Source organism: Paenibacillus sp. FJAT-26967 (assembly GCF_001541095.1).
Classification (GTDB): Bacteria; Bacillota; Bacilli; order Paenibacillales; family NBRC-103111; genus Paenibacillus_F.
On record NZ_LMXH01000004.1, the window covers coordinates 1 to 115,343 of the forward strand.

A 115,343-nucleotide genomic window follows, 5' to 3' on the forward strand; every position below is an offset into this window, starting at 1 on the left:
AAAAAGTTAATGCTGACGAGAATTTCTTCTCTGTTTAGCGTCCTGATTGCTCAAGACGTTTCAATCACTCGTTGTTCAGTTTTCAAAGGACAATCTTCGACTTATTCAGTCATTTCTCATTTCCGCTTCGTTCAGCGGCGACCTAATTAATATAACACATTCGGCTAGTTAAATGCAAGCACTTTTTTTGAAACATTTTAATGTGTATTTAACTGTTGGTTGCAAAGCTGAATAGCTTCGCTTCTTTCAAAAGCCGGAATACAAATATAACACCCTAGGGCACTAAGGTCAAGCAAAAAAACTCCCCTTTTTTGAAAGGAGAGCTTGGAGCTTTGTAGACGAAAAAATGTCGCTATCGCAGTTGAATAACATCTTGTATATACAGATTTCTTTCTAAAGTTAGGTTTACAATGGTTCCGCTAATATTCACCCAAGGACGTGTGGGATAAGCACGGTCGGAGAATATAATCTCTCCTATCCGGTTGTCATTGAGCTTAACGACTGTACCCGTATGAAAGGATGTGACCTTATTAATAAAGGTCTGCACAAGTGCCGGGTCCATTTTACCAAAAGAATCCTCACTAAGCTGTTCAAGTACTAGATAGGGAGAGATTGCCACCTGATGATGCCTGTGGTTCGTCATAGCATGGAAGATGTCGGCTACAGCCACAACTTTAGCATACAGATGAATTTGATCGCTTTTGAGACCGAGCGGATAGCCGGATCCATCTTCTCTCTCATGGTGCTGCAGAGCACTTAGCTTAACGCCTTCGTTAAGTGCCGCTACAGGTTTGAGCAAATTGTACCCGTACAAAGCATGCTTGCGAACCTCTTCGAATTCTGTGTTTGTAAGTCTTGTCGGTTTAGTAAGGAGTCCCGGATCAATCTTGACATTACCGATGTCATGAAGAAGTCCAGCCAATGCAATTTGCATCCAATCTCTCTGCGGTAAACCATGCCACTGGGCGAGCTGATACGATGTCAGAGAAACCATGATACTATCGTGGTATAAAAAATCCCTTACGTGATAGTTCCTCGGTGTGAAAGAAAGAATCTGATAGTCTCCTGCATCAATTAAATTCTGCAAGCAATTGCGCATTTCCAGAACTGGGAGTTCTGCGTTACCGAGTGCTAGTCCAAAAACCTTTCTCAGGAGTTGGAGCATTTTATCATATTCCTGTTCAAAAGAAGTGTCGCTGCCCGAGGTGGTTGCCGCTGAATGATCTGTTGCAGTCCCTTCTTCTTTGGAGACAATGGATTTAGATTCGATACTCACAGTCGAAATGAGAAAAGCTCTGAGGATTTCAAGATCTCTCTCTGTCAAGATTCTGCCCTTATAAAAAAGAACTTGGCCAAAACGACTGTTGATAGACTCCGCCAGCTTATCGCCGGCATTAATTTGTGAGACAGAAACTGTCCGCAAGATCAATTCCTCCGCTTTACCTAAGATTGTCAATTTTATTGTAAAACAAAAAAGATGGGGATGTAAGTCCCCACCTCGTGATTCTAACTATTAATTTTCAGTTTCCGGCTCTTGCGTATCCGAAGCTGACTCTTCGCCTTGTTCAGCGGCCTGCTCTGATAATTCCATTTGTTCTACTGTTTCAAGATCAAGCTCATCTTCGGACTCCTCATCGCTTTTAGCAACATGAGTTACGGTCGCCACTTCATCATCCTCACGGATGTTAATAAGGCGAACCCCCTGCGTATTACGACCCATTTCGGAAATGCCTGAAATACTTGTCCGAATTAATGTACCGCTGGCGGTTATAATCATCAGATCCTCGTCGTTATTGACTACTTTGAGGCCGACTACCGATCCATTCTTGGCCGTTACATTCAGTGTCTTGATCCCTTTACCGCCACGTGACTGTACCCGGTATTCGCCGATCGGTGTCCGTTTACCGAAGCCCTTGGATGTCACGATCAGAACGCTGGCTACTTCGTCTACGACATCCATATCAATGACCGTATCATCCGAACCGATCTGAATACCTTTGACGCCTGTTGCTGAACGCCCCATCGATCTGACATCATTCTCCGGGAAACGGATTGACATGCCCTGACGGGTTCCCATAATGATATCCCGTTCACCGTCTGTGAGCTTCACGCCGATTAGTGAGTCATCATCCCTCAGATTAATGGCAATTAAGCCACCCTTACGAATATTGATATAGTCGTCAAGCGGTGTCTTTTTGACAATCCCCTGTTTTGTAGCGAAGAACAGATAATTATCCGGACTGAATTCCTGTACGGGAATTACAGCACTCACCGTCTCGCCCTGTTCAATTTGAATCAAATTGATAATCGGAGTTCCGCGAGCCGTACGGCTTAGGTCAGGTATCTCATAAGCTTTTAACTTGTACACCTTACCACGGTCTGTAAAGAAGAGCAGGTAATGGTGAGTATTCGTAACAAAAAGGTGATTAACGAAATCATCCGTTTTGGTATCCATGCCCACAATACCGCGTCCGCCGCGTTTCTGATTACGATAAGTTGTAACCGGAAGACGTTTAATATAACCCGTATGGGTAATGGTGATAACAACATCTTCTTGAGGAATCAGATCCTCGTCCTCGATACTGCCTTCACCCTTGGTGATCTCACTGCGTCTGTCGTCGCCGAAATTCTGCTTAATTTCGTTAAGCTCTTCACTGATGATTGCCAGAATCAGCTGCTCATCGGCGAGAATGGCTTTGTACTCCGCGATTTTCTTAAGCAGTTCTTCGTATTCATTCTCGATTTTCTCCCGTTCTAATCCGGTCAGACGCTGCAGACGCATATCCAGAATGGCCTGTGCCTGATCGTGACTCAGGCTGAATGTAGACATTAAGCCTTCACGGGCAAGTTCGGTGGTACGTGAAGAACGAATAAGTGCGATGACTTCGTCCAAGTGATCAAGTGCAATACGCAATCCTTCAAGGATATGCGCGCGTGCTTCAGCTTTGCGAAGATCGTACTCCGTCCGGCGGCGGATAATAATTTTCTGGTGCTCCAGATAGTGGTACAGCATGTCACGTAGATTTAGAACTTTAGGCTCTCCGTTAACGAGTGCCAGCATGATCACACCGAAATTGGACTGCATAGCGGTATGCTTGTACAGATTGTTAAGCACCACATTCGGATTAACATCTCTGCGCAGCTCGATTACAATCCGCATACCATTGCGGTCAGACTCATCGCGAAGATCCGTAATGCCGTCGATTTTCTTATCGCGTACAAGCTCTGCGATCTTCTCGATCAGACGGGCCTTGTTTACTTGGTAAGGAAGCTCCCGCACAATAATCCTTGCTTTGTTATTGTTCTCCTCAATATCCGCTTTGGCACGCATAGGAACAGAGCCTCTTCCTGTCGTATACGCTTGGCGTATTCCTTCCCGTCCAAGAATGTAACCTCCCGTAGGAAAATCAGGGCCCTTAATAGACTGCATGAGGTCCAGCGAGGTCACTTCAGGATTCTCGATCATCTGCTGAAGCCCGTCGATGACTTCTACCAGGTTATGAGGAGGTATATTCGTCGCCATACCGACAGCGATCCCCGAGCTTCCGTTAACTAAAAGGTTAGGGAAACGCGCCGGCAGAACAACCGGCTCCATTTCTTCACCGTCATAGTTGGGGATATAATCAATCGTTTCTTTGTTGATATCACGAAGCACTTCCATGGCAATCTTGGAGAGCCTTGCTTCTGTATAACGCATAGCGGCAGCCATATCGCCGTCAATTGAACCAAAGTTACCATGCCCGTCTACCAGCATATAGCGCAGAGAGAAATCCTGGGCCATCCGAACCATCGTTTCGTACACAGCAGAATCACCATGAGGATGATACTTACCGATAACTTCACCGACGATTCTAGCCGATTTTTTATGAGGTTTATCCGGGGACATCCCCAGTTCTGACATGGCATATAAAATACGGCGATGAACCGGTTTGAGACCGTCCCGTACATCAGGAAGCGCACGGCTGACGATAATACTCATAGCATAATCCATAAATGAAGTGCGCATTTCCGAACTTATATCAATCTCTACGACTTGCGAACGCATTTCTTCGGTCATGATCTATCCTCCTGAAACGTGCATCCTATGCCGGGCCTAACGCCCGGCAATCTATCCGTTCAAAATCTTAAATATCTAAATTCTTTACATATTTGGCATGCTGGTGAATGAATTCGCGTCTAGGTTCAACATTGTCACCCATCAATGTATCAAAAATCGTATCTGCATCCATGGCATCTTCGATCGTGACTTGCAGAAGGGTACGTGTTTCCGGATCCATCGTTGTGTCCCACAGCTGAACAGCATCCATTTCACCAAGACCTTTGTAACGCTGGACGTTAACTTTCGCCCCTTCGCCGAATTCCTTCATAATCTCATCACGCTGTTTATCGTTATAGGCATAACGCGCCACTTTCCCTCGTTCAAGCTTATAAAGCGGCGGTTGAGCGATATAGACGTAACCGGCTTCGATAAGCTTGCGCATGTAGCGATAGAAGTAAGTTAGCAGAAGCGTACGAATATGCGCTCCATCGACATCGGCATCTGTCATAATAATCAGCTTGTGATAACGGGCTTTGGCAATATCAAAATCATCGCTAATCCCTGTCCCCATAGCTGTGATGATCGTCCGAATCTCAAGGTTAGACAGGATTTTGTCCAGACGAGCCTTCTCTACGTTCAGAATCTTACCCCGAATAGGCAAAATCGCCTGGAAATGACGATCGCGGCCCTGCTTGGCGGAACCGCCGGCAGAGTCTCCCTCAACGATATACAATTCGCTTATGGAAGCATCCTTCGAAGAACAGTCGGCAAGTTTACCGGGAAGAGAACTTACTTCCAGTACCCCTTTGCGCCGAGTGAGCTCCCTGGCTTTACGAGCTGCTTCTCTAGCACGGGATGCCTGTAAACCTTTCTCCACGATTCTCTTAGCAACCGAAGGATTTTCTTCAAGAAACTCCAGCAGCTTCTCCGCAAATAAAGAATCGACGATACCGCGCACTTCACTGTTACCTAGTTTGGTTTTCGTCTGACCTTCAAACTGAGGTTCAGGAATTTTAACAGAAATGATGGCTGCCAAGCCTTCACGCACATCATCACCGGAAAAGTTCGAGCCGCTATCCTTAATCGCATTGGTTTTACGCGCATAATCATTGAGAACCCGTGTCAATGCGCTTTTAAAACCAGACTCGTGCGTACCGCCTTCGTGTGTATGGATGTTATTCGCGAACGAATAAATATTCTCGGTATAACTGTCGTTGTACTGGATGGCCACTTCAACCTGAATGTTATCTTTCAACCCCTCCACATAGATCGGCGGTTGATGTAGAGCTTCTTTGTTCCGGTTCAAGTACTCAACGAAAGATTTGATACCGCCCTCGTACATAAAGTTATCGGATGCGCCAGTGCGCTCATCCAAGAGATTTATCTCAATCCCTTTATTCAAAAAGGCTAGTTCCCGAATTCTGGATTGAAGAGTCTCATAATCATATTCAGTCGTTTCCGTAAAAATCTCCGGATCCGGCGTAAACGTGACCTCTGTTCCGGTCTCATCCGTTTCACCTATAACCCGAAGATCATACTGCGGTTTACCTTGGCGATATTCCTGCTGATGGATTTTGCCTTTCACTTTAACCTTCACAACAAGCAATTTGGAAAGTGCATTTACTACGGAAATACCGACGCCGTGAAGACCACCGGATACTTTATAGCCTGAGTCCTCTCCCCCGAACTTGCCCCCTGCATGGAGCACCGTTAAAACGACTTCAACGGCGGGGCGTTTCAATTTCGCATGTTCACCTACGGGGATTCCACGACCGTTGTCGATTACCGTTACACTGTTATCTTTGCGTACAATTACATCAATTCGTGTACAATGACCCGCGAGAGCTTCGTCAATACTGTTATCGACGACTTCCCACACCAGATGGTGAAGGCCGCGGGCACTGGTGGAGCCGATATACATACCCGGTCTCTTACGAACGGCCTCGAGTCCTTCAAGCACCTGAATCTGATTCTCATCATACGAATTTTGGTTCAAAGTCATACACCCTTCACCTGCTTCTACATAGTCAAATCGCTCAGTTCGTTAACAGCTGATTTGCGCGTTTCTTCAAAGTCATCGAGGAGATCGGGGAATAATACACTTTACTCTGCGTCACGACAAGCGACTTGCATTCCTCTTCGCCGATAATTTCAATCCGTTTACTTCGATTGGCCTCCGCTATGAACTGCTTGGAAATCTTCGAAGACTTCTCAATAGACAGGTCAAATATGGCGATGAGCTCCGAAGAACGTATAATTTTCTCGCCTCCTAAATGGATGAACACGATCTTCTCAACTCCTGTCGATGACGCTGCCGTTTGAAACATGAAACACGGCTGCATGGTCTAACTGGTCCAAATGAACGCTTTCGAGTCCGGTCGTTGTTATAAACGTTTGTACTTTTTTCTGAAACGTTTGAATGAGCTGGGTCTGTCTATATTCATCGAGTTCGGATAGAACGTCATCCAGAAGAAGAACCGGATACTCGCCTACCTCTTCGCGAATCAGTTCAATTTCGGCCAATTTTAAAGAAAGAGCAGTCGTTCTCTGCTGCCCCTGGGATCCGAACGTTTGCACGTCTTTGTCGTTAATGCAGAAAAGAAGGTCGTCCCGGTGCGGACCGATCAGGGAGACGCCTCTTCGCATTTCTTGTTCTTTTATCTGTGATAACTTTATCATAAATCGGTCCAATAAAACAGATTCATCTTCAAAGTGCCCGTCCCCAAAGGAAGGAGCGTACTCTACACGCAGAGATTCTTTTCCGTTCGTGATCCCCCGGTGGATCTGCTCCGCCCAGCTTTGCAGTTTCTTTATAAAGCTTTGACGCTTTTTCATAATTTTAACACCAAAGCTTGCAAGCTGTTCATTCCATACGTCCAGCATAGCGCTGTTAGCCGTCGAAGGCGGGAATGACTGCTTGAGGAGATTGTTACGCTGCACCAGAATTTTCTGATACTGCGTAAGGTCGTAAAGGTAGCTCGGGTATACCTGGCCGATCTCCATATCCAGAAACCGGCGGCGGATTCCGGGACTCCCCTTTACGATCTCAAGATCTTCCGGGGCAAACATGACGACATTGAGCGCGCCGATAAACTGACTCAGCTTTTTCTGTTCCAGTCCGTTGACTTTGGCCTTTTTCCCTTTTCCTGAGATCGTCAGATCCAGCGTACTCGTCCCGTATTTACGCTCCACCTCACCGAACAGCCTTGCATGATCTTCTTGCCACTCGATCAGTTCTTTGTCCTGATGAGTACGATGTGACTTGGTCAGCGCAAGAACATAGATCGATTCGAGCAAATTCGTTTTCCCTTGTGCGTTCGGGCCTACAAAGATGTTGATATTCTGATCCGTCGAGATTTCCACATGTGGATAATTCCGATAATGATTGAGCTCGAGCCGTTTGAGAAACAATTGGCTTTCCTCCTGCGTTTTGTCGCCTATTCCCGTCCCACAGTAAATTCACCGCAGCCTTCTACCGTTACTTTATCCCCTTCATAAAGCTTACGGCCGCGGCGATTCTCATCCAGTCCATTGACCTGAATGCTGTTTTCCTGCAGGAAACTTTTGGCCTGCCCGCCTGACTGAATACAATCGGCAAGCTTAAGAAACTGGCCGAGCGTAATGTACTCCGTTCTTATTGTGACTGTCGTCATGTTAGTCTCCTTCGTTCGAGTAAATTAGTTCGTCGTCCGGTACGGAAGAATAAGCTGCAAAATGTTCTCCTGATCTTCCGGACGGATAATAATCGGCTGCATAGCTCCTGTAAATCCGATATGAATCCGGTCACTGTCCAGCACCTTAAGTGCATCAAGCATATATTTGGAATTAAACGAAATCCGCAGAAGCTCCCCGTTAATTCTTTGCAGCTGCAGCTGCTCCGTCACTTTACCCAGCTCGGAAGAACTGGAGGAGACTTCGATGGTTTCGTCCTCTTTCATGACAAGTTTTACGATGTTCGTTTTGTCTTCACGGGACAATAAATAAGCACGGTCAATTGCATCCGCCAATTCCTTGGTTCCTACAACGAGTTCTGTCTGGAAAGTTTGCGGAATAAGCTTAGAAGTATCCGGATAGGTGCCGTCGAGAATGCGTGTATAGAACAAAATAGCATTCATTTTGAAAAGAACCTGGCTGTCGGAAATAACGATATCGATCAGTGTATTCTGATCCGGCAAAATTTTGCTGAGTTCGTTAAGCGTACGTCCTGAAATAACGATCGGATTGAATTTCTGATCGGAATCAAGTTCGAGATTGATTTCACGGGAAGCTAGTCTGTGCCGGTCACAGGCAATAAATTTAAGTTTGTTGTTCGCGATCTGCCACAGAATCCCCGTCAAAATAGGTGTTGTTTCGTTCGTAGACACAGAGAAAGAAGTCTGCTTAATCATCGTTTTGAGCAAATCACTTGGAATGCGAATCGTACGGCTTTCCTCGATTTGTGGAAGAAGCGGATATTCCTCCGGATCAAGCCCCATTATCTGAACTTCGGAAGATCCTGAACGAATGGTAGTTTGAAAATGATCTTTTACTTCGATTTCGATTGTTTGAGACGGCAGTTTCCGAATCATTTCCATGAAAAATTTAGCTGGAAGTACAACACTTCCCGGCTGAAAAAGTTCAATAACTTTTAATTCGGCGGTTTCAAAGGGCATAAAGCTTTGGATGGAAATATCCGTGTCGCTTGCCGTTAAGGTTACACCTTCATGCGTAGCGTCTATTTTGATTCCGGTTAGAATCGGAATGGTGGTTTTACTGGAGATGGCTTTGGAGACATGTTGAATGGCTTCATTCAGATAATCTTTTAGGATTGTTAATTTCATGGTTTCACTCCTGTGGTTCTAAATTCTTGGCGGACTGCATACCCTTTATATAATACCTTTTTTTTATTAGTAATAGTAGTAGGGGCTCTGGATATGTGGATATGTGGATGAAAACCAATTAAAACAAGCCTATCCACATGTGCATAGTTTGTGCATAGGCTTGCAGGTTTACGAGGACGGATTTTTGATTTTTTCGGTCAGGCTGTGGATAATCTTAAACAGCTCCTGATCGACTTTGAGCGCTTCACTTATTTTCTCGTGCGCATGGATGACAGTGGTGTGATCACGGCCGCCGAATGCTTCACCGATTTTGGGGAGTGAGAAATCTGTCAACTCACGGGATAAATACATCGCAACCTGCCTTGGGAAGGCAACGGCTTTGGTCCGTTTTCGCGCTTTGAAATCCTCCATTTTGAGTCCGTAGAACTCCCCGACTTTCTGTTGAATATCATGCATCGTAATGACACGCGGCCGGCTCGAAGGAATGATGTCCTTAAGCGCTTCGGCTGCCAGATGGGTCGTAATATCTTGATTCGTTAACGAAGAATAGGCGACAACACGGATCAGTGCTCCTTCGAGCTCGCGGATGTTCGTGTCGATTTGATTGGCGATGTACACCATCGCTTCATTTGGTATTTCCAGATTCTCTGCCTTGGCTTTCTTGCGCAGGATGGCAATCCGGGTTTCCAGATCCGGCGGCTGAATATCGGTAATAAGTCCCCATTCAAATCGGGAACGCAGACGATCTTCCAGTGTAGGGATCTCTTTGGGAGGTCTGTCACTGGAAATAATAATTTGCTTCCCTTCTTCGTGAAGAGCATTGAATGTATGGAAGAACTCTTCCTGGGTCTGTTCTTTGCCGGCGATGAACTGAATATCGTCAATCAGCAGCACGTCAATGCTTCTGTATTTGTTGCGGAATCCTTCGCCTTTATTGTCGCGAATAGCGTTAATAAATTCGTTCGTAAACTTCTCGGACGAGATATACAGAACGCGTGCGCCAGGATTGTGCTCCAGCACATAATGCCCGATTGCGTGCATAAGATGGGTCTTTCCCAGGCCTACTCCTCCATACAGAAACAGAGGATTGTAAGCTTTGGCCGGCGCTTCTGCAACGGCAAGCGAGGCAGCATGGGCAAAGCGGTTGCCTGCCCCAATGACGAAGGTATCGAACGTATAACGGGAATTCATCATGTGATGAAAGATTTCTTCTTGGGTAGGCGCAGCAGCGGTTTTCGTGACTTCCGGTGTCGCAGCTTGAACCGAAACAGGTATCTTTTCATCGGATTCATTAATGAATTTAACTTCCACTTGCTTACCCAGATATTCATAAATCGTCGTGCTGATCATTTTGGCGTAACGGCTCTCGAGCCATTCTTTGGCAAAATTATTCGGTGCACTGATGACGACGGCAGAATCCGTAAATACGGTAGCCCTTGTGGATTTGAGCCATGTGTCGAAGCTCGGTTTGCTAAGTTTTTTTTGTATGATAGACAGGACTTGCTGCCATGAGTCGGTTGTATGGCTATCCACAACAGGTTCACTCCTTTAAACAATAAAAAAGACTTGCGGGAAGGGCCATGTCGCCTTGCATCATGTCAAATACCACAAGATCTTGTCGATTCTTATCCACACGAGTCAGGTTATCAAGAAGAGACTTGCTTGAATAGAGGGAAAATTGTTCACAATGTTATCCACAGGTTGTTGATAAACGAAGATTTTCAGGAGAATATCCACAACTGAAACAATACTATATTAGCAAATGAAAGACCGATTATCAACGCAATGTTTTAATTTATCCACATATTCAACCCCTTGTGTAAAAAAATTGTCAACACCACAAGATATTGTTGATAAAATGTTTACTTTCGACAAGTTCCGCACAAGGGGGCGAAAATGTTGTGCACAGCTTGTTAGGGAGGGGGGGAGAGAAAGCATAGACCTTGACTTCTAGAGAACTTCTGTGCTTTAATTGTAAAAGACATTTTTAGGAGTAATATCCTCAGGGAGGTGCAAATAAATGCGTCCTACGTTCCAACCAAACAACAGAAAGCGGAAGAAGAATCATGGCTTCCGTACAAGAATGAGCACGAAGAACGGCCGCAAAGTGCTGCAAGCACGCCGTCAAAAAGGTAGAAAAGTATTGAGTGCTTAATCGGCAGGCCACTTGACGTGGTCTTTTTTTCTGGATTTTTATAGGTTTAAGGGGATTTTAAACGATTAAAGGACCTGTTCCTGGTGAAAACTAGAGAAGGGGTTGTCAATAGAAGCGCCATTGTTTGGAGTGCTTGCCGTGGAAAAGAAATTACGATTAGCCAAAAGAGAAGATTTTCAAAAGGTGTACCGCTACGGAAAATCAGCAGCAAATCACCAATTTGTACTCTATTATTTACCCAGGCGCGAGCAGGAGCATTTCCGGCTCGGAATTTCTGCCAGTAAGAAGATTGGAAACGCCGTCATTCGAAACCGGTTGCGCCGGCTTATTAAGGAAATTGTCCGTTTGAATATGGAGAAGTTTCCGGGAGGCTACGATTATATCGTGATTGTACGTAAGCCTGCGGTTGAGATGGAATACAAAGAGATGGAGAAGAGCGTCGCCCATGTTTTTAAAAGAGCGGGCTTGCTCCGTAAAAACAACTAAAGCAGGCTGTGATCCGCAGCCGTTTATTTTGTGAGCATTTATTTCCTTGCTGTGACAAACTATGGTATAGTTTATGGTGGAATAGAAAACTGGGAGGACCTCAATTGATTCGTCGAACCTACAAATATACGCCACTTTTTTTGCTGCTGTTACTATTGACGGGTTGCGGAACGGCACCAGGCTCATACGCACCTTTAGATCCGGCTACAGCAGGCTTCTTTACGAAGTATTTTGTCATCCCGTTGTCTGATCTTCTTGATTTCTTCGCAAAATCATTGGCTGATTCATATGGTCTGTCTATTCTAATCGTGACCATTATCATCCGGGTCATTGTTCTGCCGCTGACGCTGAAGCAGTACCGCAGCTCCAAAGCGATGCAGGCGATCCAGCCCGAAATGACCAAAATTCGCGAGAAATTTAAGGATAACCCTCAAAAGCAGCAGGAAGAAACCATGAAGCTTTTTCAGAAAAATGGCGTAAACCCGCTAGCAGGCTGTTTCCCAATCCTGGTTCAAATGCCGATTTTGCTGGCGTTGTATCAGGCAATCATCCGTAACCCGAATATTTTCAGTCACGAATTCCTATGGATGAAACTCGGCGTTCCGGATCCGTACTATATTCTACCGATCTTAGCAGCCATCACCACGTATCTGCAGCAGAAGATTATGGCTAAACAAAACCCGATGAACAAGCAAATGCAGACCATCATGATGATTTTCCCGGTAATGATCTTCGTCATGTCCATGAGTTTTGCATCTGCGTTACCTTTATACTGGGTTTACAGCAATATTTTCACCATCGTTCAGACCTACTTCTTGTACGGTCGGACTCCTAAAGAAAAAGGTGGACAGGCTGCATGAAAAAAGTGATTGCGACGGGGAAGACGATTGAGGATGCGGTTAAATCCGGTCTTGCGCAGCTTAATACGACGCAGGATCGGGTGCACGTCAACGTTCTGGAGCAGCCGTCTAAAGGTTTTCTTGGATTAATCGGCACAAAAGAAGCAAAGGTAGAACTTGAGAAGATCCCGGATCCAATTGAGGAAGCTGTCTTATTTCTTGAAGAGCTCTTTGATTCGATGGGCCTGGCTATCTCCATTGACCAGAAGCAAACAAAAGATGCCCATATGTTTAACTTAAGCGGATCCGAACTCGGAATACTGATCGGTAAAAGAGGACAAACTTTGGACGCGCTTCAATATTTGGTCAACATCGTCGCAAATCGGTATTCGAATGCGCATGTCCGTATTCTCCTGGATGCCGAGCAATTCCGCGAAAGACGGAAGCAGACACTCCAGGAACTCGCGAACCGGCTTGCAGGACGCGTTACTCGTTCTAAGAAGGATCTGATCCTTGAACCCATGAACGCACAGGAACGCAAGATCATCCATTCCGAACTGCAATCTCATCCTTCTGTCAAAACTTACAGCAAGGGCGAGGAACCGAGTCGTAGAGTTGTAATTACGTTAAGATAACTTGCTGCAATGACCCTGTAACTTCTAGGCGTCATTGCTTTTTTTCATACTATGAGCGGTTACCGCTCCGCTTACGGGGTGTTTATTGATGATATCTGATACGATTGCCGCTATTGCCACTCCACTGGGAGAAGGAGGCGTAGCGATTGTGCGTGTTAGCGGGGATAAAGCTGTTGAGCAGGTTGAACTTGTATTTCGTTCTAAGACCAGGCTGACAGAAGCCCAGACGCATACGATCCATTATGGACATATAATTAACCCGAACACAGGGGATAAAATAGAAGAGGTTCTGGTGAGCGTCATGCGTGCGCCACGTTCATTCACAACCGAAGATGTGGTGGAAATCAACTGCCATGGCGGAATTGTCGCAGTTAAAAGAGTAATGGATCTCCTGCTGGAGCAGGAGATCCGTGTAGCGGAACCTGGTGAATTCACCAAGCGTGCCTTTCTGAATGGGCGGATAGATTTAACACAGGCAGAAGCTGTTATCGACCTGATCCGCTCCAAATCGGACAGAGCTTTTCAGATGGCGCTCAAGCAAGTGGACGGCAGCTTATCCAAATCCATTGGAGATCTCCGATTTCAGCTTGTTGAGCTGATGGCGCACATTGAAGTAAATATTGATTACCCGGAGCATGACGTTGAGGAAATGACGAATGCTTTTATTCGTGAGCGCTGCGTTAAGGTGAGCGCCTATATTGATGAACTGCTGAGAACGGCAGAGCATGGGAAGATACTGCGTGAAGGTATTGTAACGGCTATTATCGGCAAGCCAAATGTCGGCAAGTCCTCCTTGCTTAACACGCTCGCGCAGGAAAATCGGGCGATCGTCACCGATATTCCAGGGACGACGCGTGACGTTATTGAAGAATACGTCAATGTAGGGGGGATTCCGCTGAAGCTGCTGGACACAGCAGGTATCCGTGAGACATCGGATCTGGTCGAACAGATCGGCGTAGAGAGGTCTAAGACCGCTCTAAGTGAAGCGGACTTAATCCTGCTTGTACTGAACGGCAGCGAGCCGCTCGATCCGGAAGAGCTAGTCATGATTGAAGAGCTCAGACAGCGGCAAACGATTGTGATTTTGAATAAGACGGACTTGCCTAGTCAAATTGACAGAGAAGGGATAGCCAGCCAATTTCCGCCTGGACGCGTCGTGTCGTTGTCTTTGTTAGAGGGCAGCGGATTAGCCGACTTGGAGAAGGCAATTGCTTCGATCTTTTTTGAAGGAAAGCTGGAATCTACGGATTTAACTTATGTCAGCAATGTCCGCCATATCGGTCTGCTCAAACAGGCTAGAGGTTCACTCCGTGAGGCTATGGAAGCTAATGAGGCATATGTACCGATTGACATGATACAGATTGATATCCGGGCCGCGTGGGAGCATCTCGGCGAAATAATAGGGGATTCGGTTGCTGAATCGTTGATCGATCAGATTTTCTCTCAGTTTTGTCTTGGGAAATAACAGATGTAATGAAGGCGAGGAGGATGTACAAATGAGCTATACAGCTGGTAATTACGAGGTGATTGTTATTGGGGCTGGTCATGCCGGTGTCGAAGCCGCTCTTGCAGCAGCCCGGATGGGTTGTGAGACGCTGCTGCTGACGATTAACCTTGATATGGTGGCATTCATGCCTTGTAACCCTTCGATTGGCGGACCTGCCAAAGGTCACGTGGTTAGGGAGATTGATGCATTAGGCGGAGAAATGGGCCGTAATATAGACAAAACCTATATCCAAATGAGAATGCTCAATACGGGCAAAGGCCCGGCCGTTCATGCTCTGCGTGCACAGGCGGACAAATTCCTGTACCAACATATGATGAAGGAAACGATTGAGAAAACGCCAAAACTGACGTTGCGTCAGGGTATGGTAGAAGAGCTTATCGTGGAGGACGGAGTTTGCAAAGGGGTTGTAACCAAGTCTGGAGCGATCTATAACGGTCAGGCTATTGTGTTAACTACGGGAACGTATCTGCGCGGCAAGGTTATTATGGGCGAGCTGATGTATGAAAGCGGCCCGAATAACCAGCAGCCATCCATCCGTTTGTCGGAATCGTTAAGAAGTCTTGGTTTGGATCTGGTTCGTTTCAAAACGGGAACGCCTCCGCGTGTCCATAAAGATTCCATTGATTTCTCCAAAACAGAAATTCAGCCAGGTGATGAGAATCCGAGATTTTTCTCCTTCGAAACGAAGGAAAGCTTGCGTGAGCAGCTGCCGTGCTGGTTAACTTATACCTCGGCCGATACGCATCAGATTATTAGTGATAATCTGCACCGGGCACCTATGTTCTCGGGTGCTATTGAAGGTACCGGACCGCGTTACTGCCCGTCGATTGAAGATAAAATCGTACGCTTCGCGGATAAGCCGAAGCACCAGATTTTCTTGGAGCCGGAGGGTCAGAATACATCCGAATACTATGTTCAAGGATTGTCCACCAGTATGCCGGAAGATGTACAGCTTCAAATTCTGCGCTCGATTACGGGCCTGGAAAAAGTGGAAATGATGCGTACCGGTTACGCCATTGAGTATGATGCAGTCACACCTACACAGCTCAAGCCTACACTTGAAACTAAGCTGGTCGAGGGTTTGTTTACAGCCGGCCAGATTAACGGGACTTCCGGATACGAAGAAGCGGCGGGTCAAGGCATCATGGCGGGTATTAATGCCGCTTGCAAGGTGCAGGGCAAAGAAGAGGTTATTCTGGATCGTTCGGAAGGATACATCGGAGTTCTAATTGATGACCTTGTTACAAAAGGAACACCGGAACCTTACCGTTTGCTAACTTCCCGCGCGGAGTACCGCTTGCTTCTCCGTCACGATAACGCGGACCTTCGCTTAACTCCAATCGGGTACAAAGTGGGACTGATTACGGAGGAACGGCACCAGCGTTTCCTTGAGAAGAAGGAGCAGATCGAGCAGGAGCTTAAGCGTCTTAAGACAACGAAGGTGCGCCCTGAACCGGAGATTCAAGCCATTCTTGAAGAAGCGGGTTCCGTACTTCTGAACAATGCAGTGGATCTGCTTACTCTTATGAAGCGTCCGGAGATTTCTTATGCTCATATTGAGCGTATGTCACCTTCATCCGTTGAGCTCCCTGAAGAGGTTAAAGAGCAGGCGGAGATTCAGGTGAAGTATTCCGGTTATATAGAAAAACAACTCCTCCAAGTTCAAAAGCTTAAAAAGATGGAGAAAAAGAAGATTCCTGACGATATTATCTATGAGGAAGTTCATGGAATTGCAACGGAAGCCAAGCAGAAGCTTGCTAAGATTCGTCCTGTATCCATTGGACAAGCTACACGTATATCAGGGGTTACACCTGCGGATATATCCATCCTGTTAGTGTACTTGGAGCACTACAACCAAGTGACTGCTTCAAGAGCATAGAAAGGACCTCGACTCTATGGATACTATTCAACAACAGTTTCAAGAACAACTTCAGCAGCGTGGGATCACGTTATCGGAAGTGCAGCTTAGTCAATTTGAGACCTATTATCAGCTGCTTGTGGAATGGAACGAGAAGATTAATCTAACGGCCATTACGGAACGTGATCAAGTCTATTTGAAGCATTTCTATGATTCACTTACGCTAGCTTTTCATGTGGATATGGGAAGTACCGGCAACATGGCTGATATTGGTTCTGGCGCTGGCTTCCCGAGCATCCCGCTAAAAATAGCGTTTCCTCATATACAGGTTACAATTGTAGATTCGTTAAATAAGCGCATCCTCTTTTTAAACGAACTGGTGCAAAAGCTGGAACTGGATGGAGTGAAATGTGTACATGCCCGGGCGGAAGATGCAGCCCGCAAGCTGGAACATAGGGATCAGTATGATCTTGTTACAGCGCGCGCAGTAGCTCGTCTCAGTGTACTTAACGAATTGTGCTTGCCTTTTGTCAAAGTAGGGGGCTTGTTCGTTGCTATGAAAGCAGCGGATGCAGAGGATGAATTAAAAGAAGCACAATACAGCATCCAGTCGCTCAAAGGAAAGCTTAAGCAGGTTGATCGTATGGAACTTCCAATTGAAAAGTCCATACGTCATTTCATACAAATTAGCAAAGCAGCTGCCACTCCAGCTAAATTCCCTCGTAAAGCAGGGCTGCCTTTGAAGCAACCGCTGGTTCGCTAGATGTTTCACGTGAAACACTACCAGAAGTAAATTCTTTTTATGGGGCTTCTTCCTGGCAGGAAAAATGAGGATGCTGCCGAATATGTACTATAGCAGAATATTACATGATTTCTCTATGAAGTAAGTATTGAGTGATTAGTACAGGGGAGTATGCGACCCTTCTTTAATTCTTGGTTTCCATATAAAAGGAATGGGTGAATGCCGCAGCTTTGCGTTGCCCTTCCTCCAAAATAACGGGGAAGAGTTGGGTGGTATCATATTCATGAAAGAGCAGCTGTCAAAGCTTTTTGGTTTTACGGATCGAAGCAATATGGATGAAGTAAAGAACATACCTGTTCAAAATATCAATCCGAGTCCGTATCAGCCAAGAACGATTTTTGATGACGATCGAATTGATGAACTTTGCCAAACGATTCGTACGCATGGTGTTATTCAACCTATCGTTGTTCGTGTTCGTAACAATGCTTTTGAATTAATCGCGGGTGAGCGCCGTTTAAGAGCCGTTAAGAAGCTTGGACTTGACACGATTCCGGCGATTGTTCGTGAATTTAATGATTCCCAGGCCGCATCCATTGCTCTGATTGAGAATTTGCAGCGCGAGGGGCTTACCGCTATTGAAGAAGCGGCTGCTTATCAGCAGCTTATTGAGATGCACGACCTTACACAGGAAAGTTTGGCACAGCGACTTGGTAAAAGCCAATCTACCATTGCTAATAAAATTAGACTGCTTAACTTAAGCGAACCTGTGAAAATAGCATTGATTGAACGTAAAATAACAGAGCGTCATGCACGGGCTCTGCTTTCTTTGGATCAAGAAGAGCTTCAATTAAAGATACTTGAAGAAATCATGGTCAAAGAGATGAATGTGAAACAGACGGAAACCCGGATTCAATTTCTTAAAGAAGCTACTAATATCAAGAAGAGCAAGAGAGTATCTTTCTCCAAAGATGTGAGATTAGCACTGAATACAATCCGCCAGTCCGTTGAAATGGTTGCAAGTTCAGGCTTGAATATTAATACAGCTGAACAGGATCATGAAGATCATTATGAAATCATAATTAAAATACCTAAGCAAGCTGCAAAATAGCCAACAAGTATAATCCTCTAATTAGTACGAATGTCGAGCCTCTGCGGAGATTAGACGTTCCGACTGGTTGGAGGTTTTTTTATTAAGAAGCGCCTAAACCTAGCAATTCAGTGATCGAAATGACTAATCTATGGCATTCTGCCAAGTTTCATCAAATTGATGACACAATCTTGCATTTTTATTAGAATTCGTTCTCCTTCTTATGGTAATATAGTAGTACTCTCTTTTTTTAACTAATGGAGGGGTCCAAGGTAGTGGGGTGAATGATTTTGTCCAAGACAATTGCAATTACAAATCAAAAAGGCGGCGTTGGGAAGACGACGACATCAGTTAATTTGGGTGCGTGTCTGGCTTCGCTCGGCAAAAAAGTACTGTTGGTGGACATCGACCCTCAAGGTAATACAACGAGCGGAATTGGCGTCAATAAAGCAGATGTAGAAAACTGCATTTACGACGTATTAATTAACGATATTCATCCAAAAGACGCCACTGTTGAAACCAAAATACCGAATTTAAGCATTATTCCTGCAACGATTCAATTGGCCGGGGCGGAAATTGAATTGGTACCTACCATTTCACGTGAAGTCCGGCTGAAAAAATCACTTCAGTTAGTTGAGCACTTGTATGATTATATTCTAATTGATTGTCCACCTTCACTAGGTATTCTCACAATCAATTCGTTGACAGCTTCTGATTCTGTTATTATCCCGATTCAGTGTGAATATTACGCGTTAGAAGGATTAAGTCAGCTTTTAAATACCGTTCGACTCGTGCAAAAGCATTTAAATACTTCGCTGCAAATTGAAGGCGTTTTACTTACAATGTTCGATGCGCGTACAAATCTAGGTATACAAGTTATTGAAGAAGTGAAGAAATATTTTCAGCAAAAAGTGTATCAGACGATTATCCCTCGGAATGTGCGTCTTAGTGAGGCACCAAGCCATGGGCAGTCGATCATTACGTATGACCCGCGATCCAAAGGTGCGGAAGTATACTTAGAGCTTGCAAAGGAAGTGATTAGTCTTGAGCAAACGACTAGGTAAAGGGCTTGGAGCGCTGATTCCCGAACTCGAAATCGGTGAAGAAGATAAGGTTATTGAGATACCTTTGAATCAATTAAGGCCGAATCCCTATCAGCCTCGTAAACATTTTAATGAAGATAGTATCCAGGAATTGGCATCGTCTATTAAAGAACACGGTGTTATTCAACCTATTATTGTTCGCACAGTTCTAAAGGGCTACGAAATCATTGCAGGTGAACGCCGTTACCGGGCTTCACAAGTTAGCGGCATGACCACCATTCCAGCAGTCGTTAAAAAACTATCTGATCAGCAGGTTATGGAAATCGCGCTCATTGAAAACGTCCAGCGCGAAGACCTGAATGCGATGGAAGTCGCGGTAGCTTACCAATCTATTATTGATCAATTTTCTCTTACTCAAGAGGAGCTTTCTGTCAAGGTAGGGAAGAGCCGCTCACATATCGCGAATTTTCTTAGATTACTTCATCTGCCCGAGTCCATCAAACAGCATGTTTCACGTGGAACATTATCTATGGGACATGCGAGAGCCATTGTGGGTGTGAAGGATGATAAAGTCAAAAAGGAATTGACTGAAGCATGTATGAATGGCCAGTGGAGTGTTAGGCAGTTAGAAGAAGAAATTAAACGACGTGAAGAGCTGGGATCCGGTACGGAAGACAAGGAAAAGCAAAAGGCAAAAGATAAGAAGAAGGACCCGTACATTCATCAGTTTGAAGAACAGCTGCAAGATCATTACAGAACTACCGTAAAAATTAAACATCAAAATTACAAAGGTAAAATTGAATTGATGTATTATTCCAAAGACGATTTGGAACGGTTACTGGAAATGCTGCAGGGTCAAAGTTCTTAATGTAATCATGAATATCCCATAGCATACGAATCCTGGTCTTGCTCTAGTTAGTGAGCTTAGGATGGTATGCTATCTTTGTGAGGAGGATACAGCGATGACGAAGCCCGTCCTTTATTTTGATAATGCTGCATCCTCTTGGCCGAAACCTCCTGAGGTTGGGGAAGCTATGCTCCGCAGTATTCATGAACATGCTGCTAATCCCGGTAGAGGCAGTCACAGGATGGCAGTGCAGGCTAGCCGGGTTATTTTTGAAACGCGTAAGCAGGCTGCCAAGCTATTTGGAATCAAAAATCCGAACGATATCGCTTTTAGCTCCAGTACAACCGAAGCACTTAATCTGGCGATTAAGGGACTGGTAAAAGAGGGAGAGCATGTTATTTGTACCGGAGTCGAACACAATTCGGTTCGGCGTCCTTTGGAATTTCTGAGACGGACGCAACATGTTCAGTTAACCTATTTGGAAACGGACCAATTCGGAAGGGTTAACATAGACCAGTTGAAAGATTCTATCCGTAAGGAAACGGCTCTGGTGGTCGTCAACCATAGTTCCAACCTGCTAGGAAGTATACTGCCGCTAGAAGATATAGGACAGCTGTGCAGAGAGCATAGAGTTCCCCTGCTTGTAGACGCTGCACAATCGGCTGGGACGGTTCCAATTCACGTAGAGCGGTTTGGCATTGATCTGCTGGCTTTCCCGGGCCACAAGGGGCTCCTGGGGCCTCAAGGAACCGGTGGGTTGTATATCCATCCGCGTATTGAACTGGAACCATATCTGCATGGGGGAACAGGAAGCCAGTCGGAAGCGATAGACCAGCCTACAGTCAGACCCGATCGCTATGAAGCGGGAACTCCGAACACACCTGGTCTGGCAGGTCTGAATGAGGGATTGAAATTTGTTCTAAAAACAGGCGTGGAGAATATCCATGCTAAGGAGTGGAAACAGACACAGCGAATTATGGAGGGTCTGGAGAGCATCCATGGTATTCGTCTGCTTGGACCTGCTTTTGGGAAGGAACGTACGGGGATTGTTTCGTTCGTACTAGCCGATATGGATGCTTCTGAAATTGCATTTATTCTAGATCAGCATTATGGGATAGCGGTAAGAGCCGGGTATCATTGTACTCCGCTTGCGCATGAGACAGCTGGCACTGCACAGACCGGTGCAGTTCGTACGAGTCTGGGTTATTACACAAGTGATGATGAAGTGGATGCTTTAATAGAAGCAGTAGCGGAAATCGCCGAATCGGCGATATTATAGGAATAAGCGGATAGGGAATCAGGCGACAAGATAGCAGAGGGGAAGAAGAAAGAACATGGCTGAGAACAACATCGGACTGCCGGTTGAACCGATTTTATCGGTTCTTTGCTTGCTTGTTTTGCTATTATTTATAGGATTGCTTGTCTTGTGGATCAAGCTGGGAAAGCTGCGCAAACAATATAAGAAGTTGATGAATGGTGCCGGCGATGTTAACGTTGAGCAGCTTCTAGTGAATATGCAGCATCAATTGGATGAGCAGCATGTTTTGCAGGGCGATATGTCTGAGAGACTCAGTAACGTGAGCCAATCCATCAAACGGATGAAATCCAAAGTCGGCATTCACCGCTATAATGCATTCTCTGATATGGGAAGCCAACTAAGCTTTACAGTAGCCATTCTAGATGAATACGAGGATGGCATTCTTATTACAGGCATTCACAGCAGACAAGACACGTATATTTACGCCAAACCGGTTGAAAAAGGAGATTCTCCCTACTCACTTTCGCCCGAGGAGAAGGAAGCCATTACTCTGACATTAGGGCAGAAGTAGGCGAAACATGCCGGACCGTATAAAGAGCCTGATGAAGAGAAGATGCAATGACATCTGACATATTCATAACAAGACTCAAACGGGTGTTCTGAAGAACAAAGTACTCCATGAATCCTCCCACATTTACGATGCCCGTAACATGAATATCTCCAACAGCAGGTAACTCTTTGTTGACACCTGCACCGGGTTTCAGAGGGCCGTGGCCCACCTGAATGGAGCCGACACTGGAAACTTGACCAAGGCAAGCGTCAATGGCAACGATAAAAGGCTGACGATAAGAATCCCCAATAGTTGTAAGGGTATCGGCCAAATTGATGGCATGGACAGGTTCATCCAGTGTTCCATACAGTGAATAAGAATGGTTTCCGCGTTTTTTTAAATTACTGCCGACTAGAGGACCAAGTGAATCGCCCGTGGAACGGTCCGTACCGACACACACGATTACGATAGGTTGATAGGAAGGCAGTTTTTTTAGAATAGAGGTGAAATAGGCGGCCAGCATCTCTGGTGTACGGTTGTCTGAATGAGGCAATTTAATGGAAGCAGGCTTGTCAGCGGGTTTAGCGGGAATGCCGAATGGCTTCATAGGGGGATCCCTCCGGGTTCGTCTTATTCAGCGTTTACAGGTATTAGAAAGTTTTTATTAGTATACGGAGAATACCTGGAAAATATACGCAGTCACTAGAAGTAGTAGGAAGCAGAAGATTCCTATGCGAAAGGGGAAACGGAGGGAGAAATGGAAGAGATGCTGCTGATTGCATTTGACTCTACTCAACAAGCACTTAGAGCAGAGATGCTGCTTGAATATGCGGATATTGATATTGATTTATGCCCGACGCCCAAAAGCATAACGGCTGGATGCGCTTTGTCTATTCAATTTCCACAGGCTGACTATGACCAGGCAAGCTCCATTCTTAAATCGGAGCAAGTCGAAATCAGAGGCATTTATTTCAAAAGGGATAACGAATATGTTAGGATGAAGGAGTAAGGATGGTGAAGTGATGGTAAGTATGTGGCACAAGGTTGCAGTGGTAAATGAACTAGAACAAACTCAGCAGAACGTGACGAATTTCTTGGATGATCTAAAGAAATATTTGTTCGATTCCCAGCAGTTGGTTAGTTATGGGATGACTCTAATCGGAATAATTCTGATCTATGTTTTATCCAGATTTATCATCCGAATTTCCAGTAAATTGGTTATCCGCATGATGCAGACAAGGGAAAGAAGCCCGCTCAAATTTGATCCGAGACGCACGGCAACCATAGGTAAACTGATTAACAACTTGATTTCTTATGTGGTCAATTTTATTACGATCCTATTGATTCTAGGCCAGGTTGGAATAAATCTGGGCCCCATATTGGCTGGTGCAGGGGTATTGGGACTGGCGATAGGTTTCGGAGCGCAGAGTCTTGTAAAGGATGTTATAACCGGATTCTTTATTATTTTTGAGGATCAGTTTGCAGTTGGAGATGTTATTCAAGTCGATGCTGTCCGCGGAACCGTCGAGCAGATCGGCATCCGGGTAACACGGCTGCGCAGCTGGACGGGGGAGGTTCATTTTATTCCCAACGGTAACATTAAGCAGGTCACGAATTTTTCGATTAATAATTCATTGGCGATTGTTGATATTTCGATTGCCTACGAATCAGATATTGATAAGACAGTCGAACTTTTACAAAAGACAGTAGATGAAATTGCAGGTACTAACGACAATATCGTCAGTGAACCGAAGGTACTGGGTATCCAGTCTTTGGGACAATCGGAGGTTGTTATACGCACGATCGCGGAATGCAAGCCTAATGCACAGGTTGAGGTACAACGGCTTCTGTTCGCACATTTTAAGAAACAGCTGGATGCGAACGGAATTGAAATTCCATATCCGAAAACCGTTACGTATTTCAAAGGGGAAAGGGGAGCCATCTAGCCCATGGAGAAGAAGCAATTTGACCTGGGGGATATTGTCCAGATGAAGAAGCCGCATCCCTGCGGGACGAATGAGATGGAAATCATCCGGATGGGGATGGATATTCGAATCAAGTGTGTCGGCTGCAAACACAGCGTGTTGGTTCCGCGTGCCAAATTCGAAAGCAAGCTGAAAAAGGTGCTTCGTTCCGGCAAGCAGCAACCTTCGGATTCCGCGGAAAATGGAGTGTCAGGCATCTGACGCTCCTGCTGCTGAAGGAGATGATAAGTGGCCTCCGCAGCAGGGAGAAATGACTGATTGCTTCTGGAGAAAGACAAGCGTAAGCTGCTCAATTTGCTACTTGCGGACATGCTTATGCTTATGCTACAATAAAAAATGTTCTCGATACGGAAAGGTACCCAAGAGGCCCAAGGGGGCTGACTCGAAATCAGCTAGGCGGCGCAAGCCGTGCGTGGGTTCGAATCCCACTCTTTCCGCCATACATACACAAACAGACGGTCCCGTTGGGGCCGTTTTTTTATTTCTTTTTACAGGAAATCGAAGCGCAAAAGTACCTGACTGATTCGGACTTCAAAGAAGCGATTATCTAGATGAGAATTGAGAAATCAATTAGGCTTATCAGTGAAAGAGCGTTTCATACCTGAACCTTAACCACTCAAGATCCCCTCATTTTGTTGAAGTAAAGTGCAGTACATAGTGTTATATATTCCTGTTGGGATAAATTTGGTTTTCAACTGAGGAGAGATGCTGTGAAAAATTATTACCCTAAAATGGCGATATTCTTAATAAGCATATTTTTAATACTCTTTGTGTTAGATTCTTTCATCCTCAACGGACTTTTATTACAATGGGGCACATTAAATAAAGAAAAGCTATTCTTGAATAATCAATGGTGGAGAGTAATAACTTCACCGTTCTTCCATACTGGAATAATACATATTTTGGTTAACAGTTTAGCAATTTATTGCACCGGAATTCTAATAGAATCGAAGATAAGAAGCATTTGGTTTTTACTGATCTTTTTGATAAGTAATATTTTAGAGCGAATTATTTTTGTCTTTGCGTTTTCGCCTATCTCATCTATTGGCAGCTCCCCTGGAATATTTGGATTAATGGGTGTATTGCTAATATATTGTTGGAGAGATCGAGAATTTTTTAAACATGTGAAAAACCGAGGGTTGGAGTTTCTGATAGGATATTCTATTCTCGGAAATGTTATTGGTTTTAGTTATGATAGGTTTTTTGTACATGCAGTGGGCTTTATTATCGGAATTGCACTAGGTATTGCGTTGAATTCGGTATTCATTGCAGGGAACAAAGAGATGAGTAGAATTGGTAAGTGAACACGGTTCAATTGGAGACGTATTTTTGTAATACGATATTACAAAAAATGATCCTGTAAAAAAAGTAAAAATGTGGTATTCTGAATAGTGAAGGAGTGGATTACAATGAAAAAGTTTAAACTAGCCGTATCTCTTGTTATTACGACTATATTTATAGGTAGTCAGGTAATGGCTGCTGGGAGTTCTTTTACCAACAAAGATACTTCTAACTGGGACTTTCCAAGCAAAACTGGTTTAGAAGCGGCCAAAATTGAAGATAAGATTCTGTTCACTAATACTGATGTTCAGTGGAGTGCTGATCAACTCGCCAAACTTCAAGATAACAGAGTGGATCCGCAATTTATTCCATCTTTTACTTACCAAGCGGACCAAGATGACTTAAGATCGAAATTAATGGTTACAAATATGCCGGGAGCGAAATTTACGAGGAAAGATGCACAATACGGTATCGGGGAAGAAATACAACTGTCCGTGTTGAAAACTTCAGATCTCGTGAAAGATAAATCTTATTATTTTAATACAACTTGGCTGAATATGTTTGACAGTAACCCTAGTGTTTCTTTGATTACGCAGCAAAGGTTTGCACAACCGAATGGAACCATGAATGACATTCCTAAAACTTCTGACTTAATTTCGAAGGTTTCTTTAAAGGAAGCGGCCATACTTGAAAAAAAATATGAACGTCTATATCTTCCAAAGGATTTTGACAGTGCTTTTAGGCAGTATTCAAAAGATACTAAAGCGACTAAGGTGAAGAGTTATTCGCTTATTGATTCCAGAACTAAATTAATTGAATTTAAGCAGGAAGCCGATAAAAAATTAATTTTTACGCCCGATTCTACAGAAGTACAATTCGCAATTACTTTCGACAAGTCTAAGTTTATTACTAGCACCTACATTAATAAGATTGTAGAAGAAAATAACCTTAAGATTTCACAAATCTATGCAGCCGGGATAAAAAATAATAAAGAGGAATTGACTATAAGCTGGTTCGATACCAGTCTGGAACCTATGTCTTTGCTGGAATCGAATAAATTTGTATCCACTAGTTTTACGATAACGGAACTAGAGGGTACGGCCAAGGTTGGGGACTTAATTAAAATATGGAATCATAGTACGGTGGACGTAATCGAAATCGAAGATAAGAATGGGGATAGACCGACAGGAGTTCATTGGTTGAATAATCTTTATGACCCCAAAAAATAAACAATCAAGTTGTACCACCTTGGGGACTGTGCCGGTCTCCAAGGTGTTTTAGAATGTCATAATTCCGTCATAAAACCGGATGAGAAAATATCCCCTCGCAAGCTAGGGGATATTTTTTGGGTACATATAAAATGCGCGGGGGTTTCCCATAGTCGAACCGCATTCATGTATAGGGAATACAATACCAATCTTATGCAGATTCACGCTTGCGGTTCTTGCGGACGAAGGACAAGCGGTCGATCACGTACCCGATGGCCCCCCATGAAGCTATCGTCAGCAGGTATATGATCATCATTTTACCCATGGATATCTCGTATACATCCGTAACCATGGGAGCAATCCAGGCGGGCACGCTGAGTGAATAAAAGAGCAGGTACAGCGAATCCAGATTATGCCCGTAATAATGAATGAGGCAGAGAACGACTCCAAAGACAGTGAAATAGAAGGTGAAGGCCAGTGATTTCATGCCGGTCGAAGCCCCTTTGCTAATGATACAGCCGCTTCCATTTGCGGTTGTGGTTTTGTGTGTCGGGAAATGAATCCCCCTTTTTCAAGTGGACGATCTGAGGGTTGTTAATGCCCATATGGAAGGCATTCTCACCGATCTCGATGTAGCGGCCGTCATTAGGCGCTGTGTCACCCGGTACAAACTGTGATTTTTCACCCATCCGATTCACCTCCCCAAGTGTTTAGTGCTGTTAGTATGTCCGATCCTGTCCAAAGAATGTGCGACTCATGTAATTGAAAAAACATGTTACGGGGCGGGGTGAACGGCTTCTTCTATGGTGTAATTATGCGGAAATGTAGGGGGGACAAGGGAAGGAATAGAAGACGATGCAACCGGGAATGCTCCTTAAGCGCACATTTTATGCAGAATATTTTAAACTCAGGTTTACTTTACTTGTAATGGGATGGGCTATCTGCTATAGTATTTAGGTGCGAGTTTTGTGTTTTAAAATGATTCTCGTCCTTGCTCCTAATCAGAATTAGGAGCCGCTTAGTCCAAAAGGAGGTGACAAGCATGCGCAAATACGAAGTAATGTACATTATTCGTACAGACATCGAACAAGAACAAGTTCAGTCTACTGTAGAGAAGTTCCAAGGCATTATCACCAACGGTGGTGGCGAAATTACGAAGCACGACCTGATGGGTAAACGTCGCCTTGCGTATGAGATCAACAAGTTCCGTGATGGACACTATGTACTCGTACATTTCAACGCAGAACCTGCAGTTGTAGCAGAGCTTGATCGTGTAATGAAGATTTCCGACGAAATCATGCGTTACCTGATCGTTAAAGACGTAGCTTAATCAGACAGACGTGTAAGTAAGGAAGCATCGGAGGGATGAAAGTTGTTAAACCGTGTAATTCTTATCGGCAGACTGACTAGAGACCCTGAGCTGCGGTACACACCAGCAGGTGTGGCTGTAACCCAATTTACCTTAGCGGTGGATCGGCCGTTCGTGAGTTCGCAATCGAAGGAACGGGAAGCCGATTTCATACCTGTTGTAACTTGGCGGCAGCTTGCGGAAACTTGCGCCAACTATCTACGCAAAGGCCGTTTGACGGCTGTGGAAGGACGCATCCAGGTACGCTCTTACGACAATAATGAGGGGCGTAAAGTTTACGTGACTGAAATTATTGCCGACAATGTACGTTTTCTGGAATCATCTAATTCCGGCAACCGTGAAGAGGGTTCATACTCCGGCGGTTCGGGCAATGGATATAGCGGCGGAGGTAATAGCAACAGCAGCCGGAATACTCGGGACCAACAGCAGGATCCGTTCCTCGACGACGGGAAACCGATCGATATATCCGATGATGATTTGCCATTCTAAGTAGAAAGGACTGACTTCAATGAGCGAACAACAAACAAACAGCCGTCCGCAAAGATCGGAAGGCGGTGATCGTCCAGAGCGTTCGGAGCGTAAATTCACTCCACGCCGCGGTAAAGGCGGTAAGCGCCGTAAAGTTTGCTACTTCACAGCAAACAAGATCACTCACATCGATTACAAAGATATCGATACGCTGAAGAAATTTATCTCCGAAAGAGGCAAAATTCTGCCTCGTCGTGTGACAGGTACTTCCGCGAAGTACCAGCGTATGCTGACAACTGCAATCAAGCGTTCACGCACAATTGCATTGCTGCCTTACACTACGGAGTAGTTCGTATAAAGAGAAGACAGCCGGGAAACCGGCTGTCTTTTTTTATGCGCATAAATAAAAGAGCGAGGCCTCTAAAGAAAGGCCTAAAACAAGTAAGTGTTGGTAGGAGAAGAATTGTGGATAGATGGGAAGATTAGACAGTCCACAGGAACTTTACTACAATGAAGAGAAGCGGCAGGGGGATATGTGGAGAACTCGCAGGATAACTCCCTGGATAAAGTTATACACATGTGGATAAATGAATCACCAGGATTATCTACAAAGTTATAAACAGAAGGGGATGAACGTTGCGGAGTTGAGCAAGTAAAATGCGGAGCGCTATATTTGGGAAGTAAATTGCGACGGCTGGTTTCTTCATAATGAGGGAGAGGCAATCTCCAGAGCGAGCAACAACGGAGATCGGTTTCTAGTAAAACAGCGTTTTCTAAAGGAAAATAGAAGCACGGAAGCACGGAATTGGAGTGTCCGGGTAAACACAGCGAGGGCACTTTTATGGTATAATTGAATATAAAGCCTTTATGGGGATAAGGGGAGGAGCGGGCATTGTCCAATAAGGAAAGAGAGGTTGATCTCGCCAAGCGGGTCAAGGTCATTGAATGGCTCAAAACCGAAGTCGTGGATCAGGTGGCGCACTTATTAAAGGGCATATGGGAAGGCAAGCAAGCCAAAATCATCGACAGCCTTGCCAGTCTGATTTCATGCGTGTATATACTTGGCAGACGGCTTGGAGTCTCTTTTCGAAGTTTAGATGAAGCGATCATGGATAAAATGAAAAAGCATAGAGAAGAAGGTCACCAGCTCGAGGATTGGTATGGCGATATCTCGGCTCTGGAAGATCATCTTCGTAAGAGGTGAACGCGTTGAAAAAGCAAAACTGGCAGTTCATCGGCTGGAGTCTGCTGTATGTACTTTTCCTGCTGTCTTTTATGACTCCGTATTTATTATTTACGTTCAGCTTTCTCATGATTCCGGTGCTGATCCTGTTCGTGAAGCTGGATGCCAAACGATTTACGGCTTTCTATGTCGGTTGTCTGCTGATCGTAAATCTGCTGCTCGGCTGGACAGGTTTCGTGGTGCTCGCCATTTCGTTATTCCTGCTTCCGCCGGTCATTGTCATAGGAATGCTTTATAAAAGGAAAGCTCCCGCGAGAACGGTATTAACCTACGGAACGCTGACATTCCTGGCGCAGCTGCTCCTTACGCTTGTAATCGGGTTCATCTTCAAGCTGAATTTTATTGCCAAATTCAAGTCTTTGATGATTGAGTCCATGGACAACATGCAGTCGGCCTTGGCAGATGTAATGCCTAACGTAAGCGACCCAGAAATTTTAGGAGATTTTCTGGTTCAGGTTATACCGCTTTATATGATCGTTTTTTCATTGTTTTTTGTAGGTATTACGCATATCGTCGGACGCTGGATTCTGAACCGGACCGGTGAGAATATTCCTGGCATGCCGCCTGTACGGGAGTGGAGGCTTTCGAGATCCTTCGTATGGCTCTATCTGCTTGCGTTTATTGGAGGAATGTTATTTCAATTCTCGGCTGACTCTTTAATGTCTACGCTTCTAGTAAATATAATGCCCTTGTTAATGTTCGCTTTCGCTGCGCAGGCGATCTCATTCCTTGCGTTCATGGCCCATCATAAAGGCTGGGGTAAACTTCTACCGGTTGTCGGCACGATCGCTCTGATCCTATTTATGCCTGTTCTTCTGGTATTGTACAGTTTGCTCGGCGTGTTCGATGTAGCTTTTCCCCTCCGGGAAAGGTTCTTCAAATCTAGTTAAGGGTCAGGGGAGAACAAATGCCGAAATTCCTGTCGAAACGTTGGCATGGACAACACATGGTATGGACTTTTGCGCTGCTCGGCGCATTAACGATTGTGCTGTTTTTATATGAATGGGTGTTAGGGATAGCCGCTTTACTTGCATCAGGTTCCATCCTGTATTTTTCCTGGAAAGCGGAAAGTGCCTTTCGCCATGATTTAAATGCATATTTAGGAACCATCACCCACCGGGTCAAAAAAGCAGCGGGAGATGTGATCTCCGAGCTGCCAATCGGGATGGTTCTATATAATGAAGACAAAGAAATCGAGTGGCATAATCCTTTCGTGGCTAAATTAGCTGAGAAGGAATCGGTAATCGGAGATTCTCTGGAAGAAATCTTCCCGTCCTGGAAGCAGGGTAAAGAAAAGGAAGAATCGTGTGAAGTAGAGCATGACGGAAGGGTCTACAAATTCTTTCACCAGTCCGAAGAGCGGTTACTGTACATTCTTGACATTACTGACTACAACCAGCTGCTCCACAAGCACGAAGAAAGCAAAATTGCCATAGGTATCGTCTTAATGGATAACCTGGATGAAGTAACGCAGGGAATGGACGATCAGACGCGCAGTATTATGCTGGCGCGGGTAACGGGCGAGATTACGGAGTGGGCCCACCGCAATGAGATCTATCTGCGCAGGACCGCATCCGACCGCTTCCTGATTCTGATGAATCAGAAGTCACTCAGTAAGCTGGAGCAGAACCGCTTCGATATTCTGGACGAAGTAAGGGACCTCACGATGGAATACAAGCTGCCTCTCACGGTCAGTATCGGGGTCTCCTCCGGTATTGAGGATCTGGAAGAGCTTGGACGTGTAGCCCAGACGAGCCTGGACATGTCTCTGGGCCGCGGCGGCGACCAGGTGACGGTTAAGGCCGGACAGCGTATTTCGTTCTATGGAGGCCGTACCAACGCGGTAGAGAAGCGCACACGGGTCCGCGCAAGGGTTATCTCTCACGCGCTGAGAGAGCTCATTAAGGAAAGCGATAAGATCGTAATCATGGGGCACCGCTTCCCGGATATGGACTCTATCGGCGCTGCGATCGGCGTGCTGAAGGCGGTCCAGCTCAGCAACAAAGAAGGCTACATCGTCCTCGAGGGCGTCAATCCTTCGATTGAGAAGCTGATGGCGATGATTGCCGAGGACGAGAAGCTGAACCGGTGGTTCATTACACCGGCTCAGGCGATGCAGATCACGACCCAGCGGACGCTGGCGGTCGTGCTGGATACCCACCGCGCTTCTATGGTGGCGGAGCCGAAGCTGTTTAACCTGACTCACCGGATTATGGTGGTCGATCACCACCGGCGCAGCGAGGAGTTCTTCCACGATGCGACGCTCGTATACATGGAACCGTACGCTTCCTCCACATGCGAGCTGGTGACGGAGCTGCTGCAGTATTTCAACGACAAGATTTCGCTTGATGTCCTTGAAGCGACCGTCCTGCTGGCCGGCATTGTCGTGGATACGAAGCAGTTCAGCCTGCGGACCGGTTCAAGGACCTTCGAGGCGGCATCTTTCCTGCGCCGCAACGGGGCGGATCCGACTATCATCCAGAAGATGCTGAAGGAAGATTTGGAAGCTTATATTGAGAAGGCTACGATCATGAAGCATACGGAAATGCTCTATGAGCACGTGGCTTTGGCCGTTGGCGAGGCAGATCACAAATATTCTCAGTTGATGATTGCTCAGGTGGCTGATACCTTATTAAATATGACGGGTGTATTTGCATCCTTCGTCATCTGTGTAAGACCTGACGGATTAACCGGCATCAGCGCGCGTTCTCTAGGTTCTATGAATGTACAGCTTGTCATGGAGCGTATGGGAGGCGGCGGGCATTTAACGAACGCAGCGACTCAGCTTGAAATAAGTCCGCAGGAAGCGGCTCTGAAGCTGAAACAAATATTAGAAGAGATAGAGCAAGAGGAGGGGCTTTTCGAATGAAAGTCGTATTTCTGAAAGACGTTAAAGGACAAGGTAAAAAAGGTGAAATCAAAGAGGTTTCGGAAGGTTACGCAACAAACTTCCTGATCCCGAGAGGTTTGGCTGCGGCCGGTACGGATTCTGCGGTAAAGAAGGTTGATCAGCAGAATAAGGCGGAGCAGAAGCGCAAAGAGCAAGAAAAACAGGAAGCCGAAGCACTCGGTGCCAAGCTGAACGAAACAACGGTAACCATTCGTACGAAATCCGGAGAAGGCGGCCGTCTGTTCGGAGCCATTACGAGCAAGCAAATCGCGGAGCAGCTTGAGAAACTGGGCTACAAGATCGATAAGCGTAAAATCGTCCTGAGCGATCCTATCCGTACTCTTGGCGTTACCAAGGTTCCTGTAAAACTGCACACCGAAGTGACTGCGACAATCAGTGTTCAAGTTTCGGAAGAGTAAGATCGTGCTCCGGCAGCAAGAAAATATGAACGGAAGAACAGGTGAAAGAACATGAACCAAGAATTGTTCATGGATCGTGTTCCGCCGCAAAATATCGAAGCTGAACAAGCGGTTCTTGGCGCGATCCTGTTGGATAGCGATTCACTGATTACCGCGATGGAGCGGATGGGGCCTGACGATTTCTACCGGTCGTCACACCAGCGTATTTTCGAATCGATGATCGAATTGGCGGAGGAAGACGAGCCGGTCGATCTCGTGACGCTGACGGCGAGGCTGCAGAACAAGCAGCTGCTCGAAGAGATTGGCGGGGTCGCTTATTTGTCCGAACTCGCCAATGCCGTCCCGACGGCCGCCAACATCGATTACTATGCAGCTATCGTAGAAGAGAAGTCAATGCTCCGGAGGCTGATCCGGACGGCGACACAGATCGTGTCAGACGGCTACGCAAGTGCAGAGGATGTCGGCCTCATGCTCAGCGATGCGGAATCCCGCATTCTGGAGATTTCGCAGCGGCGTAATTCGAACGGCTTTATCTCCATCCGGGACGTCTTGATGGACGTCTTCGAGCGGGTGGAGTTCCTGTATTCGCATAAAGGGGGATCAACCGGAATTCCTTCGGGGTTTAACGACCTCGACAAGATGACATCCGGCTTCCAGCGTTCGGATTTGATTATCGTGGCGGCCCGTCCTTCTGTCGGTAAGACCGCTTTTGCGCTGAATATTGCGCAGAATGTGGGCGTGCGGGCCAAGGAAACCGTCGCGATCTTCTCCCTGGAGATGGGTGCAGCCCAGCTCGTCCAGCGGATGATCTGTGCGGAGGCGAATGTGGATGCAACCCGGATGAGGTCCGGTTTCCTCGAAGGGGACGATTGGGAGAAGCTGACGATGGCGATAGGCTCGCTGTCCGAAGCGGACATCTATATCGATGATTCCCCTTCGGTCACCGTAACCGATATCCGCGCGAAGTGCCGGAGGCTGAAGCAGGAGCGGGGACTCGGGATGATCCTGATCGACTACCTGCAGCTCATTCAGGGCCGCGGCAAAGGCGACAACCGGCAGCAGGAAGTATCCGAGATCTCCCGTACGCTGAAGCAGATTGCCCGTGAGCTGAATGTGCCGGTTATCGCACTCTCCCAGCTCAGCCGGGGTGTCGAGCAGCGGCAGGATAAACGCCCGATGATGTCTGACCTTAGGGAATCCGGTTCCATTGAGCAAGATGCCGATATCGTAGCTTTCCTGTACAGGGATGATTACTATGACAAGGAATCGGAGAAGAAGAACATCATCGAGATCATTATCGCCAAGCAGCGTAACGGTCCCGTAGGTACAGTGGAACTCGCGTTCCTCAAAAACTTTAATAAATTCGTCAATATGGACAGAGCCCATCAGGAGCTTCCTGCAGGTTGACAATATCCGAACAATCATACTGTACTCAGTATGATTGTTCGCGTTTTGTTTGACTTTGCTACTTCTGACTGCTACACTAAAGCAGTATGCTAAAAAGCAGCAAAATGATGTGACGAGAGTCACTTTACGGAGGTAATACAGAATGTCAACAGTGGTTGTAGTCGGAACCCAATGGGGAGACGAAGGGAAAGGGAAAATCACGGACTATTTAGCGGAGTCCGCGGAAGTGGTCGCCCGCTACCAAGGCGGCAACAATGCCGGCCACACCATTCTGATCGAAGGCAAGAAGTACAAGCTGACGATGATACCGTCCGGTATTTTCAATCATAATAAAGTTTGTGTCATCGGAAACGGCATGGTCCTTAATCCGGCTGCGCTTGTGGAAGAGATTCAGTATATTCGCGATAACGGATTTTCTGCAGATAATTTAAAAATAAGCGACCGTGCTCACGTTATTATGCCTTATCACCTTCTTCTGGATCAGCTTGAGGAAGACAGCAAAGGCGATAACAAAATCGGAACGACACGCAAAGGCATCGGCCCTTGCTACGTAGACAAAGCAGCCCGCAACGGTATCCGCATCGCGGATTTGATGGATGCATCCGAGTTCGAGCTTAAGCTGCGTCAAATCGTCAAAGACAAGAATACGCTGCTCAAGCAAGTATACGGACATGAAGGCGTGGATGCAGACGCGATTCTTGCCGAATACCTGGGCTATGCAGAGCAGCTGCGTGTATTCGTAACGGATACTTCGGTTGTGCTCAACGATGCGATTGACGAAGGCAAACGCGTGCTGTTCGAAGGCGCACAAGGCGTTATGCTCGACATCGACCAAGGTACGTATCCGTTCGTTACGTCTTCGAACCCGACTGCCGGCGGTGTATGTAACGGTTCCGGCGTAGGGCCGACGAAGATCAACCAGATCATCGGAGTAGCCAAAGCCTACACGACCCGTGTCGGCGACGGACCTTTCCCGACCGAGCTGAAGGACGAGATCGGCGACATGATCCGCGAGACGGGCCACGAGTACGGCACCGTAACAGGACGTCCGCGCCGCGTCGGCTGGTTCGATAGCGTCGTGATCCGTCATGCGCGCCGCGTCAGCGGAATCACTGGCCTGTCCCTGAACTCAATCGACGTGCTGACAGGCCTTGAGACCGTCAAGATTTGTACGGGCTATAAGTACAAAGGCGAGGTTATCGAGCACTATCCTGCAAGCCTGAACGTGCTTGCGGAGTGTGAAGCGGTGTACGAAGAGCTGCCGGGCTGGAGCGAAGATGTCTCCAATGCGAAGACACTGAGTGACCTGCCGGACAATGCGCGCAACTACCTCGAGCGTGTCTCGGAGCTGACGGGCATTCCAATCGCGATCTTCTCGGTCGGACGCAACCGTGAGCAAACGAACTTGATTCGTCCCGTTTACGCTTAAGATTCGAATTAAAGCCAAGTCTCCCCCAATGCCGTTGTTAACGGCGTGGCGGGAGGCTTTTTTTGCGTGTATAAGAGAAGGCTGTGGGTTGGTTGGAAGTTACAGAATTTAAAGAACTTTAAGAAGTTGAAGATGGGGGATAGCGGCTTTCAAACCTTGTATTTTTAAGCCCCAAGGAATCTACGCCAATAAGTAACTCACTAGTCCCCAGGTTGTTTTCCATCCTCCAGCCTCTTATTTTTTGACACCACTCGATTGATTTGCCGCTAATTCGTCCATACTGGTTCATAGAGAGAGACGAAACTAGAAGCAACAAGGCGGTGGATGAAGATGAAATGGATAGGTGTGTTGAGCAAGTGGGCAGCGGGTGCCGTACTGATGTCCTTTTTGTCCATATTTACGACGTATGTAGTGGTAACAACAATGGTAGACGAGGTACTGAAGCATTTTCAGCTGCCTCCGATTGGAGCTAAGATCGGCTTCCCGCAAATTGTAGGTAAACTGGGGGAACAGATAGGACTGGGCAAACCGGGCGCGAATGCGGGCGCATCCGTCAATGAGCGTGTGGAACGGATTGCCGCGGGCTCGCCTTCGCCATCACCGGCTCCGAGCCCTACCCCGACAGGCGCCTCGCAGAGTACATCCGGCAGTGTAAGCGGGGGGACTGGAGCTCCCGGCCAGCAGCCGTCCGCTTCACCCGTACAGGGAGGCGTATCGCCGCAGCCTACGGGAATGCCCGATGCAGTGGCGGTAATGGGTGAGCTGAAGTCAGGGGAGCCCCCTAGCGGCGGGACGGAATCGGACAAGAAGGACGTCGTCGTCTCGACGGAGGACTTTTCCAAGAAGAAGGATTCCCTAACCAGTACTGACAAGCAGAAGATCTTCTCTATCCTGATCGCGAAGCTGCCTTCCGAAGAAGTTCAGAAGCTATCCAAGCTGGTGGAAGACGGCATTACGGCTGAAGAGTTGAAGGAAGTAGACGGCAAGATGAAGCAGTATTTAAGTAAGGAAGAATACGAGCAGCTTTCCGTGATTTTGAAGAAATATGGAAGTTAAGAGCGGGCTGAGGTAAGGAATCCATTGTTTGCCTGATGGCTTCTAAACCCCCTTTCCTGCACGGTTTATCTGTCTTGTCCGCGTCATTCCTAATAGTGGCAACCTATACTTTTCTTGAAAAGTCGGGACGGGTTGTGTTAAATTATTAGGGGAGTTTATACGGTGATAGAGTTTGAGACTCCTTAAACGAGTTTAAGGGGTATTCGCCGCATCGTACAGAACAAAGCGGACAAGGAGAAGATTATGAGAGGTTCTAAGGGAATAGATTGGGCCCGGAAGCTTTGGAAACAAAGTAAAGCCCAATGGCAAAGCTTGACCAGTAAACAAGCAGAACCGACGTCCGTCCTGAAGGATAGCGCTGCACCCGGACGAGGTAAATGGTTCTTCCTATATAGCATAAGTTCAATCGCATTGATCGGTACTTTGTCGATAACCGGCCAGGACTACGTTGAAGCGAATCTCGCAGATATTTATCCGGTCAAAGTCGGGCAGGAAACGCTCGGTTATGTGAGCAGCCCGGAAGTCCTGAAGGAATATACGGCAGACCGTGAGCAGAAGCTCGCCAAGCAGTATCCGGACGTACATATGATCCTACCCGAACTAGAGCAGTCAGAGCCGGAGAGAGCTTTTCGCCAGAAGCCGGATGACAGCAAGGTGCTTGCGCTCCTGGACGAGAAGCTGAAGCCCGTTGCAAGCGGTGTTGAGCTGGTCATTGAAGGCAAGACATTCGCGATTGTAAAAGATCAGGCGACAGCGGACAAAGTCCTGGCCGAAATCAAGAAGCCTTATGAGCAGAAAGCGAAGGATAGCAGTCAGGTGGCTGTATTATCCGCAGATACGGTCAAGCCGGCTTCGACGACGGTCGAGAAGGTAGAGTTCGTGCAGAAGGTGGAGACGAGCGATGCGCTGGGAATCCAGCCTCAGGATGTCGTTAAACCGGATGAGCTGATCGCGAAGATTAAGACAGGCGGCGTAGAGCCGACTAAATATACCGTGCTTCCAGGTGATTGCGTTTCTTGTATTGCCGAGAAGCTGAGCGTGCCCAAGCAAGTCATTTATGACAAGAACCCTTGGATTGTAGATGATCAGATTCGTGAAGGCGATGTACTCGATCTGACTGTGATCAAGCCGGCCCTCTCGGTTAAGACCGTGGAGAAAATGGTAGAGAATCAAGATGTCCAGTATGAGACCGAGGTCATTACCGATGATACGGTCAAAGAAGGGATTGTCGAGACAATCTCCCCGGGTAAAAATGGACTTAAACAAGTTACGTATGAACTGACTAAGGTGAACGGCCAACTGGTGGATGAGAAAATTATCGGGGAAGAAATGGTCGAGAAGCCCGTACCGGCTAAGGTGAAAAAAGGAACCAAGGTTATTCTCGGGGAAGGAACCGGAAGCTTCGCATGGCCGGTCGTGTCGCATTCCATTACCAGCACCTTCGGCACACGCTGGAACAAGCTTCACAAGGGACTCGATATAGTAGGGAACCGCGCCATCGTGGCGGCGGATAACGGAAAAGTAGTATCAGCGGGTTATAAATCCGATTACGGCTATTATGTACTTATAAACCATATGAACGGGTACGAAACGATGTACGCGCACATGAGTAAAATCGAAACCACTGCGGGAACGATCGTCGAGAAAGGTGAGCAAATCGGGGTAATGGGCAGTACCGGCGATTCGACCGGGGTCCATCTCCATTTTGAAATCCACAAGAACGGCGGCCTGGAAAACCCGCTTAAATATTTGAATCACTAGGGCATTTTTAACAGAGAGATACCGCTTCCCGCAAGGGAGGCTGTGTCTCTTTTTGCTTAGAGGTATGTTACAATAAAAGGGTATGGTCTCTTAGGTGAAGGACAGGTGATAAAGGTCATGTTCGGCACAAATGGTAAAATTCTCGTCGTCGACGACGAACAACCGATTGCGGATATACTCAAGTTTAATTTGGAAAAAGAGGGCTACCAGGTCATCTGCGCCCATGACGGCGGCACGGCCGTCGAGCTGGCGTTCTTGGAACGCCCCGATCTGATTCTGCTCGATCTCATGCTGCCTGTCAAAGACGGCATGGACGTGTGCCGGGAGATCCGGGCGAAGCTGAACACGCCGATTATTATGCTGACGGCGAAGGACACGGAGCTGGATAAGGTGCTGGGACTCGAAATGGGCGCCGACGATTATGTGACGAAGCCTTTCGGCAACCGGGAGCTGCTTGCCCGCGTCAAGGCGCATCTGCGCCGTCAGAGCAAATCATCCGGAGCCGGGCCGGCAGAGCCGGAACCGCAGGAAGCGAATGGCATCCGCCTGCACAGCCTGTTTATCGATAGCGACATGTATGTCGTCTACCGGGATAACGAGCCGCTGGATCTCACGCACCGGGAGTTCGAGCTGATTCATTACATGGCCAAGCACCCCGGCAAAGTGATGACGCGCGAGCACCTGCTGCAGGCGGTATGGGGCTATGACTACTACGGCGATGTCCGTACGGTCGATGTGACGATCCGCCGGCTGCGCGAGAAGCTGGAGACAGACCCGAGCAAGCCGGAATACATCGTGACCCGGCGCGGCCTCGGCTATATGATGCGGGGAACCAAATACGGAGGCTTCTGATATGAAGGGGATCCGTTTTTTTCAATCGGTCCAGGCCAAGCTGATTATTATTTATGTGCTGCTGATCCTGATTGCGATGCAGCTCATTGCGGCGTACTTCTACCAGACGCTGGACAGCCATTATAAGAATGAATTCCGGGACTCGATTAACAAGCAGGCGATGCTGATCGCCACGATGGTCGAGAACAACTACTTGAACGAGTCCAAGAACAGTGAATCCAAGAACAGCGACTCCAAGAATTTGTCGGAGGAGCTGACGTATTTCGTAAACAGCTTGTTTGCTCCGGGCAATACGGAGATTCAAATTATAGATGCCGGAGGCGTGGTGCTCAGCACCTCGCTGGAGGCGAATAAGCAGATCGTCAATCAGAAGACGACCAAGACGGAAGTGACCCGGGCGCTGCAGGGCATTCCGAATAACGACCGGATGTTCACGGACGTCGATAACACCCGGAAGTTCGCTACGGCCAAGCCTATCGGCAGCGGCGTGAGAACTCTTGGCGCCGTGTATATCGTGTCTTCGATGGAAGACTTGTATAAGACGATGTCGAGCATCAACCGGATTCTGATTGTGGCGACTTTGATCGCCTTGGCTTTTACGGCGGGACTGGGTGTTATCCTATCCGGGACCATTACGAAGCCGATCAAGGAAATTACCCAGCAGGCGACGGCTGCGGCCGAGGGGAACTTCGACCGGAGCGTGACGGTATACGGCAAAGATGAGATCAGCCAGCTCGGGCATACGTTCAACTTCATGATGAATCGGCTCAAGGAAGCCTTATCCATCAATGAGGAAGAGAAAGAAAAGCTGGCTTCGGTCCTGACGAATATGAATGACGGGGTCATCGCAACGGACGACACCGGTCAGGTTATTCTGATGAACCGGCGTGCGATGCAGATTCTTCAGGTGGACGAGGAGAAGACGCTGGAACGCCATATATCCGAGCTCCTCGGACTGACCAGGCATGAAATCGACTTGTACGTCCACGGCACACGGAACACGACACTGATCGATGTCCCTCTTCCGGATGTGGAAGAGCCGCAGACGGTTCGTGTGACGTTCACCACGATTCACCGCCGTGGCGATGTCGTCAGCGGCATTACCGGCATCATCGCGGTGCTGCAGGACGTAACCGAGCAGGAGAAGCTCGAGCAGTCGCGCCGGGAGTTCGTCGCGAACGTATCGCACGAGCTGCGCACGCCGCTGACGACGATCAAGAGCTATCTCGAAGCGCTCGAAGACGGCGCGCTGGAGGACAAGCAGCTCGCGCCGAGGTTCCTGAGCGTGACGCGCAATGAGACGGAGCGGATGATCCGCCTCGTCACGGATCTGCTTCACTTGTCGCGCCTGGATTCCAAGCAGGCGCTTCTCACGAAGGAGCGGACGGACATTACCGATATGCTGGACGAAGTAGCCGACCGGTTCTCCTTCCAGCTGCGGCAGAAGAGTATCCGGATCCGCATCCAGGTGGAGCCGGGCGTTCGTCCGGCTTCGGTCGACCGCGACAAAATCGACCAGGTACTCGATAATCTCGTATCCAATGCGATTAAATACACGCAAGATGAAGGCGCGATTACCATCTGCGCCCGCAAGGGCGAAGGGGATCTGCTCGAAATCACGGTGCAGGACACGGGGATCGGGATTCCGAAGAAGGACCAGCCCCGGATTTTCGACCGGTTCTACCGGGTCGACAAAGCCAGGTCCCGGAATATGGGCGGTACCGGACTCGGTCTGTCGATTGCCCGGGAAATAGTAAAAGCCCATGGCGGTACGATTGCATTAGAATCTGAACCCGGCACGGGGACAAGAGTGACTTTTACTCTGCCGGTTCATCCGGAGGGGGGGAGCGTCTCATGATCGAGAAGCTGAAGTCAGTCATCTTGACTGTACTTATTCTGGCCAGTCTGTTTCAGAGCTATCTGCTCGCCTACAGCACGCCTAATTATGAGCCGCTGCCTCCTTCCCAATATATTTCCAGTGTGCTGGAGGGAACTAAAGCAGAGCTGGAAGACCTGTTATTTCCCGATCAGATCGTGCTTCACTTCGGGCAGCAGCGGCATACGGTTCTGTTCCCGGATTCATCCGCATATGCTTCGATTTTTGAAAGTGTGAAGTCCCGTAAGATTGAAGGATTCCGCAAAGTGAATCTGACGCAGGAGCGGATCAGTTGGGAAGATATACGGGACAAGCAGGAGGGTGTCGAGCTCCGGTTCCGTGATGGAATCGCGCTGAGTATCCTCCAGAAGAATCTGAACATTAAGGGAAGCCTGCCCGAAGAGTCGGATCTGATTACGCGGATGTGGATTTATTCCAGCAGCGACAAGCAGGCTGCGGTCACGTATTTCTTCACGGATTCGATGAATACGGCTTATGAAGTGCTGCGGGCTGATTTTACAGTGAAGGATGTAGAAAACTTTACTGCGATGGGAGCTATGAATGATCTCTTCCAGGTCATGTCCGGTGATTATTATCTGCCGTCCAAGCCAATGCCCGTCTTATCTTATGAGTTCGGCTACAAAGAGTTTGAGACGGAACAGCTCAAAAGCAGTCTTTTTGCCGATCCCTTGCTGACGAGGAATTTGAAGAACAAGGATGGCCCGCAGATTTTTACAGACGGCAAGCGCGGACTTCAGATTAATACGGAAGAACGCTGGATGAAATATACGGATGCACTCGCGGTAACGGACAGCAAGAATAACATCAGCGAGAATTTGGAAGCGGGTCTGCATTTTATTAATCAGCATGGCGGCTGGAACGGGAAGTATGCCATCAGCAAACCGATGCAGCAGCACTCCTATTCCAACCAGACATTCGCGTTCCGGCAGGTGTATGATGCTTTTCCGATTATAGCGGATAAAAGAGAGGGCTTCGGAACGATTCATATTACGCTTCAAAAGGGCGTTGTCTCGAATTATGAACGGTCGGTCGTCTATGCGGATTCCAAAGTCGTAAGCAAGCAGAACACGGAGTTAATGGGTGGAGAAGCGCTGAACACGCGGATTACGAACCATCCCAAGCGTTACAATATCATCAATGTATTTCCAGCTTACCGTCCGGTTATGGGCGAGAAGACGATTAAGCTGATTCCGCAGTGGGCGATTGAGTTCCGGGATGGAACTTATGAGCTTTTTAACTAAAGGGTAGGAAGACCGGAGTAAGGTGGAGGGGAGGCTGGCGATGAACTGGGGACGGGCGAAGACGATCTTGATCTTATCGTTCTTCTTTCTGAATGTGGTGCTCGGTTATCTCGTGTGGGCGGGGAAAGAAAAGCAGACGGAACTAGCCACGGACATGTCCAGCGTGCTGCAGGAAACGAACAAGCTGCTCAAGGACAAGAATATTCAGCTCAATCACGAATTGCCCAAAGAAACGCCGAGGTTAAGAGAAATTACATTCAAATTCGCGGAAACATACAAACCGGACATCATGCTCCAGCTCCGTTATCCTTTCAAATTCACGAACCTCCTGAACCGGACTACGGCCAAAGAGGAATTATCCAAAATCGATATCCCGCAGCTGGAATCGTACCAGTATGATCCGGTTGTAAGTACCAAAGGGATGTATGTACTCAACCAGGTATACAATGGTTATCCGATGTTCGATGTTCAATTGAAGATGTACGAGAATGATACACTAATTACCAGTTACCGGCAGACCTATGTTGAAGTAGAATCAGGTGGGGAAGACAAGGAGCAGAAGGTGATTCACGCCTATACGGCTGTGCGCAGCCTGGTGGATAAATTCCTGCTCGACGGTACGGTTATTACGGACGTAAGGCTCGGTTACCACGGGCAGTTGTTCGATTCCCAAACGCAGTACATGGTGCCGAATTGGCGTGTATCGATTGATAACGGCGATATCTACTATGTGCATGCTTTTAACGGTGCGGTAGAGATGCTTACGAATACGACGGAAGTTCAGAGCTTGTTGAAAAAAAAGTGATCCAATCCCGATGCCGGGATTGTGCGATAGAGGAGTTAACGCGTATGGCTTTACGGTTTACGGTACTCGCCAGCGGGTCTACCGGGAATGCAACGGTAGTCTCTAACGGTGATACGACGATATTGGTGGATGCGGGACTTAGCGCCAAGAAAGTGGAGCAGCTGATGCTTGAGCGTGAGGTGAAGGGAGAGGACATTGATGCCATCCTGGTCACTCACGAGCACTCCGACCATATTAAGGGCCTCGGGGCTATTGCCCGGAAATATAATCTTCCGGTGTACGCCAACCCCAAGACTTGGGACGCGCTAGATAAGCATATCGGTAAAATCTCGGAAACGAATAGGCGCCTGATGGCTACGGGCACGGAAGAATTCTTCGGTGATATCCGGGTGGAATCGTATGGGATTTCGCATGATGCGGCAGAGCCGGTGGGCTACTGCTTTCACTGCGGGGGCCAGAAGCTGGCTATGGCGACGGACCTCGGGTACATGAGTACGAAGGTCAAAGACGTTATCGGTGATTCGGATGCGATTATTCTCGAAGCCAACCATGATATCGAGATGCTGCGGATGGGACATTATCCGTGGAACATTAAGCGCAGAATTCTGAGCGATCTCGGACACTTGTCCAATGAAGCGGCGGGAGAAGCTATTCTCGATATCATGACGGCTCGCACCAAAGCTATCTATATGGCGCATTTGAGCCAGAATCACAACCTGATGGATTTAGCCAGGCTTACGCTGAATAATGTAGTAGAAGACCGGGGAGTATCCCTGAAGGAACGGAAGGTCCGGCTGATGGACACGTATTTTGACCGTCCTACGAAATGGGAGGAGCTGGGTAAGGACTAAAGCTGTTATCGAGCTTGTCGATACGTGCCTGGAGCTCCTGGGAAGTCACAAGGCCTTTGTCGATCAGAACATCGATCAGGGCGGTGAGGATGAGTGAGCTGCGGTAGTGGTCCTCTTTGAGATCGGCGAGCTTGCCGATGAGCTGGACCTCGTCCAGAGATGTACGGATACGGTTGTTCATGTTAATCCTCTCCTTGGGAAGGTTAATAGTTCAAGAGCCGGAGCCATTCTGGTAAATCTAGCAGATACGTTTACTATTATTGTAGGCTGATCGGGCCGAAAACATTCCTGGTTTCTTGAAAAATCCGCCGTTTGAGCGAGAGGTGTGGGTCGCGTGAGTTTATTCGATGACGATTTTTATTCTACGAAGCCGTCCAAACGGCAGCAGAACCAGGAAGAAGGCGGATGGCTGCCGTCGAGACGCCGATTCCGCTTACGTACGGGAGCGGGTCCGCTTGGGATGCCGGGTCTGCACAAGATGCCTAACCGCACCTTATGGATAGCCGGGGCAGCCGGAGCTGCAGCGATGCTGGTCATCGTCCTGCTGGTACAGGCGGTGACCGGCACCGGCAGTGCCAAGCCGGCCGCTATATCCGCTAAGCAGCTGGAGGATTCTTATAACAATGCGGTTGTCCAGGCAACCGAGCGGGTCAAATCGGCCATTGTCAGTATTGTCAGCGTGCAACCGGATGCAGAGGATGAAATGAAGCAGACCGGCATCGGCTCCGGCATTATTTTCGAGAAAAAAGGCTCCAAGGTGCGCATTGCGACGAACTATCATGTCGTGGACAGCGGGCAGGAGTTCGAGGTCTACACGGCATCCGGCGAGAAGAAGAAAGCGCAGCTGCTCGGTAAAGATCAGATTACGGATCTGGCTGTGCTGGAGACCGATGCGGACGGCTTAACGGCCATTGCCGAGTTCGGCGATTCTTCCGCTCTGAGAGCGGGCGAGACGGTCATTGCCCTGGGCAATCCTCTCGGACTGGGCTATTCGCCGACTGTGACCAAAGGCATCGTGTCGTCCCCGAAGCGGCTGCTGCCGATCTCATTCGCGATGGATGGGCAGTATGACTGGGAGATGGAGCTGATCCAGACAGATGCTTCTATCAACCAGGGCAACAGCGGCGGAGCGCTCGTCAATCTGGAGGGCAAGGTCGTAGGTATTAATTCGCTCAAGATCGCGGAAATGGGCGTCGAGGGCCTCGGATTTGCAATTCCGATTAAGGATGCGGAGCCGGTCATCCAGTCTCTCATTAACAATCAGAAGGTCATCCGTCCGCTGATGGGTGTATCCACGCAGGAACTGCAGCTATTCGAAGATACCGAATCCTTGAAACTGCCGGCTGATGTTAAAAGGGGCCTGATTGTCATAGAAGCGTCAGGACCTGCCGAGAAAGCGGGACTTAAAAGCGAAGATGTGATCGTGGAGATTGAGGGCAAGAAAATCGAGACCACGGTGCAGCTGCGAAAATTCCTGTATAATGAGAGTAAGATTGGAGATAAAATTCAAGTGACCTACTACCGCGAAGGTAAAAAGCAGCAGACTAATCTGACGCTTACCGAAGCGGGAAAGAACTAACAGGAAGAAGGGGCAAAGTAATGTTCACAGTCTGCAAAGAGCATCTGGAGATTGCAATTGATCAATTCGTAGACGAATATGAGGACGCGCCGGATATCGTGGATTTAGATAAAGTGAGCTTTGCTAAGTGGGAACCGCCTGTCCATTGTGAGCATTGTCAGGTGAAGCCGGAGTATTTGGTGGTGTAAGGTACCGGCTGGAACACAGGGACTGCAATCCCGAACCTGACGTTATAGATTGAAAAAAAATCCCCTGCACAGGGTTCGCTGGTTGCGAAGGCTGTGCAGGGGATTTTGTGATTGTTGTGGGCATGAGATCGAAGCTCCTCAGATACGGGTTGCCGGCTATGCTATGCAGCGGCTACCGAATGCGATCGGCATTGGTGCATAAGAGCAGAATGTGTGCCCGATGACCGCTGGAGCTAGGCTCTCTATTGTCAGAGCGCTTAAGTAATCTTGGAATCTGCTTAACTGGCTTGCGCTTAACTAACTTGCTAATGATAAATTAGTTTACTTATGGCCGCGGCGCTGGAACTCCGCAATCACGGAGAATTCATCCTTCAGCTTGTGGTACACCCGGTCGTATAGGGAGTACAGCTCCAGATACGTAGGCGCGTGCTCGATGTTCGGCTCCTGGCGGTCCGTGATGGAGATGAGCTTGTTTACGTCTTCGAGACGCTCCAAAGCGCCGACAGCGTGCATGGCAAGTGCCACGGCACCGAAGGACGAGCTCTCGTGGCTCTTCGGAATGTGGACCGGATAGCCGAACATATCGGCCATGATCTGGCGCCATTCGGGTGAACGGGCGAATCCGCCGGATGCCCGGATTTCCTTCGCCGGGCCGGCCAGGTCGCGCAGAGCGACGCCGATGCCGAAGACGGTGAAGAGAATGCCTTCGAGCACCGCGCGGATGAACTGCGGCCGCTTGTGGTGCAGGCCGATGCCGAAGAAGCTGCCGCGTGCATCCGCGTTCCAGTAAGGCGCTCGTTCGCCTGACAGGAACGGCAGGAACAGCAGGCCGTCTGAGCCCGGGGCTACTTCCTTGGCTGACGCGATCATGATGTCGTACGGGTCTTTGCCCGTACGGCGCGCTTCCTCGACTTCGGGGAAGGAGAACTCGTCACGGAACCAGCGCAGCATGAGGCCGCCGTTGTTGCTGGCACCGCCGATGACCCAGTGATTCTCGGTGAGCGCGTAGCAGAACGTGCGCTCCTTGGGATCGGTGAGCGGCTTGGGCACTACGGTACGGACTGCGCCGCTCGTTCCGATGGTGATCGCGACTACGCCGGGCTCCACCGCCCCCACACCGAGGTTGGCGAGCGCGCCGTCCGCCGCACCGACTACGAAAGGCACGTCCGGATTGAGGCCGAGCAGATCGGCAAATTCGGACTTCATCCCGCGCATAATGTGCGTGGTCGGGACAATCTCGCTCAGCTGATCTTCGCGGATACCCGCGATTTCCAGCGCATCCGCATCCCAGGCCAGCGTGTTCAGGTTGAACAGACAGGTCCCGGATGCGATTGAATGGTCGACAATGTAGCGGCCGAAGAATTTGTGCAGAATATATTCTTTAATCGATATGTATTTGACAGCCTTAGCGAAAATATCTTGGCGGTTCTCACGAAGCCACATCAGCTTCGGAAGCGGCGTCATCGGGTGCATCGGGATTCCGGTGGTGTGGTATAGGGAACTGCTGAGCTTCTCGTCCTTGAGCCGCTGAACCTGCGCCACGCTGCGGTTATCCGCCCAGATGATGCTGCTCATCAGCGGTTTGCCGTCCGCGTCTACCGGTATCACGCTGTGCATAGCGGTGCTGAAGCCGATCGCTTCCAGCTGCCTGGCATCGATCCCGGACTTCTGAATAGCCTCTTGGATCGATTTAAGCACAGCCTCGAACATAAGATCCGGATCTTGCTCTGCCCAGGAAGGCTGCGGTACATCAAGCGGATACCCTGCTTCTCCAGCCCCCAGAAGAACCCCTTTCCCATCCGTAATAATCGTCTTCGTACTGGTCGTTCCGATGTCCAAACCCATGAAATAAGACAATTTCTTTCACCTCTGATTAATAATGATGGAGATTTCCTGTTTGTGTAAAAGATTCGCTTCCTACATTATAAGCGTTATTGGACCTGGTTCGTAGTGTTATATTTACCGTGCCGGGACGGTGTGTAATAAGGTAGAAAAACACATGCGGATTCTTCGCAAAAATGGCGGGAATGCCGGAAAAGATTCCCCTATTGGCATCATACCTTCTAGGGGATATACGTCAAGTGTGTTTTTTTCAGGTGGAGCGGCGTGTATTTACGGGAATTGGGCGGCGGCTTCCACGGAGTGGAGGGATTGCTTGGATTTAGGGGCTGTTTGCGGTAAAGTAAGGTCAGATTAATCCATGACCGGATACGAAAAGGAGCGCTCTTATGCACATCACGATAGCCACAATCGGCAAGTTGAAAGAAAAATACCTCGTCAACGGGATCGACGAGTACGTGAAGCGCCTTGGCCCGTATGCCAAGGTGCAGATGATTGAGGTGCCGGACGAGAAGGCACCGGAGAGCATGAGCCCTGCCGAGGAGCAGCAGGTGCGGGTGAAAGAAGGCGAGCGGCTCTTGGCCAAGCTCGCCCCGGATGCGTTCGTCGTGGCGCTGGCCATCGACGGGGAGACCTGGTCGAGCGAGCAGCTGGCGCAGCAGCTCGACCGGCTGGCCACCTACGGGCGCAGCCAGGTGGCCTTCGTCATTGGCGGCTCGCTCGGCCTGTCGAGCGAGGTGCTGCGCCGCGCCGACGCGAAGCTGTCGTTCGGGCGCATGACCTTGCCGCATCAGTTGATGCGGCTGGTGCTGGTGGAGCAGGTTTATCGGGCTTTTAAGATAAACCGGGGGGAACCGTATCATAAGTAAGCACAAAGTCATCTTTAATTGAAGCGTCAAAGAACAACTCAATGTCTTCTGGTCGGGATTGTCTCCAGCATTTATAGTGATCTTGTTTATAATAGAGTGAAGCAAGTCCTATAGTATGCCTAGCACCTCTAGTCAGCGACCCATGAGTAAATTTAGCGATACGATAAAGACGTTTATTCCGTTATATGGCATTATCGCTTTGGTAAAAGAATGATTTATGGAAGGTCAGGTAAAAAGAGATGATGATCAAAGTCCCGAAATATCTCTTTCATTATTATGAAAAATCTAATGGTGCATTCACAAGTTTATCTAGTTTGACATTAATCGAAGCTGAAGAAGTTTTAAAAAATATCCGTCAAAAAAATGAGTCATTTGCAAGTAAAAGAGCAGATAATTATGTTGGAGTAAGGTTTGAGTTGGAAAGCAAGATTAGGCAGTGTTTTATTCTGAAGGGTGGCGAACCCAAAACGAAGTTTCCCCATTACATGACATTGGGTTCCTGTGATTGGCTTAAAGAATGGTATAAAGAAGGTGATTCAGTACAAATTCCGCTATCTATCCTGAATCCCAAATCAATCAGTTTTACTTATGGTGATTCGTTCCCAGCAATGCGCGTCCAAGATGGTAAGCCCTACAGAGGGCAGGTGTACACGTTTGAGGAACTACCAGGATTGATTGAGAAGTATGGTTTGCCCCAAAATTGGAACTTCGATGGTAAATTTGCTCCTGAGAGATATATAGAAGCACAGGTTTGGGATGATGAAGTCCTAAACATTATATTATAAATGAGCAATTTTATGAAAGGACCATACATCTATGGAATTTTGGAATCAAGAAAGTGAGTACTATAAGTTAGAGCCACTTACGGAACAGATGATAGTACGTGCGGAAAGGGAATTAAAAGTTAAGTTGCCGCAACCTTATATCGCTTTGCTAAAGAAGCAAAACGGAGGGTATATAAATTTCGACGCTCATCCGTCTTCTCGACCAACTGAATGGGCGGACGACCATATCAGGGTTGACCACATATTTGGAATAGCCCCTGATGAGGGCATCTTGCAAAGTCCTTATTTAATTAAAGAATGGTGATTGCCAAAGAATCTTGTTTTGATTTCAGGTGATGGGCATTGGTGGATTGCCTCAGATTACCGAATACAGAAAGAAGAACCACCAGTTGTTTACGTTGAGAGTAATGGCGGAAGAACTATAGAGTTGGCGAGAAACTTTGATTCGTTTTTAGCAAGGGTTATGCAACTGGAAGTATGAAGACTAAGGCAATAAAAACATGGATTTAATCCAGATATGAGGTATGTCTTATTCGTTTGAACAGTGGAGTTAGGACTTGAACTACATTTTAAGTACTTTAGCAATAATAGCTTGGGATGGTATTTGTCAGATGTTTATGAGGAACACCAATTATTCAAAAACCACTATGAATTTCTTGAAAATGGAACTATAGAAGGTAAGAAGTTAAAGGACATTTGGGCTGACGTAACTGATATTTATTAAAAAAGAAGTGCTATGTAAAGAAACCACTCCATTGTCAGGAGTGGCTATTGTCTTTATATACTGTGTATATTTTGTGGTCAAACTTTACATTGTGTTTAGATACATTACGGTGAACCGTATTATAAGTAGGGCGAATAGATAGATGATAATATTAACGGAGTTTAATTAAGATTCAAAGGATTTAGTCGGGAGCGTCAAGAATTTTGTGTAAATGAAAATAAGCTTCACTTGTAGAAGATAGTTTTAGTCCGTGGCGGAGAACATGGCTTGGAGTTCAGCACGTGCTTGATCGAAGCCCAATGTGACATCGGGTAGTAAGACGTTGTAGCCTTCGAACTGGACTACCCCTGTAGCTGCCCAAAAGCTCCCCCACCTATTCCGATGGCTATCCGTCAGGAGATAACATAGAACCATAACCCCCAAGGGTAGGGATACAAATAAATTGAAGTTGATTGTAAACAGTGTTACTCTAACAACGGTAAACTCAAAATCGATGTTTTGCAGTACATCTAATAATAGTCACTATTTTAGTTATAAAGAAAGGTAACACTATGATAAAAGTTGATAACTTATCCTTCTCATTTCCGCAAAAAGAACTATATAACAACATTTCATTTACGTTGGAAGAGGCACAACATTGCGCTTTTATAGGAACAAGCGGCAGTGGGAAAAGTACATTGATAGATATACTGATGGATCCAGAAAGATATATGTTTGAGGGCAGGTTAGAAATAGACCCGACTTGCACAATTGGGTATGTAAGTCAATTCTCACAGCTGGACAAAACTAAAGATACAACAGTTTTTGAATATATAGGGGAAGAATTTATTAAGCTACAAGATGAAATAACATCTATTTGTACGGAAATGGAAACATCCTCGGATATTGATTCGTTATTAGAAAAGTATCAAGTAGCTTTAGACGCTTTTGATTCAATCGGTGGGGATGATTTTGAAAGCAACATTAATAAGAAATTAAATCTAGCAAACCTCATGAAGCTAAAAGATCTTAGGGTATCCGATCTGAGTGGCGGGGAATTCAAACTGATTCAAGTGATGAAGGAAATGCTTAGTAGACCAGATTTAATGATTATGGACGAACCAGATGTGTTTTTAGACTTTGAAAACCTAAATGCGCTTAAAAATCTCATTAACTCTCACAAAGGAATACTGCTAGTTGTTACGCACAACCGATATCTATTGAATCATTGTTTCAACAAAATCTTACACCTTGAGAACATGGAGATCCAAGAGTTCGATGGGCGATATATCGATTATAACTTCTCATTACTTCAGACTAAAATTGAGTTGCAAGAACTCACCGTCGCTGAGGGAGAAGAGATTGAGAGAAACGAGGGTATCATCGATAATCTTAGACATATCGCCACGTATAATTCAGAAGCATCCAGAGGGAGAGCGCTCAAAGCCAGAGTTAGATTTCAAGAACGATTGGAAGCGCGTAGGATTAAAGCACCTTTCGTAGATATTAAGCAACCGAATATTAGTTTTGGTATGGATAATGAAATGGAAGACACCGTTGTTGTAACTGTTAATAATTATAGGGTTGCTTTTGATGAGTTGCTTTTAGACCATGTTAACTTTGAGATAAAATCTACGGATAAAGTAGCTATTATCGGTGCGAACGGTACCGGGAAAACGACTTTACTCCGAGATATCTTTAGAAATAATCATGATTCCATTGAAATAAATGCTGATGCTAAAGTGGCTTATTTATCTCAACTTCAAGGCGAAATGCTAAATGATGCTAATACAATACTAGAAGAATTCATCGATGCTGGATTTAAAACGTATGACGAGGTTAGATCGTATATTTCAAACTATGGCTTTGAAGGTGAAATCGTTAATCAAAAGATAGCATCGTTATCTGGTGGAGAAAAAAATATGCTTCAATTGGCTAAAGTTGCTGCCAGCAAAGCAAACCTATTGCTCCTCGATGAACCGACAAGCCACTTAGACACCTATACACAACTAGCACTGGAGAAAGCCATTGAAGAATATAAAGGCGCAATTCTTATGATTTCTCATGATTTCTATTCTGTTGTAAATGGTATGGATTACGTTCTAATCATTGACGATAAGACGATTAGAAAAATGAGTATGCGTAAATTTAGACAGATGATTTATGCTAGTCATTTTGATAAAGACTATTTAGAAACGGAACAAAAGAAAAAATCAGTTGAAATGAAAATAGAATTGGCTTTAAAAGATACTAATTTTGAGCTTGCAAAAGTATTGGTTGATGAGCTGGAAGAGCTGATTAAGTTGCTTTAAAAGAAAAGGGAATAGTTCAACAAAGGGTGTCCCAAAAGTCATAAAATGACGAAGGGACACCCTCTTTTACTTTAATAAGGGATAGAAGCGCGCAGGGAATAAGCTGGATATTGTGCTGAACGTATAAGGCTATATCTCGTCCTTATGCAAGTGCATTTCCTAAATTCAGGTGAAAAGTAGGTGGACTCAGGAAAAATGAACATTATAATGGAAATAAGAGACATACATAAAACTAATATAAGGATATAATCAAAAATCAGGCTGAGTAAGAAAGCGATTAGAGGAGGCCATCTAGTGGGAAGATCATTCGCAAATTTGCATATCAAGTCAAGCAACCTTGAGAAGACTGTCGAAGCATTAAGAGAGCTAAGCGAAGCGCATGGCGAAGTATTAGGCAAACTAAATAATGAGGCTTCAGAGTTCAAAGTCGTCATGTACGTAAGCAAAAGTAACGAGAATTGGATCAGCGTGCTCCACGATTATTTTGTATGGGGTACGGTGAAGAAGATCGGCCGGACGTTGTCCCGGCTCATCGAGGAGCCAGTGATGACCGCCGCATATATGAATGAGGAGTTATTCGAGTTGTCGTTTTTCGAGAATGGAGATATCCAGGCCGAAAAAATCTTTTGTGAACAGTGGACGAGAGATGAATATGAACAACTCCAAGAAGAACGTCTTAATGAGGACTACCTGCAGAAGGCGTTGGATATCCGTAATGAGGATTTTGACGGCTTCATTAGCATTACGAGTCCGGCACAAGCCGTAGATAAGCTATCGGAACTCGTAGGAATGTCTTTATGGAGTGATTGGGAGTGGATACCGCACCAAGAAACTCTTAGAGAACGATTCGAGAAATATGAATTTTGACAATACATGAGCGGTATAGGCACGCTTCCTCGCTTTAGATAGAGGTGATGAAGAGGGGTGGTGAACCAGCAATGGATAAATTAAAGAACAGCGGGTTTTATAAGCTTAAATTTTTCATAAGTCCGCAAGAGTTTAAAAGCATTTTGAAGCTTTTTGAACATAAGCAAGCGCAATTTCATCTTACCAATTATGCCCGGACAGAACATGATCTGAATCAGGTGTATGAGGCGTATCAGGCATTTTATGAGTATTTTACGGCAGTGGAAAAAAGGAACGATTATCACCCCTTCTTTGTTTATTCCATTTCTGTTGCGTCAGATCATGAAAGCTCCGGATTTTTTGCGAGAAATGAAGGTGTCCATTTTCCATATGGCGGACAGTGGGCAGAGGATGAACTGCCGTGTATCTTGCTTTCATTTCCTAAAGGCTTTCAAATTAATTTGGAAGATGAACAAGGGAAGTATTATATCTATGAGGATATCCGGGACCATAAGCCGTTAACCTATACGTTTTTCAGTGAAATAACGGGTTCTATTAAAAAAATGACAAAGCCGCTTCGCTTCTCGGCGCATGACGCAGATGCTATGAAGGAGCAAAAGCCTTCTGTGCGTATAAGTCATGATGCGATTCACGACTTGAGCAAATCGTGGATTTTCAGTAAATATGGACTTGTGATCGATGGCATGTAGGAGGGTTTACGAATGCGTAAGATATGGAAAAGAAGGATTCTGATTAATAATCCTGTTGCGCTGGACCATTTTCAGATTGAGCAGGACTTGCGCGCCGGCAACCAAGTCATTGTCCAGTTCTCTCATCCGGAGTTTTATGGCTCCATATTGGAAGAAGTGGATGAGCTTTGCGAGCGCTGGGATGAGGACTTCGGAGTCCGTTTCTACGCCCACTATTCCCTGTCTTTTGATTGTCATACTCTCTTGCGGATTCCCCATGTCAAAATGCTGCAGCTCAATTGTCTCCTCCAGGCACATAATACCGAAGCATTGGCCAAGCTGGATAACCTGTACAGTTTGAGCTTAGGCATATATGAGCTGGAGAATTCGGAAATTCTGGGGATTGATACGCTGCGCTCTCTAAAAATTTTAAACATTATCTCGGATAAAAAGATCCTCAACTTGCAATATTTTAAAGAGTTCCCTTATTTGGAAGAGTTGCATGTAGGGGGCAAGGTTAAAAACCTTGATGCTATCGGTTATCTGGAGGACTTGAATTATCTCGCGCTGCATTCGATCAGCAAGCTGCCGTTACATTTTATTAACCGGCTGAGGAAGCTGAAGCACCTTCGCATTTTGCTTGGAGGACGAGAGCATATTCAGGAAATTGAAGAGAATACAATCGAGAACCTGGAGATCAGTAGAGTGCGGGGCTTTCATGACCTGACCAATATTACGGCCTTTCAAGCGCTGAAGAGACTGGTTATTGAGGATCAGATCAAGCTGCAAGAAATCAGCTTTGACCGCGAAATGAAGGCACTGGAGGAGCTAGCTATCAGGAATTGTAAAAGCTTGACTCGTTTGATGAGAATGGAGCGACTGCCTTTGCTGCACAAGCTTAGCATTCTCAGAACGGCAATCGATTTCGATTCCTTTATCAATCAGAAACTTCCAAGTTCTTTATCATCAGTGGAGTTTGCAACTTTCAAAAGTAAAGCAGACCAGGAAATACAACAATCTTTAATGAAATTGGGTTTTCAATCACATGGATAATAGTTAATCACACAACCAGGCCGCCGATTAATTCGACGGCCTTCAGGCATATTGCGCAAACTTGATTGTAGCCCGGGGTTAGCCCTGAGCAGATCGACTAACGGAAAGGAGGGCCATTGTCATGAAGCCGATGCAAGAAATAGAGGCGCTGGCGATAGAGATCGCCGATGCGGCCAGAACGTCTTTTCGCGCTCTTTTTGAAAATGGCGAAAGCTACTATTACTGTACGCTATATACGACTGGCGAGGGACATGCGCCAAGCATCTCCGCCTGGTCGTGGGAAGCTTTGGAGATGGAATCGGCCAGGCAAGGAGACGAAAGCGGCACACCGGGATCGACGATTGCGGAACTCATCAAATGGTCCTATGCCGATTCGCCTTATTGTTGTTTCGGAGATGAGAACTTCGATCACGTTAAACAACGCTTTATCGAGCGTCCTTTCATCGCGGATCTTGAGAATGACGAAAGGAATCGCGAGTTTGATTTGAGGCTGAAGGCCATGGAGCTGGCGATGAAAATGCTCGATGATGAAGGCGTGTTTGCCTTGAATCAACCGCGAGAGTCCGTATGCGTCCTTGTCGAAGTCATGCCACCGGATGAGATTAATACCGAAATCGCCCTGCGTTTGAATCGGGCGGAATCTCCGGCTATGCAAGTATGGTTGGCGGAAGCGGCGGAGTAGAAGCATCCCTTGCTGGAACTCTGACCGTCTACGCGGAGACGACTGCCACTTTCTCCAAAGAGCAACTCATTGTCGTCTATTGCTGGGGACCGGCTTGCAACGGAGGCACCAAAGGCGCGGCACGCTTATCCGCACTCGGCTTTCAAGTGAAGGAGATGCTCGGAGGCATTGAGTACTGGCGTAAGGAAGGAAACGACGTAGAAGGCACGCTGGGAAATTCGGCAAACATAATTGGGTAAAGAGATGAGAATATACATTTCCGCTGATATGGAGGGGATATCGGGGGTTACGAACCCCGACTATCTCCAGCCAGGCGAGCCGAATTACGAATACGGCCGCTCGTTGATGGAACACAACGTCAATGCGGTAATTGAAGCCGCATGGGAAAGCGGAGCAACCGAAATCGTCGTCGCCGACAGCCACGGTTCAGGGAACAATCTCCGGCTAAGTCGCCTGCATGCCGCAGCGACATTGATCTCGGGGTTCCCAAGAGAGCATTATATGATGTCCGGTCTGGACGCCAATTTCTCGGCTGTCTTTTTCGTGGGCTATCATGCCCGGCACGGAACCCCAGGCGTATTAAGCCATGCGTACTGGTTCAAGAATATGACGGTTAACGGAATAGATGTCGGAGAAATCGGGTTCAACGCGATTTATGCAGGTATGCTGGGCGTACCGCTGGCTTTGGTCACCGGTGACGATAGAGCTGCCGAAGAGACGAAGCTTCTCATGCCGGATGTGGTTACGGCAGTTGTAAAGCACGCGTTATCGAGAACCGCGGCGCGTTGTTTATCTTTGGAGCAAAGCCGGAAAGAAATCGCGGAGAGAACGACAGAAGCTATGGGGCGCCTCGCGGATTTCACCCCGCTTAAGGTCGCATTGCCGGCGGAAGTAAGCATCGAATTTTTCCATAGTGGCCAGGCCGAGTTGGTCTTGGGCATAGCCGGAACGATTCGGCATCCGAACAGCACAGTCGTAACGTACATAGCGGAGGATGCCGCTTCGTTTTACCGCACGATGGAGACGATGGCGACATTGGCGAACACAGCTCGGTTTTTCTAAAGAGAATACTTTATTGTGTGCGAACAGCATCCCCATGGACCTGCTCATATTCGCCTATCAATGTAGGGTTAACCTACCGCAAGTAGGGCGGAATTTTTGGATTTTAAAGTTATTTTATATTTAAGTACCGTTATACGTACATGGATATCACCATATACGTATAACGGTATTTTGTTTTATAAAATGATTTTACCATCGGCCTGACGTCACCAATGCGAAGCTGGATAAGCTTGAACTAACATCATGTTAGCAAAAGAAGAGAGCAAGTAGAATTAGTGGGTGCGGTAATAGAAAAGTTGAGTTTGACCCTAATTTTTACATGTGAGAAAATAATGGAAATTTAATGAAAGGAAAACAATGTATGATCAACCTTTTTCGATTCATTCCTATTAGTCAACTTGCACACAAATTTCCGGAAGGATCTTGGTGGGCGAGGTATTACCAGGATTTCAGTGACGAGCAACTTGTCGCTTATTATGAAGGAGATTTGACACTGCTTTCTCTCAATTTGGATTGGGAGCAGCCTTTTCCGCAACAAAAAGAAGTAATTATCATTTTTATAGATGGAAATTGCACGGTAGAAAATCTTTATAATAAAGAAACAGATGGTGCCATAGGACTTATGGTGATCGGTAATTTGACTGCGAAAAATATAACGGTAGGCGGTCAGGAAATTTATGTTTCGGGCAATCTGATAATTGAGGAAATATTGTGCGGCTCCTACAATCATGGGGAAACGATTGTTAAAGGTGATCTTAGCGCTGCGGTTTTAGTTCAGGATGACGAGTACAGCTTCAAAGTAGACGGGCAGAAATCGATCGCATGCTTAGTTAATGTGTGGGAGGGAGATGGTGTATTTCAGGAGCTTCCGGTGGACATTCATGAGGTGTTGATCGATGAAGTTTTTCTGGACATAGATGAGGATGACACGGGCTTTTCCTTTGGCACGCTGGTGACTGTTATTATAGAAGGACGTTCCGCATTAAAAAATTTAAATGATTCTCTCACGAGAAAGAAACCTGATCATTTGTATTTTACTCATAACTTGATCAATGAGGAAAATATGTTGAAATTGACTCAGTGTATTTTAATGCCGAATGACAAACCGTCTTTTAGCTTTCAGGAGCAAGGCGTATTTATCAAAGTTCAACTGGCGCATATTGATGACGACGGGGATGAGCGGGATCTCAGCGTTTATATGAAAGATAACCGACATCACTATTATATTTGGCTGGAGCAAGATCATTCCGTCGGTTTGTTGAGGAGGACCATAGATGAGGGGTCTGAGTGGGAGGACATTACAGAAGAGTCTGAGGAACAGCTGGCGGAGATTAGCGACCGCTGGACTATGTTGCTGACCTGCGCTAATATGGCTGAGCTTTATTTACGAAACATTGAGGTCCAGTATGTGCAAGACATTTTGCAGCATCCTGTCATTCAGGAATTATATTCGGAAGAGGAGGGGGATGACGGGTTCTGGGACGGCTCAAAATATTACAGCTTCCGTGAAGCGCATACGGACGAGGATGGGGACTACCTGCATGCCCGGATTGAAATCAAGACTCCGGATGAAGCGTATTATTTTTATACATTGGATAGTGGAACTTATGTTTCCCGGTATTATCAGCCGCCCAATCAATATGACATGCAGGATATGTCCTTCTTAGACCTTAGGCGCTGGGAGGCATCAGAGCGGTATTTTGCGAGATTCAAACAATTTATTGCTCAGAAGCTAGAGGCAGGCGTGAATAGATAGACTTAGGTTCTTGCACCGTGACATTAGTTCATTTAGCAGGATTGCATAATGAGATGAGCTCTGTCGTCAAGGAAACCACGCATGGCATAAAACAATCTCTGCACTTGCCGAAATGACTTGATAGGTAATAGAAGAAAGGATGATAGAAATGCCAGATGATAACCAAGCTCGTCCTTCTGCTGGTTCTATTAGAGAAGCGGGCCGGTATCCTATCGACCTGACAGGTAATCGTAGTCACACTCTTGTCATTAAGCCCGGCGTGGGCAGTCTATCCATTGGACCGCCGCAATTGGGGAAGAAGGCAGACCTTCATGTCGCGCCTGATGCGCAAATCGATTGGACCGTATTCGATGTCTTTGCCACGCCGGCGGGCTCTCCCTGGCCGCGATTCCTGCATTATACAGGCAGTGACGCAGGCTTCTTGGACTGGGCGCAGAAACGTCCCATTGAAGAGATGACATGGACTCCGATCCTGTCTGCAGATACGCTGGTGGACGCCAGTCAGTCCCATTTGCATGGGTTACATATCGAGTTGGGCCCGTCATGTGAGACTCTGAGCCTGAAGCTTCCGAAGGGGCATTACCGCCTGAGTGTGTCCGGCGATCTATCACGCTTCTCGGCCACTGGCGATATGCCGTCTTCTCTGACTCTAGCGCCGCGCACCAGCCGGCGCAAGAATGATGCCCCTCTCTTGTTGCCGGGCCTGGGTGAGCTGCACCAGGTAACGAGCCTGACGCTACACAACGCACCACTGGGACAGCCCATCTCGTTAGAGTGTCTAGACCGGTTCCCAAACCTTAACTCACTGAGTTTGTGGGGGAACTTCTGCGACTTGAACTTATTGGCTCGTCATGCCGGGTTAACGAATCTGGAGCTGCGCTTCATACCTGATCTGCGGGACTTGCCGGCATTGGAGACGTGGCCGTTGCTTGACAGATTTATCGCTTACAATGTGGAAGAGATCGCTGGCAAGCGCCTAAGACAGCAAATGAAAACACGCGCTAAAACCCGTCCGTGGACCGGCCATGCTTCAGTGAGCCAATTACGAAAGCCTGAGTGGTGGACGACCGAGTTCGGCCGCCCTTTCTCGGCCTGGCCTAAACGTCTGGCCAAGCCGGCTAACGAAGCTTACAATGTTGCAAAGGCAGCCTTAGCAGGGGCCCGCAGCTTGGCCGATGCCGAGGCAGCCATTACCGCTTTCACCGTGCGCTTCAACACTCTCAAAGACATCGAAACCACCGAGCGGGAAGACCTTGGTGAAGCGGTATGGCAACTTAGCCAGTCTGATCACCTGATTGGCCAGCCTATAACAGAGGAGATGGCTCAACGCTGGTTCGATGCAGCGCGCGATTACTGAATGAAAGCAGCCGCATGAAAAGAGCAACACGAAGTGGCAGTCACCCGTGTTGCTCTTTGTTGTTCTAAGATGCAGACTTGTTAACGACAGGAATCCAGACTTCCATTTCATACATGTCGTTACCGCGATCGTAAGTCATTTCAAACTCGGGACCGTTTGCGAATTCGTAATTAGAGCTCGGAAACCACTCCCCCCAAATACGCCTCCACAATTCATGAATACCGCTCTGTCCGTCAGGGTAGAGGCCAGTTGCGAAAATCGCGTAAGTCTGAGGGGGGATATGAAGCTTTTCAAACTCTCCCGGCAAGCCGCTTTGGGGTAAAAAGTAACCGATCATATAGGAAAATTTCCCGCCTTGGTTATTGTACAATACCGAATGAAGCTGGCCATTTTCCCCCAATCCCGCGGCGGCACGAATTCGATCGACGGTTCCATCGGAAATACACTTGGTCCAAAATGCAGGTATTTCAACAAACGGCTGCTCAAATGGATCTCCAGCGTCATTGATTACAGTCGCAACGCCGAACATTTCAAAAGCTTGTTTTTCCTCGATTCTATAGTTCATTTCCACATCTCCCCGAATTGAAATATGAAAGGATAACCGAGGATAGGCTTTGAGTGAAACGCCTTTGTCGCGCGCTGACATAGGCATCACACCATGCATTTTTTTGAACGCTCTGGAAAATGCCTCGGGTGATTCGTACCCGTACTTCAAAGCGGTGTCGATGACCTTTGTACCGCTTTGCTGTAGTTCAAAAGCAGCAAGGGTCAGCCGCCTGCGCCGAATGTACTCTGAAAGCGATACACCGGTGATAAACGGAAACATCCGCTGGAAATGATAAGTGGAACAGCAGGCGATTCTAGCAATTTGATCGTACTGAATTTCTTCAGACAAGTGTGTTTCCACATATTCCATTGCGTTATTCATGCGGTCCAGCCAATCCATTCAGGTTCCTCCTTTCAAGTTTGAATTATAGGGGATGGCAGGAATTGGTACCTTGCAATCCTTGCACAGAAATATCATGTTCGATATTGCTTTAATAAAATCCTCTAAATACGTATGGATGTATTTACTGTAGTCTACCTTGCTACAACTTGCCGTTACAGACTTCGCTGTGAGCGGCACCATAAGTAGGGGCAAGGTTTTTGAGGAAAAGCTTGCAGGAGGCTGTATTTGCAGCATGCGGACCATAGGATCGAATCTGGACAGGTAACACTCCGGGTTGGTTTCTAGCCTCATGTTGCATTTGTGTTTCCGGAGTTGACGGCACTCCGGGAAAGAGCCGTGCATCATAAATAGGCCCAAGGAGGATATCCTTGGGCTTTAAATTTTATTCGTAGCAACGTTAGTAATTATGTTGATAAGTTCTCCGCTGGAGAGCCAGGCTCTGTCAGCGAAGTGCGTAACCGGCTGCCCGGTCGGCCAGCTGCTGGCTGCGCTGCTCAGGAGTCACGTAGCGTGTATCGGACGGCAAAACACTACTCAGGTCAGCAAGCTTCACGACCTGTGTCTGTACGGACGGTCCACCTGTTGCAGGCGTTGTATCCGGCAGGTTCTGCCAGCGAACCATAATCGTTCCCTCATGCAGCCCTGCCGGGTCTATCCAGTTGGCTACGCCCGGGTCTTGAACCGATACTACAAACGTATAGCTGCCGTTGGCATTCGGCGCTGCCTGAACGTTGTTAAGACTTGATTGATGATGGATAGGATCTACGGTTACCATCCACGGGTCTGTAACCGGAAATACTACATAACCTGCTCCTCCGGTTACTACCCTTGCGACTAGCGCTTCGTCATCCGCCAGTTTGAAGTGGCCGAACGAGCTGGCCTGCGTGACCAGCGTGCCTAATGTGGAGGATGAGGTCGGACTGGACAGTGTATTCACCGGATTGGTGTGAGTCTTTATGCCCAAAGCACCATAACCATAATCGATAATCGATTCCTGTAGATTCGTCCAGGCTTCGGCAGCAATGGTCAGCTTACTCTTGGGCGTACGCTGGATGCCGTCGGGCAGCCGCTCTACCGTAAGCGCATCAGGCGTTTCGGTATTCCAATTGCCAAGGTTATTGCGGACGAACAACTGCACAGCCGCGCTAGTCGACTGTATATGGTTGGTACGTCCATTGGCCGGATTGCTGTCTACAGTGATGAGGTAGCTTCCGTCCGCATTCACTACTAGATCTTTACCGGATAAATAGGTGATGGTCTGCTGCGAATTGGGGTTACTGATCAGCGAGAACGTTACATCGGTAGGACCCGGAAAAGTACGTTTTCCATGAATGATGTACTTGGACGAGCCGTCAATCGGGATGGTACGGTAAATATTGTCCGGGTTATCATAAGAATACCGTCCTCCCGGCACGTTCAGATCAAGCCAACTGCGTGGCGGGGTGTTTAACCAATATACTTTGGGGAAATACGGATCGTTGTTGACCGCTTTCTGAATTGCGCTGAACGCGAGCTCGTTGATTGCGTTATTGAGACGGCTCTCCGCTTCTAGGCTCAATGAGCCGCCGTAGGCGAGCTTGTACGCCGCCTTGGCTTGGGCTTTCAGCAAAGGATAACTGTTGCTCTGATTGATCTGAATGCTCAGTGCATCCAGTTCCTGTTGATCTGTGGTCGCCAGCACCGACGTAGACGCTTGAGCGTCCTGCACCGTTACGGAGCTAAAGGACACGAAAACCAGCGCGATTAGCCCCAGTTTAAGCAACCTTTTATGAAGCTTTCGAAAAACGTTCCGCTTTTTCTGTAAGTGAATATCCATATTAGTTAACATGCTCCCTCCAAATAAATTTTTTACAACGCTAAAAGAGGCATACTTTGTTCACCCACATTAGTGGGATCAGCATGCCTCTGGTTAACCAGTCAGTGTATTAATTTAAATTTAATATAACAGATTCCTTTGGTTTAATTTATATTATTCCTACAGGTTTTGTCAACAAAAAAATTGGATTGAATTTTATAGTGTCTATTGAGTTCATCCCCCGTATCCTTCTTCTATGAACAAGCAAATCCGGCATGTGATGACTGAATTCTCTCAGGGAACTCATCACATGCCGGATTTGCTATTAATCTTACTTTTTCTTTGGTTTCGGTTCATCATGAATGACGGAGTATTCTACGATATTCCCGTAATGATCCGCTTCGATAGCGCAGCAGCTTGTCATCATCTCTTTTACTAGCTCGCGGCCTCGCTGCACTCTGGATTTCGCTCCCGAATAGGAGATATTCAGATGTTCGCTTAACTGCTTCTGCGACATGCCCTGCAGCTCGGAAAGCTCAAGCGCCTCCCGATATTTATCGGGCATGCGAGTCAGGATGCTCATCATCCCTTTGGCGGCCTCCGAATTACAATCTGCAACTGGTTCTTCCTCGACCATGTTCACGTTATCCGGGAGTACCTCCGTCTTTTTTTCCTTCCGGAAATGATCAACGATGCTGTTCCTTGCGATTTGAAAAATCCATGCGCGTCTCTTTTCTTCATCCTGCAGACGGGAGATTCCTTCATAAGCTTTCATAAAGGTCATCTGTACAATGTCCTCGGTATCGGTGTGATGATTCGTTTTATTCAAAACGAAATTCCGGACGTGCTCATGGTATTCATCCCATAATTGCTCCAAATTCATCGGCGCGGTCCCCCTCTCCACGAAATTTTATTCAAAATGTTTCTCTTATTTGCGTCCGTTCCGATTTGACTACGTCTCCATTAATATAAACCAAATATTGGAGGGAGTAAATACGATGAAATACAACTTGCTTGGCAATACGGGAGTGCTGGTATCGGAGATAGGATTGGGAACAATGACATTCGGCGGCGGTGAAAAGTGGGGTGTTTTCGGCGGTCTGGGCGAAAAGGAAGCCGGCAATCTGGTCGATCAAGCGATGGATGCCGGTGTGAATTTTTTCGATACGGCCAATGTATACTCGGACGGACAATCGGAAGAAATTCTCGGCAAGGCCCTGAAGAACAAAAGGCATCAGGCTCTGATCGCGACGAAGGTCAGAGGACGCACGGGATCTGGTCCGAATGAGCTGGGGTTATCTCGACTGCATATCATTCAGCAAGTCGAAGCAAGCTTGAAGAGGCTCGGAACGGATTATATCGATCTGTATCAAGTCCATAATCCCGATCAATTGACGGACTGGGAAGAAACGCTTCGGGCTCTCGACGATCTGGTCCGGAGCGGGAAAGTTCGCTACATCGGCAATTCCAATATGACCGGGTGGAACATAATGAAAACCCGGGGTCTCTCGCAGCTTCACGGACTTCACGCTTTCAAGAGCAGCCAATCCTACTACTCTCTCGCCGCGCGCGAGATCGAACGGGAAATCATTCCGGTGCTTCAGGATCAAAATATGGGCTTAATCGTCTGGAGTCCGCTTTCCGGAGGCTTCTTGTCCGGCAAATACACGCGGGATAATCCGGGGACTGACAATGACCGGCATACGAACGCTCCGTTCCCTCCGGTCGACAAGGATAAAGTATTTCCGATTATCGATACGCTTCGGGATATTGCGGCAGCACGCAAGACAACGGTGGCCGGAATCGCTCTTGCTTGGGTGCTGAATCAGAAAGCCGTAACGAGTGTCGTTATTGGTGCCAAACGACCCGATCAATTACGGGATAACCTTGCGGCAAGCGGGATTATTCTAACGAGTGATGAATTGCTCAGACTGGATGAGGTCAGCCGTATACCGGTCGAGTACCCGGCATGGCCATTCTTGGAGGGCGATGATTCTATCGTGAGGAAGCATGCGAAATAACTAACTAGAGGCAAGAATAGATCGTCGGCGGCCAATGGCTGTCGACGATCTGTCTTGCCCTCGTAAGCTTAGGCAGAGTCACGCAGTGATAATCACCCGTGCTGCCCGCTGTTCTGAAATCTGGATTTCAAGAAGACCCATCCGATCAGCCCACATAAAACGAAACCAAACGCATATAGTGATCCGTAAATCGGAATAAAGTCGAGTATGGTTAAGGAAAATAGCTTTTTCAGTAACGGATAGCTTAAGGAAATAACGACAATCGTGTAAAAGGCCATGCAAGAAATGACTAAAAAGAAGCTAGCCTTATTGTGTAAAGAGTTTTTTCTCAAATAAGTTAGCAGATAAGTGGTGTAAATCGCAATATTACAGGCGAACAAGGTGACCCCAATGTACTCAATCGGCTTCGAGAAAATCATACCGACAGCGATCAGAATGGGTCCAATGATATCGATGGCGACGATCCAGGGGTACCAGCTTTTCTTAGTCATGATCCGTCCCAGCATACCGATAAAAATCGGAACGATTGCAGATGAGAAATGGAAATGGACTGAACTCAGGCCATGTTTGTCAGGATTAATTTGGAGCATGTGAAATTGATACTGATACAGGGCAAACCAAATACCCCCGATAAAAAAGTAAACGAGCCCCGCGCCAATCGCTATTTCCTCTATTCTTCCCTTGCGATTGACAATAACGGTCAGACCATAGATGCAGAGCAGTAAGGTAAACAGCAGCCACCCGAGGGAGAGAGCACCTGATAGGGCCGTGCTTCCTGGCGCCCATGTCTTGCTGCTCATTACAGAGGCTAAAGCAAGGAGTGCTGCGGGAAAATAAAGCAGCTTAATAGCCTTATAAAGAATCCTTTGATGTTTATTCTTCTTATCATGGTTCAAAAGTAAAATCACAAGAGGTACAAGGACGAAAGCCGCAAACATGAGGAATTTTTCGATAAGATTAAATGCCAAGTAATCCAGAAGAAATATAAGGATTGTTAGGATTCCGCCAAGAATCGTTGGTAATATGGATGCTTTCATTACTTGCCCCCAGTATGCTATTTATGAATGTTCATTCGTATGTGAAGCTAGTCTATGTATAGTGGGTAGATCCTTGTATTACTTTAACACATTTTGTGAGGACTAATCTCCTCTTCAGACGTAAGAACACGCTCTGCGGGCTAACGACGGCGCTCGGGTCCACTGACTGACATCGACGCCAAGACGCTTCACGGACGCCCCTCCGGCAATGATCGCTGTGCCTCGAAACGCTCGATTGTAGCCGCAACCCCGGGACCAGCGGGCGAAATTTGCGGCAGGGGGGATCCTCAGGTTATGCCGCCGCATTCAAGTCCAACCGTAGAGGAATTTACCTCCTCTCTGTCGAAAATGAGGAGTTACCTGTGACTGGTGCTTCAGGCAAGGAAGGAGCCATTATGCCTGCATACAGATTTCTTGAACGCTTCCTCTTCCCGCCGACATTGTTCAATGAGCGCAAGCTGGGGCGCCAATTGGAAGGAAAGACGATTCTTATTACGGGCGCTAGCTCGGGTATAGGAGAGCAGCTTGCTTATTTACTGGCTGATCTAAAGGTTCATTTAATCTTAGTGGCCAGGCGAGAAGACAGGCTTGCAGCTATGAAAGGCGCAATTGAGATGAAAGCCGCTCAAGTAAGCATATATCCGGCTGATCTCCGCAATGAGGAGGAGATGGCAGGATTGTTACTCTTTCTTCACCGGCTTCCTGACGGGCTCGATATAGTTGTAAGCAATGCGGGACATTCCATTAAACGTTCCATTCATCGTTCCCTGGACCGCTACCATGATTTTACTCGTACTATGGCGATTAACTACTCCGCACCTGTTCAATTACTTTTGTCGACGATTCCTCTTCTTGAGCAGAAACAAGGACACATCATTAACGTCTCGACAATCAACGTGTTGTTGCATCCTCTTCCCGGGTGGTCAGCCTATCAGGCATCCAAGGCAGCTTTCGACACTTGGTTTCTGTCTGTTGCACCGGAACTGAACGTGACAGGGATTTCCACGACCTCAGTCTATCTTCCCTTAGTTAGAACGCCTATGATTGTGCCAACGGCTTCTTATCAGACGTTACCCGCCATGTCCTCCCAGCACGTTGCCAGAATCATAGGCAAGTCTATGTATACTCACAAGAAAACCTACAAACCCTGGTGGCTGATTTTCGGACAGCTGACGTCTATTTTTTTCAGAAAATACATAGAGGTTTCAATGACTCGGAGGCTGAGAAAAAGGAGAGACAGCAATGAAGATCTATAAACTGCTCTATGTTCTTAATCAAATTAAATTGCTATCGCCTCTAGCCTTGTTCCGGCTAATGGCTTCCATATATAAAAATGGAATCAATCTGATGACACTTGTTCATTTCTCGGCAAAAAACTATGGGGAACGAATCGCCTTAGTAGACGAGCAGGAAACGCTGACTTATAGCCAGCTCTTTGCGCGATCCGATGAGCTTTCTTTAAGCTTGAGCCAAGAGTACCGGCTCGAAAGCGGGAAGAAAGTCGGTCTTGTTTGTAAGAATCACGCTTCATTAATTAAAACAATCTATGCCGTTTCTGCAACGGGAGCGGATATCTATTTGCTGAATGCCGAAATGAGCGAAGCTCAGTTGAGTAGTATTCTTGAGCGTCATCATTTCGACCTCTTGGTTATTGATGAAGAACTAAGCTGGCTTGGGCTTGGTGGCGAGCAGTATGCGCATAGGGGAGCGATCCTGATGAGTTATCATCCTACGCTTCCGGCGATCAACAACCTGCCTCCGGTAATTTATAACCGTACACAAAAACGAAGCCCCGCCTCTACAGGGAAACTGGTGCTATTAACGGGAGGAACTACAGGTTCCGCTAAGGAGGCGGCTCATAAGCCCTCGCTTTTTAATTATCTGGACCCCTTCTATGATTTTCTTATTCGATTAAAGATCCTCCACTATCATACTGCGTATATTGCAACGCCCATCTATCACGGCTATGGAATAGCGGTCTTGCTTTTATTCTGCGCCTTGGGTAAAAAAGTAGTTGTATGTCGTGGATTTAATGCGGAAATGGCATGCCGCTTGGTTCGGGAGCATCAGGTAGAAGTCGTAACGGTTGTACCGCTTATGCTGCATAGAATGCTGAGAACGAATGTGAGTGATTTGAAATCGCTGGCCTGCATTGCTTCCGGGGGAGCAGAGCTCAGCCCAAAGCTAGCCCAACAGACATTAAGTCAGTTGGGTGAGGTGCTGTACAATTTGTACGGCACCTCGGAAGCGGGGTTGAATATGATTGCAACACCACAAGATTTGATCTATTCCGCATGTACGCTAGGACGAAAGATTAAGGGTGTCGACCTTAAAATTCTAGATGATCATAAGAAAGAAGTTGAGGTTGGAAAAGTCGGTCAATTTTGTATTAAAAACAGGTGGTCTATGAGAAACGGATCTCAGATCTGGATCGAAACCGGGGATCTTGGTTACCGGGATGAGAACGGCTACTATTATCTATGTGGAAGAACGGACAGTATGATCGTTTCCGCGGGGGAAAATGTGTATCCGCTAGAAGTAGAGCGGGTGCTGCTGACTCATCCCCAAGTAGAAGACGCGGCTGTTATTGGAATTAGTGACGAGCTTTATGGGCAGCGATTGAAAGCTTTTGTCCTTATGAACCCTCGGGCCCATACGAATACAGAGGAACTCATCGACTGGCTGCGTCCCCGATTGGCACGATTTCAGCTCCCCAAAGAAATCGTTCTCGTCGACGATTTACCGTATACCTCGTTAGGTAAACTGAATAAAAAGCTGCTTACATAGACTCGTATAAGTGTTCGTCTGCCGTCTGCTTTTTGCCTGGAAGGCATCAGGCTACAAAAAAGGCAATTGACAAACGAGGCACAGGTGTTATAGCATGGCTTTAATATCCAATACGTTGAAAAGGAATAGTACGCTTTTCTAAGCGCTCAGAGAGCTGTTGGTTGGTGCGAAACAGCCGCGAGGAAGAATGGAACTCACCTTGGAGTTGCCCGCTGAACCAGTGAAGTAGGCGGAGCCGGAATCCTGACCGTTATCATCAGGAGGATATGAGGTTACCAGTATGTCCGGGAACCCATATCCGCAGAGTGCATGCCGTCTATGGCGTGAATTCGGAGTGGTACCGCGTAAGATGTCACAGTCTTTCGTCTCTGTTAATGGAGACGGAAGGCTTTTTTGCGTTATGCCTGCCCTTTAATGACCCGTGTCAAAAAATGATGGAAGGATGGATACCTATGAAAAACGTTGAAAAATACGCCAGAGGATACTTTATGCCGCAGGAGGCAAGCTTGAATTGGACCCGCAAGGAATATATTACAGAAGCCCCGATTTGGTGCAGTGTCGACTTGCGTGATGGAAATCAGGCGTTGATCGTTCCGATGAATTTGGAGGAGAAGCTGGAATACTTCAAAATGCTGGTGGAGATCGGTTTCAAGGAAATCGAAGTCGGATTTCCCGCAGCGTCGGAAACGGAATTCACCTTCCTGCGCACATTGATCGAGCAGGATTTGATTCCGGATGATGTAACGATCCAAGTGCTTACCCAATCGAGGGAGCATATTATCCGCAAAACCTTTGAGGCACTGAAAGGTACAAAAAAAGCAGTCGTACATTTGTACAACTCGACTTCTGTAGCACAGCGGGAACAAGTATTCCGCAAATCGAAAGAGGAAATTATCGACATCGCCGTGAAAGGCGCCAAGCTGCTCAAGGAGTGCGCGTTTGAAACGGAGGGGAACTTTCAGTTCCAGTACTCCCCGGAAAGTTTTACAGGTACGGAGATTGATTTTGCGCTGGATATTTGCAACCAAGTGCTTGAAGTATGGGAGCCGACGGCGGAGAATCCGGTCATCATCAACCTGCCTGCAACGGTGTCCATGTCGATGCCTCATGTCTACGCCAGTCAGATGGAATATATGAGTGAACACTTGAATTACCGGGAGCATGTTATTCTATCCCTTCACCCGCATAACGACAGAGGCACAGGCGTGGCTGATGCCGAGCTGGGGATGCTGGCCGGAGCCCAGCGTGTTGAAGGCACGTTATTCGGTAACGGGGAACGGACGGGCAACGTAGACATTGTTACGCTGGCCCTGAACATGTACTCGCACGGGGTAGATCCTAAGCTGAATTTTGAGAACATTCCGGCAATCCTCTCCGTTTATGAACGGCTGACCAAAATGAGAGTGAGCGAAAGACATCCTTACGGCGGGGAGCTTGTGTTTACAGCTTTCTCCGGTTCGCATCAGGATGCGATTGCCAAGGGCATGAAATGGCGCGAAGAGAAAGAGCCGCAGCATTGGTCGGTTCCCTATCTGTTGATCGATCCGCTGGATATCGGCAGACAATACGAAGGTGATATTATCCGCATTAACAGCCAGTCGGGCAAGGGAGGAATCGGTTACGTGCTGCAGCAAAAGTATGGCCTCGATCTTCCCCAGAGCATGCGCGAGCACTTCGGATATTGCATTAAAAACGTATCCGATCAGCAGCAAAAAGAGCTGCTACCGGACGAAATTTACGATATTTTCAATAAGGAATATGTAAATATTAATTCCCCTACCGAGCTGGTTAAATACCGGATTAACGAAGAGGAAGATTTCCAAACCACCGTGATTGTGCGCACGGATGACGGAGTTAAGGAAATTACAGGTACGGGGAACGGAAGGCTTGATTCGGTCAGCAATGCCCTGCAGGCTTATCTTGGATTGGAATACAGCGATCTGGTCTACAAGGAGCACGCTTTGGAAATAGGCTCTAAATCGCAAGCGGTCTCTTATATCGGGATCACGGCCTCAGACAGCAAAGTATATTGGGGCTGCGGCATTGACGTTGATATTCTGACCTCTTCTATCAAAGCTTTGTTTAGTGCCGTGAATCAAATGAGCCGCCATATGAACAAGAACAATTAAAATTGACATACAGACGCTAGAGCAGGCATACGAGGTGTAATGCATATTCTGTGATGAAAAGGCCATCCCGCAAAGGATGGCCTTTCCAAGTTATTGTTATATGCAACGGGCAGAGCCGTGTCATAAGTGGCTGTAACGGTTGGGACTTGATGGCCGGGAACGGGCGTATAGTTAACAGAAAAATAAGGGTATACCAATGGGAATTTAGCGGATAATTGATATAGTACACCTAGTGGAAACAGATTGGAGAGGTAATATGGGAAATACGGATAAGTTCGAAATGATTGCTAATACATATGACACTCCTGAAAGAATCCAAATTGCAAAAGTATCATCTGATGCCATACGTGAATATTTAGTTGACGCTAATAGCAAGAATGCTATTGATTTTGGGTGTGGAACGGGTCTTGTCGGAATGAACTTGGTGGACGATTTTAATTCTATGCTTTTTCTGGATACTTCACAGAACATGATTAATCAAATCAAGCAAAAAATTGCTGATTTTAATATTCAGAATGCAGATACGTTATGCTTTGATTTTGAAAAGGAAGGCCTATCAGATTTACATGCTGACTATATCTTTATGGCTCAGGTTCTACTCCATATTCATGATGTCGAATCCGTTTTATCAAGATTATACGAGGTTCTAAATGAGGGAGGGCACTTGCTAATTGTAGATTTTGATGAAAATGAAAAAGTGGTTTCAGATCTCGTTCATAACGGATTTAATCGGACAGAGCTAACTGACATGATGACCAAGATAGGGTACAGGAATATTCAATCCAAAACTTTCTATAGTGGAAGTAAAATATTCATGGGACAGGATGCATCTATGTTTGTTCTGGATTCTCAAAAATAAACTTTTAGCTGGAAAGTATCCGGTTAGCAGACTGGGAAGCATGTGAATGTGGTCATCCACGTGACATAACACCGGGGCAATGTGACCGCGATGCTGAGGCAGCAGGGAGATGCAGGATGCCCGACCGATTATATGTTTTATTTGATGGAGCGGCAGGAAGATGGGCGGTAAATGGAGCGGAGCGATGGGCGTCCCCATCCACCAAGGCCGTCATTGAAGAACAACAAGATGGTATCATATGGATGGAGACAAATGCGAGCCGATTCTCGACGGAAACGTTTTCAGAAGGCCGAGGCTTGTTTAACAGTAGACCATTGAATGTGCGGAATTTGTTCGTCATTAACTGTAATTGTTCCTACACATATATTTGACCGGGCAGGATTTTCTAAGTAATGCTGAATTGTAAACCTGATGGCTTTTGAAATTTTCAGGTTTAATAATTCACTCTTATGAATCCAAAACAAGTCTCCTTCTTCTGAAGGGATAAAGTTTCTATGCGTTGTCTCCCCAAAATAAACGTATTGCTGCCTGATTTCACCATTACCATCTTCAATCAGAATGTATTTAAGTGTAAAATTCTCTATCTCGTTCTCCTTAAAGCCTGTTTCCTCTTCGATTTCCCTGTAGCTTGCTTTCATCGGAAAGTTTAACTCCTCGTGCTCAAGATGCCCGCCGATGCCTCCCCAAAACTCGAAATTAAAAATCTTGCTGTTGGCCTTCTTCATCATTAATACATATTCTTGATGGCTCAAGAATGCCGTTGCCATTTGTCTGATTTCCACAATACTGCCCTCCGTAAAATTAGGATTAGTCTTCAATATAATTTTATCTTAATCCGCAAGTATCGGGAATGATTTCCACATACCCCAAAAAAGCACCCTCATATTATGAAGGTGCTTCTTCGTTATTGAATAATCAATCCATCTTTCATCGTGATGACATGATCTGCATAAGAGAGCATTTCTTCATCATGCGTTACGAGTAAGGTTGTAATGTTTAATTCTTTCGTCAAATTCCGGATGAGTGTCATGACATCCTTGGATCTTGTGGAGTCTAGACTTGCAGTGGGCTCATCGGCAAACAGCATTTTTGGCTTATGGATGATGGCACGTCCAATCGCAACCCGCTGTTTCTCTCCACCTGACAATGAGGCTGGATAGGCGTCTTTGCGATGGTCCATTCCGACCAATTTGAGTATCTTCAGGACTTCTTCTTTTTGCTCGCGTTTACTGATTTTGGTCTCTGACACATTAAGCATTAGCATGAGCTGATCTTCTACGGTAAGGAAAGGCACGAGATGAGAGGATTGAAAAATAAATCCGAACTGACTGGCGCGTATTTTGCGAATCTCTTCTTGCGTCATGTCGGTCATGTTCTTTCCCTCGAAAATGATTTGTCCGCCGGATGCGCGCTGAAGACCAGCAGCGATCGTAAGAAGCGTACTTTTGCCGGAACCTGAAGCACCTACGAGAGCCGTTATTTCTCCTTGCTGTTGAGTAAGGTTGATCCCGTTTAATACTTGTTCGTCGACTTCGCCATTCGTAAATGTTTTTCGTACGTCTTGTATTGTGAAGGTAGTCATATTAGATATCTCCTTGCTGTATGGCTTGCAGTGGCTCAACTTTGCGAATTTGAAGACCGGAAAGTGTTGCACCGATAAATCCAATAATTAAGAATAAGATCGACAATGCAAGGGTTGTCCCAATCGTCAGACTAAAAGGCATGCCTTCCGGTGCGATCATATTAAAGCCCTGACTGAGTGCAATGGATAATACAAGTGCGATTGCGGTGATGAAGAACATCTGAGTCCACATCATACGGAATAATGCGCTTGTTTTTACACCGATTGCTTTCAAGATCCCGTATAATCCGATCTTCTGCACATTCATCATATAGAAGAAAATTGCAAACAACATACCGCTAATGGCGACCAAGAACCAAATAATCATATTAAGAGACATTTGTTCTGCACTATAGCTCGCGATGGTGTTCAGAAACTGTTTATTTGAAAAAGATTGTAATCCCTCAACAGACAGTGATTGATCCTGCCCTGGAATGAAAAGCAGCTGCATCGTATTCACGCGGTAAATTTCTTTATAGTTATCCATATGGATAAAAGCAACGGGTGCGTGGCTGTATTTCTTCTGGTCCGCGAATCCGATGACTTTAAATTCCCCGCTGAACTGATTGTTTGTTAATACATCGCCTACTTGTATGCCGTCTTTCTCTAAGGAACGATCTAAGACAATTTCTCCGGGATTCACGTTCTCGAACAATTTCGATTCGGTTGATGTCACAAAAGCAACGGAGTGCTGCTTGTCCTCCGCGTCATTCACAAATCCCATTTGAATGGAAAGTGCAGCTGCATCCTTATGCTCCTGTAGGATGTTCTTTTGTACATCCGGATCTATTTTGGAGAGATTGTACGTTTCATTGGCTTGCTCATTCATATAGAATTGACCGGCGGGCAGATCCTTGATTAAAGCTGCATTATCTTGAGATAGACCATTGGCGAGTCCCGATATGATAAAGGTTAAAAAACTAACTAAAAAAATGATTGAGCCTAAAATAACAAACTTCGCTTTACTCTTCTTGATTTCTTTCCATGCCATATTCATGACTATGCCTCCCTTTCTCTCTTGCACTATGAGTATACTGCTGCAATATGAACTGTGGATGAACTGAGGATGAACGGAGTATGTACGGATTATGAATGGAGAGTTACAACTCCCTTTTTAGCTGCTCCTTGCGAAAACAAAAGAAAAAGAGCAGCTTCCTATAGGCAGCTGCTCTTTCTTTCGTTGAATAAGTTAGGAGAGGTTGTTTTCGCGTTTGCTTACTTTAATATTCCCCTTTAATTACAAAAAACGAGCCCCGAATAGTTCCGGCTAATTTAGACTTCTGCCTGGCAAACTTAAACTTCCCTTCTAACTCCCTGGGAACCTCCATCCCTTCGGCAAGCTTAAAACCGACAGCACGCTTCTTCGGGTCATCAACCGTATACATAACGTTAACCTCAAGGCCATCCTCATAAATGATATAGGCGAATTGGATATTATCCACTTGAAAACGCGACGTTTCCAAAGGTTTGGCCGCAAACTCAATAGCACGTTCTTCTTTCAAAATCCGGTTCACGTAATGGAGGGTTTCCTGGCTTTCGCTGGCCGGTACAACCGTAAATTCATGCTTGTATTTGTTCATAAAGTAACGGGCTTCATTAGCTCGTAAACCGGCAAGCGCTTCTGCTACAGGTGAAGACTCTAGACCAACCGCAGACACATCTTTAAAATCAACGATATAAGACAATTCCATTCCCCCCATTATTTCCTGACAACAGGAATCCACATCTCACCAACAAACAAACCGTTTCGCTGTCCCATCTCAACCGTTGCATTAGGACCGCCAACATAGGCATAATCTTGTGCTTCCGGCAGGACTTGGCCAAAGGCAATGCCGGTGAGCGTCTGACTCAATTCCTCGGCCGTGTTGCCTTCTCCTTTAACAACGAGGTATTCTCCTTTAGGAAATTGGATAACCCGGGTTGCTTCCGGTAAAGACGCCTCTGTCATTACGCCGGCATAGTACATCATCTTGTTATTCACCGCTTCGTTCACGGCAAAGATATAGTCATTGGCAGCAATGGCTTTTAAAGCGTCAAGCCTTCCATCTTGTTCCACTGATTCCCAAAAGTCCGCCTTCTCTTTGTTTATGCCGGCATAGTCTGTGTAATGGCTCTGGAGCTCAGTTCCGATACCCAAAACGATAAAGCTGTTCTTTTCTTCTAGTGTATAATTTGTCATATTCAATCCCGTCCTTTTCTTGAAATTCATTAATGATTTGTCTTTTCACTTGATGAGTTTATAATAGCCTTAAATCATGTCAAAAAGTGATACTGTTTAGGGAGGCCCGATGAAAAAAGTTGAACGGATTAATATCATCATGCGGTATATTAACAACCGCGCCAACTTTACCATTTCTGAAATCATGCGGGAATTTAATATCTCTCGTTCGACAGCTATTCGGGATATACGTGAAATTGAAGCCATGGGGATGCCGCTGGTAGCTGAAGTTGGAAGGGATGGGGGTTATTTCGTGATGAATAACTCTGTCCTGCCCACGGTCCGCTTTACCGATAATGAGATTAAAGCTCTTTTTATTGCCTTTATGGCGACAAGAAATCAACAACTTCCATATTTAAAGAGTCGTCAGTCTTTAGCTGAAAAATTACTGGGCCTCATTTCGCAAAATCAGCAAGATGACCTTGTTCTTTTAAATGGAATCTTGCTTTTTGAAGGAACCAATCCCCATAATCCCGATCTGCTTGATCTGTCGGATTTGCCCCATCCTATGTTAGAAAAACTCATTCAAGCACTTCTTTCGGACCGCTATTTATTGGTTTCCATTCAAGAGGAGGAGGGAATAAAGTCTTATCCCATTTATCTCTTGCACCTTTATCGTGAGAAAAGTCAGTGGCAAATTGAAGGCTTTTACTTAAAGGATGAGAAAAGGATGGTTTTTCCTGTAGACAATCTCACTGATGTTAAGCCATATTCTGCGGAAAAAAGATTAAGTAAGAAAAAGATTTTAGAAAAACTGAGCAAGCAGGAAGAAGCAATTAATTTTGTCCTGGAGCTTGGTCCGAAGGCGATTGCCCAGTTCAAGAAATACCATCCTTTAAAAGTTTCGATTGCCTATACGAATCCTTACCAAACCACCGCTATCCTGAAGAATTTTATCCATGTTCATAATTCCGAAGAATTGACGGAGCTGACAAATTGGCTGCTTTTCCTTGGCGGAGATATCAAGGTCAGGGAAGTGCCGGAAGAGATCTTAGAAGTTTTACAAGAAAGATTAGGTTTATTCTGCCCATGAGCAGGGCTGTAATGAGGAGTAATGCGTCCCAATATAGGGCAGAAGCCTCTGTAATTCCCTGCCTCGCAGCTGCATACCGGGACCGGTCCGCGGTCGCCGGCAGTCAAAAAAAGAGTGAACGCGGGGTACGTTCACTCTTCACTCTTAGGTTGCCGCTTATACCGTCAATGTCTGAATAAAATGCTCCTGGAACCGCTTGGCGTCGACACCGGTGCAGACATTGACGTTCGGCCGGTCGGTACACCGCGGACGCAGATCGGCGATGGTTCGGCCATAGGAGTGAATGCCCTCCAGATCTACCTGGAGTACCATTGGCTGAACCTCGACCAGGCCCGGATCGATCGCAACGGCTACCGCTAACGGATCATGCAGGGCGCAGCCTTCCCGGTCGCCATAGGCTTGCCGGTAACCTCCGATATAGTAGGAGGTTATATCGGCCAAGAAGCGGGTCAGATCCGAATCCCGCTCTCTCCATCGCTGAACATCCTTCAGGCTGAGCTCGGTCTGCATGGTCACATCAAGTCCGACCAGCGTAATCGGAGCTCCGGATTGGAAGACGAGCTGGGCCGCTTCGGGATCGGAATATATATTCGCTTCCGCATGCATCCGGCAGTTGCCCGCTGCCCCCACGGCTCCGCCCATCACGATAATCTGCTGCACCAGCGATATAATCTCTGGGGCATGCACAATGGCCGCGGCCAGATTGGTCAAAGGGCCGACACAGATTAGCGTCACTTGCTTGGGGTATCGCCTGATTTGATCCACCATGAAAGCCGCCGCGGGCGTTGACACGGGCCTGCCTTCCGGATCGGGGAACGTCAAGTCGCCAAGACCTTTCTCGCCATGAAATCGGGCGGGATAGGCTTTCATAGAGGGATGGAACAATGGGGCGGCTTCCCCAGCCGCGACAGGAATCCCGGTTGCTCCTAACCGTTCCAGCACATGAAGCGTATTGCGTGTTGCGTACTCCACCGGTACATTTCCGAAGCAGGTTGTAATCCCGATGACATCCAGAGCCGAGGACCGGACAGCGTAGGCAATCGCCAGCGCATCGTCAACCCCTGTGTCCACATCCAATAATACTCGGTGCATGAATCATCTTCCTCCTTCCTGTAACTGTTATGAAAGCACCGTGCGAATGTAATGCTGAAGGAATTCTTCTTCACGGACCTGCATGCATACGGAGGCGTTGGTCCGTGTCTGCGGATGTCTGAGGTCGACCAGCGTCGCTCCTGAGGAGACCGGTCCCTTGGTCTCGATATAGACGTAATAGTCCTCCATCTCCACAAGGGATGCATTCTCGGCGACAGCCAGTGCCAGCGGATCATGCATCAGCCGGTATTTCCCCTCGTTCAAGCGCTCGCTTGCCTCGAAGCTGAATGTGAACATATGATGCAGGAATGCTTGTAATTCTGCCTGTTCATCGGTAAAGCCGTTCATGAGTTCATGATAATGAGCTTGGCTGAATTTGGCCTTCGAGGTCACGTCGAGGCCTACCATCACAATCGGAATCCCCGATTCGAACACCCGGTGCGCCGCTTCCGGATCTCCATGAATGTTGGCTTCGGACACGGGTGTCGTATTGCCAGGCACCTTGATGGCGCCTCCCATCAATACCAGCTTCGCCTTCTGCGCAATGGAGGGGTCCTTGGCGAGAGCGACCGCCAAATTGGTCAGCCTGCCGGTGAACACCAGGGTAATGTCATGTGCCTGTTCCCGCACCTTCCGCACGATGAAATCGGACGCCTTCTCGTCCACCGGCAGCTGGCGCGACTCAGGCAGTTCATAGCCCGCGAGACCGTTTGCCCCATGAATGGCGGTTACGTTCTCGCGGCGGGGGCGGAATAAAGGGGCGTCCGCTCCCATGGCAACCGGAATCTCGTAACGGGGTTGCACCAATTCCAGCACCCGAAGCGTATTATCCGTCGCCTGCTTCACATCCACGTTGCCGAATACCGTTGTGATGCCTTCTATATGCAGCCTATTGGATTTAACGGCGAAGATGAGCGCCAGGGCATCATCCACGCCGGTATCCACATCCATCAGGATGTGCTTAACCTGCTCCATATCGTCACTCCCTTGTTCCCTCACTTATGTTTGGCAAGCTCGTCCGCAAGCTCCGGTATCGTCAGGATATTATGACCGATATCCAGGGAGTAGCCGAGTCTGCTGATATGCGGCTGCTTCAGCATCGCCTGCTCCAGCACATCCAGATTCCAGAAGATGGCCCGTTTATCGTCATCCGCAATAACTTGACGATTAGCCATGACGATGACCCGCTGGAAGTTGTTCACGACAAATTCCATATCATGCGTGATCGTGATAATGGTTTTTCCTTCTCCGCGTAATGTTTCGATCAGATGGGCGAGCGTTTTCATGGCCGGAATATCCTGGCCTGCTGTCGGCTCATCCAGAATGATGACACTGGAATCCATCGCAATCACGGAGGCAATGGTTACGAATTTACGCATGGAGTAAGGCAAATTGTACGGATTTTCCTTGAGAAACGGAACGACACCGGCCAGCTCCACCGCTTTCATGACGTTCGCTTTGACCTGTTCCTCCGGGAGACCCAGCTTGCGTGGGCCGAATTCGATCTCGCTGTACACATCATTATGGAAGATCTGGTCGTCCGGGTTCTGGAACACATAGCCGACCTTTCTCGATATTTGAGCGGTCGTATAATCACGCGTATTCCAGCCGTCGATGACAACATCACCCTCGGAAGGCTTGAGCAGTCCGTTCATCATCTTGACGGTGGTTGTTTTACCCGCCCCGTTCTGGCCGACAATCGCAACCGATTCGCCCTTACTGAAGGACATGTTAACCCGATCCACCGCTTTATAGCCGCCCGGATAAGCGAAGGAAACATTCGTCAAAGTCAGAAAGCTCATACTTTAACCTCCTTATTCATCCATGTCTTCACCGCTTTGATGGCTTCTTGTTCCGTTAACGGTATGCTGCCCAGATCCATCTGCCGCTTGCGCATTTCCATGCCGAACAGCGAATATTGGGGAAGAGCGGCCCCGAACGCAAGCGCACGCTCATCGGTAAGAATTTCTTTCGTGTTTCCTTGCATGGCCACTTCACCCTCGTTCAGCAGGATGATATAGTCCGCATATTCGGCAATCAGCTCAATTTTGTGCTCGACTAGAATGATAGTTTTTCCCTTGTTCTTCATCAGTTCGATAATCTTGAACACATCTTCGGTGCCCTTAGGATCAAGCTGCGAGGTAGGCTCGTCAATCACCAGTACATCCGGCTCCATGACGATAATGGAAGCGAGGGCGACCCGCTGCTTCTGACCGCCGGAGAGCTCGAACGGGTTTTTATCCCGCAAATAATCGATTCCCAGCATTCCGATAACTTGATCCACCTTTTCCACGATGAGCCCGGGATCCATTCCGAGATTTTCAAGACCGAATGCAATTTCTTCAAACACGTTGTCCTTCACGCCGCTAATTTGTGTAAAAGGGTTCTGGAAGACATAGCCGATTTTCTGGGAAAGCTCGCCCAGTTCCCATTCGCGGATATCCTTACCATCAATCAGCACCTCTCCGCGCAGATCCCCTTTATAGAAGTGGGGGATAAACCCGCGGATGACATTGCACAGGGTTGTTTTCCCGCCCCCATTGGCACCAACCAGTGCGTACAGTTTGCCTTTTTCAATGGTTAGATTCACGCTCTTGAGTGCATCAGACTCGCTGATGGGATATTGGTACGATAAATTCTTGATGGTAATTATACTCATAGCGCAACTCTCCAAATAATTAGGATAGCAAGCAGTACAAACAGCAAAATTTGAACGAGCCGGTCATACTTTGTTTTCTCCAGTTTATAGATGCTGCTTTTTTTGACATTGGCTGAGAAAGCTCTCGATTCCAGCGTAAGTACCCGTTCCTCCGTGCTTGCCACCGATCCGAGAATTAGTGGACTAAGCGTCGGCAGGAAGGCCTTCACGCGGACAAACAGCTTGCCTTCGGTTTCAACGCCTCTTGTTTTTTGTGCGTCCATGATGACATGGGTCAGCTTTTTCATCTCCGGAATGAGCTGGAGTGTGGATAAGATGACATAGGTTACCTTGGGCGGCAAGCCGATCTGTTCGAGGGAATAGACCAAATCTTTGACCTTGGTGATTCGGAAGAACAGAATGAATGCCGATGCTATCGCCACGATTTTCGATGTGAGGAACAGGGCGAACTCAATTCCTTCCCGCTTGATGGAGAAGATGCTCCAACTCCACAAGATGTCATTGCCGGGATAGAAAAAGCTTTGCAGAATAAAGATGAACACCACAATCATCAGCAGGGCCTTAATCGTCAGATTGGAAAATTCCTTAAAGCAGCCGGCAAAGTAGGCCAGCATCATACAAATCGGCAGAATCGCGTAGCTGAATCCGTAGCCGGGTACTATAAAGGCCGCCAAACATAAAGTCATGGTAATCATAAACTTGCTGGTTGGATAAAGACGGGTCAACATGAACCGTTCATTTTTCACTAGAACCTCCTCCTCCTGAAAGCGCATCCATTATTGATTGCAGATTATTTCTTTTTTATGAAAATCGCGCCGTAGTTCAGCTTGGATAAGTATCTCGGAGACATTTTCATAACGATGACAAAGGCAATAATGTTACTGATGACTTTGTCGAAGCTTTCCACCAGAATTTTGGTCGAGAATACCGCCGTCCAGATCTTCTGTCCGGAAGCGAGGAATGTAGCGACCACGGCATCGGAGGAGTTGCCGGTCGCTCCGCCGAACATCAGCACCTGGATCGGCGATGCAACGATCAGCACGGCCAGTACAACGGCAAATGAAGACAAGATCACTTTCCACAGCTTCGTATACATGCCTTTCATGGCCAGCAGGCCGACCACCAGACCAACGGCCATTTGTACAGGTGTAAATGCGAACGAGACGGGGTTCGTTATTCCGACAACGAGATTGGTGCTGGCCCCTGTAACCATTCCGACCCAAGGACCGCCGATCATGGCTGTCAGTATCGTTCCGATGGTGTTCAAGTAGATCGGGAGCTTGAGCAGCAGCACAATTTGAGCACCGACAAAGTTGATCGCGATACCGATAGGAATTAATAAAATGGCCAGCAAAGAAAAATCATATTTAAGTCCGCGTTTAATTCCCACTGAGAATTCCTCCTAGAGCATAGTTTGTCATAAAGCGATTCCATTAAAGACTATTCGTCAGCCAAGATAGTATGGAGCGCGACCTCTACCATGTCATGGAAGGACTTCTCACTGTCATGATGGGATGAGCGTTCATTAGTCAGCAGATGACTGCCTACCGTTAAGATGGACAAGGCTTTTACGCCGTATTTGGCAGCAAGCGTGTACAGGGCGGCACTTTCCATCTCGACCGCGAGCACTCCAAAATCCATGAATTTATGAAGGCGGTCATAAGTTTCCCTATAGAATTCATCGGAATTGTATATATTACCGACAAATATATTTGCTTGCGTATCCTGAGCCAGTTGATAGGCTTTGCTTAACATGCCATAATCAGCTGTCGGCGCGTAATTGCAGCCATAAAATATTTTTTCCATCAGATTGCTGTCCGAAGATACGGCTTGGGCCAGTACGATGTCGCGGACCTGAAGTTCTTTTTGCATGGCGCCGCATGTACCGATGCGGATCAGCTTTTTGACCCCGTAATCCTGAATCAGCTCTGTCGCATAAATGCTCATGGTCGGGTTGCCCATTCCCGTACCTTGGACAGAAACCCGGGTCCCTTTATAAAGGCCGGTGTACCCATACATGCCTCTTACTTCGTTATAACAATACGCTTCCTCTAAAAAGTGCTCTGCTACAAACTTGGCCCGTAAAGGGTCGCCGGGCAGCAACACGCGTTCTGCGATTTCTCCTTGTTTGGCTCCTAGATGTATGCTCATCGGGCTCCTCCTGCTTACTGGCTTCCCTTTTAGGAAAGCGCTTTATTTTCTTTCTGTCTTCATCATAGTAAGAATCGGAGGGAGAACCAAGACCAGAATGTTACGGAGCTTAACGGAAAAATACAACCATGCGCTGCAGGCTATATTAATTCCTGGCGGATATTTTCCAGATCCCGTTTGGTCGGTATCGTTGAAATGATGACCACGGGTACCGAAGTCAGCTTAACGGGAAACGTGCTAATTACAAAATCAATGCCGTGCTTCCGGATTATCTCATCGGTAAGACCCTCCATAATGGAAGTGTTGATAATCAGCTCGTCGCCAATTTCATTCTTGATGAGCGTGGCTACGTAATGGCGGATTGAGAATTCCTCGCCGATCAGCAAAAACGCTTTTTTGCTGTTGTACCGCAAGCTGGAGCTGATCAATAGCGTCAGCTTGGTCAGATGATAGTCGTTATACAGAATACCGGGATAGCGCTGTGCCCATTTCTGCATGCAGTTCTGTACGCCTTGGTACAGGGGGCGGCATTCTCTTTGGACATATTCTGTCAGGCTGCTTGTCGAGATCGCTGTCATATCGGGAAGCGCATTTTCCAGCCGCAGTTTCTCGAAGAATTCCCCGATTTCCCAGATAAACCGATCGGTCATATCAATGGTAGGGTAAGCGTCGAGCGCCAGCATGAGGAAATGATTGACGATTCTATATTTTTCTTCTTGGATCTGCACGAGATTTGCTTTCTCCAGCGATACCATTGTTCTGACCTTCGCGTCATCATAATAGTTATATTGGCTCAAACTAAACATAGCCTGAAGAAAACGGATTTCATCCAGCGGCAAATGAATGGAATAGCGCTGTTCAAGCGTTCGTGCCAGGGCGGTAACGGAAGAATGGAGCATGCTGCTCTCCCAGTCGTATTGACCTCTGGGGACGTCCGCATGTTTGTCCTGCAGCACTCTCGTAATAATGATAGCGGCCAGAAAGGATAAGCTTCTTTTGGCATTGAGGAAATATACGATATCATTCTCCGACTCGACTGTCGTGATATATTCGTGGATTTGAGCCTGGTCCATGCCGGGGAACGGCCAGCCGGAGAATTCGTAAGCATCGTAATACAATTTCAAGTAAAAATAACGGATATTAATTTCACTGCCCTTGACCTCGGGCATGGAATACGCGATACGCAAATGGTATGGCTTCAACTCATGGTTGTTTAACCGGATAATCAGCTTTTTCAGCGAGGAAGCGCTCATATACAGCTTGTCGGCCAGCTCTTCCAGTGAATAGCGCCCTCCCTCGGCGAAAAGCAGATCGAGCAGCCGATAAAAGGTTCTCTGCCTGTATATGGAGGAAATGACTTCGCCAATCGCCACATTCCGTTTTTCGTAATGGAGAATGACGCCTTTGCCCCGGGAAATTTCAATATGAATCGAAGGAGGCAACTCCTGCTTGGTTTCGTCAATGATTTTACGGATTGTTTTGTCTGAGACGCCAATCTGTTTTTCAATCTCGGCCAAGGTGAACCATCGATATTCGGAATCGAGCAGGGTCAACAGTTTTAGTGTCAATAGAAATTCCTTTTCCATGCGTTTGTTCTCTCCCTTCCCGAAAGAATCGGTTAGATGTTAGTTGTCTCACAAGTTGATAAACCCAGATAGGAGATGGAGTGAACATATCTATAAATAGCCGCGTAAAACGTTGTAGAAGACGTCTCGTTTCGCGCGGCTTACAGTCCATGTGATTTTCTAATTTTAATAAGTATGTCCCAGGACAAGTATCCTTATCTTATATGTAATCGTAATGTGCTTTGAAGTTTTAATCAATCGCTATATCAAGACTAATAAAATAACACCAAAATAGAATTCCGTTGCATGGAAGTCGTATCTATGATAGTCTATCTAACATTGAGAATGATTATCATTATTAAAGGAGTAGAATAACATTATGAATTCATCGTACAAAAAAGCATCGCTTCTCCTTGTTTCCATACTAGCTCTTAATATCTTGGCAGCATGCGGCAACAACAATAATGCATCACCGGCGTCCAGCCCTGCTGCGGGTCAATCTGCTAGTCCTTCCGCTACGGCTCCGGCAAGCGCACAACCTGCTGCCTTGACTGTCGATGAAACGAAAGCGAAGGAGCTGCAAGCTAAGTTCGGCGACAAGAAGCCGGAGAAGGTTGTCGTCACTTCTGTCGCGCTTGCCGAGATGCTCGATGTGCTCGGGGTCATGCCGGCCGGCATACCTACTTCGAAGACGGCTCTTCCTGCAGCATTCGAGGGCGTCACTCAGATTGGTTCGGCGCTTAAGCCTGATGCGGAGATTATTGCCAGTCTGAAACCGGATGTCGTGTTAGGTCCGAAATCGATCGAGGACAGCCTGAACAAACAGTTGGGCTCCGCAAACCTCAATTTGCGCTATCTGCCGACAGATTCGCTTGAAGATTTAAAGCTGTCCCTGGTTGTACTCAGCCGTGTGTTCGGCCAAGAAGAGAAAGCAAGCGCGCTTATCGAACGTCTGACACAAGAAGAAGCGGCAGCAGTCAAGCAGGCGGAAGGGAAAGCCGCGCCTAAGGTTATGTTCCTGTTCGGATCGGCGGAATCATTCATGCTGATGAATGAGAGCACATTTCCTGGCAGCCTGGCCAAAAAACTGGGAGCCACAAACATTGTATCAGCGACGCTGAAAAGCAAGGAAACTTACGTGCCGCTCGATATGGAGAGTGTCGTGGCGGCTAATCCGGATGCCATTCTGCTTGTCGCGCACGGAGATCCGGAAGCGGCTAAGAAAGCGTTTGAGGAAGACGTGAAGAAAAATGGCGCATGGGAGAAGCTTAATGCTTTCCGGAACAACCGTGTTGAAGCGCTCGATTACAACTTGTTCGGTGTAGCATCCATCGTGAAAGCTCCTTCGGCCTACAAAGAGATAGCAAACAAGCTATTCCCGACTAACTAACAGCAACCGGAGGAACAAGAAGATGAAATCCGCGACATTGCGATCGTCTAGTAAAATTATCGAGATCATCACCTTTGTCCTGCTAGTGATCGTTGTTATCGTCTCGATTGGTCTGGGCAGTGTCAAAATTCCATTCGGAGAGCTGCTCAGTACGTTGTTTGGAAATTCAACGGGCCAATACGACACGATTATGTGGGATATCCGTATACCCCGGGTGCTGCTGGCACTCTTCATCGGGGCTAATCTGGCTATCTCCGGAGCGATGCTTCAAGCGGTTATGAACAATCCGCTCGCAGATCCCGGTCTAACCGGCGTGTCGAGCGGCGCCGCCGTAGCCGCATTGTTCATTCTGCTCGTTATGCCCGGGCTGAGCTCTGTGCTGCCGATTGCGGCAATTGGCGGTGGCGCTGTTGCTTCGGCTATGGTTTACCTGCTCTCATGGAACAAACGGGGAATCACGCCGATTCGCGTCATTCTGTCCGGTGTCGCCGTGAACGCTATCTTCGGCGGCTTTATCGGTCTCATGTCGATTTTGTACAGCGACAAGCTCCCGGGCGCCCTACAATGGCTGAACGGCAGTTTGTCCGGCAAAGGCATGGGAGATGCCCTGACTATCGTTCCTTACTCGGCCGTTGGCTGGATAGCCGCATTCTTCTGTATCCGCAAAGCGAATACGCTGCGGCTCGGGGAGCAAGTGGCCGTCAATCTGGGGGAGAGCATGACCAAGGTTCGGATTCTGCTCTCTCTTGTGGCGGTCTATCTTGCGGCCGTATCCGTATCCGTCGTCGGCTTGATCGGTTTTATCGGTCTCGTTGTGCCGCATATGGCTCGTATTTTCGTCGGATCCAACTACAGCCGGCTAATCCCCATGAGTCTCATGCTCGGCGCGATCGTCCTGGTCGTTGCCGATACGGCGGGGCGCACGTTGTTTGCTCCGCTGGATATACCGGCTGGAATCATAATGGCGATTGCGGGTGGTCCGTACTTCTTGTATCTGATGCGTAAAGGAGAGGTATGACATGATCGAGGCACAGTCCGTCGCTATCAAGTATGAAGGGCGAACGATTATAGACAACATCACGCTGCAAGTGCAAGAAGGCGAGATCGTATCCATTATCGGTCCTAACGGATCAGGCAAGTCAACGTTACTCAAGAGCATGTCCCGCTTGATTCCGTGCGAACAAGGCTGCGTCCGTATTGCCGGACAGGAGATCGGAACACTTAGCAGCAAGCGAGTCGCCCAACTGCTCTGTATGCTGTGTCAGGCCAATCAGACACCTGCGGATATGACCGTCGAGGAACTCGTATCTTATGGCAGGATGCCTCATAAAAAATGGTACGAGCGGCTCGATGCAAGCGACCACGAGGTCGTAGATTGGGCGCTGGATTGTACGGGGCTTGTTACTTACCGCGAGCGATTAGTCGCTTCGCTGTCGGGAGGCGAAGCCCAGCGGGCATGGATTGCCATGGCGCTGGCGCAACGGCCGAAAATCTTGATGCTTGATGAACCGACCACATATCTCGATATCGCACACCAGCTTGAAGTGCTTGAACTGATTCGTTCGATTAACCGGGAGTTAGGCATTACCGTCGTGATGGTCTTACACGACCTGAACCAAGCGAGTGCGTACAGCGATCGGATCTGTGTGCTCCGGGGCGGCAATCTGACGATGACCGGCAGTCCGAGGGAAGTATTGACGCCCGAGCTGATCCGAGACGTATATGGTGTTGAAGCGGAAGTTACGCTTGACGCTGCGGACGAAAGCCTGCGTATCCATATTCATAAAAGAACGGAAGTTACGAGTGCTCGTGCGCAGCTGACTTCCCTACCACTATACTAGGAGGCAACAATTATGAAACAACTGAATATTGATGAAATCAGACAACGGTTCGTGAACTTCGTCACCAGCCGCAAATCACTCGTGATCAGCTCCCAGGACGAGCATGGCGTGCCTTTCATCAGCTATGCTCCGTACGTTCATCTGAATAATAGGCTGTACATCTACATTAGCCGCATTTCGGATCACTATCGTTACGTAGAGACCGGCCCCAAAGTCCATGTTATGCTCATCAACGACGAGTCGGAGGCTCAGAACATTTTTGCCAGAGAGCGTGCGCGTTGGGTTTGTACGACCGAAAACTTAGGCAATGAAGGGCAAGAGGAAATTTTTGCGGCCTTTGATAACGCGTTCGGGGATAAAATGATGGGCATGCTTCGCGGTCTCGACTTCTCCTTATTCGAGTTGACGCCTCTGGAAGGGCGTTACGTCATCGGGTTCGGACAAGCGTTTGACGTTGATTTGAGCGGCGACCGCTTTGAGCATGTCGTTGTTGATAAAAAAGACGGAAGCAGGGACTAAGGGTATGAGTTATGAAGGGATTCATCCCGTATGGCGTACCGTTCGCGACCGGTACCAGAGAATGGTACAAGGCTTGCCGGAAGGAGATCTAGGCCTGCGCCTGTCCCCGGATGCATCTTCGATCGGGCATATGATCCGGCATAACGCGGAAGTGGAATACATGTTCGCGAGCTGGTTTTTCGGCAGGCCCGTTCCTGAAGGCGTCGAATATGTTGCCGGCGGCAAAGGCGGGGCCGGTAACGAAGCGGTGCTTACGCTTGAGAAGCTGATCGCGTTCTCCGCCGCTTCCGATGCCCATCTCACGAATGCGATGCGCGAGCTGCCGGAGGATGCGTGGGACATCGCCGTGGATTCCCCGATAGGTTCTTCAACACCCCGGGAAGCGTTAGGGCGGACGCTGTACCACACCGGCCTGCATGCAGGCCAAATCTCGCTAATCTGCAAGCATGCACAGAGAGAATAGCCGATTAATGCTTGGATTGTTCATCTTACTCTGTTAAGCAGAACCAATAACAATATACATTTTGCTGCGACTGTTTCTCGGGTTTCTGCCGGAGGACAGTCGTTTTCTTTTTATATGAAAGCGCTGCATACTGTGCGTATGGCATGAGTTCGTGGTAGGCAAAACAACACGCGAAGAAGATGTACAAGATGCATCGGTTTATCAGGACTCCATGAAAAAAAAGGTATTGGTACTGGTTCAATAAATGCCGCGTTATGGAATATCGAATGAGAAGAACCTCCATATAAGCTGCTAAGGAGGTTCTTGGTTATGTACGATTCTAAATACCTTCTGAGGCGACTGATTTCCTTATTCTGTTAGCAGGAGTACGATCCCGTTTGCGGGTTGTGTATAGGAAGAAATATCCGAGTGCTACGAGCGTACACATAAAGACATTGACACCGATCAAGACTTGATAATTGTTAAAGTAGTCAAAGGAAATGCCCCCGGTTAACGAGCCAAGAACACCTCCTCCATGATGGATAAGAAGCAGCCAGCCTGTATGTTTACCTTTTCCTTGTGAGTATTCATTGACGATTAAGAGTCCTCCCGGCAGTGCACTTAAATAGGTAATGCCGAACGCTACGGCGAATAATACCGGTGACCATTCAAGATGCATGAAGAGCAGGGAGAATCCTATAATCCGTATCGCATACAAGAGAGACATCATGATCAGTTTGTTGCTTTTATCCATCCAATAGCCCACGATGAGTGACCCGGCAATTTCCATAATTCCAAGTACGCTCATGGATAACGCGATCATGGCGGGCGATACACTGGCCAACTGGTTAATAGCAACCAAGTTCATCTCTGTGGTCGACATATTGAAGCCGCAGGTGAACAAAGCGATTGCCACTATAATGAAGATAGGGAGATGAGCGTTTTTTCCGTGGAGAGGAGAACGTACGGTTGTTTGCTCTTCTTGGCCGTGCTCTACAGGGGGGCCGGTTACCTCTGTTTCTGCAACTGTATTGCCTCGCGGCTTTATTCCCTTAATACCAAAGAATATAACGGGCAGCGTAACGACGATGTTGAGTACGAAAGAGGCTAAGAAAGCATCCTTCCATGTCAATGAGCTTGCAGCAACGAAGACCGGTGTGATTATCGCTATCCCTAAAGAGGAAGCGCTCGCCAGCAGTCCTGTCGCCTTGGCCCGGTGATGTTGAAACCAATTAAACATCAACATGTAGTTCGTAGTGGTTCCTATGCCGGCGAACCCTGCTATGACCCCGTATCCAATAAAAAAGCCGATGTCATGGTGTCCAAATACGACGATCCCCATACCGACAATTCCAATGATTGCGCTGACCAGCATGACTCTCTTCGGCCCGTATCGATCCGCTAGCCATCCTCCCAGCGGTGCACATAAGGCTGTGATCAGCATGTTTGTAGACCAGGCAGTTGAAATGAACCCTCTACTAATGCCTAAATCTTCGGATATTTGAACTTGAAAAAAAGCGACACTAAATCTCATTAACGAACCGATAAATGCAATGATCCACAGAGAGCCCAATCCAATCCATGCGTATTTAGGTTCTTTAAACCAAGTCGTCCCCATTGTTCGTCCCCCAGCAATGCAGATTATTTTTCCAAAAGATACCGATCGGTATTTTTTTTAATATAGCATATGTGATCGTTTATCGAAAGCAAATTTTCATATGATATAATGAAAGGAATCATTCCGCATGTCATTAAGGGGGGATTGGCAATAGTAAAGGGAGAAAACACCCGCAAACATATTATCGCGAAGTCCGCCGAGTTGTTTAACCAGAGGGGTTATGCAGGCTCCTCCTTGTCGGACATTACCGCGTTAACGGGTATTAAGAAGGGCGGCATTTACCGCTACTTTACCAGCAAGGATGAAATCGCCGTTGAGGCTTATCGATATGCAGGAAGTATCGTGGGTCATAAAATCAAATCGGCGCTCGATAAAGAATCAACTGCGATAGGCAAGCTGCTCGTCTATCTGCAGGTGTATGGGAACGTCGTCGAAGCTCCCCCTTTTATAGGAGGCTGTCCCTTGCTCAACTTGGCAACCGAGAGCGATGACAGTCATCCGGTTCTGCGTGATGTAGCCCTGAGGGGGCTGGAGAGTACACTCGGTACCATGAAAAGGATCATCTTGGAAGGTATTCAATCCGGTGAGTTCAAAGAGGATCTTGATGTCGATGCATTAGCAACCTTCACGCTATCCGTTATGCAAGGCGGGATCATGATCAGCAAGCTGGAGGGAAATAACCGGCATGTCCGCATGAACATTGAAAGCTTGACGGCGTACTTGAAAGGGATGTGCTTACGCGACAAGGAGTAGCTTTCTTTAACGGCCCCTGCAACGGATCTTGAATTCTCCTATTTATAAAAGAGGCTGTCTCAAAAGTCATTTTAAGAAAATTCAGTCCCCACTTTTTACGTGATATTGGGTTAAAAAAGAACCTTTAGATCCACTTTTATAGTGGTTTTGAAGGTTCTTTTGCAAATATTTTAGGATTACCTCACTGAGGTACCCTTTTCTATTTGCATACGGTACAGTCACTTCACGGAGTCCAACTCTTGACAAGAGGGGTTTACTGCAATAGACTCATAAACATAAGGTTTACTGCAATAAACTATAAAGGAGAAACAGAATGGAACCATACAAATTGTTCGACGCCGAATATAAATTCGCCTGTCTGATATGGGATAATGAACCCATCAATTCTACAGATCTTGTAAAGTTAAGCCTGCAAAAGCTTGGCTGGAAGAAGTCCACGACCTATACCGTACTGAGAAAGCTGTGTGAACGGGGAATTCTTAGGAACGAGGAAGCAACGGTTACTGCTATCGTTAAAAAGACAGAGGCTCAGAAGTACGAAAGTCAGACAGTTATAGAAAAAGCCTTCAATGGGTCTTTGCCGCAGTTTTTAACCGCCTTTCTGGGCGAAAAAAAATTGTCTGAGAAGGAGGCTGAAGAATTGAAGAGGATTATTGAGGAGGCAACAAGATGACGAATCTATTTGTTGTTATCCTTAATATGAGTATTACGGCAAGTTACGTGGCAATTGCAGTTATCATAGCGAGATTTCTTCTGAAGCGTGCTCCTAAGATATTCTCCTATATTCTATGGTCGGCCGTAATCGTCAGGCTGGTCATCCCCGTTAGTTTCACTTCAAGCTTCAGTTTATTACGACTGGTACAGCCTCAGGGCAAAGCCGGCACAGGCGTCATGGAGTTTGTCCCGCAGGATATCGGGATGCAGCTGAAGCCTGTTATGGATGCTGGTATTAGCGGGATAAGAAACTTTGTAAATACATCCCTTCCAGCTGCTGCCCCCATGGCAAGTGCGAATCCGATCCAAATCATATTGTGGACCGGAAGTATGATTTGGCTGACAGGTGCAGCAATTCTCCTTCTTTACAGCGTCCTATCGTACTTGAGAATATTGGACAGAGTCCGGACTGCAACCCTCGTCAAGGATAATATTTTTGAGACTGACCAGATTGCTACGCCCTTTGTTTGCGGTTTTGTGAAGCCGAAAATATACATTCCGACCGGAATGGGCGAGCATGAGCTGGCTTACATCTTACTGCATGAGCGAACTCATATTAGGAGACGAGATTATCTGATCAAGCCTTTTGCATTCATGATGCTTATCATCCACTGGTTTAATCCGCTGATGTGGCTGTCTTATGCGCTCATGAGTAAAGATATGGAAATGTCTTGCGATGAAAGTGTCGTGAAGAAGATGGGCCACCAGATTAAAGGAAGCTACTCCGCCTCCCTGCTTTCTCTTTCAGTGAGCAGAAGCGGTTTACTAAACGGTAGTCCGCTTGCCTTTGGCGAGAGTAATGTTAAGGCAAGAATTAAAAATATTCTCGCTTATCGTCAGCCCTCTTCCTGGATGATCGCATTCTCTTTGCTCGTTATTGCAGCCTTGGTTGTAGGATGTACAGCCAACCCTAAGCCTCTACAGCAATCGTCACAGCCTGTGCATTCGGAAGATGCCGTGGATAAACTTATGAAGAACAAAACACTATACGTGGGTAATCATATCAAGGTTGGCGGCCTTATCGGGGGAACGCCCAAGCCAATAGGTTTGGAAGTCAAAGACATTGAACTTCAAACGAAAGCTCCGCCTTATGGATTGACCATCAATTATATAATGAATGACTCTGCTGGTGTGATGAGAGAGGGAGCAATCAGCGGCGAACCCTTCTATCGCAATTCGATTCTGCTCTTCAGCCTGATTGATAACGTCGATCATATAACCTATTCGATTGTTGACAACACGGGTCAATATGATAGCGCACCTTATATCTTTACGTTTACAAGAGAACAGGTCGACAAGCTGCTTGGAGAGGATGTCCGGCTTCATGCCGCGGATAAAGAGAGCCTGCGTCAACTGATGGATCGTTTAGACAGCCTGTCCTTAGTGAACCAGTAACAGCGATTAATGATTGCTGAGAATAATATTCCAAAAGAGCGGTGTTTTTGTTCATGAAACTTGCCGTTATAGCCAGCGCGGCGAGCCGTATCATAAAGGATGGAAATGGGCAGACTTAGTTTAACCTTCCTTTAATGTTGTGCATCGAAAAGCCAGTGCTAATAAGCATATGAAGAAGAGGGGAGAGTGTACAGACCCCTCTTCTTTGGCGTTCCGCTTCCGGTGCCGGAAATAAACGGAAAAAGCTTGAATTGAGTGAATTTTAGCAATTCATGTTCTCCATTGCACTAGAATAAATTCTTTGATACTATTTAGACGTATAATATTTCGATATCTAAATATTATGTGAACATTTTTTTGCGTGTATCATTCAGTTTCTCAGGAAAGGAGCCTCGAATATTGGAGAGAATGATCAGCATGGGTAGTACTGAGCCATTATTGGTACAGTGCGATAAGAGTTACGATCTGCACCGGACATGAAGAATGAGGAGCGAAAAAAGTTATGAACCAAAACAAAAGGAAAATTCACTATGCCTGGTGGATTTTGCTGGGACTTTGCATTATGGTCGGTTTGGGAAAAGGCAGCTTAAATAACTCTGCGGGTCTTTTCTTAAAGCAAGTGTCGAACGACCTGGGTGTCGGAATAGGGAGCTTATCCCTCTATTTTAGTGTCTCGGCCATTATTACCATGGTCTTTTTGCCGATTGGCGGAAAACTCATGGCGAAGTATGATACCCGGATGATCCTCATCGCCGCAATCATTCTGCAAGCCGGAGCATTTGCTCTGTTTGGTTTGATGAATTCGGTATGGGGCTGGTACGTTCTTGCTATTCCACTGGCTGTGGGCGGAGTGTTTATTACCGTAATAGCAGGTCCTGTATTAATCAATCAGTGGTTCAAAAAGAGTAAAGGTCTGGCGCTTGGAATTATGGGAGCTGCAGGCGGTGCTATCGGTGCTATTTCCCAGCCCGTTATCGGCAATCTGATCGCCAATCAAGGATGGAGAACCTCCTATATTATTGTAGGTATTACAGTAATGATTATTGTCGTTCCCATCGTCCTGCTACTCATCAGGAAGTCACCTCAAGAAAAGAAAACGCTTCCTTATGGAGCGGGGGTTGCAGGTGATAAAGGTGGAACGGTAAGTGAGGAAGGGGATAATAAAGGGGTAGCACTGGCTGCCGCCAAAAAATCCTCTGCTTTCTATGCGCTCATTACATTCTTCTTCCTGATCACATCTGCGGCAAGCTTTTCGATGCACATCCCGACTTATCTGATGAACAAGGGCTTCGATGTATCCTTCGCAGGTAACGTCATGGCCACCAATATGATCGGTGTGCTGATTGGCTCATTGGTGATTGGATATGCCAGCGATAAATTCGGCACCAAGAACACAACGTTCCTGGTCATGCTGCTCGGCGTGGTAGCGATGAGTCTGTTGTTGTTCTCGGCATCAAGCACGCTTCTCATCTCGCTAGCTGTCGGACTGTTCGGTCTTGTATCAGCCTCCATCGGGACATTAGGACCGGCTCTTACATCAAGCTTGTTCGGGAATAAGGAATACAGTCAGATTTATTCCAATGCGTCCCTGGGATTGGCGATATCATCGGTCGTGGCTCTGCCGGCTTACGGGTTTGTGTTCGATATTACAGGCAGCTATACCCCTGTGCTGTATGCCATCATTGTCATGCTTATCATTAATATCGTTTGTGTAGGCATTGCTTTTAAAGGGAAGAAGAAACTGGAACAAGCGGGTTTGTGGAATTAAATCAAATTCGAGGAAATGAGGCTATCGCAAATGAGGTTAAAAGGTAAAGTTGCGATCATAACCGGCAGCGCTTCGGGAATCGGCCGCGGTATTGCGCTTGCAATGGCTAAAGAAGGAGCCCATATCGCCATCGTCGATGTGAACGAACAGAAAGGAAAAGAAACACTTGCCGAAGTCAATCAATACACTGAAGGTAGCCTGTTTATCAGAGATATCTCCGTCCAAGAAAATGTGTATGAAATTGTTGCGGAAGTTACTAAAACATTCGGCAAGCTGGACATTCTCGTTAATAATGCGCATGCATCCAGACAGGCTTCTTTTGTGGATACGACGCAGGATCTGTTGGATTTATCTTTCGGAACAGGCTTCTATCCAACCTTTCATTTTATGCAGGCGGCTTACCCTGAACTGAAGAAATCGCGGGGTAAGGTAATCAACTTTGCATCGGGAGCCGGGCTTGACGGACAAGTTACCCAAACCTCATATGCGGCAGCTAAGGAAGCGATCCGTGCGATTTCCCGCGTTGCTGCCAATGAGTGGGGGCCGGACGGCATCAATGTCAATCTGATCTCACCAATCGCGTTAACACCAGGCGTGGAACAATGGCGGGACAGTGCTCCAGATTTATATGATGCCATGATTAACAGAATTCCGCTCCGCCGTCTGGGTGACCCGGAACAAGATATCGGTCGTGTTGCTTTATTCTTGGCAAGCGATGACTCAAATTATATAACGGGGCAAACCATAATGGTGGACGGCGGTTCAATCAAATTACGTTAGGAGAATGTAAAATGGGAAAATTGGATAACAAAGTAGCGATTATTACTGGCGGGGCTTCAGGTATCGGTGAAAAAATGGTTGATTTGTTCGCACAGGAAGGCGCCATTGTTATTGCCGCGGATATTAATGAGGCAGCTCTTGAGAAAGCCAGTCAGAAAGAGAATGTACACGGAATGAAACTGAATGTTGCCTCGGATGAAGATTGGGCGGCGCTGGCTCAGGAAGTTAACGAGCGTTTCGGCAAAATCGATATCCTGGTCAATAACGCAGGTATCTCTTCCGAGAAGCCATTCAAGGAAATCAATGCGGAAGACTGGCAGAAAATGCTCACCATTAACGGCTTCGGTCCTTTCGCTGGCATTAAGCATGTGGCTCCCTATATGGCGGCTAACAAGCAAGGCTCCATTATTAACATTTCTTCGTACACCGCTTTAATCGGCCAAGGCTTTAATCACTACTCGGCTTCCAAAGGTGCGGTACGCGCATTATCCAAAGCGGCTGCAACAACTTTCGGCCGTCAAGGCGTTCGGGTTAATGCCCTGTTCCCGGGGATCATTGAAACACCAATGACCCAGACATTAAGCGCTTCGAAGGAACTGCTGGGTCAACTGATCCAAGCTACCCCTCTGCAGCGTCTGGGTCAACCCAACGACATTGCCCAAGCGGCACTGTTCCTGGCTTCGGATGACTCTTCGTATATCACAGGATCTGAGTTAGTGATTGACGGTGGATTCTCCGCTCAATAGCGTGTAAGATTATGACAGCCCTTAATTTTAATTAGGGGCTGTCGTTTTATTTTTAACAAGGAGCAAGGAGGATTGAGATATTGTGGAAGAACAGACCGTTTTTGAACTCATACATAACATGGATAAGTTTACAAATAAATTGATCGTCCAGTGGAACAAAACCTTTAATGAGGACCTTGGCGTTTCTCATGTTCTTGTGCTCGGCCATCTCAAGCAGAACGGAAAAAGCCGGCCTTCGGACATTGCGAAAATATTGGGACTTACCCCGCCTACGCTCAGTTATTTATCGGAAAAACTTGTAAAGAAGAAATTGGCCGTCAGAATGTCGGATGAGTCTGATCGCCGAATTATTTATTTGGGCATTACCGACAAAGGTGCGGATGTCCTTAAAAGAGCAAGTCTGGAGGGGCAAAGGCTGCGCAGAAATTTATTTGAGAAATTGAACGAGCAGGAGAGGGCGGAGTTAGCCAACCTTTATAAAAAGCTGAACAGTGAAGGATAGACCAGTATAAGAACCTCCTCAATAATTTTTTGAGGAGGTTTCTTGATTAGAGGGTTTACAACGGGAGCGAGTATCGCGTGCGGGATCTTGACGTTAAAGCCCGGGATTTCTTTGGCCTTCAGCAGATCCGTCTCATCGTATAGTTTGTTTGGCATAATGGAATTTTATAAGCAATGGAATTAAAGAAGTTCTGAGTAAAAGCCGATAAATTTAACATAACAAGTTTCCAGGTCTCTGTGTAAACACGTAAACTGGCGGAACTTTGACTGGGAGATATCATATTGAACGATAATGTATTAGTACAAATCCAAAAGTATATTGAAAATAATGCTATAGAGGATGCTTTAAACCTTATTTTATCTAAGGAAAAGGACTATGAGCATAATGCGGACTTTTGGAATTTAAAAGGTGTCCTTTGTTATAAAGCGGCTGAGGTGGCTGTGGCAGTGTCTTGTTTTGCTAGAGCCGTTGAGTTAGATCCTAATCACGAAGAAGCTCAAGAAAACCTTACTTATTCCAGAGCTTTGTTGTCAGATGGTGCGGACAAGGATTCGTATGCACTGAATGACGAGGAATTCGTTATTACAAAAGTTGATATATTGGATAACGTGATTATAGAAGTGGAAACTTTCATTAAAGGTATAAATACGGATAATTCAAATACCGATATGACTATACTTAAAAATGTTCAAGATGTAATGAAAGCGTATGGTCAGGAAATGACAAGATTAAAGGCAGTGGTGCCTTCACGTTTTATGCCAAATGTTTTTGAGAACGTTTTACTTTGCTTAGAAGATTGCTTGGGGGATTTTAGCCCTCCTAATGACGGCAGGAAATTATCAATACTGGTGGAGTTTACTCTGTATTCCTTGTTGAAGGAATTACGCGAAGAGATTTACTTCTTTGGCTCCATATTTCCTGACACCGGCAAAATGGATAGCTACTACAAAAAAGCATTTGCGAAAGCAAATGCCAATCAATACGCGCAACAGTCTTTACAGACCGGCAAATTCAAATATCCGGTTTCTATATTGGTGCCTGCATACAACAAACTGGAATTCAGTAAGCAGTGCATTGAATCCATTTTAAGATACACGAAGGACGTAGAATTTGAACTTATTTTAGTTAATGACGGTTCTAGTGATGGAACTAAAGATTACTTTAACAGCGTACCGCATGATAATAAAAAAGTTATTAATTTATACAAGAATACGGGTCCGACACTTGCCTACCTGATAGGCATGCGCGCGGCTGAAGGTCGTGTCCTTGCTACAGTTTCAAATGATGTGATTGTCACAGAGAGTTGGCTGGAAAATCTTCTTACTTGTTTAGATTCAGATTCAAATATTGGGATAGTTGTGCCGGCGACAGGTAATATTTCTAATGGCCAGGATATTTCGGTATCGTATCAAACAATAGAAGAGATGCAACGATTTTCCCGTAACTATAATGTTTCTGACCGTAGCAAATGGTTTGAACGAGAAAGGCTCTGTCCATTTCTAAATGTAATCCCTATGGAAGTATTCGGGAAGGGTCTTTGTCCGGATCGCTTATATCAATATGCCGAGTTTTCTGATGATGACTTTTCATTACAACTTCGTTTACAAGGGTACAAGCTTATACTTGCGAAGGATACATTCTGTCATCATTTTGGAAGCATATCCCTGGGCGAGGCTCAACGAGAAAATGATTCACTTCAAATAAGCAGGGCGTTATTCAAACAAAAAAATAAAGTAGATGCATGGCATGATTCTCAAGATTTCGGTGCTGATTTACTTAAAAATCTTGATATGAAAGAAAGTGAATCGATAAATGTTTTATGCATTGATCCGGGTTTTGGAATGATACCTTATCAAATAACAAATCAATATAAACAAAATAGGGGTACCCATGTTAGAGTTCACAACTTTTCTACGCTAACGGAATTTTTAGATATCTCCAGTAAAATCCTTGATAACTATACATCAGCCGACACAACAGCTGATCTAATATCTGTATATGAAGGAATGACATTTGATTATATTTTGCTGTGCAGACCGCTTGATGAATATGAAGATAGTGATTTGCTGCTGCGTATAAAAAAACTTTTATCAAACGAAGGCGAAATTCGGTTCTTGATAAACAATCCATGCAGCGGGCAGATGATCATTGATTTACTTTCACTGAATACGCAATCGTTTAAGAAGATTCTATCCAGCCATGCCGTCACAAATTTACTTATAGCTGCAGGATTCACGGATGTGAGAAAGGTCGGTATAGCTGCAGATAGTTTAAAACTCGTCCAAACAATTAAGAAATTGGCAGCTTCTCTGGATATCCAACTAGACCACAATCATGAAGTATTATATGGTTCCGATGCATTGTTGTTCATTGCTAAAGGTTAAAAGACGGAGGAATTATGAAGGTAGCCATCATGCAACCCTATTTTTTGCCGTATATCGGATACTTTCAGTTGATCCATGCGGTGGATGTCTTTGTTGTCTACGATAATATACAATATACCAAAAAAGGCTGGATCAACCGAAATCGATTTCTTCAGAACGGCAAAGACTCCTATTTTAGTGTCGCTGTTCAAAAGGACTCGGATTATTTAAACGTTAATGATCGTACGATTGCGTTAGATTTTAATAGAAACAAGCCACTTAATCAGATCAGAGAAGCTTATAAGAAAGCTCCTAATTTCGTAGAGGGATTTAAAATATTCGAGAATGTTGTCTTACATGAGGATACCAATTTATTCAACTACATCTATTATTCTTTAGACACAGTCGTTAAAAAACTTAACATAGAAACTAAAATTGTTGTTTCGTCTTCAATTAATATGGATCATTCTTTGAAGTCCCAGGACAAAGTTCTGGCGATTTGTAAAGAATTGGGTGCTCATACTTATATGAATGCCATCGGTGGAAAAGATCTTTATTCAAAAGAAGAGTTTGCTGCGAATGGAGTGGAGTTGTGCTTTGTGAGGTCAAAGCCCATTCAATATAAGCAATTCGATCAAGCGTTTGTGCCGTGGCTCTCCATAATAGATGTTATGATGTTTAATGATTGGAATACCATTATCGGGATGCTGGAGCAATATGAGGTGATTAGGTGACTCATGACCTAGTAAGAATTACCGCTGTAGCTGAAATTACAGAGATCTTAAAGCATTTCAATGACTACTTCCCGCGTTCTATTGAAAGTCGGGTTGGGAACTTAGTTTCATACGCAGAGAAACTTGCGGCACATGCTTATATATATGTAACCAAAGCTATCGGTTTAATTTCCGGAGTGGTTATATTCTATGCGAACGATTTATTGAGCAGGATAGCCTATCTTACTGTTATAGCCGTATCTGTGGAACATCGGCACCAAGGAGTAGGCAGCTTGTTATTGCAGCAATGCTGCGCACTCTCTAAAAGATACGGTATGACCCAAATAAAACTAGAGGTTGATAAATCAAATTCTAAGGCGATCGCTCATTATGAACACCATGGCTTTAATACCGTCCATAATGGGGCTGCAGAATCACAGACTATGATAAAGGAACTGTAAGGGGCTGGATTATGTATAAACTATTAATATTTGGTCACGGCGGTTTGTGGAGTGTCATCAAAGAAAACATTGATTTTAAGAAAGTAGAAATTGTTGCGTTTATTAATAGCGACCTTAATCAAGCAGCCAATTCCTTCGAAGGTAGTCCAATTATAACTCCTGATAAAATTAAATTTATGGAATATGATTTTATTATTCTAGCAAGTGGACAATATGATAATTTGAAGGCTCAAATTGAAAGTTTAGAGGTGCCTCACAATAAAATTATTGCCTTTAAACTCAATGAATCCAAACGTTTCGCTTCTTTGCAGAGTGAAGTGAATGAGAATTTAAGGCAAGAAGGAAATCATTCCTTTTTTGAATTATTTTCCAAACGTGAAGTCGATCACTTTCATTTATGCAATATGAATCTGCTAGGAAGGAATCGAAGAATCTCCTTCCATGATAATAGTGTGGATTATATAAGATTGTCCTCACTTGAACTTATCGCAGAGGAAATCTACGCCAATCAAGTTTCGGGTAATGTAGCGGAACTGGGAGTATATAAAGGCGAATTTTCTAAACATATTAATGCTGCTTTTCCTGATAGAAAGCTGTATCTGTTCGATACTTTTGCAGGGTTTGATACCAGAGACGTGAGTTTTGATCTTACCAATCAGTTTTCTATTCAAACCAACCAATTTGCCGACACAGAGGTCGAGTCAGTCTTAAATAAAATGCCGTACTCAGAAAACGTGATCCTAAGGAAAGGCTATTTTCCTCAAACGTCTATTGGTATAGAAGATAAATTTGCTTTCGTCAGTATAGACACGGATTTATATAAGCCGATCTATGATGGATTAACGTTTTTTTATCCCAGGCTGACGAAACGGGGGTATATTTTCATACATGACTATAACAATTCTATTTTCAAAGGAGCTAGAGAGGCCGTAAGACAGTTCTGTTCTGAGCAAAATATACCTTATGTCCCGATTAGTGATAACCAGGGAACCGTAATTATTTCTAAATAAAAGTAGGAATTTCGTTAATTAATTATTCTTTACTGAGGTGAATTATGCAAATCCATGTGACACAGTCTTCACTCCCGCCCTTTGAAGAATATATAGACGAAATCCGATCTATATGGGGAACAAAATGGCTTACCAATATGGGTGAGAAACATCTTCAGTTTGAGCAAGAGCTGGAGGCCTATTTGGAAGTTCCTTTTATTTCTCTTTTTACGAATGGCCATTTGGCGCTTGAAACGGCTATAGAGGCGCTTGAGTTAACGGGGGAAGTTATCACAACTCCTTTTACATTTGCTTCAACCACCCACGCAATTACCAGATATGGATTGACTCCGGTATTTTGTGATATTAGACCAGACGACTATACGTTGGATGTCGATAAGATCGAATCTCTAATAACAGAAAAAACATCGGCTATTATTGCTGTTCATGTATATGGAAACGTATGTAATATTCAAGAGATTAATAGAATTGCTAATAAGTATAATTTAAAAGTTATTTATGATGCGGCACATGCATTTGGTGTTACAGTAAACGGGCAGGGCATTGGAAATTTTGGTGATATTTCGATGTTTAGTTTTCATGCTACAAAAGTTTTTAACTCTATTGAAGGTGGAGCATTAACCTTTTCCGATGAAGCATACAAAAATAAACTTTACCAAATAAAAAACTTTGGGATTGTTTCTCCTGAAGCTGTAGTCTATGCCGGTGGCAATGGTAAAATGAATGAATTTTCAGCAGCTATGGGGATTTGTAACATACGTTATATTGATCAGAATATTGAAAGTCGTAAGGCAGCTGTCGAGCGTTACAAAGAACGGTTACAAGGAGTTAAAGGCCTGAGATTACTGCAAGAGCAAGAGGGTGTCACTTCAAATTATGCCTATTTCCCCGTGATCTTCGATGAAAACATTCTCAAGAGAACCCGGGACGAGGTTAGTTTGGCGCTTGCCCAACAAAATATAATGGCGCGAAAATATTTTTATCCGCTGACCAATGATTATGAATGCTACAGTGGAAGATTTGACTCAAGTACAACACCAGTAGCCCGATATATTGCGGAAAGGGTCCTCACTTTACCCTTGTATGCAGAGCTTGCTCCACGAGACATTGATCGGATCTGTGATATCATATTGGGACAATAGGAGCTATTCTCCAGTCGGATCAAGGCTTGAGTGCTTTTAGTGCATTATGACTGGATTGGGAGCACGATTTTGTCTAAAAACCTTTTCTCTTCGAGAAGAGGTTTTTTAGTATCCGAACGAGAGTACAAACCTGAACAAATGGACAGAGCTTATTATTGTATGATTAAGTTAAGAGGCTCTTTAAACCGTTTGATCCGCGGGAAATAAGGCTCCGGCCATTACAGGTCCATAGGATACATAGCATTGGTTGGTTGCGCTTGCCTTGCAGATGCGTGTGATTTGTGCCTGGAAAGGGTATTATACACTATAGAAAGGCAGGATTTCGGCTTAGAAAAGCTGCATGCAGGAATAGGGCAAGTAAATACCTACAAACGTGATATAGCCTAGGAGTTTACAGGTGATATAAAAGTAAAATACCCAGGACAGGAGGGAACAAAGTGACAGACAAACATGCAGGAGCAGTGATAGGCTGGAACTTTGATAATAGTTACGCCCGGTTGCCGGAAACTTTTTTTACCCGGCTTAATCCGACCCCCGCAGCTTCGCCGCAATTGGCTATTCTTAATAATGTACTGGCAGAATCTCTGGGGCTGAATAACCAGGTGCTGGAGAGTGAAGAAGGGGTGGAAGTGCTGGCAGGCAACCGGGTCCCGGAGGGTGCATTGCCGCTTGCCCAAGCTTATGCGGGGCATCAGTTCGGTTATTTCAACATGCTGGGGGACGGCCGGGCTATCCTGCTTGGCGAACAGATCACCCCTCGTGGCGAGCGGGTTGATATTCAGCTCAAAGGCCCGGGCCGAACACCATATTCCCGCCGCGGCGACGGTCGTGCGGGACTGGGACCTATGCTGCGGGAATACATCATTAGTGAAGCCATGCACGGGTTAGGTATTCCTACCACACGCAGCTTGGCGGTGGTGACGACCGGGCAGGCGGTCATCCGTGAAGAAGAGCAGCCCGGCGCAGTGCTAACCCGTGTGGCTGCCAGTCATCTGCGGGTCGGTACTTTTCAGTATGCGGCCAGATGGGGCAGCCTGGACGAGCTCCGGGCTTTAGCCGACTACACCTTGCAAAGACATTTTCCGGAAGTTGGCGCTGGGGAGAACCGCTATCTTGCTTTATTACAGGGAGTAATCAAACGTCAGGCCGCGCTGATTGCCAAATGGCAGCTCGTTGGCTTTATCCATGGCGTGATGAATACGGATAATATGGCCCTGAGCGGAGAAACCATTGATTACGGTCCGTGCGCCTTCATGGATGCCTATGATCCGGCAACGGTGTTCAGCTCCATTGACAGCAGCGGACGCTATGCTTACGGCAATCAGCCGAATATTGCCGCGTGGAATCTCGCAAGATTCGCTGAAAGCCTGCTGCCCCTGCTGCATCCTGATGAAGAGCAAGCAGTCAAACAGGCCGAGGATGCGATAGGGAGTTTTTTTGAGCTGTACAACCGCAATTGGCTTGCGGGAATGAGAGCAAAGCTGGGGATTTTTGATGAGGAGCCGGAGGATCAGGCCCTTATAGAGGAACTGCTTGGTACGATGCAAAAGTATGGTGCCGATTATACGAACACGTTCCGGGCGTTGACTTTTGATAAGCTGGAGGGCGAGCCCTTGTATGGCACGCCGGAATTTGCCCGGTGGCAAGAGACGTGGCAGGCGAGACTGGGCAGACAGCAGGAAACTCCTGCTTCTTCGCAACAGTTGATGCGCAGCAGCAACCCGGCAGTGATCCCACGTAACCACCGGGTCGAAGAAGCGCTGGAGGCCGCGGTAAGCCGTGGAGATTATAGCGTAATGAATCGGCTTCTGGATGTGCTTTCGAGTCCCTATGAGCACTCTTCCGAACAGGCGGATTACGCCGCACTGCCTCCGGAATCGCTTCGTCCTTACCAAACTTATTGCGGTACCTGATCAAAAAGCCCAGTTGCCAGACAGCAACAAGGCATGGACAGCAGTTTCAATGTACAGTCAAAAAGGCATCCGCCGATAGCGGGTGCCTTTTTGACTTGAAACCAAATTCAACACGGTTAAATTAACGATTCACAGCCTCGCCGCTGAATACTTTAAGATCCATAGGTGCAGCCATGAAAAGGGGAGCTTTCTGAACAAAAGCTGTAAAATGAGCACTTGAGTTATGTGAAGCAGTCGCCTCAACATCTTTCCACAGCTCGACCATCGTGTAGTGATGTTCTTTCTCTGTGTTTTTCATTAGATCATAACTGATATTGCCTTCTTCTGCTCTTGTCAGAGGAAGCAGATTTTTCATTTCTTCAAGAAATGCCTGTTCTTGGTCGGGTTTCACTTGAAGGTGGGCATGAATTATAATCATGGGTAATCATCCTTTATCTTGTTTTTTTAAAATTCACTAATGTTGTTCTGCATCCTGCTGAGCATAGCCGTCAGCAGGTCAAGTTCCTCTTTGCTGAAATCCGTTAGCATTTTATTAACGAAGCTCATTTTTTCTTCCTTGTAGCCTAGCAGCCGATTGCGGCCTTCCCCGGTTAAACGGACCAGGGTGACACGGTTATCCGAAGCGATTTTGCTTCTTGCCACCATCCCGTCGGATTCAAGCTGCTTCAAATGACGGGTGATTGCCGCACTATCGATGTTTACGGCCTTTTGCAAGGTGGTCTGGTTTACTTCATCAGCTTGATAAAGATGATACAACAGTTCATAACGTGATGAACTAATGCCTGTGCAACGTTCGAATTTAGGATTGATTTGGTTACTAAGTCCCTTAAGCAGATGCAAGATCTTTTCTTGATCCGAAAATAAACATGACATCATGGACCTCCGAAGTGCATTAGTGGGATTTTACCCGATACGCTATTATTTCCACGTCGTCACAGTTTCAACAGGCAGCCGATATGTTTGGAAGCCTTCACTTGCCGCTTTACCGATTGAAATCAGCATAACAGGAATATAGCGGTTATCATCGAGGCCGAATGTTTTCGCTATTTGACCCTTCTCATAGCCGCCGATGGGGTTCGTGTCATAGCCGTGCGCGCGTGCAACGAGCATGAGCTGCATAGAGACGAGGCCAGCGTCAAGTATGATGGAATCTCTTAGATTTGCCTCGGGCATACCTGCATAAATGGGCTTAAATGCATTCAATTGCATCTCTTTTATTTCAGCAGGCATGTATCCCAGCTCAACGGATTTCCCATAAATCTCTTCGGCATAGTCGAAGCTATTCTTATCCGCAAAGACAGCAATTACCGCGGACGAACTTAACACTTTATCTTTATTAAATTTAGCAAGATCGCCAAGCGTTTTTTTTCCTTCATCGCTGTCAATGACTATGAAACGCCAAGGCTGCAAGTTGATTGAAGACGGTGCACGGGTGGCCTCCGCTAATATCTCCGTCATTTCCTCGCGGCTAATTTTTATGCTTGGATCATAATTTTTAATGGATCGGCGTCCATATACAATTTCGTTGAAATCATTTGTTTTTTGAAAGTTACTCATAACTGTTGCCCTGCCTTTCTTGTTGCTAATATATTTGACCCATCAATAGTTGATATATCAAATATAATACAAGCGAAGTTCCGACGCAATGCCCGGAATTATTTACCACAGGAAAAGGCCGAAGAGCTTAAAAAGTCAGCACCCCCCTGCTAATGAAAATGAAACCCCCTTACTGCAATTTTTCGATTTGAAGTGAGCCATGTTCTTGAAATAGTAGAGTGAACTTTCAACGTTTAAGCCGCCGCTATTTGTTGGCGGCTTTTCAAACGTTCAAGATAAAATGCGAGATTTTCTAATGAAAGAGAATAGCTCTTTTTTTTAATTATTAAAAAATTCTGATAATATAAAATAAAAGGGGGGAGGAAGAAGTAATTATTTATAAAACGGCGCCTTATATTTTAATACTCGGAATTATTATTATTGTGTCAGATGGTCTCTGGGTTGTGGATACCTATAATCGGAATATTACTTATCCGAAAGAAGCCTTCATCTATTTGATGATCGGAATAGGCTTGACGATTGCTGCTTATTTGATTATTCAGTGCGAAAGGAATCGAGGTACGCTAGTAAAGGATAAGAACGGCCCGGGGATAGGTAAGGATAATCGAATTTTCATCAATAAGATGTGGGAACAAAGGGAGAAAATCGGAAGCGGGATGATCGTATTTCTTTTTATTATGCTGGTCGTCGTTTCTATTTTTGATTTTGCCAAAGCGCTTGGTCTGATCCAGCCCCTTATATTGACGGGAATGACCGGGTATTCGTTTCTTCATATTATGCGTGACGAAGACGAGGAAATGAAGGAGACCAATCTCCAGCCCCGAAACCCGAAAATTCGGTGTTTCCTGCGACTGATCGATTACAGAGAGCATCTTTTTAGCATACCGCTGCTCTTGTTTATTATCATTGTTATGACATTTTTGCTGTCTAAGCACTTTGGATTGATGCTGAGCCTAGAGACAAGCGGCAATCCCAGGTATGTGATGAGTTTGCCAACGAGTGCTTGGATTACAGCGGCATTAGTTTTTGCCTGCGCATTTATGTACATCATTCAGCATTGTAATTTCTTCGGGATTCACCGAGCCGAGCAGGGTGAGTATAAGGTGATTCAGATTCACTTTGCCGAAATTATCGTTTGCGGGGCCACTTTTTTAATTTGGTTAGTAGTCCTGGTATTGGCATTATTCACAAGCTAACAAAGGGGGCACTCGCTAGCGGCGAATGCCTTTTTCAGTTTATAGCGGGTCGTACATGTCCTTTATTTTTTTGCGTAACTTAGGAATTCTTCTATATCATGATTTAGTAATAATGGTATAGCCTTTTCGATCTCGCTTAGTTTCCAGTCCCACCATTTTATTTCCAGTAAACGATCTATAAATGGTTGTTGGAACCTATATTTAATGATTTGTGCCGGGTTACCGGCTGCAATTGCATAGGGCGGGACATCTTTGCTGACTAAAGAGTGTGCTCCTATTACGGCTCCGTCTCCTATCTCCACGCCGGATAATATCGTTACCCCGGAAGCGATCCATACATCATTACCAATCGTCACATTCCCTTTGCTCTTGGGATGTCCTTGAATGCCGGAATATTCGTTTAACAAGGCATTGAAAGGATACGTTGTGATCCAATCACTGCGGTGCTCGCCTCCCAAGAAGATGGACACTTTATCAGCTATCGAGCAAAACTTGCCTATTGTTAAAACCGTGTCTTCTCCCCAAGATCTTACTTCAGGAGTTCCATATGTGAATGAACCAATGAATGTTTTTCCATTCGGACTTTTCCTTTCTGGTAATTCTTTGTGCAGCCTGTGTATGGCCAATGTAATTGCTCCTCCTTGAGAATAGTGTGTATCCCTTCGAGCCTCGTATATCGTATGCGAACAAACAAAATCAGCCAACTCAGCCACTCAAAAGATTCCGAATATAGAGCGTCTTTATCCTGATGGTACCTTGCAAGTTTGCCGCTTCTCTATTGCGTTTAATAAAAGATAGAACGCATCTCTATGCTAATCGCAGCATAAAGAACTGGATACTTGTTGCAATTAAGACTGCCAAAAAACCAATGAGGTGATAATATGTCTACAACGCATGAGGCAAACCAAGAAGCTATTGAGAAGGTCAGAGATTTAATCAAAGGAATCGACGTCGCCATGCTCACTACGATAAATGATCAAGGATTGGTTTCCCGGCCTATGAGCACCCAAGAAGTCGAATTTGACGGGGATCTGTGGTTTATAACCAAAAAAGACAAGAGTGTCTATCAGGAGCTTCTTCAAAATTCGAAAGTGAATGTGGCATACGCAGATAAATCTTATGTGTCCATACGCGGCGAGGCAGAATTAGTGGAGGACAGAACGAAAGTCGAGGAGTTCTGGAATCGTTCTTACGAGATGTTCTTCGATACTACTTCCGATGATCCGAGTTTGGTACTTATCAAAATCAAGGCCGAAACGGCAGAGTATTGGGAAGCGGGTAACAAAACGAAGATGGTCAAGAATCTGTTGAGAAAAATCACGGGAAAAGACTCAGATGACATGGATTTGAACAAAACAGTCGAATTGGGTTAAGCATGCACAGCATTAATAATCCTTCCTATAGATCCAAACAGGCCTAGTCCACAGGGACTAGGCTTTTCTGCGAGATCAAGATTCCGTATCAATAAAAAACCTTGCGGTGAAGAAGGTCAAGCGCACGCTCGATTTCCTGCAGCTCTTCCTCGGAAACATGCCCGAGCCGTTCAACAAAGCGGGACTCAATGTGCCGGAAAGTCTCGTTCATCAGCGCCATCCCCTTACCGGAAAGCCGAATCAATTGCTTGCGCCGGTCTTCCTCATCGGTAATTTTCTCGCACAGTTGTTTCTCGGTTAGTTTTCTCAGCTCGCGGCTTGTATTCGGCATGGACATATGCATGCATTCACTAATCTCACTTAGCGTTACAGGCTGGCTGACGGCAAGATATTCTAGAATCTTATATTGAACAGGCGTAATCGCTCCGGATTTCGCATCTTTTGTCATATCATTCGTTATCTGATGCACAGCGGCCGTAAAGGCCACAAATTTCTGAAATATGGCGTTTGTGTTCTTATCCACAGGATCACCTCTAGGGGAAACGATAACAAATTTATTGTCCGAAAACAATTATCATTTGACAACTAAATAGAGGGCGTGCTACTATTTGCTTATCAAATGATAAGTAAAGGGGCTGTTAAAATGAACATGCTAATTATCTATACACATCCAAATCACCAAAGTTTAAGCTATGCTTTTCTAAATGAAGTCATTCTGGGCGGCAAAGAGAACTCTGTTATAGAGGAGATACAAGTATTGGATTTGTATGAGGAAGGATTTAATCCGATTTTGGTTTTTAATGAGAAGAAACGCCGAAGGGATATGCACACAGATCCGGATTTCGCTAAATACAGGGATCAGCTTATGTGGGCCGACAAAATTGTTCTCGTATACCCGCTTTGGTGGGGGCGTCCTCCGGCTATGCTTATGGGGTATATCGATCAGATGTTTGCTTCGGGATTTGCGTATAAGGATACGGGCGGACTTCTGCCGCAAGGACTGCTGAAGGGGAAATCTGTGGTTTGCATTTCGACTATGAAGGGGCCGGCTCATTATCCGTTGTTATGGCTGAATAACGCACATAAAGCTTTAATGCGTAAAGCGTTGTTTAATTATGTAGGGATCAAGAAAGTGAAGTTCTTTGAATTTGGCAGCATGGAGAGTCCGCGGGGCCGGCATCCAAGTAAATTGAACAAGATCTACCGTTATTTTAAGAGCGTCCGTCATTAGTAAATTAGAAGAGGACCTGAGCATGCAGCCCGGTCCACGGTATGGATTAGTAAGAAGCTATTTGAAGGCAGGAGGAAGCTTAGTCTTCTTCCGGAACAATTACCTCGATATGTCGGGGCATAGTGCTGAGGTTGATCGGTAGAGGCGGTCCCTCTTCGCCGTCTACATTGGTCCTGACGGCTTCCGCCGAGCTCACAGTTACATGCTTCGCCGTAAAGTAAATAACGTCTTTATGATTCTTCAGGCTGCCAAACAGCAGAGATAGGCTGGCTGTAAGGGTATTGAATAAATGAAGATCCTTTATAATGAAACAGTGAAGCAGGCCATCATCCACAGCCGCATCCGGCGCAAGTTTCTCAAATCCCCCGACCGAGTTGGTCAGAGCGGCTAGAAAGAGCGGCGATTCTCCTTCCCATGTCTGGTCATCATAACGAATGTGCAGAGGATGGGCGTGGCTGCTCATCAATTCTTTAATGCCTTCCTTCAAGTAGGCAAAGGCGCCCAGTTTGGATTTATCCTCTGACGTTACGGAAGAAAGCGACTCAGCGATGGAGCCCGCGGCGACGACATTGACGAATAACCGGCCGTTCAATCGACCCATATCTACCGTTTGTACTCTGGATGAAGTGAGTGTCTGGATTGCTTTCTCGGGCTGGAGTGGAATTTGTAGGGCGCGTGCGAAATCATTGACGGTCCCAAGAGGGACGATACCGAGTCTCGGACGGTGGTCTTGGTCAATAAATCCATTGATCGTTTCATGGAGCGTCCCATCGCCTCCGATAGAAACCACCAGATCGCAGCTTTGCTCACAGGCCGTTATACAGAAATTGGTTGCATCCCGTTCTTTTTCCGTTTCCTTGACCGTAACCTCGTATCCTTGGGCCAGCAGAATATCTTTCACGCTGCTGACATGTTTCAGCGCGTTTTCTTTACCCGATGAGGGATTCATAATGATCATGGCTTGTTTCATACACATCGTCCTCTCTATTGGGTAGTAGCAGCATCATGTACTTACTATTTACCCGAAAAGACAGTCTTGCACCTCAGCTTGAGAAAATTAGCGGGCTTCTTTCTGCGCTTTATTCAAGTTTACGAACATGTTAATCGCAAAAATAACGGTTGCCAACACTACAATCGTTCCGCCCGCACTCATAAACGGAACACCCAAACCTTCATTACCGGCAGCGAAGGCAATCATGCCAAGCAGCATAAGCGGCAGGCCTATGTTGTGGAGCCAAAAGTGAGCAGTGGCCAGCTTCCCTATTGCGGACTGGGGAAACACGTGATAAATCAAGCCGAACAAAGCCATCGATACCCAGCCGAGCAGGTTGATATGCGCATGCGCGGACGTGTAACGGAAAGAGTCTGTCATTCCCATGACTATCCCTAGAATAACGCCACCAACAAAATAAAGGCTGCCAATTTTAATAAACCGAATACCCATTTGAAATCACGATCCTCTCTCTTATTTTACGATTAGACGTACAATTCTAGTGGCCAACGGAAAGGCTAAGAATGCGACCGGTATCGAAACGCAAGTGCCGATTAACGCACTCATCAGAAAGGCTTCCATGAAAATTTCGGTAAAGCCGACGTTTACTGCGGTCATAACGAATGACATCGGGACGCTCATGAAGATAGACATTAAGACGGAAAACAAAATAGGTTCGATTTTCTTCAAATCCTTCAACTCCAATCTTATATTATATAAACTGGTCTACATAAAACAAATAAAAAATAATATCGGATTACGTCCTGGGTGGTTTCGTCCATAATCCGATAGTTACTTTGAAAGCATCTCTCCATGCTGCCCCCTACCGTCTGTGAGCAGCGGTCACGATCCTACCGTTCCACCCTCACTCTTCCTCAGTAAAACCGGTATATGTGCCGACAAGGTGAGCAGAGGTTTGTTGTCTCTTAGTGTAATCATCAGCAGCATGGCGCCTTCGATCATCGAGACGAGTAAAAGGCCGAGTTCCGCTGCTTTGATCTTGTTGAATCCCGCCGCGATCAGCTTCTCGGCATAGATGTTCTGCCAGTCTTCAAAAGCGGTTTGACTGGCCATCCGTAATGCTTCGCTTACAGCGGCAGTCTCAGCCGATGCCCAATACCCGATGGGCATAGGTTCTTTGTACTTACAATCTGCAGCTTCTTCTGCCAGTCTTCGGAGAAGCGATTGTACGGCAAGAACGGGATCGGCTATTGGAGCAAAGGTTTCCCTCAGCTGATCTTGAACGAATAGATTGGCCCGCTTGATGCATTCCAGTGCGAGCTCTTCTTTACCGTTAGGAAAATAATAATAAAGCGAGCCCTTAGGAGAACCGCTCTCTGAAATAATCTGGTTTAATCCGGTTGCGTGATAACCTTGAACAATGAAAAGACGAGCAGCCGTATTTACTATGTTTTCATAAGAGCTGGGTTTGGTAGCCATCTTTATCACTCGCAGTCATTATAACGTTCGGTCTATATATGTAATAGCATGAAAGCTTTCCTTGTGTCAATTCACTAATTTTGGCTCTCGTATCGGGGAGCTGTTAACACGGCACTCCTACATGAAATCGAAAAAATAACGGATCACGTGGAAAAAAACCGGAGAGGTGTAGGTCAAGCTATCGACCCGGCTCAAGTAGCTTTGTTTCAAAGCATCGAACTTCTCGTCATCGCCGATCAGCAAATCGCGCTTCAACACGGACACGGTCAAGCTGCCGAAGAAGCCGCTCAAACTGATTAGCATGCCTGACAAGATCCCGAAGACCGGGCCAAACGGCGTCAAGTAAGGATAGATCAGATACGAAGCCCCGGTTGTGACAAGAAAAGCGCATGCGAAGCCTTCCCAAGTCAAATTCGGGTTGGAGGTCGGAACCACTTTTCGCTTGCCGAAATAGATTGACGCCAGATAGTGTGCAACATCGTTGAGCTGCGTCAGAACCACCAGGAAGAGCACAAGTCCCGCCCCGTACTGCGGCGTTGCAAATTGAAAATAAGCCAGGTGGCTAAGGCCGAACACCATCAGCATGAGTCCCCACTGGGTGGAGCTGACGTTACGCAGAAAACCGACCGTTCCTTTGCTGATTAAGCGCGGGATCGGCAGGAACAAGAAGATATAAATCGGAATAAACACAATGAACATTCCGTACCACTCGATATAAATCCAATAAAATTGCACGGGAATCGACAAGTACGCCCACAGAAACAATCTACGGTCGGCTTTTCTTGTCCGGATCATAGAGAAATACTCTTTCAGAGCGAAGAAGGTGAGCACCATCAGAGATAATAGAGAAACGACCGGGTTAAACAAGGTTGCCAAACAGAAGATGAAGAACATACCCCACCAGGTTTTGATGCGGAGTCCGATACCCGAATAGTCTTTGTGCGACTCCTTCCTGCTCATTACATAATACATACAATGAACAAGCGATAAAACGATGAAAATAAGAACTAACGTGAACAGAGAGCTATCTATGATAATCACCAACTTATTGTGGAGTACAATCTAGTAAAGGCATTATATGTTATTATAAAGCAATAGTTGAAACTTAATAAGGGGAACATCCGTAAATGGCAGCAGATCGATCGGTCTTTATCTTGCTTACGAATACCGGAACGCTTTTTACAAAAGTTATCCAAAGCTACACGAAAGCCCCTTACAATCATGCCTCCATATCCTTTAACCGGGAACTTTCGGAGCTGTACAGCTTCGGGCGCAAGCATCCTAACAACCCGCTGAATGGCGGCTTTGTCAGAGAAGATATCCGGACAGGCACGTTCAGCAAATATCCGGATACGACGTGCGTCATTTACGAGCTTCAAGTGTCGGAACGCGAAGTGGAGAAAATGAAGCGGGTCCTGCAGATCTTCATCCGCAGGGACAGGAAGTACTTCTACAACATTCTAGGCGTAATCGGAATTACCGTAAAAGAACCGGTTGAATTCAGTAACGCTTACTTTTGCTCGCAGTTTGTCGCGGAAATTCTGCACCGGTCCGGCATCAAGATATGGAATAAGCTGCCTGCGCTCGTCACGCCGGATGATTTTCGGCAAAGCGACCGGCTGCGGTTGATTTATGAGGGGAAGCTGAGCGATTATGCTCCTCGGAACTGAGGAGGATGCGCGAAGTTACTAGTTCGTTGTACGCAGGGCCGTCCAATCTTGGATGGCTTAATTTTTGTTGGTAAGTTTCCTAGCATAAGGGAAGTATATAATCGGGGAACAAGAAAGGACATCCTTATGAAAAAACGAAGTATAGATATCCTGATCATTATGGCAGGAGCGCTGATTTTTGCCTTAGCCATCAATTTATTTGTGATTCCTAATGAGTTCGGAGAAGGCGGGGTAACAGGGATCACCATCATTCTCTATTATTTATTCGGGTGGTCACCCGGACTGGTGAGTCTGGTCTTCAACTCTGTTCTATTGGCGATCGGCCATAAATTTCTGGATAGGACCACAACGGTGTATACGATTATCGCGGTCTTGTTCAACTCGGTGTTCTTGTATCTGACCGAAGATTGGCATATTGCATCCGATGAACCTATGATCAATGCTATTTTTGGGGGAATATTTGCGGGCGTCGGGATCGGTTTGATTATACGGGTTGGCGGAACTACGGCAGGGACGACGATTCTGGCGCGAATGATGAATAAGTACATGGATTGGAATATCAGCTACGCCCTTTTATTTTTTGATTTGATCGTTGCGTTCTCCTCCTATTTTATTATCGGTGCCCAAAGCCTGATGTTTACCATTGTGATGCTCTATATCGGGACTAAGGTGATGGACTTTATTATCGAGGGAATCAGTTCTAAAAAAGCAGTCACGATTATATCCAAAGAGCAGAATAAAATTGCGGAGCAGGTGAATGTAGTCATGGACCGGGGGGTTACGGTCTTGTATGGACAGGGGCATTACACCAAAGCGCCAAAAGAAATCTTATATATTGTGATCAGTAAACCGGAAGTAAGCACGCTTAAGAAGATCGTTAAATCAATCGACAAAGAGGCATTCATCACCATTCATGATGTACGTGATGTATTCGGAGAAGGATTCGTGGATATTGCGAAGTGAGAAAGGGCGTTCGTGACCCGGTATTATTTTCCCGTCCTGAGCATACTACATGTAAAAAATTGTGTTCTCAGCAGGAGGAGATATGAAGATGAGAAGGGCTGTTTACGCATGCTTGATTGCGTTACTCCTTATAATCCCGGGACGAGCAGTCTTAGCGGCAGACAGTACAGCGATAGCCAGTCGGCGGGTGAGCCCGGAGTTACTAAATTCCTTGCGCGAGGGCGGGTACATCTTGTTCGTCAGGCATGGAGAAGCAACAGTAGGTGAAGATCATCCGAACCTCGTATTCAGTGATTGTTCTACCCAAAGAAATCTTTCGGAGGAAGGAAAAAGAAATGCCTCATTGTTCGGGAAGGCGCTGAGGAGCTTACGAATTCCTATTCGGACCCCGGTTTCGGCAAGTCCCTTTTGTCGAACAAGAGAATCGGCAGAACTGGCTTTCGGCAAAGAAAGCGTCCAACCGGATCCATTCTGGATTAGAATCTACAATTTAAGCGGTAAGGTGACTACGGAAGAGAAGGACGGTACATTAAAGGACTTGACTTCCGTGTTAGAGAAGGCTCCGCCTTCCGGTACCAATCAGGTTATCGTGGCCCATAGCTTCCCTAAAGGAGTTGGCTTAGGAGAGATTCCTTACTTAGGGACCGTAGTTGTAAAACCAAGAGGCCAGGGCAAAGGCTTCGATGTTGTAGACAAATTCTCTATAGATGAACTTTTAAATTCGCACTGAGAATATACAGAAATTAATGACGGGTAATCCGTATAAGAGGTCAGTAATTGTTTGGTGAAACCGTAAATTACCACCTCATCAGCGGCCTTCACGCCGTCTGTTACTGGAAGCGGCATAAGCGGCATGGCGGAACTGAAGAATCGGATCATCGGATAAGGCCATCCCTTCCGTTACGGCAGTGGGGTCCATGACCAGTCCCTCGGGCTCTTCTATGTACTCGGTGATGTACAAACGGCCGAGGTTAATCCGCTGGCGGTCGTCCGGCCAGGCGCGGGTAGGATCATCCGTAGGATCGCTTTCTTCGCCGAGAATTGCGGTGAGCTGGAATACGGCAGGCGCATTGTTCAAGCGGAGCCGCAGCTCATCTTCCAAATAATCATCCGGCTGCTTAGCCGCATCCGTAACGGATATAGTGTGGACGCCATCACCCGGTATCCACTCAAATTTTACAGGTCGTG

118 protein-coding genes, 1 tRNA gene, 2 pseudogenes and 1 other annotated feature (1 of these 122 running past the window's edge) are annotated in these 115,343 nt (G+C 46.5%); of the genes and pseudogenes, 79 read left to right on the forward strand and 42 right to left on the reverse strand.

What is annotated here, in order from left to right:
• Positions 1 to 352: 352 nt before the first annotated feature.
• From AR333_RS16430 to dnaA, 8 genes are all read right to left on the reverse strand, one after another.
• Complete coding sequence (locus tag AR333_RS16430) at positions 353 to 1,423, reverse strand: HD-GYP domain-containing protein (protein WP_068776473.1); 1,071 nt, start codon at positions 1,421 to 1,423, stop codon at positions 353 to 355.
• 90 nt (positions 1,424 to 1,513) lie between these two features.
• On the reverse strand, positions 1,514 to 4,057 hold the full coding sequence (gyrA, locus tag AR333_RS16435) for a DNA gyrase subunit A (protein ID WP_068776474.1): 2,544 nt from the start codon (positions 4,055 to 4,057) through the stop codon (positions 1,514 to 1,516).
• 67 nt (positions 4,058 to 4,124) lie between these two features.
• The gene (gyrB, locus tag AR333_RS16440; RefSeq protein WP_068776475.1) at positions 4,125 to 6,041 is read right to left on the reverse strand and encodes a DNA topoisomerase (ATP-hydrolyzing) subunit B; all 1,917 of its coding nucleotides are present in this window, start codon (positions 6,039 to 6,041) and stop codon (positions 4,125 to 4,127) included.
• Between the two features lie 34 nt (positions 6,042 to 6,075).
• Positions 6,076 to 6,324 (reverse strand): extracellular matrix regulator RemB, encoded by a 249-nt coding sequence (remB, locus tag AR333_RS16445; RefSeq protein WP_068776476.1) that lies wholly within the window; start codon positions 6,322 to 6,324, stop codon positions 6,076 to 6,078.
• 7 nt (positions 6,325 to 6,331) lie between these two features.
• Positions 6,332 to 7,450, reverse strand: coding sequence for a DNA replication/repair protein RecF (gene recF / locus AR333_RS16450; protein ID WP_068776477.1), 1,119 nt, complete (start codon positions 7,448 to 7,450; stop codon positions 6,332 to 6,334).
• Positions 7,451 to 7,476: 26 nt separating this feature from the next.
• Positions 7,477 to 7,692: a S4 domain-containing protein YaaA gene (gene yaaA / locus AR333_RS16455; RefSeq protein ID WP_068776478.1), complete on the reverse strand. Its 216-nt coding sequence runs from the start codon at positions 7,690 to 7,692 to the stop codon at positions 7,477 to 7,479.
• A gap of 24 nt (positions 7,693 to 7,716) precedes the next feature.
• Positions 7,717 to 8,859, reverse strand: a complete 1,143-nt coding sequence (gene dnaN / locus AR333_RS16460) for a DNA polymerase III subunit beta (RefSeq protein ID WP_068776479.1) — start codon at positions 8,857 to 8,859, stop codon at positions 7,717 to 7,719.
• Between the two features lie 168 nt (positions 8,860 to 9,027).
• Positions 9,028 to 10,392 carry a chromosomal replication initiator protein DnaA gene (dnaA, locus tag AR333_RS16465; RefSeq protein ID WP_068776480.1) on the reverse strand — a complete coding sequence of 455 codons (1,365 nt, stop codon included), beginning with the start codon at positions 10,390 to 10,392 and terminating at the stop codon, positions 9,028 to 9,030.
• 487 nt (positions 10,393 to 10,879) lie between these two features.
• Here dnaA and rpmH point away from each other — a divergent pair, with 487 nt between their 5' ends.
• From rpmH to AR333_RS16525, 12 genes are all read left to right on the forward strand, one after another.
• Positions 10,880 to 11,014: a 50S ribosomal protein L34 gene (gene rpmH, locus AR333_RS16470; protein ID WP_068776481.1), complete on the forward strand. Its 135-nt coding sequence runs from the start codon at positions 10,880 to 10,882 to the stop codon at positions 11,012 to 11,014.
• Between the two features lie 138 nt (positions 11,015 to 11,152).
• Positions 11,153 to 11,500: a ribonuclease P protein component gene (gene rnpA, locus AR333_RS16475; RefSeq protein ID WP_068776482.1), complete on the forward strand. Its 348-nt coding sequence runs from the start codon at positions 11,153 to 11,155 to the stop codon at positions 11,498 to 11,500.
• Positions 11,501 to 11,604: 104 nt separating this feature from the next.
• Entirely contained in the window at positions 11,605 to 12,360 is a 756-nt protein-coding gene (locus AR333_RS16480; protein ID WP_068776483.1) for a YidC/Oxa1 family membrane protein insertase, read from the forward strand.
• Positions 12,357 to 12,974, forward strand: a complete 618-nt coding sequence (gene jag, locus AR333_RS16485) for an RNA-binding cell elongation regulator Jag/EloR (RefSeq protein ID WP_068776484.1) — start codon at positions 12,357 to 12,359, stop codon at positions 12,972 to 12,974. The genes AR333_RS16480 and jag overlap by 4 nt, the downstream gene beginning before the upstream one ends.
• Before the next feature lie 88 nt (positions 12,975 to 13,062).
• A complete protein-coding gene (gene mnmE, locus AR333_RS16490; protein ID WP_068776485.1) occupies positions 13,063 to 14,439 on the forward strand; it encodes a tRNA uridine-5-carboxymethylaminomethyl(34) synthesis GTPase MnmE in 1,377 nt (458 codons plus the stop codon).
• A gap of 31 nt (positions 14,440 to 14,470) precedes the next feature.
• Complete coding sequence (mnmG, locus tag AR333_RS16495) at positions 14,471 to 16,360, forward strand: tRNA uridine-5-carboxymethylaminomethyl(34) synthesis enzyme MnmG (RefSeq protein ID WP_068776486.1); 1,890 nt, start codon at positions 14,471 to 14,473, stop codon at positions 16,358 to 16,360.
• A gap of 16 nt (positions 16,361 to 16,376) precedes the next feature.
• Positions 16,377 to 17,102 carry a 16S rRNA (guanine(527)-N(7))-methyltransferase RsmG gene (rsmG, locus tag AR333_RS16500; RefSeq protein WP_068776487.1) on the forward strand — a complete coding sequence of 242 codons (726 nt, stop codon included), beginning with the start codon at positions 16,377 to 16,379 and terminating at the stop codon, positions 17,100 to 17,102.
• Between the two features lie 262 nt (positions 17,103 to 17,364).
• On the forward strand, positions 17,365 to 18,189 hold the full coding sequence (gene noc, locus AR333_RS16505; protein ID WP_068776488.1) for a nucleoid occlusion protein: 825 nt from the start codon (positions 17,365 to 17,367) through the stop codon (positions 18,187 to 18,189).
• Positions 18,190 to 18,458: 269 nt separating this feature from the next.
• Complete coding sequence (locus tag AR333_RS16510) at positions 18,459 to 19,232, forward strand: ParA family protein (protein WP_068776725.1); 774 nt, start codon at positions 18,459 to 18,461, stop codon at positions 19,230 to 19,232.
• On the forward strand, positions 19,213 to 20,079 hold the full coding sequence (locus tag AR333_RS16515) for a ParB/RepB/Spo0J family partition protein (protein WP_068776489.1): 867 nt from the start codon (positions 19,213 to 19,215) through the stop codon (positions 20,077 to 20,079). Before AR333_RS16510 ends, AR333_RS16515 begins: the two co-directional genes overlap by 20 nt.
• 94 nt (positions 20,080 to 20,173) lie before the next feature.
• A complete protein-coding gene (locus tag AR333_RS16520) occupies positions 20,174 to 21,337 on the forward strand; it encodes an aminotransferase class V-fold PLP-dependent enzyme (RefSeq protein WP_068776490.1) in 1,164 nt (387 codons plus the stop codon).
• 55 nt (positions 21,338 to 21,392) lie between these two features.
• Entirely contained in the window at positions 21,393 to 21,887 is a 495-nt protein-coding gene (locus AR333_RS16525) for a DUF4446 family protein (RefSeq protein ID WP_068776491.1), read from the forward strand.
• On the opposite strand, the gene yyaC is transcribed toward AR333_RS16525, so the two are convergent.
• A complete protein-coding gene (yyaC, locus tag AR333_RS16530; protein ID WP_068776492.1) occupies positions 21,862 to 22,473 on the reverse strand; it encodes a spore protease YyaC in 612 nt (203 codons plus the stop codon). The two genes, AR333_RS16525 and yyaC, sit on opposite strands and share 26 nt — an antisense overlap.
• Positions 22,474 to 22,623: 150 nt before the next feature.
• Between yyaC and AR333_RS16535 the strand changes: the two genes are divergently transcribed.
• From AR333_RS16535 to AR333_RS16560, 6 genes are all read left to right on the forward strand, one after another.
• Positions 22,624 to 22,875 (forward strand): DUF3343 domain-containing protein, encoded by a 252-nt coding sequence (locus AR333_RS16535; RefSeq protein ID WP_068776493.1) that lies wholly within the window; start codon positions 22,624 to 22,626, stop codon positions 22,873 to 22,875.
• A 13-nt stretch (positions 22,876 to 22,888) separates the two neighbouring features.
• Complete coding sequence (locus tag AR333_RS16540; protein ID WP_068776494.1) at positions 22,889 to 23,812, forward strand: mechanosensitive ion channel family protein; 924 nt, start codon at positions 22,889 to 22,891, stop codon at positions 23,810 to 23,812.
• A gap of 3 nt (positions 23,813 to 23,815) precedes the next feature.
• Positions 23,816 to 24,052, forward strand: a complete 237-nt coding sequence (locus tag AR333_RS16545; RefSeq protein ID WP_068776495.1) for a DUF951 domain-containing protein — start codon at positions 23,816 to 23,818, stop codon at positions 24,050 to 24,052.
• A gap of 148 nt (positions 24,053 to 24,200) precedes the next feature.
• Positions 24,201 to 24,291, forward strand: a tRNA-Ser gene (locus tag AR333_RS16550).
• Positions 24,292 to 24,561: 270 nt separating this feature from the next.
• Positions 24,562 to 25,155, forward strand: a complete 594-nt coding sequence (locus AR333_RS16555) for a rhomboid family intramembrane serine protease (protein ID WP_068776496.1) — start codon at positions 24,562 to 24,564, stop codon at positions 25,153 to 25,155.
• A 105-nt stretch (positions 25,156 to 25,260) separates the two neighbouring features.
• On the forward strand, positions 25,261 to 26,361 hold the full coding sequence (locus AR333_RS16560; RefSeq protein ID WP_068776497.1) for a hypothetical protein: 1,101 nt from the start codon (positions 25,261 to 25,263) through the stop codon (positions 26,359 to 26,361).
• Positions 26,362 to 26,551: 190 nt separating this feature from the next.
• Here the strand turns inward: AR333_RS16560 and AR333_RS16565 are convergent, their stop codons facing one another.
• On the reverse strand, positions 26,552 to 26,827 hold the full coding sequence (locus AR333_RS16565; protein WP_068776498.1) for a hypothetical protein: 276 nt from the start codon (positions 26,825 to 26,827) through the stop codon (positions 26,552 to 26,554).
• 19 nt (positions 26,828 to 26,846) lie between these two features.
• On the reverse strand, positions 26,847 to 27,029 hold the full coding sequence (locus AR333_RS16570) for a YjzC family protein (RefSeq protein ID WP_068776499.1): 183 nt from the start codon (positions 27,027 to 27,029) through the stop codon (positions 26,847 to 26,849).
• 353 nt (positions 27,030 to 27,382) lie between these two features.
• Between AR333_RS16570 and rpsF the strand changes: the two genes are divergently transcribed.
• The 16 genes from rpsF to AR333_RS16650 all read left to right on the forward strand — a co-directional run bounded on the left by rpsF (position 27,383) and on the right by AR333_RS16650 (position 44,028).
• Positions 27,383 to 27,670, forward strand: a complete 288-nt coding sequence (gene rpsF / locus AR333_RS16575; protein WP_068776500.1) for a 30S ribosomal protein S6 — start codon at positions 27,383 to 27,385, stop codon at positions 27,668 to 27,670.
• 42 nt (positions 27,671 to 27,712) lie between these two features.
• Positions 27,713 to 28,198, forward strand: a complete 486-nt coding sequence (ssb, locus tag AR333_RS16580) for a single-stranded DNA-binding protein (protein ID WP_068776501.1) — start codon at positions 27,713 to 27,715, stop codon at positions 28,196 to 28,198.
• Between the two features lie 19 nt (positions 28,199 to 28,217).
• The gene (gene rpsR, locus AR333_RS16585) at positions 28,218 to 28,526 is read left to right on the forward strand and encodes a 30S ribosomal protein S18 (protein ID WP_068776502.1); all 309 of its coding nucleotides are present in this window, start codon (positions 28,218 to 28,220) and stop codon (positions 28,524 to 28,526) included.
• A gap of 543 nt (positions 28,527 to 29,069) precedes the next feature.
• Positions 29,070 to 29,381: a MazG-like family protein gene (locus AR333_RS16590; protein WP_068776503.1), complete on the forward strand. Its 312-nt coding sequence runs from the start codon at positions 29,070 to 29,072 to the stop codon at positions 29,379 to 29,381.
• Positions 29,382 to 29,386: 5 nt separating this feature from the next.
• Positions 29,387 to 30,310 carry a DUF2232 domain-containing protein gene (locus AR333_RS16595; RefSeq protein ID WP_068776504.1) on the forward strand — a complete coding sequence of 308 codons (924 nt, stop codon included), beginning with the start codon at positions 29,387 to 29,389 and terminating at the stop codon, positions 30,308 to 30,310.
• 17 nt (positions 30,311 to 30,327) lie between these two features.
• Positions 30,328 to 32,289 carry a DHH family phosphoesterase gene (locus tag AR333_RS16600; RefSeq protein WP_068776505.1) on the forward strand — a complete coding sequence of 654 codons (1,962 nt, stop codon included), beginning with the start codon at positions 30,328 to 30,330 and terminating at the stop codon, positions 32,287 to 32,289.
• Positions 32,286 to 32,729: a 50S ribosomal protein L9 gene (gene rplI, locus AR333_RS16605; protein WP_068776506.1), complete on the forward strand. Its 444-nt coding sequence runs from the start codon at positions 32,286 to 32,288 to the stop codon at positions 32,727 to 32,729. The genes AR333_RS16600 and rplI overlap by 4 nt, the downstream gene beginning before the upstream one ends.
• 51 nt (positions 32,730 to 32,780) lie before the next feature.
• A complete protein-coding gene (dnaB, locus tag AR333_RS16610) occupies positions 32,781 to 34,136 on the forward strand; it encodes a replicative DNA helicase (RefSeq protein ID WP_068776507.1) in 1,356 nt (451 codons plus the stop codon).
• Between the two features lie 142 nt (positions 34,137 to 34,278).
• The gene (locus AR333_RS16615) at positions 34,279 to 35,565 is read left to right on the forward strand and encodes an adenylosuccinate synthase (protein ID WP_068776508.1); all 1,287 of its coding nucleotides are present in this window, start codon (positions 34,279 to 34,281) and stop codon (positions 35,563 to 35,565) included.
• Positions 35,566 to 35,895: 330 nt separating this feature from the next.
• Positions 35,896 to 36,621 carry a hypothetical protein gene (locus AR333_RS16620; RefSeq protein ID WP_068776509.1) on the forward strand — a complete coding sequence of 242 codons (726 nt, stop codon included), beginning with the start codon at positions 35,896 to 35,898 and terminating at the stop codon, positions 36,619 to 36,621.
• Positions 36,622 to 36,864: 243 nt separating this feature from the next.
• Entirely contained in the window at positions 36,865 to 38,382 is a 1,518-nt protein-coding gene (locus AR333_RS16625) for a M23 family metallopeptidase (protein WP_068776510.1), read from the forward strand.
• Between the two features lie 117 nt (positions 38,383 to 38,499).
• Positions 38,500 to 39,234, forward strand: coding sequence for a response regulator YycF (gene yycF / locus AR333_RS16630; protein WP_068776511.1), 735 nt, complete (start codon positions 38,500 to 38,502; stop codon positions 39,232 to 39,234).
• A gap of 1 nt (position 39,235) precedes the next feature.
• A complete protein-coding gene (gene walK, locus AR333_RS16635; RefSeq protein WP_068776512.1) occupies positions 39,236 to 41,092 on the forward strand; it encodes a cell wall metabolism sensor histidine kinase WalK in 1,857 nt (618 codons plus the stop codon).
• The gene (locus tag AR333_RS16640) at positions 41,089 to 42,372 is read left to right on the forward strand and encodes a YycH family regulatory protein (protein ID WP_068776513.1); all 1,284 of its coding nucleotides are present in this window, start codon (positions 41,089 to 41,091) and stop codon (positions 42,370 to 42,372) included. The genes walK and AR333_RS16640 overlap by 4 nt, the downstream gene beginning before the upstream one ends.
• Before the next feature lie 40 nt (positions 42,373 to 42,412).
• Complete coding sequence (gene yycI, locus AR333_RS16645; protein ID WP_068776514.1) at positions 42,413 to 43,177, forward strand: two-component system regulatory protein YycI; 765 nt, start codon at positions 42,413 to 42,415, stop codon at positions 43,175 to 43,177.
• Positions 43,178 to 43,221: 44 nt separating this feature from the next.
• Positions 43,222 to 44,028, forward strand: coding sequence for an MBL fold metallo-hydrolase (locus AR333_RS16650; RefSeq protein ID WP_068776515.1), 807 nt, complete (start codon positions 43,222 to 43,224; stop codon positions 44,026 to 44,028).
• Here the strand turns inward: AR333_RS16650 and AR333_RS16655 are convergent.
• Entirely contained in the window at positions 43,997 to 44,209 is a 213-nt protein-coding gene (locus AR333_RS16655; RefSeq protein WP_068776516.1) for a hypothetical protein, read from the reverse strand. The genes AR333_RS16650 and AR333_RS16655 overlap by 32 nt on opposite strands.
• 153 nt (positions 44,210 to 44,362) lie before the next feature.
• Between AR333_RS16655 and AR333_RS16660 the strand changes: the two genes are divergently transcribed.
• Together AR333_RS16660 and AR333_RS24335 are read left to right on the forward strand one after the other, a co-directional pair.
• On the forward strand, positions 44,363 to 45,607 hold the full coding sequence (locus AR333_RS16660; RefSeq protein ID WP_068776517.1) for a S1C family serine protease: 1,245 nt from the start codon (positions 44,363 to 44,365) through the stop codon (positions 45,605 to 45,607).
• A 20-nt stretch (positions 45,608 to 45,627) separates the two neighbouring features.
• Positions 45,628 to 45,795, forward strand: coding sequence for a CxxH/CxxC protein (locus tag AR333_RS24335; RefSeq protein ID WP_084783750.1), 168 nt, complete (start codon positions 45,628 to 45,630; stop codon positions 45,793 to 45,795).
• A 321-nt stretch (positions 45,796 to 46,116) separates the two neighbouring features.
• Here the strand turns inward: AR333_RS24335 and AR333_RS16665 are convergent, their stop codons facing one another.
• Complete coding sequence (locus AR333_RS16665) at positions 46,117 to 47,640, reverse strand: gluconokinase (RefSeq protein ID WP_068776726.1); 1,524 nt, start codon at positions 47,638 to 47,640, stop codon at positions 46,117 to 46,119.
• 383 nt (positions 47,641 to 48,023) lie between these two features.
• On the opposite strand from AR333_RS16665, the gene rlmH reads away from it, so the two are divergent.
• The 12 genes and pseudogenes from rlmH to AR333_RS16725 all read left to right on the forward strand — a co-directional run bounded on the left by rlmH (position 48,024) and on the right by AR333_RS16725 (position 59,748).
• Positions 48,024 to 48,503: a 23S rRNA (pseudouridine(1915)-N(3))-methyltransferase RlmH gene (gene rlmH, locus AR333_RS16670; protein WP_068776518.1), complete on the forward strand. Its 480-nt coding sequence runs from the start codon at positions 48,024 to 48,026 to the stop codon at positions 48,501 to 48,503.
• A 239-nt stretch (positions 48,504 to 48,742) separates the two neighbouring features.
• Positions 48,743 to 49,288 carry a hypothetical protein gene (locus AR333_RS16675; RefSeq protein WP_253735885.1) on the forward strand — a complete coding sequence of 182 codons (546 nt, stop codon included), beginning with the start codon at positions 48,743 to 48,745 and terminating at the stop codon, positions 49,286 to 49,288.
• A gap of 31 nt (positions 49,289 to 49,319) precedes the next feature.
• Positions 49,320 to 49,769: pseudogene (locus AR333_RS16680) on the forward strand (SMI1/KNR4 family protein).
• Positions 49,770 to 50,563: 794 nt separating this feature from the next.
• Complete coding sequence (locus AR333_RS16685; RefSeq protein WP_068776519.1) at positions 50,564 to 52,303, forward strand: ABC-F family ATP-binding cassette domain-containing protein; 1,740 nt, start codon at positions 50,564 to 50,566, stop codon at positions 52,301 to 52,303.
• A 294-nt stretch (positions 52,304 to 52,597) separates the two neighbouring features.
• Entirely contained in the window at positions 52,598 to 53,170 is a 573-nt protein-coding gene (locus AR333_RS16690) for a hypothetical protein (protein WP_068776520.1), read from the forward strand.
• 71 nt (positions 53,171 to 53,241) lie between these two features.
• Complete coding sequence (locus AR333_RS16695; protein WP_068776521.1) at positions 53,242 to 53,859, forward strand: hypothetical protein; 618 nt, start codon at positions 53,242 to 53,244, stop codon at positions 53,857 to 53,859.
• A gap of 12 nt (positions 53,860 to 53,871) precedes the next feature.
• Positions 53,872 to 54,891, forward strand: coding sequence for a hypothetical protein (locus tag AR333_RS16700; RefSeq protein WP_068776522.1), 1,020 nt, complete (start codon positions 53,872 to 53,874; stop codon positions 54,889 to 54,891).
• A gap of 121 nt (positions 54,892 to 55,012) precedes the next feature.
• The gene (locus AR333_RS16705; protein ID WP_068776523.1) at positions 55,013 to 55,573 is read left to right on the forward strand and encodes a DUF4303 domain-containing protein; all 561 of its coding nucleotides are present in this window, start codon (positions 55,013 to 55,015) and stop codon (positions 55,571 to 55,573) included.
• Complete coding sequence (locus AR333_RS16710; protein ID WP_367584634.1) at positions 55,549 to 55,812, forward strand: rhodanese-like domain-containing protein; 264 nt, start codon at positions 55,549 to 55,551, stop codon at positions 55,810 to 55,812. The genes AR333_RS16705 and AR333_RS16710 overlap by 25 nt, the downstream gene beginning before the upstream one ends.
• Positions 55,813 to 55,816: 4 nt before the next feature.
• Positions 55,817 to 56,635: a M55 family metallopeptidase gene (locus AR333_RS16715; RefSeq protein WP_068776728.1), complete on the forward strand. Its 819-nt coding sequence runs from the start codon at positions 55,817 to 55,819 to the stop codon at positions 56,633 to 56,635.
• A 361-nt stretch (positions 56,636 to 56,996) separates the two neighbouring features.
• Positions 56,997 to 58,391, forward strand: a complete 1,395-nt coding sequence (locus AR333_RS16720) for a hypothetical protein (protein WP_068776524.1) — start codon at positions 56,997 to 56,999, stop codon at positions 58,389 to 58,391.
• Positions 58,392 to 58,539: 148 nt separating this feature from the next.
• Positions 58,540 to 59,748, forward strand: a complete 1,209-nt coding sequence (locus AR333_RS16725) for a hypothetical protein (RefSeq protein WP_068776525.1) — start codon at positions 58,540 to 58,542, stop codon at positions 59,746 to 59,748.
• Between the two features lie 64 nt (positions 59,749 to 59,812).
• On the opposite strand, the gene AR333_RS16730 is transcribed toward AR333_RS16725, so the two are convergent.
• The 3 genes from AR333_RS16730 to sigZ all read right to left on the reverse strand — a co-directional run bounded on the left by AR333_RS16730 (position 59,813) and on the right by sigZ (position 63,375).
• A complete protein-coding gene (locus tag AR333_RS16730; protein WP_068776526.1) occupies positions 59,813 to 60,694 on the reverse strand; it encodes an AraC family transcriptional regulator in 882 nt (293 codons plus the stop codon).
• Positions 60,695 to 61,139: 445 nt separating this feature from the next.
• Positions 61,140 to 62,525 carry a DUF1214 domain-containing protein gene (locus tag AR333_RS16735; RefSeq protein WP_068776527.1) on the reverse strand — a complete coding sequence of 462 codons (1,386 nt, stop codon included), beginning with the start codon at positions 62,523 to 62,525 and terminating at the stop codon, positions 61,140 to 61,142.
• A 298-nt stretch (positions 62,526 to 62,823) separates the two neighbouring features.
• Positions 62,824 to 63,375, reverse strand: a complete 552-nt coding sequence (sigZ, locus tag AR333_RS16740) for an RNA polymerase sigma factor SigZ (RefSeq protein WP_068776528.1) — start codon at positions 63,373 to 63,375, stop codon at positions 62,824 to 62,826.
• A 115-nt stretch (positions 63,376 to 63,490) separates the two neighbouring features.
• Here sigZ and AR333_RS16745 point away from each other — a divergent pair, with 115 nt between their 5' ends.
• On the forward strand, positions 63,491 to 64,513 hold the full coding sequence (locus tag AR333_RS16745) for an aldo/keto reductase (protein ID WP_068776529.1): 1,023 nt from the start codon (positions 63,491 to 63,493) through the stop codon (positions 64,511 to 64,513).
• Positions 64,514 to 64,605: 92 nt separating this feature from the next.
• Here AR333_RS16745 and AR333_RS16750 read toward each other — a convergent pair whose 3' ends face one another.
• The gene (locus tag AR333_RS16750; protein WP_068776530.1) at positions 64,606 to 65,550 is read right to left on the reverse strand and encodes a YndJ family transporter; all 945 of its coding nucleotides are present in this window, start codon (positions 65,548 to 65,550) and stop codon (positions 64,606 to 64,608) included.
• A 395-nt stretch (positions 65,551 to 65,945) separates the two neighbouring features.
• On the opposite strand from AR333_RS16750, the gene AR333_RS16755 reads away from it, so the two are divergent.
• From AR333_RS16755 to AR333_RS25450, 5 genes and pseudogenes are all read left to right on the forward strand, one after another.
• Positions 65,946 to 66,806, forward strand: a complete 861-nt coding sequence (locus AR333_RS16755) for an SDR family NAD(P)-dependent oxidoreductase (RefSeq protein ID WP_068776730.1) — start codon at positions 65,946 to 65,948, stop codon at positions 66,804 to 66,806.
• Positions 66,793 to 68,337 (forward strand): AMP-binding protein, encoded by a 1,545-nt coding sequence (locus AR333_RS16760; protein WP_216638984.1) that lies wholly within the window; start codon positions 66,793 to 66,795, stop codon positions 68,335 to 68,337. Before AR333_RS16755 ends, AR333_RS16760 begins: the two co-directional genes overlap by 14 nt.
• Positions 68,338 to 68,443: 106 nt before the next feature.
• Positions 68,444 to 68,710, forward strand: a binding site (T-box leader).
• 79 nt (positions 68,711 to 68,789) lie between these two features.
• Positions 68,790 to 70,466, forward strand: a complete 1,677-nt coding sequence (gene leuA, locus AR333_RS16765) for a 2-isopropylmalate synthase (RefSeq protein WP_068776531.1) — start codon at positions 68,790 to 68,792, stop codon at positions 70,464 to 70,466.
• Between the two features lie 256 nt (positions 70,467 to 70,722).
• Positions 70,723 to 71,325, forward strand: a complete 603-nt coding sequence (locus AR333_RS16770; protein WP_068776532.1) for a class I SAM-dependent methyltransferase — start codon at positions 70,723 to 70,725, stop codon at positions 71,323 to 71,325.
• Positions 71,326 to 71,367: 42 nt separating this feature from the next.
• Positions 71,368 to 71,496 (forward strand): annotated as a pseudogene (locus AR333_RS25450) (DinB family protein); the annotation flags it as partial.
• A gap of 110 nt (positions 71,497 to 71,606) precedes the next feature.
• On the opposite strand, the gene AR333_RS16775 reads toward AR333_RS25450, so the two are convergent.
• From AR333_RS16775 to AR333_RS16795, 5 genes are all read right to left on the reverse strand, one after another.
• A complete protein-coding gene (locus AR333_RS16775; RefSeq protein WP_253735886.1) occupies positions 71,607 to 72,107 on the reverse strand; it encodes an NUDIX domain-containing protein in 501 nt (166 codons plus the stop codon).
• Between the two features lie 122 nt (positions 72,108 to 72,229).
• Entirely contained in the window at positions 72,230 to 72,907 is a 678-nt protein-coding gene (locus AR333_RS16780; protein ID WP_068776533.1) for an ABC transporter ATP-binding protein, read from the reverse strand.
• A gap of 1 nt (position 72,908) precedes the next feature.
• Positions 72,909 to 73,943: an ABC transporter permease gene (locus AR333_RS16785; protein WP_068776534.1), complete on the reverse strand. Its 1,035-nt coding sequence runs from the start codon at positions 73,941 to 73,943 to the stop codon at positions 72,909 to 72,911.
• A 223-nt stretch (positions 73,944 to 74,166) separates the two neighbouring features.
• Positions 74,167 to 74,631: a phage tail protein gene (locus AR333_RS16790; protein ID WP_068776732.1), complete on the reverse strand. Its 465-nt coding sequence runs from the start codon at positions 74,629 to 74,631 to the stop codon at positions 74,167 to 74,169.
• A 14-nt stretch (positions 74,632 to 74,645) separates the two neighbouring features.
• The gene (locus AR333_RS16795; RefSeq protein ID WP_068776733.1) at positions 74,646 to 75,125 is read right to left on the reverse strand and encodes a GyrI-like domain-containing protein; all 480 of its coding nucleotides are present in this window, start codon (positions 75,123 to 75,125) and stop codon (positions 74,646 to 74,648) included.
• Positions 75,126 to 75,234: 109 nt separating this feature from the next.
• On the opposite strand from AR333_RS16795, the gene AR333_RS16800 reads away from it, so the two are divergent.
• The gene (locus AR333_RS16800; RefSeq protein ID WP_068776535.1) at positions 75,235 to 76,197 is read left to right on the forward strand and encodes a YafY family protein; all 963 of its coding nucleotides are present in this window, start codon (positions 75,235 to 75,237) and stop codon (positions 76,195 to 76,197) included.
• Between the two features lie 156 nt (positions 76,198 to 76,353).
• Here AR333_RS16800 and AR333_RS16805 read toward each other — a convergent pair whose 3' ends face one another.
• The 8 genes from AR333_RS16805 to AR333_RS16840 form a co-directional block, all read right to left on the reverse strand.
• Positions 76,354 to 77,289, reverse strand: coding sequence for a nucleoside hydrolase (locus AR333_RS16805; protein ID WP_068776536.1), 936 nt, complete (start codon positions 77,287 to 77,289; stop codon positions 76,354 to 76,356).
• 27 nt (positions 77,290 to 77,316) lie between these two features.
• Entirely contained in the window at positions 77,317 to 78,264 is a 948-nt protein-coding gene (locus tag AR333_RS16810) for a nucleoside hydrolase (protein WP_068776537.1), read from the reverse strand.
• A gap of 20 nt (positions 78,265 to 78,284) precedes the next feature.
• Complete coding sequence (locus tag AR333_RS16815; protein ID WP_068776538.1) at positions 78,285 to 79,091, reverse strand: energy-coupling factor ABC transporter ATP-binding protein; 807 nt, start codon at positions 79,089 to 79,091, stop codon at positions 78,285 to 78,287.
• Entirely contained in the window at positions 79,088 to 79,948 is an 861-nt protein-coding gene (locus AR333_RS16820) for an energy-coupling factor ABC transporter ATP-binding protein (protein WP_068776539.1), read from the reverse strand. The genes AR333_RS16815 and AR333_RS16820 overlap by 4 nt, the downstream gene beginning before the upstream one ends.
• The gene (locus AR333_RS16825; RefSeq protein ID WP_084783754.1) at positions 79,945 to 80,694 is read right to left on the reverse strand and encodes an energy-coupling factor transporter transmembrane component T; all 750 of its coding nucleotides are present in this window, start codon (positions 80,692 to 80,694) and stop codon (positions 79,945 to 79,947) included. The genes AR333_RS16820 and AR333_RS16825 overlap by 4 nt, the downstream gene beginning before the upstream one ends.
• A 44-nt stretch (positions 80,695 to 80,738) precedes the next feature.
• Positions 80,739 to 81,338, reverse strand: a complete 600-nt coding sequence (locus AR333_RS16830) for an ECF transporter S component (protein ID WP_084783756.1) — start codon at positions 81,336 to 81,338, stop codon at positions 80,739 to 80,741.
• Positions 81,339 to 81,388: 50 nt separating this feature from the next.
• Positions 81,389 to 82,099, reverse strand: a complete 711-nt coding sequence (gene deoD / locus AR333_RS16835; protein WP_068776540.1) for a purine-nucleoside phosphorylase — start codon at positions 82,097 to 82,099, stop codon at positions 81,389 to 81,391.
• 140 nt (positions 82,100 to 82,239) lie between these two features.
• Positions 82,240 to 83,685, reverse strand: a complete 1,446-nt coding sequence (locus AR333_RS16840) for a helix-turn-helix domain-containing protein (RefSeq protein ID WP_068776541.1) — start codon at positions 83,683 to 83,685, stop codon at positions 82,240 to 82,242.
• Positions 83,686 to 84,043: 358 nt separating this feature from the next.
• Here AR333_RS16840 and AR333_RS16845 point away from each other — a divergent pair, with 358 nt between their 5' ends.
• From AR333_RS16845 to AR333_RS16865, 5 genes are read left to right on the forward strand one after another with little or no spacing between them, the layout of a single operon-like run.
• Positions 84,044 to 85,054: an ABC transporter substrate-binding protein gene (locus AR333_RS16845; protein WP_068776542.1), complete on the forward strand. Its 1,011-nt coding sequence runs from the start codon at positions 84,044 to 84,046 to the stop codon at positions 85,052 to 85,054.
• A gap of 22 nt (positions 85,055 to 85,076) precedes the next feature.
• A complete protein-coding gene (locus AR333_RS16850) occupies positions 85,077 to 86,072 on the forward strand; it encodes an iron ABC transporter permease (protein ID WP_172798885.1) in 996 nt (331 codons plus the stop codon).
• 1 nt (position 86,073) lies between these two features.
• Positions 86,074 to 86,895, forward strand: coding sequence for an ABC transporter ATP-binding protein (locus AR333_RS16855; RefSeq protein ID WP_068776543.1), 822 nt, complete (start codon positions 86,074 to 86,076; stop codon positions 86,893 to 86,895).
• A gap of 12 nt (positions 86,896 to 86,907) precedes the next feature.
• Positions 86,908 to 87,414 (forward strand): HugZ family protein, encoded by a 507-nt coding sequence (locus AR333_RS16860; RefSeq protein ID WP_068776544.1) that lies wholly within the window; start codon positions 86,908 to 86,910, stop codon positions 87,412 to 87,414.
• A 4-nt stretch (positions 87,415 to 87,418) separates the two neighbouring features.
• A complete protein-coding gene (locus AR333_RS16865) occupies positions 87,419 to 87,877 on the forward strand; it encodes a DinB family protein (protein WP_068776545.1) in 459 nt (152 codons plus the stop codon).
• Between the two features lie 319 nt (positions 87,878 to 88,196).
• Here AR333_RS16865 and AR333_RS16870 read toward each other — a convergent pair whose 3' ends face one another.
• Positions 88,197 to 89,474, reverse strand: a complete 1,278-nt coding sequence (locus AR333_RS16870; RefSeq protein WP_068776546.1) for an MFS transporter — start codon at positions 89,472 to 89,474, stop codon at positions 88,197 to 88,199.
• 144 nt (positions 89,475 to 89,618) lie between these two features.
• On the opposite strand from AR333_RS16870, the gene AR333_RS16875 reads away from it, so the two are divergent.
• From AR333_RS16875 to AR333_RS16935, 13 genes are all read left to right on the forward strand, one after another.
• Entirely contained in the window at positions 89,619 to 90,227 is a 609-nt protein-coding gene (locus AR333_RS16875; RefSeq protein ID WP_253735887.1) for a TetR/AcrR family transcriptional regulator, read from the forward strand.
• Between the two features lie 313 nt (positions 90,228 to 90,540).
• Entirely contained in the window at positions 90,541 to 90,900 is a 360-nt protein-coding gene (locus tag AR333_RS16880) for a BlaI/MecI/CopY family transcriptional regulator (protein WP_068776547.1), read from the forward strand.
• Positions 90,897 to 92,336: a M56 family metallopeptidase gene (locus AR333_RS16885; RefSeq protein ID WP_068776548.1), complete on the forward strand. Its 1,440-nt coding sequence runs from the start codon at positions 90,897 to 90,899 to the stop codon at positions 92,334 to 92,336. Before AR333_RS16880 ends, AR333_RS16885 begins: the two co-directional genes overlap by 4 nt.
• A gap of 502 nt (positions 92,337 to 92,838) precedes the next feature.
• Positions 92,839 to 94,104: an MFS transporter gene (locus AR333_RS16890; protein WP_068776549.1), complete on the forward strand. Its 1,266-nt coding sequence runs from the start codon at positions 92,839 to 92,841 to the stop codon at positions 94,102 to 94,104.
• Between the two features lie 30 nt (positions 94,105 to 94,134).
• Positions 94,135 to 94,884, forward strand: coding sequence for an SDR family NAD(P)-dependent oxidoreductase (locus tag AR333_RS16895; protein ID WP_068776550.1), 750 nt, complete (start codon positions 94,135 to 94,137; stop codon positions 94,882 to 94,884).
• Positions 94,885 to 94,895: 11 nt separating this feature from the next.
• On the forward strand, positions 94,896 to 95,630 hold the full coding sequence (locus AR333_RS16900) for an SDR family NAD(P)-dependent oxidoreductase (RefSeq protein ID WP_068776551.1): 735 nt from the start codon (positions 94,896 to 94,898) through the stop codon (positions 95,628 to 95,630).
• An 82-nt stretch (positions 95,631 to 95,712) separates the two neighbouring features.
• Positions 95,713 to 96,132 (forward strand): MarR family winged helix-turn-helix transcriptional regulator, encoded by a 420-nt coding sequence (locus tag AR333_RS16905; RefSeq protein WP_068776552.1) that lies wholly within the window; start codon positions 95,713 to 95,715, stop codon positions 96,130 to 96,132.
• Between the two features lie 281 nt (positions 96,133 to 96,413).
• Positions 96,414 to 98,516, forward strand: coding sequence for a glycosyltransferase (locus AR333_RS16910; protein WP_068776553.1), 2,103 nt, complete (start codon positions 96,414 to 96,416; stop codon positions 98,514 to 98,516).
• Between the two features lie 14 nt (positions 98,517 to 98,530).
• On the forward strand, positions 98,531 to 99,229 hold the full coding sequence (locus AR333_RS16915; protein WP_068776554.1) for a WbqC family protein: 699 nt from the start codon (positions 98,531 to 98,533) through the stop codon (positions 99,227 to 99,229).
• A complete protein-coding gene (locus AR333_RS16920; RefSeq protein ID WP_068776555.1) occupies positions 99,226 to 99,669 on the forward strand; it encodes an N-acetyltransferase in 444 nt (147 codons plus the stop codon). Before AR333_RS16915 ends, AR333_RS16920 begins: the two co-directional genes overlap by 4 nt.
• Positions 99,670 to 99,680: 11 nt before the next feature.
• The gene (locus AR333_RS24715) at positions 99,681 to 100,679 is read left to right on the forward strand and encodes a TylF/MycF/NovP-related O-methyltransferase (protein ID WP_156430941.1); all 999 of its coding nucleotides are present in this window, start codon (positions 99,681 to 99,683) and stop codon (positions 100,677 to 100,679) included.
• A 44-nt stretch (positions 100,680 to 100,723) separates the two neighbouring features.
• Positions 100,724 to 101,821 carry a DegT/DnrJ/EryC1/StrS aminotransferase family protein gene (locus AR333_RS16930; protein ID WP_068776556.1) on the forward strand — a complete coding sequence of 366 codons (1,098 nt, stop codon included), beginning with the start codon at positions 100,724 to 100,726 and terminating at the stop codon, positions 101,819 to 101,821.
• 437 nt (positions 101,822 to 102,258) lie between these two features.
• Positions 102,259 to 103,734 carry a YdiU family protein gene (locus tag AR333_RS16935; protein WP_068776557.1) on the forward strand — a complete coding sequence of 492 codons (1,476 nt, stop codon included), beginning with the start codon at positions 102,259 to 102,261 and terminating at the stop codon, positions 103,732 to 103,734.
• Between the two features lie 121 nt (positions 103,735 to 103,855).
• Here the strand turns inward: AR333_RS16935 and AR333_RS16940 are convergent, their stop codons facing one another.
• The 3 genes from AR333_RS16940 to AR333_RS16950 are packed head-to-tail and all read right to left on the reverse strand — an operon-like array spanning position 103,856 to position 105,291.
• Positions 103,856 to 104,152: a putative quinol monooxygenase gene (locus tag AR333_RS16940; protein WP_068776558.1), complete on the reverse strand. Its 297-nt coding sequence runs from the start codon at positions 104,150 to 104,152 to the stop codon at positions 103,856 to 103,858.
• A gap of 26 nt (positions 104,153 to 104,178) precedes the next feature.
• The gene (locus tag AR333_RS16945) at positions 104,179 to 104,607 is read right to left on the reverse strand and encodes a MarR family winged helix-turn-helix transcriptional regulator (RefSeq protein WP_068776559.1); all 429 of its coding nucleotides are present in this window, start codon (positions 104,605 to 104,607) and stop codon (positions 104,179 to 104,181) included.
• A 45-nt stretch (positions 104,608 to 104,652) separates the two neighbouring features.
• Positions 104,653 to 105,291 (reverse strand): nitroreductase family protein, encoded by a 639-nt coding sequence (locus AR333_RS16950; protein WP_068776560.1) that lies wholly within the window; start codon positions 105,289 to 105,291, stop codon positions 104,653 to 104,655.
• Between the two features lie 443 nt (positions 105,292 to 105,734).
• Here AR333_RS16950 and AR333_RS16955 point away from each other — a divergent pair, with 443 nt between their 5' ends.
• On the forward strand, positions 105,735 to 106,487 hold the full coding sequence (locus AR333_RS16955; protein ID WP_068776561.1) for a hypothetical protein: 753 nt from the start codon (positions 105,735 to 105,737) through the stop codon (positions 106,485 to 106,487).
• 62 nt (positions 106,488 to 106,549) lie between these two features.
• Here AR333_RS16955 and AR333_RS16960 read toward each other — a convergent pair whose 3' ends face one another.
• A complete protein-coding gene (locus tag AR333_RS16960; protein WP_253735898.1) occupies positions 106,550 to 107,107 on the reverse strand; it encodes a CatB-related O-acetyltransferase in 558 nt (185 codons plus the stop codon).
• A gap of 261 nt (positions 107,108 to 107,368) precedes the next feature.
• Here AR333_RS16960 and AR333_RS16965 point away from each other — a divergent pair, with 261 nt between their 5' ends.
• Positions 107,369 to 107,860, forward strand: a complete 492-nt coding sequence (locus AR333_RS16965) for a pyridoxamine 5'-phosphate oxidase family protein (RefSeq protein WP_068776562.1) — start codon at positions 107,369 to 107,371, stop codon at positions 107,858 to 107,860.
• Positions 107,861 to 107,948: 88 nt separating this feature from the next.
• On the opposite strand, the gene AR333_RS16970 is transcribed toward AR333_RS16965, so the two are convergent.
• Positions 107,949 to 108,383 (reverse strand): MarR family winged helix-turn-helix transcriptional regulator, encoded by a 435-nt coding sequence (locus AR333_RS16970; protein WP_068776563.1) that lies wholly within the window; start codon positions 108,381 to 108,383, stop codon positions 107,949 to 107,951.
• Positions 108,384 to 108,503: 120 nt separating this feature from the next.
• Here AR333_RS16970 and AR333_RS16975 point away from each other — a divergent pair, with 120 nt between their 5' ends.
• Positions 108,504 to 109,091: an NAD(P)H-dependent oxidoreductase gene (locus AR333_RS16975; RefSeq protein WP_068776564.1), complete on the forward strand. Its 588-nt coding sequence runs from the start codon at positions 108,504 to 108,506 to the stop codon at positions 109,089 to 109,091.
• A 79-nt stretch (positions 109,092 to 109,170) separates the two neighbouring features.
• Here AR333_RS16975 and AR333_RS16980 read toward each other — a convergent pair whose 3' ends face one another.
• From AR333_RS16980 to AR333_RS17000, 5 genes are all read right to left on the reverse strand, one after another.
• A complete protein-coding gene (locus AR333_RS16980; protein WP_068776565.1) occupies positions 109,171 to 110,061 on the reverse strand; it encodes a diacylglycerol kinase family protein in 891 nt (296 codons plus the stop codon).
• Between the two features lie 87 nt (positions 110,062 to 110,148).
• A complete protein-coding gene (locus AR333_RS16985; RefSeq protein ID WP_068776566.1) occupies positions 110,149 to 110,535 on the reverse strand; it encodes a cytochrome-c oxidase in 387 nt (128 codons plus the stop codon).
• A 21-nt stretch (positions 110,536 to 110,556) separates the two neighbouring features.
• Positions 110,557 to 110,736 (reverse strand): DUF2798 domain-containing protein, encoded by a 180-nt coding sequence (locus AR333_RS25780; RefSeq protein ID WP_156430942.1) that lies wholly within the window; start codon positions 110,734 to 110,736, stop codon positions 110,557 to 110,559.
• Between the two features lie 189 nt (positions 110,737 to 110,925).
• Positions 110,926 to 111,522, reverse strand: a complete 597-nt coding sequence (locus AR333_RS16995) for a TetR/AcrR family transcriptional regulator (protein ID WP_068776568.1) — start codon at positions 111,520 to 111,522, stop codon at positions 110,926 to 110,928.
• A gap of 117 nt (positions 111,523 to 111,639) precedes the next feature.
• A complete protein-coding gene (locus tag AR333_RS17000; RefSeq protein ID WP_068776740.1) occupies positions 111,640 to 112,554 on the reverse strand; it encodes a phosphatidate cytidylyltransferase in 915 nt (304 codons plus the stop codon).
• 95 nt (positions 112,555 to 112,649) lie between these two features.
• Between AR333_RS17000 and AR333_RS17005 the strand changes: the two genes are divergently transcribed.
• From AR333_RS17005 to AR333_RS17015, 3 genes are all read left to right on the forward strand, one after another.
• Positions 112,650 to 113,192, forward strand: coding sequence for a hypothetical protein (locus AR333_RS17005; RefSeq protein WP_068776569.1), 543 nt, complete (start codon positions 112,650 to 112,652; stop codon positions 113,190 to 113,192).
• Positions 113,193 to 113,318: 126 nt separating this feature from the next.
• Entirely contained in the window at positions 113,319 to 114,155 is an 837-nt protein-coding gene (locus tag AR333_RS17010) for a YitT family protein (protein ID WP_068776570.1), read from the forward strand.
• A gap of 88 nt (positions 114,156 to 114,243) precedes the next feature.
• On the forward strand, positions 114,244 to 114,885 hold the full coding sequence (locus AR333_RS17015) for a histidine phosphatase family protein (RefSeq protein ID WP_156430943.1): 642 nt from the start codon (positions 114,244 to 114,246) through the stop codon (positions 114,883 to 114,885).
• 78 nt (positions 114,886 to 114,963) lie between these two features.
• Here AR333_RS17015 and AR333_RS17020 read toward each other — a convergent pair whose 3' ends face one another.
• Positions 114,964 to 115,343 carry the end of a catalase family peroxidase gene (locus AR333_RS17020; protein WP_084783759.1) on the reverse strand. 580 nt of this gene lie beyond the right edge of the window, so only the last 380 of its 960 coding nucleotides appear in the window; its start codon lies beyond the right edge, outside the window — the gene reads right to left on this strand; it ends in the stop codon at positions 114,964 to 114,966.

Bases quoted from the DNA above. Each gene is read 5' to 3' on its own strand.
- AR333_RS16930 (WP_068776556.1), top strand. From the start codon at position 100,724: ATGCAAATCCATGTGACACAGTCTTCACTCCCGCCCTTTGAAGAATAT.
- AR333_RS16750 (WP_068776530.1), bottom strand. From the start codon at position 65,550: ATGAAAGCATCCATATTACCAACGATTCTTGGCGGAATCCTAACAATC.
- gyrA (WP_068776474.1), bottom strand. From the start codon at position 4,057: ATGACCGAAGAAATGCGTTCGCAAGTCGTAGAGATTGATATAAGTTCG.
- AR333_RS16855 (WP_068776543.1), top strand. From the start codon at position 86,074: ATGATCGAGGCACAGTCCGTCGCTATCAAGTATGAAGGGCGAACGATT.
- AR333_RS16810 (WP_068776537.1), bottom strand. From the start codon at position 78,264: ATGGAGCAGGTTAAGCACATCCTGATGGATGTGGATACCGGCGTGGAT.
- AR333_RS16650 (WP_068776515.1), top strand. From the start codon at position 43,222: ATGGCTTTACGGTTTACGGTACTCGCCAGCGGGTCTACCGGGAATGCA.
- AR333_RS16545 (WP_068776495.1), top strand. From the start codon at position 23,816: ATGGAGAAGAAGCAATTTGACCTGGGGGATATTGTCCAGATGAAGAAG.
- AR333_RS16865 (WP_068776545.1), top strand. From the start codon at position 87,419: ATGAGTTATGAAGGGATTCATCCCGTATGGCGTACCGTTCGCGACCGG.
- AR333_RS16820 (WP_068776539.1), bottom strand. From the start codon at position 79,948: ATGAGTATAATTACCATCAAGAATTTATCGTACCAATATCCCATCAGC.
- AR333_RS16700 (WP_068776522.1), top strand. From the start codon at position 53,872: ATGCGTAAGATATGGAAAAGAAGGATTCTGATTAATAATCCTGTTGCG.
- AR333_RS16695 (WP_068776521.1), top strand. From the start codon at position 53,242: ATGGATAAATTAAAGAACAGCGGGTTTTATAAGCTTAAATTTTTCATA.
- AR333_RS16915 (WP_068776554.1), top strand. From the start codon at position 98,531: ATGAAGGTAGCCATCATGCAACCCTATTTTTTGCCGTATATCGGATAC.
- rpsF (WP_068776500.1), top strand. From the start codon at position 27,383: ATGCGCAAATACGAAGTAATGTACATTATTCGTACAGACATCGAACAA.
- AR333_RS17015 (WP_156430943.1), top strand. From the start codon at position 114,244: ATGAGAAGGGCTGTTTACGCATGCTTGATTGCGTTACTCCTTATAATC.
- AR333_RS16860 (WP_068776544.1), top strand. From the start codon at position 86,908: ATGAAACAACTGAATATTGATGAAATCAGACAACGGTTCGTGAACTTC.
- AR333_RS16940 (WP_068776558.1), bottom strand. From the start codon at position 104,152: ATGATTATAATTCATGCCCACCTTCAAGTGAAACCCGACCAAGAACAG.
- AR333_RS16770 (WP_068776532.1), top strand. From the start codon at position 70,723: ATGGGAAATACGGATAAGTTCGAAATGATTGCTAATACATATGACACT.
- sigZ (WP_068776528.1), bottom strand. From the start codon at position 63,375: ATGAATTTGGAGCAATTATGGGATGAATACCATGAGCACGTCCGGAAT.
- rplI (WP_068776506.1), top strand. From the start codon at position 32,286: ATGAAAGTCGTATTTCTGAAAGACGTTAAAGGACAAGGTAAAAAAGGT.
- dnaB (WP_068776507.1), top strand. From the start codon at position 32,781: ATGAACCAAGAATTGTTCATGGATCGTGTTCCGCCGCAAAATATCGAA.
- AR333_RS16685 (WP_068776519.1), top strand. From the start codon at position 50,564: ATGATAAAAGTTGATAACTTATCCTTCTCATTTCCGCAAAAAGAACTA.
- AR333_RS16640 (WP_068776513.1), top strand. From the start codon at position 41,089: ATGATCGAGAAGCTGAAGTCAGTCATCTTGACTGTACTTATTCTGGCC.
- AR333_RS16975 (WP_068776564.1), top strand. From the start codon at position 108,504: ATGAACATGCTAATTATCTATACACATCCAAATCACCAAAGTTTAAGC.
- AR333_RS16615 (WP_068776508.1), top strand. From the start codon at position 34,279: ATGTCAACAGTGGTTGTAGTCGGAACCCAATGGGGAGACGAAGGGAAA.
- deoD (WP_068776540.1), bottom strand. From the start codon at position 82,099: ATGAGCATACATCTAGGAGCCAAACAAGGAGAAATCGCAGAACGCGTG.
- AR333_RS16885 (WP_068776548.1), top strand. From the start codon at position 90,897: ATGACGAATCTATTTGTTGTTATCCTTAATATGAGTATTACGGCAAGT.
- AR333_RS16795 (WP_068776733.1), bottom strand. From the start codon at position 75,125: ATGACAAATTATACACTAGAAGAAAAGAACAGCTTTATCGTTTTGGGT.
- AR333_RS16995 (WP_068776568.1), bottom strand. From the start codon at position 111,522: ATGGCTACCAAACCCAGCTCTTATGAAAACATAGTAAATACGGCTGCT.
- AR333_RS16540 (WP_068776494.1), top strand. From the start codon at position 22,889: ATGGTAAGTATGTGGCACAAGGTTGCAGTGGTAAATGAACTAGAACAA.
- AR333_RS16805 (WP_068776536.1), bottom strand. From the start codon at position 77,289: ATGCACCGAGTATTATTGGATGTGGACACAGGGGTTGACGATGCGCTG.
- AR333_RS16800 (WP_068776535.1), top strand. From the start codon at position 75,235: ATGAAAAAAGTTGAACGGATTAATATCATCATGCGGTATATTAACAAC.
- AR333_RS16845 (WP_068776542.1), top strand. From the start codon at position 84,044: ATGAATTCATCGTACAAAAAAGCATCGCTTCTCCTTGTTTCCATACTA.
- AR333_RS16665 (WP_068776726.1), bottom strand. From the start codon at position 47,640: ATGGGTTTGGACATCGGAACGACCAGTACGAAGACGATTATTACGGAT.
- AR333_RS16715 (WP_068776728.1), top strand. From the start codon at position 55,817: ATGAGAATATACATTTCCGCTGATATGGAGGGGATATCGGGGGTTACG.
- yycI (WP_068776514.1), top strand. From the start codon at position 42,413: ATGAACTGGGGACGGGCGAAGACGATCTTGATCTTATCGTTCTTCTTT.
- AR333_RS16900 (WP_068776551.1), top strand. From the start codon at position 94,896: ATGGGAAAATTGGATAACAAAGTAGCGATTATTACTGGCGGGGCTTCA.
- jag (WP_068776484.1), top strand. From the start codon at position 12,357: ATGAAAAAAGTGATTGCGACGGGGAAGACGATTGAGGATGCGGTTAAA.
- rpmH (WP_068776481.1), top strand. From the start codon at position 10,880: ATGCGTCCTACGTTCCAACCAAACAACAGAAAGCGGAAGAAGAATCAT.
- AR333_RS16760 (WP_216638984.1), top strand. From the start codon at position 66,793: ATGAAGATCTATAAACTGCTCTATGTTCTTAATCAAATTAAATTGCTA.
- AR333_RS16725 (WP_068776525.1), top strand. From the start codon at position 58,540: ATGCCAGATGATAACCAAGCTCGTCCTTCTGCTGGTTCTATTAGAGAA.
- AR333_RS16730 (WP_068776526.1), bottom strand. From the start codon at position 60,694: ATGGATTGGCTGGACCGCATGAATAACGCAATGGAATATGTGGAAACA.
- AR333_RS16985 (WP_068776566.1), bottom strand. From the start codon at position 110,535: ATGGGTATTCGGTTTATTAAAATTGGCAGCCTTTATTTTGTTGGTGGC.
- walK (WP_068776512.1), top strand. From the start codon at position 39,236: ATGAAGGGGATCCGTTTTTTTCAATCGGTCCAGGCCAAGCTGATTATT.
- rpsR (WP_068776502.1), top strand. From the start codon at position 28,218: ATGAGCGAACAACAAACAAACAGCCGTCCGCAAAGATCGGAAGGCGGT.
- noc (WP_068776488.1), top strand. From the start codon at position 17,365: ATGAAAGAGCAGCTGTCAAAGCTTTTTGGTTTTACGGATCGAAGCAAT.
- yycF (WP_068776511.1), top strand. From the start codon at position 38,500: ATGTTCGGCACAAATGGTAAAATTCTCGTCGTCGACGACGAACAACCG.
- AR333_RS16945 (WP_068776559.1), bottom strand. From the start codon at position 104,607: ATGTCATGTTTATTTTCGGATCAAGAAAAGATCTTGCATCTGCTTAAG.
- AR333_RS16745 (WP_068776529.1), top strand. From the start codon at position 63,491: ATGAAATACAACTTGCTTGGCAATACGGGAGTGCTGGTATCGGAGATA.
- AR333_RS16655 (WP_068776516.1), bottom strand. From the start codon at position 44,209: ATGAACAACCGTATCCGTACATCTCTGGACGAGGTCCAGCTCATCGGC.
- AR333_RS16570 (WP_068776499.1), bottom strand. From the start codon at position 27,029: ATGGGTGAAAAATCACAGTTTGTACCGGGTGACACAGCGCCTAATGAC.
- AR333_RS16705 (WP_068776523.1), top strand. From the start codon at position 55,013: ATGAAGCCGATGCAAGAAATAGAGGCGCTGGCGATAGAGATCGCCGAT.
- yyaC (WP_068776492.1), bottom strand. From the start codon at position 22,473: ATGAAGCCATTCGGCATTCCCGCTAAACCCGCTGACAAGCCTGCTTCC.
- AR333_RS16735 (WP_068776527.1), bottom strand. From the start codon at position 62,525: ATGTTAACTAATATGGATATTCACTTACAGAAAAAGCGGAACGTTTTT.
- AR333_RS16815 (WP_068776538.1), bottom strand. From the start codon at position 79,091: ATGAGCTTTCTGACTTTGACGAATGTTTCCTTCGCTTATCCGGGCGGC.
- AR333_RS16965 (WP_068776562.1), top strand. From the start codon at position 107,369: ATGTCTACAACGCATGAGGCAAACCAAGAAGCTATTGAGAAGGTCAGA.
- AR333_RS16980 (WP_068776565.1), bottom strand. From the start codon at position 110,061: ATGAAACAAGCCATGATCATTATGAATCCCTCATCGGGTAAAGAAAAC.
- AR333_RS16785 (WP_068776534.1), bottom strand. From the start codon at position 73,943: ATGAATATGGCATGGAAAGAAATCAAGAAGAGTAAAGCGAAGTTTGTT.
- AR333_RS16620 (WP_068776509.1), top strand. From the start codon at position 35,896: ATGAAATGGATAGGTGTGTTGAGCAAGTGGGCAGCGGGTGCCGTACTG.
- AR333_RS16880 (WP_068776547.1), top strand. From the start codon at position 90,541: ATGGAACCATACAAATTGTTCGACGCCGAATATAAATTCGCCTGTCTG.
- AR333_RS16950 (WP_068776560.1), bottom strand. From the start codon at position 105,291: ATGAGTAACTTTCAAAAAACAAATGATTTCAACGAAATTGTATATGGA.
- AR333_RS16840 (WP_068776541.1), bottom strand. From the start codon at position 83,685: ATGGAAAAGGAATTTCTATTGACACTAAAACTGTTGACCCTGCTCGAT.
- dnaN (WP_068776479.1), bottom strand. From the start codon at position 8,859: ATGAAATTAACAATCCTAAAAGATTATCTGAATGAAGCCATTCAACAT.
- rsmG (WP_068776487.1), top strand. From the start codon at position 16,377: ATGGATACTATTCAACAACAGTTTCAAGAACAACTTCAGCAGCGTGGG.
- AR333_RS16710 (WP_367584634.1), top strand. From the start codon at position 55,549: ATGGTTGGCGGAAGCGGCGGAGTAGAAGCATCCCTTGCTGGAACTCTG.
- AR333_RS16525 (WP_068776491.1), top strand. From the start codon at position 21,393: ATGGCTGAGAACAACATCGGACTGCCGGTTGAACCGATTTTATCGGTT.
- mnmG (WP_068776486.1), top strand. From the start codon at position 14,471: ATGAGCTATACAGCTGGTAATTACGAGGTGATTGTTATTGGGGCTGGT.
- rlmH (WP_068776518.1), top strand. From the start codon at position 48,024: ATGCACATCACGATAGCCACAATCGGCAAGTTGAAAGAAAAATACCTC.
- leuA (WP_068776531.1), top strand. From the start codon at position 68,790: ATGAAAAACGTTGAAAAATACGCCAGAGGATACTTTATGCCGCAGGAG.
- AR333_RS16625 (WP_068776510.1), top strand. From the start codon at position 36,865: ATGAGAGGTTCTAAGGGAATAGATTGGGCCCGGAAGCTTTGGAAACAA.
- yaaA (WP_068776478.1), bottom strand. From the start codon at position 7,692: ATGACGACAGTCACAATAAGAACGGAGTACATTACGCTCGGCCAGTTT.
- AR333_RS16720 (WP_068776524.1), top strand. From the start codon at position 56,997: ATGATCAACCTTTTTCGATTCATTCCTATTAGTCAACTTGCACACAAA.
- AR333_RS16780 (WP_068776533.1), bottom strand. From the start codon at position 72,907: ATGACTACCTTCACAATACAAGACGTACGAAAAACATTTACGAATGGC.
- mnmE (WP_068776485.1), top strand. From the start codon at position 13,063: ATGATATCTGATACGATTGCCGCTATTGCCACTCCACTGGGAGAAGGA.
- AR333_RS16560 (WP_068776497.1), top strand. From the start codon at position 25,261: ATGAAAAAGTTTAAACTAGCCGTATCTCTTGTTATTACGACTATATTT.
- AR333_RS16565 (WP_068776498.1), bottom strand. From the start codon at position 26,827: ATGAAATCACTGGCCTTCACCTTCTATTTCACTGTCTTTGGAGTCGTT.
- AR333_RS16520 (WP_068776490.1), top strand. From the start codon at position 20,174: ATGACGAAGCCCGTCCTTTATTTTGATAATGCTGCATCCTCTTGGCCG.
- AR333_RS16850 (WP_172798885.1), top strand. From the start codon at position 85,077: ATGAAATCCGCGACATTGCGATCGTCTAGTAAAATTATCGAGATCATC.
- AR333_RS17010 (WP_068776570.1), top strand. From the start codon at position 113,319: ATGAAAAAACGAAGTATAGATATCCTGATCATTATGGCAGGAGCGCTG.
- AR333_RS16870 (WP_068776546.1), bottom strand. From the start codon at position 89,474: ATGGGGACGACTTGGTTTAAAGAACCTAAATACGCATGGATTGGATTG.
- AR333_RS16755 (WP_068776730.1), top strand. From the start codon at position 65,946: ATGCCTGCATACAGATTTCTTGAACGCTTCCTCTTCCCGCCGACATTG.
- AR333_RS16890 (WP_068776549.1), top strand. From the start codon at position 92,839: ATGAACCAAAACAAAAGGAAAATTCACTATGCCTGGTGGATTTTGCTG.
- gyrB (WP_068776475.1), bottom strand. From the start codon at position 6,041: ATGACTTTGAACCAAAATTCGTATGATGAGAATCAGATTCAGGTGCTT.
- AR333_RS16895 (WP_068776550.1), top strand. From the start codon at position 94,135: ATGAGGTTAAAAGGTAAAGTTGCGATCATAACCGGCAGCGCTTCGGGA.
- AR333_RS16600 (WP_068776505.1), top strand. From the start codon at position 30,328: ATGCCGAAATTCCTGTCGAAACGTTGGCATGGACAACACATGGTATGG.
- AR333_RS24335 (WP_084783750.1), top strand. From the start codon at position 45,628: ATGTTCACAGTCTGCAAAGAGCATCTGGAGATTGCAATTGATCAATTC.
- AR333_RS17005 (WP_068776569.1), top strand. From the start codon at position 112,650: ATGGCAGCAGATCGATCGGTCTTTATCTTGCTTACGAATACCGGAACG.
- AR333_RS25780 (WP_156430942.1), bottom strand. From the start codon at position 110,736: ATGTCTATCTTCATGAGCGTCCCGATGTCATTCGTTATGACCGCAGTA.
- AR333_RS16535 (WP_068776493.1), top strand. From the start codon at position 22,624: ATGGAAGAGATGCTGCTGATTGCATTTGACTCTACTCAACAAGCACTT.
- AR333_RS24715 (WP_156430941.1), top strand. From the start codon at position 99,681: ATGTATAAACTATTAATATTTGGTCACGGCGGTTTGTGGAGTGTCATC.
- AR333_RS16675 (WP_253735885.1), top strand. From the start codon at position 48,743: ATGATGATCAAAGTCCCGAAATATCTCTTTCATTATTATGAAAAATCT.